This is a genomic window from Flavobacterium daemonense, assembly GCF_007341385.1.
GTDB lineage: Bacteria > Bacteroidota > Bacteroidia > Flavobacteriales > Flavobacteriaceae > Flavobacterium > Flavobacterium daemonense.
The window spans coordinates 403700-519042 of the sequence record NZ_VJYD01000002.1; the positions used below are offsets into that span (position 1 = coordinate 403700).

Annotated in this window: 84 protein-coding genes and 1 pseudogene; 47 read left to right on the forward strand and 38 right to left on the reverse strand. The window is 35.0% G+C overall.

The genetic code is table 11. The features are described 5' to 3' along the window. Positions 1-185 precede the first annotated feature (185 nt). Positions 186-1601: a hypothetical protein gene (locus FND99_RS04120; RefSeq protein ID WP_144336710.1), complete on the forward strand. Its 1416-nt coding sequence runs from the start codon at positions 186-188 to the stop codon at positions 1599-1601. A gap of 34 nt (positions 1602-1635) precedes the next feature. Here FND99_RS04120 and gltX read toward each other — a convergent pair whose 3' ends face one another. Continuing rightward, the gene (gene gltX, locus FND99_RS04125; RefSeq protein ID WP_144336711.1) at positions 1636-3141 is read right to left on the reverse strand and encodes a glutamate--tRNA ligase; all 1506 of its coding nucleotides are present in this window, start codon (positions 3139-3141) and stop codon (positions 1636-1638) included. Between the two features lie 221 nt (positions 3142-3362). Between gltX and FND99_RS04130 the strand changes: the two genes are divergently transcribed. From FND99_RS04130 to FND99_RS04160, 7 genes are all read left to right on the forward strand, one after another. Beyond that, complete coding sequence (locus FND99_RS04130) at positions 3363-6698, forward strand: coiled-coil domain-containing protein (RefSeq protein WP_246074166.1); 3336 nt, start codon at positions 3363-3365, stop codon at positions 6696-6698. Beyond that, complete coding sequence (gene ybeY, locus FND99_RS04135) at positions 6695-7114, forward strand: rRNA maturation RNase YbeY (RefSeq protein ID WP_144336713.1); 420 nt, start codon at positions 6695-6697, stop codon at positions 7112-7114. The genes FND99_RS04130 and ybeY overlap by 4 nt, the downstream gene beginning before the upstream one ends. Positions 7115-7511: 397 nt before the next feature. Then, entirely contained in the window at positions 7512-9383 is a 1872-nt protein-coding gene (mnmG, locus tag FND99_RS04140) for a tRNA uridine-5-carboxymethylaminomethyl(34) synthesis enzyme MnmG (protein ID WP_144336714.1), read from the forward strand. 313 nt (positions 9384-9696) lie between these two features. After that, positions 9697-10545 (forward strand): class I SAM-dependent methyltransferase, encoded by an 849-nt coding sequence (locus FND99_RS04145; protein ID WP_144336715.1) that lies wholly within the window; start codon positions 9697-9699, stop codon positions 10543-10545. A gap of 643 nt (positions 10546-11188) precedes the next feature. Then, positions 11189-11770 carry an OmpH family outer membrane protein gene (locus tag FND99_RS04150; protein WP_144336716.1) on the forward strand — a complete coding sequence of 194 codons (582 nt, stop codon included), beginning with the start codon at positions 11189-11191 and terminating at the stop codon, positions 11768-11770. A gap of 105 nt (positions 11771-11875) precedes the next feature. Next, positions 11876-14155, forward strand: coding sequence for a helix-turn-helix domain-containing protein (locus FND99_RS04155; RefSeq protein WP_144336717.1), 2280 nt, complete (start codon positions 11876-11878; stop codon positions 14153-14155). A gap of 189 nt (positions 14156-14344) precedes the next feature. Then, positions 14345-15106 (forward strand): hypothetical protein, encoded by a 762-nt coding sequence (locus tag FND99_RS04160; protein ID WP_144336718.1) that lies wholly within the window; start codon positions 14345-14347, stop codon positions 15104-15106. A gap of 35 nt (positions 15107-15141) precedes the next feature. Here the strand turns inward: FND99_RS04160 and FND99_RS04165 are convergent, their stop codons facing one another. Together FND99_RS04165 and FND99_RS04170 are read right to left on the reverse strand one after the other, a co-directional pair. Further along, positions 15142-15609, reverse strand: coding sequence for a hypothetical protein (locus tag FND99_RS04165; protein WP_144336719.1), 468 nt, complete (start codon positions 15607-15609; stop codon positions 15142-15144). 126 nt (positions 15610-15735) lie between these two features. Further along, complete coding sequence (locus FND99_RS04170; RefSeq protein ID WP_144336720.1) at positions 15736-16701, reverse strand: HU domain-containing protein; 966 nt, start codon at positions 16699-16701, stop codon at positions 15736-15738. A gap of 238 nt (positions 16702-16939) precedes the next feature. On the opposite strand from FND99_RS04170, the pseudogene dprA reads away from it, so the two are divergent. After that, a pseudogene (dprA, locus tag FND99_RS04175) lies at positions 16940-18040 on the forward strand (DNA-processing protein DprA). 72 nt (positions 18041-18112) lie between these two features. Next, entirely contained in the window at positions 18113-18970 is an 858-nt protein-coding gene (locus tag FND99_RS04180; RefSeq protein ID WP_144336721.1) for a hypothetical protein, read from the forward strand. A 60-nt stretch (positions 18971-19030) separates the two neighbouring features. Here the strand turns inward: FND99_RS04180 and trpS are convergent, their stop codons facing one another. Beyond that, positions 19031-20005 carry a tryptophan--tRNA ligase gene (trpS, locus tag FND99_RS04185; protein ID WP_144336722.1) on the reverse strand — a complete coding sequence of 325 codons (975 nt, stop codon included), beginning with the start codon at positions 20003-20005 and terminating at the stop codon, positions 19031-19033. A gap of 262 nt (positions 20006-20267) precedes the next feature. Here trpS and FND99_RS04190 point away from each other — a divergent pair, with 262 nt between their 5' ends. Next, a complete protein-coding gene (locus tag FND99_RS04190) occupies positions 20268-20657 on the forward strand; it encodes a GxxExxY protein (protein ID WP_144336723.1) in 390 nt (129 codons plus the stop codon). Between the two features lie 159 nt (positions 20658-20816). Further along, complete coding sequence (locus FND99_RS04195) at positions 20817-21572, forward strand: lysophospholipid acyltransferase family protein (RefSeq protein WP_144336724.1); 756 nt, start codon at positions 20817-20819, stop codon at positions 21570-21572. A 566-nt stretch (positions 21573-22138) separates the two neighbouring features. Here FND99_RS04195 and recA read toward each other — a convergent pair. The 4 genes from recA to FND99_RS04215 form a co-directional block, all read right to left on the reverse strand. Beyond that, entirely contained in the window at positions 22139-23146 is a 1008-nt protein-coding gene (recA, locus tag FND99_RS04200; protein ID WP_144336725.1) for a recombinase RecA, read from the reverse strand. A 156-nt stretch (positions 23147-23302) separates the two neighbouring features. Then, entirely contained in the window at positions 23303-23812 is a 510-nt protein-coding gene (locus tag FND99_RS04205) for an acyl-CoA thioesterase (protein ID WP_144336726.1), read from the reverse strand. A gap of 100 nt (positions 23813-23912) precedes the next feature. Continuing rightward, entirely contained in the window at positions 23913-24296 is a 384-nt protein-coding gene (locus FND99_RS04210; protein ID WP_144336727.1) for a DoxX family protein, read from the reverse strand. 7 nt (positions 24297-24303) lie between these two features. Further along, positions 24304-25452 carry a DNA polymerase III subunit gene (locus tag FND99_RS04215; protein WP_144336728.1) on the reverse strand — a complete coding sequence of 383 codons (1149 nt, stop codon included), beginning with the start codon at positions 25450-25452 and terminating at the stop codon, positions 24304-24306. 434 nt (positions 25453-25886) lie between these two features. On the opposite strand from FND99_RS04215, the gene FND99_RS04220 reads away from it, so the two are divergent. The 17 genes from FND99_RS04220 to FND99_RS04300 all read left to right on the forward strand — a co-directional run bounded on the left by FND99_RS04220 (position 25887) and on the right by FND99_RS04300 (position 64987). Continuing rightward, complete coding sequence (locus tag FND99_RS04220) at positions 25887-26339, forward strand: hypothetical protein (RefSeq protein ID WP_144336729.1); 453 nt, start codon at positions 25887-25889, stop codon at positions 26337-26339. Positions 26340-26526: 187 nt separating this feature from the next. Beyond that, positions 26527-27816: a hypothetical protein gene (locus FND99_RS04225; protein ID WP_144336730.1), complete on the forward strand. Its 1290-nt coding sequence runs from the start codon at positions 26527-26529 to the stop codon at positions 27814-27816. A 101-nt stretch (positions 27817-27917) separates the two neighbouring features. After that, positions 27918-28337 (forward strand): hypothetical protein, encoded by a 420-nt coding sequence (locus tag FND99_RS04230; RefSeq protein ID WP_144336731.1) that lies wholly within the window; start codon positions 27918-27920, stop codon positions 28335-28337. Beyond that, complete coding sequence (sprC, locus tag FND99_RS04235) at positions 28334-29779, forward strand: gliding motility protein SprC (RefSeq protein ID WP_144336732.1); 1446 nt, start codon at positions 28334-28336, stop codon at positions 29777-29779. Before FND99_RS04230 ends, sprC begins: the two co-directional genes overlap by 4 nt. Position 29780: 1 nt before the next feature. After that, on the forward strand, positions 29781-34127 hold the full coding sequence (locus FND99_RS04240; protein ID WP_144336733.1) for a PorP/SprF family type IX secretion system membrane protein: 4347 nt from the start codon (positions 29781-29783) through the stop codon (positions 34125-34127). A gap of 127 nt (positions 34128-34254) precedes the next feature. After that, positions 34255-53766, forward strand: coding sequence for a T9SS type B sorting domain-containing protein (locus FND99_RS04245; RefSeq protein ID WP_162615532.1), 19512 nt, complete (start codon positions 34255-34257; stop codon positions 53764-53766). A 43-nt stretch (positions 53767-53809) separates the two neighbouring features. After that, positions 53810-54784, forward strand: a complete 975-nt coding sequence (locus FND99_RS04250; protein WP_246074167.1) for a PorP/SprF family type IX secretion system membrane protein — start codon at positions 53810-53812, stop codon at positions 54782-54784. A gap of 153 nt (positions 54785-54937) precedes the next feature. Beyond that, positions 54938-56029, forward strand: a complete 1092-nt coding sequence (locus tag FND99_RS04255; protein WP_144336736.1) for a sensor histidine kinase — start codon at positions 54938-54940, stop codon at positions 56027-56029. Next, positions 56026-56715 carry a LytR/AlgR family response regulator transcription factor gene (locus FND99_RS04260; RefSeq protein WP_144336737.1) on the forward strand — a complete coding sequence of 230 codons (690 nt, stop codon included), beginning with the start codon at positions 56026-56028 and terminating at the stop codon, positions 56713-56715. The genes FND99_RS04255 and FND99_RS04260 overlap by 4 nt, the downstream gene beginning before the upstream one ends. 309 nt (positions 56716-57024) lie before the next feature. Then, positions 57025-57768, forward strand: a complete 744-nt coding sequence (locus FND99_RS04265; protein WP_144336738.1) for a dioxygenase family protein — start codon at positions 57025-57027, stop codon at positions 57766-57768. A gap of 18 nt (positions 57769-57786) precedes the next feature. Further along, positions 57787-58482 carry a pirin family protein gene (locus FND99_RS04270; RefSeq protein WP_144336739.1) on the forward strand — a complete coding sequence of 232 codons (696 nt, stop codon included), beginning with the start codon at positions 57787-57789 and terminating at the stop codon, positions 58480-58482. Positions 58483-58491: 9 nt separating this feature from the next. Beyond that, complete coding sequence (locus tag FND99_RS04275; RefSeq protein WP_144336740.1) at positions 58492-58992, forward strand: hypothetical protein; 501 nt, start codon at positions 58492-58494, stop codon at positions 58990-58992. A 455-nt stretch (positions 58993-59447) separates the two neighbouring features. After that, on the forward strand, positions 59448-60635 hold the full coding sequence (locus FND99_RS04280) for a phosphoglycerate kinase (protein WP_144336741.1): 1188 nt from the start codon (positions 59448-59450) through the stop codon (positions 60633-60635). Between the two features lie 110 nt (positions 60636-60745). Beyond that, the gene (locus tag FND99_RS04285) at positions 60746-62578 is read left to right on the forward strand and encodes a LysM peptidoglycan-binding domain-containing protein (protein ID WP_144336742.1); all 1833 of its coding nucleotides are present in this window, start codon (positions 60746-60748) and stop codon (positions 62576-62578) included. 45 nt (positions 62579-62623) lie between these two features. Then, positions 62624-63589: a DUF4837 family protein gene (locus tag FND99_RS04290; RefSeq protein ID WP_144336743.1), complete on the forward strand. Its 966-nt coding sequence runs from the start codon at positions 62624-62626 to the stop codon at positions 63587-63589. Between the two features lie 180 nt (positions 63590-63769). Continuing rightward, positions 63770-64417, forward strand: a complete 648-nt coding sequence (locus tag FND99_RS04295; protein ID WP_144336744.1) for a DUF1579 domain-containing protein — start codon at positions 63770-63772, stop codon at positions 64415-64417. A gap of 123 nt (positions 64418-64540) precedes the next feature. Next, positions 64541-64987: a GNAT family N-acetyltransferase gene (locus FND99_RS04300; RefSeq protein ID WP_144336745.1), complete on the forward strand. Its 447-nt coding sequence runs from the start codon at positions 64541-64543 to the stop codon at positions 64985-64987. Positions 64988-65136: 149 nt separating this feature from the next. On the opposite strand, the gene FND99_RS04305 is transcribed toward FND99_RS04300, so the two are convergent. From FND99_RS04305 to rnpA, 3 genes are all read right to left on the reverse strand, one after another. Then, on the reverse strand, positions 65137-65940 hold the full coding sequence (locus FND99_RS04305) for an OmpA family protein (protein ID WP_144336746.1): 804 nt from the start codon (positions 65938-65940) through the stop codon (positions 65137-65139). A gap of 7 nt (positions 65941-65947) precedes the next feature. Continuing rightward, the gene (locus FND99_RS04310; protein ID WP_144336747.1) at positions 65948-67585 is read right to left on the reverse strand and encodes a S41 family peptidase; all 1638 of its coding nucleotides are present in this window, start codon (positions 67583-67585) and stop codon (positions 65948-65950) included. A gap of 103 nt (positions 67586-67688) precedes the next feature. Then, positions 67689-68105, reverse strand: coding sequence for a ribonuclease P protein component (gene rnpA / locus FND99_RS04315; protein ID WP_144336748.1), 417 nt, complete (start codon positions 68103-68105; stop codon positions 67689-67691). A gap of 125 nt (positions 68106-68230) precedes the next feature. Between rnpA and FND99_RS04320 the strand changes: the two genes are divergently transcribed. The 3 genes from FND99_RS04320 (at position 68231) to FND99_RS04330 (ending at position 70857) form a co-directional block, all read left to right on the forward strand. Next, positions 68231-68971, forward strand: coding sequence for a lysophospholipid acyltransferase family protein (locus FND99_RS04320; RefSeq protein WP_144336749.1), 741 nt, complete (start codon positions 68231-68233; stop codon positions 68969-68971). A gap of 52 nt (positions 68972-69023) precedes the next feature. Beyond that, on the forward strand, positions 69024-70016 hold the full coding sequence (locus FND99_RS04325; protein WP_144336750.1) for an acyl-ACP desaturase: 993 nt from the start codon (positions 69024-69026) through the stop codon (positions 70014-70016). A 187-nt stretch (positions 70017-70203) separates the two neighbouring features. Then, positions 70204-70857 (forward strand): HD domain-containing protein, encoded by a 654-nt coding sequence (locus tag FND99_RS04330; protein WP_144336751.1) that lies wholly within the window; start codon positions 70204-70206, stop codon positions 70855-70857. Positions 70858-70979: 122 nt separating this feature from the next. Here FND99_RS04330 and FND99_RS04335 read toward each other — a convergent pair whose 3' ends face one another. The 6 genes from FND99_RS04335 to FND99_RS04360 form a co-directional block, all read right to left on the reverse strand. Next, positions 70980-71903, reverse strand: a complete 924-nt coding sequence (locus FND99_RS04335) for an alpha/beta fold hydrolase (protein ID WP_144336752.1) — start codon at positions 71901-71903, stop codon at positions 70980-70982. 359 nt (positions 71904-72262) lie between these two features. After that, positions 72263-72388, reverse strand: coding sequence for a FeoB-associated Cys-rich membrane protein (locus FND99_RS04340; RefSeq protein WP_144336753.1), 126 nt, complete (start codon positions 72386-72388; stop codon positions 72263-72265). Between the two features lie 6 nt (positions 72389-72394). Then, positions 72395-74494 carry a ferrous iron transport protein B gene (gene feoB / locus FND99_RS04345; RefSeq protein ID WP_144336754.1) on the reverse strand — a complete coding sequence of 700 codons (2100 nt, stop codon included), beginning with the start codon at positions 74492-74494 and terminating at the stop codon, positions 72395-72397. Beyond that, the gene (locus FND99_RS04350) at positions 74494-74733 is read right to left on the reverse strand and encodes a FeoA family protein (protein ID WP_133523765.1); all 240 of its coding nucleotides are present in this window, start codon (positions 74731-74733) and stop codon (positions 74494-74496) included. Before FND99_RS04350 ends, feoB begins: the two co-directional genes overlap by 1 nt. A 94-nt stretch (positions 74734-74827) precedes the next feature. After that, the gene (locus tag FND99_RS04355; RefSeq protein ID WP_144336755.1) at positions 74828-75502 is read right to left on the reverse strand and encodes an SCO family protein; all 675 of its coding nucleotides are present in this window, start codon (positions 75500-75502) and stop codon (positions 74828-74830) included. A gap of 207 nt (positions 75503-75709) precedes the next feature. Next, positions 75710-76633 carry a DMT family transporter gene (locus FND99_RS04360; RefSeq protein ID WP_144336756.1) on the reverse strand — a complete coding sequence of 308 codons (924 nt, stop codon included), beginning with the start codon at positions 76631-76633 and terminating at the stop codon, positions 75710-75712. 201 nt (positions 76634-76834) lie between these two features. Here FND99_RS04360 and FND99_RS04365 point away from each other — a divergent pair, with 201 nt between their 5' ends. Then, entirely contained in the window at positions 76835-78895 is a 2061-nt protein-coding gene (locus tag FND99_RS04365) for a M13 family metallopeptidase (RefSeq protein WP_144336757.1), read from the forward strand. A gap of 65 nt (positions 78896-78960) precedes the next feature. On the opposite strand, the gene FND99_RS04370 is transcribed toward FND99_RS04365, so the two are convergent. The 13 genes from FND99_RS04370 to hemA form a co-directional block, all read right to left on the reverse strand. Then, positions 78961-79371, reverse strand: a complete 411-nt coding sequence (locus tag FND99_RS04370; protein WP_144336758.1) for a c-type cytochrome — start codon at positions 79369-79371, stop codon at positions 78961-78963. Between the two features lie 2 nt (positions 79372-79373). Further along, a complete protein-coding gene (hemB, locus tag FND99_RS04375) occupies positions 79374-80366 on the reverse strand; it encodes a porphobilinogen synthase (protein WP_144336759.1) in 993 nt (330 codons plus the stop codon). A 183-nt stretch (positions 80367-80549) separates the two neighbouring features. After that, positions 80550-81458: a fructose bisphosphate aldolase gene (locus FND99_RS04380; protein WP_246074168.1), complete on the reverse strand. Its 909-nt coding sequence runs from the start codon at positions 81456-81458 to the stop codon at positions 80550-80552. A 64-nt stretch (positions 81459-81522) separates the two neighbouring features. After that, a complete protein-coding gene (locus FND99_RS04385; protein WP_246074169.1) occupies positions 81523-82449 on the reverse strand; it encodes a DUF4421 family protein in 927 nt (308 codons plus the stop codon). Between the two features lie 2 nt (positions 82450-82451). Continuing rightward, on the reverse strand, positions 82452-83354 hold the full coding sequence (gene hemF / locus FND99_RS04390) for an oxygen-dependent coproporphyrinogen oxidase (RefSeq protein WP_144336761.1): 903 nt from the start codon (positions 83352-83354) through the stop codon (positions 82452-82454). A 4-nt stretch (positions 83355-83358) separates the two neighbouring features. Further along, entirely contained in the window at positions 83359-83778 is a 420-nt protein-coding gene (locus FND99_RS04395; protein ID WP_144336762.1) for a hypothetical protein, read from the reverse strand. Between the two features lie 12 nt (positions 83779-83790). Then, entirely contained in the window at positions 83791-84348 is a 558-nt protein-coding gene (locus FND99_RS04400) for a GNAT family N-acetyltransferase (protein ID WP_144336763.1), read from the reverse strand. A 2-nt stretch (positions 84349-84350) separates the two neighbouring features. After that, positions 84351-84728 (reverse strand): hypothetical protein, encoded by a 378-nt coding sequence (locus tag FND99_RS04405; protein WP_144336764.1) that lies wholly within the window; start codon positions 84726-84728, stop codon positions 84351-84353. Between the two features lie 78 nt (positions 84729-84806). Next, on the reverse strand, positions 84807-85832 hold the full coding sequence (gene hemE / locus FND99_RS04410) for a uroporphyrinogen decarboxylase (RefSeq protein WP_144336765.1): 1026 nt from the start codon (positions 85830-85832) through the stop codon (positions 84807-84809). 91 nt (positions 85833-85923) lie between these two features. After that, complete coding sequence (locus FND99_RS04415; protein WP_144336766.1) at positions 85924-86589, reverse strand: uroporphyrinogen-III synthase; 666 nt, start codon at positions 86587-86589, stop codon at positions 85924-85926. Further along, positions 86589-87512, reverse strand: coding sequence for a hydroxymethylbilane synthase (gene hemC, locus FND99_RS04420; RefSeq protein WP_144336767.1), 924 nt, complete (start codon positions 87510-87512; stop codon positions 86589-86591). Before hemC ends, FND99_RS04415 begins: the two co-directional genes overlap by 1 nt. Positions 87513-87607: 95 nt before the next feature. Then, positions 87608-88012: a GxxExxY protein gene (locus FND99_RS04425; protein WP_144336768.1), complete on the reverse strand. Its 405-nt coding sequence runs from the start codon at positions 88010-88012 to the stop codon at positions 87608-87610. 140 nt (positions 88013-88152) lie between these two features. Then, positions 88153-89403 (reverse strand): glutamyl-tRNA reductase, encoded by a 1251-nt coding sequence (gene hemA, locus FND99_RS04430; protein ID WP_144336769.1) that lies wholly within the window; start codon positions 89401-89403, stop codon positions 88153-88155. A gap of 226 nt (positions 89404-89629) precedes the next feature. Between hemA and FND99_RS04435 the strand changes: the two genes are divergently transcribed. The 6 genes from FND99_RS04435 (at position 89630) to FND99_RS04460 (ending at position 95425) form a co-directional block, all read left to right on the forward strand. Further along, positions 89630-90502 (forward strand): helix-turn-helix domain-containing protein, encoded by an 873-nt coding sequence (locus FND99_RS04435; protein ID WP_144336770.1) that lies wholly within the window; start codon positions 89630-89632, stop codon positions 90500-90502. A 231-nt stretch (positions 90503-90733) separates the two neighbouring features. Next, on the forward strand, positions 90734-91753 hold the full coding sequence (gene hemH, locus FND99_RS04440) for a ferrochelatase (protein WP_144336771.1): 1020 nt from the start codon (positions 90734-90736) through the stop codon (positions 91751-91753). 85 nt (positions 91754-91838) lie between these two features. Next, on the forward strand, positions 91839-92387 hold the full coding sequence (locus FND99_RS04445) for a CopD family protein (RefSeq protein WP_144336772.1): 549 nt from the start codon (positions 91839-91841) through the stop codon (positions 92385-92387). A 260-nt stretch (positions 92388-92647) separates the two neighbouring features. Beyond that, positions 92648-94063, forward strand: a complete 1416-nt coding sequence (locus tag FND99_RS04450) for an ATP-binding protein (RefSeq protein ID WP_144336809.1) — start codon at positions 92648-92650, stop codon at positions 94061-94063. Between the two features lie 10 nt (positions 94064-94073). Then, positions 94074-94856: an enoyl-CoA hydratase/isomerase family protein gene (locus FND99_RS04455; RefSeq protein WP_144336773.1), complete on the forward strand. Its 783-nt coding sequence runs from the start codon at positions 94074-94076 to the stop codon at positions 94854-94856. Between the two features lie 170 nt (positions 94857-95026). Next, complete coding sequence (locus FND99_RS04460; protein WP_144336774.1) at positions 95027-95425, forward strand: hypothetical protein; 399 nt, start codon at positions 95027-95029, stop codon at positions 95423-95425. A gap of 149 nt (positions 95426-95574) precedes the next feature. Here the strand turns inward: FND99_RS04460 and FND99_RS04465 are convergent, their stop codons facing one another. From FND99_RS04465 to FND99_RS04475, 3 genes are all read right to left on the reverse strand, one after another. Then, complete coding sequence (locus FND99_RS04465; RefSeq protein WP_144336775.1) at positions 95575-96228, reverse strand: metal-dependent transcriptional regulator; 654 nt, start codon at positions 96226-96228, stop codon at positions 95575-95577. A gap of 89 nt (positions 96229-96317) precedes the next feature. Continuing rightward, positions 96318-98186, reverse strand: coding sequence for an Nramp family divalent metal transporter (locus FND99_RS04470; protein ID WP_144336776.1), 1869 nt, complete (start codon positions 98184-98186; stop codon positions 96318-96320). A 75-nt stretch (positions 98187-98261) separates the two neighbouring features. Then, on the reverse strand, positions 98262-98654 hold the full coding sequence (locus tag FND99_RS04475) for a Fur family transcriptional regulator (RefSeq protein ID WP_144336777.1): 393 nt from the start codon (positions 98652-98654) through the stop codon (positions 98262-98264). Between the two features lie 94 nt (positions 98655-98748). On the opposite strand from FND99_RS04475, the gene FND99_RS04480 reads away from it, so the two are divergent. From FND99_RS04480 to FND99_RS04500, 5 genes are all read left to right on the forward strand, one after another. After that, complete coding sequence (locus FND99_RS04480; RefSeq protein ID WP_144336778.1) at positions 98749-99102, forward strand: MerC domain-containing protein; 354 nt, start codon at positions 98749-98751, stop codon at positions 99100-99102. 11 nt (positions 99103-99113) lie between these two features. After that, complete coding sequence (locus FND99_RS04485; protein ID WP_144336779.1) at positions 99114-100022, forward strand: NAD(P)/FAD-dependent oxidoreductase; 909 nt, start codon at positions 99114-99116, stop codon at positions 100020-100022. Positions 100023-100287: 265 nt separating this feature from the next. Next, the gene (locus tag FND99_RS04490; protein WP_144336780.1) at positions 100288-102540 is read left to right on the forward strand and encodes a TonB-dependent receptor; all 2253 of its coding nucleotides are present in this window, start codon (positions 100288-100290) and stop codon (positions 102538-102540) included. Positions 102541-102694: 154 nt separating this feature from the next. Then, the gene (locus tag FND99_RS04495) at positions 102695-103159 is read left to right on the forward strand and encodes a thioredoxin family protein (protein WP_144336781.1); all 465 of its coding nucleotides are present in this window, start codon (positions 102695-102697) and stop codon (positions 103157-103159) included. Positions 103160-103477: 318 nt separating this feature from the next. Beyond that, a complete protein-coding gene (locus tag FND99_RS04500; protein ID WP_144336782.1) occupies positions 103478-104674 on the forward strand; it encodes a glycosyltransferase in 1197 nt (398 codons plus the stop codon). Here FND99_RS04500 and FND99_RS04505 read toward each other — a convergent pair. Next, positions 104652-105806, reverse strand: coding sequence for a glycosyltransferase (locus FND99_RS04505; RefSeq protein WP_144336783.1), 1155 nt, complete (start codon positions 105804-105806; stop codon positions 104652-104654). The two genes, FND99_RS04500 and FND99_RS04505, sit on opposite strands and share 23 nt — an antisense overlap. A 187-nt stretch (positions 105807-105993) precedes the next feature. Next, positions 105994-106815 (reverse strand): DUF6492 family protein, encoded by an 822-nt coding sequence (locus FND99_RS04510; RefSeq protein WP_144336784.1) that lies wholly within the window; start codon positions 106813-106815, stop codon positions 105994-105996. Positions 106816-106956: 141 nt separating this feature from the next. Here FND99_RS04510 and FND99_RS04515 point away from each other — a divergent pair, with 141 nt between their 5' ends. The 3 genes from FND99_RS04515 (at position 106957) to FND99_RS04525 (ending at position 109330) form a co-directional block, all read left to right on the forward strand. Then, the gene (locus FND99_RS04515; protein ID WP_144336785.1) at positions 106957-108117 is read left to right on the forward strand and encodes a lycopene cyclase family protein; all 1161 of its coding nucleotides are present in this window, start codon (positions 106957-106959) and stop codon (positions 108115-108117) included. Positions 108118-108267: 150 nt separating this feature from the next. Then, on the forward strand, positions 108268-108699 hold the full coding sequence (locus FND99_RS04520; RefSeq protein ID WP_144336786.1) for an ArsR/SmtB family transcription factor: 432 nt from the start codon (positions 108268-108270) through the stop codon (positions 108697-108699). A gap of 220 nt (positions 108700-108919) precedes the next feature. Further along, the gene (locus FND99_RS04525; protein WP_144336787.1) at positions 108920-109330 is read left to right on the forward strand and encodes a BrxA/BrxB family bacilliredoxin; all 411 of its coding nucleotides are present in this window, start codon (positions 108920-108922) and stop codon (positions 109328-109330) included. A 130-nt stretch (positions 109331-109460) separates the two neighbouring features. On the opposite strand, the gene FND99_RS04530 is transcribed toward FND99_RS04525, so the two are convergent. From FND99_RS04530 to FND99_RS04540, 3 genes are read right to left on the reverse strand one after another with little or no spacing between them, the layout of a single operon-like run. Then, positions 109461-110828, reverse strand: a complete 1368-nt coding sequence (locus tag FND99_RS04530; protein WP_144336788.1) for an efflux transporter outer membrane subunit — start codon at positions 110826-110828, stop codon at positions 109461-109463. Next, positions 110821-113985, reverse strand: coding sequence for an efflux RND transporter permease subunit (locus FND99_RS04535; protein ID WP_144336789.1), 3165 nt, complete (start codon positions 113983-113985; stop codon positions 110821-110823). Before FND99_RS04535 ends, FND99_RS04530 begins: the two co-directional genes overlap by 8 nt. Before the next feature lie 34 nt (positions 113986-114019). Next, positions 114020-115153: an efflux RND transporter periplasmic adaptor subunit gene (locus FND99_RS04540; protein ID WP_144336790.1), complete on the reverse strand. Its 1134-nt coding sequence runs from the start codon at positions 115151-115153 to the stop codon at positions 114020-114022. Positions 115154-115343 lie beyond the last annotated feature (190 nt).

Consider the following 115343-nt stretch of genomic DNA (forward strand, 5'->3'; position numbering starts at 1 on the left):
AAAGCTCCCAATTTTTGGAGCTTTTTTTTTATTTGATATTTAAAAAATAAAATATTTCTTTAGAGGATTTTTTTTGTTAATTTTTATTCTATTTTTGGTTTCAAATTAACCAAAAACAAAAACCTATGAAAAGAATACTTTTTAGTATTGCCTTATTTTCTTCTATTTATTTATCTGCGCAAACTGTGATTATTGATGAAAAGATAGAGGAAAATAATTATCCTATCAGTTTTGAATACCTGCCCAATGCCGAAAAGTTCGTTATGTATCGTGGCGAAAGGATTAAGATGACTGCATCTTATTTAGCTACTAATGCCTCAGCTTATGATTCAAATGGAAAAAAGGAGACTTTATTTGAAAATCAAGAATTGTTTAGTTGTTCTTATTCCATAACTGAAAAATCTTTTATGGCTTATGATATTGAAAAGTCAATTTGGACTCCCTATTATAAAATCTTTGCTAATAACAAAGTTGCTGAGATAAATCCAGATGACCGAAAAGAAATGAATTTTTCTTTTTTTTCAACTTATTTTGATGGTGTTTCGCATTCTAAAAATAATGGTGAATCAAATAATATAGATGGAGCGTTCAATGATTTGTATGTTTTAGGTTTTTCAAATCAAAAGAATAAAGGAAAAGTGAACTTAAAAAAAGATGATATTTTTTTAGATGTTTTAGAATTAGGGACAGGTTCTAGAAAAAGGTTTCCAGTAGAAAAGCCAGATTTGACTTTATTAGAAGGTGATTCTTTTGCTAAAACTAGCATGGATGTTACGTTTCGATGTAAACTAAATGGAAACGAAAATTTCGATTTAATTACCAAATCAGTATCTAAAGATTTTAAAACAGTTGTTGTATACAAGACAACTTATAACTTTGAGGGCAAAAAAATAAAAACGATTCCGTTTATTTTAAAACTTAGTGATAAATTCTTTGTTACATCAGACAACGATGGAGGACCTGAAGAACAGGAGCAATCGAGTGTAAATCTTGATAATTTGAGTATTAATAATTATTTAGAAGACAGAAAAACTGGAGATTTATATATATATGGTATTTTCAGTGATGAATTTCCTAATAAGATTGGTGATAGAATTCATCCAAATGGATTTTATGTTTTTAAATTTGATAAGGAAGGGAATAAAGTTTGGGAATCAATTAATAAAATTGATGGGAAAGATTTCTTTGAAAAAATTAGGTATGATGCGACGCTGAAAGTTAGTTTAGCAGAATACAATAAAAATCTCGTTTTTCAAGTTTATGTTAATTCTTTTACAGAATTTACGAACGCGGCGATTGTAGACAAATCAAATGGGTCAATATTAAAAAGTAGTTTTTTAGAATATAATAATAACACGTCTCATGAAAAGTTGCATACTTTTATTAGTTATACTTACGATTACGTTGGAGATTTAAGAAAAAAATCATTTTCTCAAAAGTCTTTTGCGGCTATAATTTTAAATGAAAATTTGTTTAAGTATTTAAAAAGTATTCCAGAAGGTGATGATAGATTGCATTTTACAACCATGTTTACCGATCAAGGAATTTGGTTAGTTGAAACTGACAATAAGAAATATTATAAAGTTCTTTTATTTAAATAATAAAAAGCTCCCAAAATTGGGAGCTTTTTTGTTTTTATAAAGTAGCGATAGCTTTCTGAATTCTAGAAATAGTTTCTTCTTTTCCGATGATTTCAACAATGTCAAATAGGTGAGGACCTTTTAGCGCTCCAACCAAACTCAAACGGAAAGGTTGCATTACTTTACCCATTCCTATTTCGTTTTTAGTCAACCAATCTTTTACAATTGCTTCAATATTAACTGAATCAAAACCATCAATATATTCAAGAGTCGAAATCAATTCTTGCATTAAAGCCGGAGTTTCTTCTTTCCAGTTTTTACTTGCTTTTTCATCATAAGATGTTGGTGCCTGGAAAAAGAAATCGGTTAAATCCCAAAAATCTGAAACGAAATTTGCTCTTTCTTTAATCAATGAAACAATACGTGTTGTCACTTCGAGCGGAGTTGAGAAGCCTTTTTCTTCTAAAATAGGAGAGAAGTCTTTCGCTAAATCGGCATCATTTTGTTTGATTAAATATTGATGATTGAACCATTTGTTTTTCTCTGGATCAAATTTTGCTCCCGCTTTATGAACTCGATTCAAGTCAAAAGCTTCTACTAATTCTTCTAAAGAAAATAATTCTTTATCTGTTCCGTCGTTCCAACCTAGCAAAGCAAGGAAGTTTACAACAGCTTCTGGAAAAAATCCTTTTTCTCTATAGCCAGATGAAACGCCTTCTTCCGTTTTCCATTCTAATGGAAACACTGGAAATCCTAATTTGTCACCATCTCTTTTAGATAATTTTCCGTTTCCAACAGGTTTCAAAATCAAAGGTAAATGTGCAAATTCCGGAGCATCCCAACCAAAAGCTCTGTATAATAAAACGTGAAGAGGCATCGACGGCAACCATTCTTCACCACGAATTACATGTGAAGTTTCCATCAAATGATCATCAACAATATTGGCTAAGTGATAGGTTGGCATTCCGTCACTTTTAAAAAGAACTTTATCATCAAGCAAGTTCGTTTCAAACTTAACATCACCACGAATGATATCTTTTAAATGCAAAGTTTCGTTAACCGGAGTTTTAAAACGAATCACATAATGTTCTCCATTTGCAATTCTTTTAGCCGTTTCTTCAGCAGAAATTACCAAAGATGTATCTAACTTTTCACGATTATGGTGATTATAAATAAATGTTTTTCCTTCTGCTTCATGTTGTTTTCTATGTGCATCAAGTGCTTCAGGAGTATCAAAAGCATAATAAGCCCAACCCGAATTGATCAATTGATCTGCATATTTTTGGTATAAATCTTTACGATCACTTTGTCTGTATGGACCAAATTTTTCATTTTTTCCAACAGTTTCTTCAGGAGAAATTCCCAACCATTCCAGTGCTTCCATAATATATTCTTCAGCACCTGGAACAAAACGTGTTTGATCTGTATCTTCGATTCTTAGATAAAAAACACCGTTATGTTTTTTTGCAAATAAATAATTAAATAGGGCAGTACGAACTCCGCCAATATGTAATGGTCCAGTCGGACTTGGTGCAAAACGCACGCGAACTTGCTTTGACATTTGTATAAATTTTGATGCAAAGATACGTTTTATGATTTTAGATTTTAGATTGTTGATTTCAGATTTTGTAATCTTAGAACCTTAGCGTCTTAGTAACTTAGAATCTTAAAAAGGTATTATTATAATTAGTACTTTTATGGGTTATAATTAAAAGAGATTTTATTTTGAGAACATCATCTGCAATATATCAGAAGTTAGAAGGATTTATAAAGAAATATTATATGAATGAATTGATAAAAGGAGCGCTTCTTTTTATTGGTTTTGGCTTGTTATATTTTTTATTTACGCTTTTCGTTGAGTATTTCCTTTGGTTGAAACCAGCTGGAAGGACACTTTTATTTTGGATATTTATTGCAGTAGAAGTTTTTCTGTTGTTTCGTTTTATATTGTTTCCAATTTTCAAGTTGTTCAAACTTCAAAAGGGAATTGACTATAATCAAGCTTCGGCAATTATTGGAAATCATTTTACAGAAGTAAGTGATAAACTGACGAACTTTTTACAGCTTTCTTCTAATGAAAATACAGCCGAAAGTTCAGAATTAATGTTGGCTTCAATTGAACAAAAAGCAAATTCATTGCAACCAATTCCGTTTGGAAATGCAATCAATTTTAAATCAAACAAAAAATATTTGCCATTAGCATTGATTCCTGTGTTGTTATTTGCAGTCTTTTTTGTTTCTGGAAATAGTAATATAATTTCGCAAAGTTTTAATAGAGTAGTGCATTTCAATTCTGCTTTTTTACCACCAGCACCTTTCAAATTTGTGGTTCTAAATGACAATCTTCAAACAGAACAAAATAAAGATTTTATTGTAAAAGTCGAAACTGAAGGAAACGTTGTTCCAGAAAATGTGATGATTCATATTGGGAGCGAAAGTTACTTTATGGAATCTTCTCAAGCTGGAAAGTTCGAATTCAAGATTGAAAAGCCAACTTCAGATATGCAGTTTTCATTCGAAGGAAATTCAGTTTCATCAAATGAATATGAATTAAAAGTTATTACAGTTCCATCGATTGCCAACTTCGAAATGGTTTTGAGTTTTCCATCTTACCTAAAAAAGAAATCAGAAACGATTCAAGGAACTGGAAATGCAATCGTACCAGAAGGAACAAATGTGACTTGGAGAATGAAAACGCAGTCAACTCAAGAGGTAGTTTGGAAAGATGAAAATTCAGTTTTGAAGTTTAATAAGGCAGAAAATGAGTTTAAACTAGCTAAAAATATTAATCAAAATACAGAATATCAAATTCTTACTTCGAATAATAAGGTTAAAAACTACGAGAAATTAGACTATCAGTTATCCGTTATTAAAGATCAGCATCCAACAATCTCAGTTTCTCCAGCTCCAGATAGTTTAAAGTTAGATAAGAATTATATTTTAGGAAGACTAGGAGATGACTATGGTCTGTCAAAATTACAAATTGTATTTTACGAACATGGGAAACCACAAACTGCGAAACGCGGAATCATTCCTGTAAAGCAAGCTGTCTTTGATCAGTTTGTTTTTAACTTTCCAAGTAATCTTCCAGTAGAGGAAGGAGTATCATATGAATACTATTTTGAGGTTTTTGATAACGATGCATTGCATGGATTCAAGAGTACAAAATCTTCTACATTTTCAGATCGAGTTGCGACAACAGATGAAATTCATGATGCCGAATTACAACAACAAAATGCCAATATTAATAGTTTATCTAAATCATTAAAGAATCAAGAAAAACAATTTTCTGATATGGATAAACTAAAAAATACAGGAAAAGAAAAAGATAATTTAGAGTTTAAAGATCAGCAAAAAGTAAATGATTTTATCAAACGTCAGAAACAAGAGGACGAAACGATGAAACAGTTTGCTGAAAAAATGAACAAGAATTTAGACAAATATAATACCGACAAGAAAGATAAAACTGCAGAAGATTTACAAAAGCGTTTGGATAATGCTGAGAAAGATTTAGAAAAGAATCAGAAATTGATGGAGGAGTTGAAGAATTTGAACGACAAATTAAACAGTGAAGAGCTGTTTGATAAGATGGATAAATTCAAACAAATCAGTAAAAACCAATCTCGTAATTTAGAACAATTAGTTGAGTTGACCAAGCGTTTTTATGTAGAAAAGAAAGCAGAACAAGTTGCTGAGAAATTAAATAAGTTGGCAGAAAAGCAAGAAGAGCTTTCTAATAAAGACAATGAAAATACAAAAGAAAAGCAAGACGATATCAATAAATCATTTGATAAAATTCAGGAAGATCTTAAAGATTTGAAGGATGAGAACAACACTTTAAAATCTCCTTTGGATATTCCGAAAGACGCCTCAAAAGAAAAAGATGTAGAGAATGATTTGAACAAAGCTTCGGAAGAATTAAGCAAAAAGAATACTTCTTCGGCTAAGCCAAAACAGAAAAGTGCTTCAAAGAAAATGAAGTCAATGGCAGAGCAAATGAGTTCAAGTATGGAAGGTGGAGAGCAAGAACAATTGGAAGAAGATGTTGCGATGCTTCGTCAGATTCTGGATAATCTTTTAGCTTTTTCATTGTCGCAAGAAGATGTGATGAAACAATTTAAATCGATGAAATTAGGTTCTTCAGCTTATACGAAGAATATAAAAATTCAGCAGAATTTAAAACAACAGTTCAAACATGTTGATGATAGTCTGTTTGCGTTGTCTCTTAGAAATCCAAAAGTTGCTGAAGATGTAACCAAAGAAATTGGAAACGTACAATATAATATGGATAAAGCAATTGAAGTTTTAACCGATGTTCAAATTCCAAAAGGAGTTTCTCATCAGCAATACGCGGTTTCATCTGCAAACAAATTAGCTGATTTTTTAAGTGACCTTTTGAATAATATGCAAATGTCAATGGCGAATCCTGGAGCAGGAAAACCAAAACAAGGAGACGGACAAGGAATGCAATTGCCAGATATTATTCAAAAACAAAAAGGGCTTGCCGATAAAATGAAGGACGGAATGAAGCAAGGTGACAAAGCCGGAACTGGTCAACAAGGAAAAACAAGTGAAGGAAAACCAAGTCAAGATGGTCAGCAAGGTAAAGACGGAAATGGAAAAGATGGCAAAGGTGGACAAGGTAAAAATGGTCAAGGAAGTAAAGACGGTGGAAAAGATAAAAATGGAAATGAAGGAGAAGATGGTGAAGGCGATGCTGAAAAGATAATGGAGATTTATAAAGAGCAGGTAAAACTTCGTGAAGCTTTGCAGAATGAATTGGCAAAAAAAGGATTAGATACACAAGGCAAATCTGTAATCGATCAAATGAAAAATTCAGAAAAGCAGATTTTAAATAAAGGTTTTAAGAATGAGAACCTACAGAGAATTTTAAATATTCAGCAAGAATTATTAAAATTAAACAATGCAGTTCAAGAACAAGGTCAAGATAACAAGCGTCAATCTGAAACAAATAAAGCTGAATTTTCTAATCGTGCAAATGCTTTACCAAGTTCATTAACTGATTATTTAAACAGCGTAGAGATTTTAAACAGACAATCACTACCTTTGCGCTCGAATTTTAATCAAAAGGTTCAAGAATATTTTAATACAAAATGATAAATTTTAATTACGAAACCGAATTTTCTCTGGACAACGAACAAGCTTATACTGATTGGTTGAGCGCAGTTATTGTTTCTGAAAAGAAGAATGAAGGAGAAATAAATTATATTTTCTGTGATGATGAATACTTACATAAAATAAATGTAGAGTATTTAAACCACGACACACTAACTGATATTATTAGTTTTGATTATACAGTTGGCAATGAATTAAACGGGGATATTTTTGTTTCTGTAGAAAGAGTAGTAGATAACGCAAAAGATTTTAATGTTTCTTTTGAAGAAGAATTGAAACGTGTACTTGCTCACGGTATATTACATTACTGTGGATATAAAGATAAAAGTGATGCGGATGCTGAAGTTATGCGTTCAAAAGAAGATGAAAAAATTGCGATGTTTCACGTGGAACAGTAGAGAGTTTGTTTCATGTTTAAATTGTTTCATGTTTCAAGTTATTGGTGTAATTGTAAATTTTTAAAAGTTGTTCCACGTGAAACGTTTGTCCGTAGGAAGTATTTTTTAAAAGTGTTTCACGTGGAACATAAAAAAAATGATTTAGACTTGATGTGTTTCACGTGGAACACGTGAAATTTATTCTGAAGTTTTTTAATGTAAAATGTTTCACGTGAAACATTGAATATTTGATTTAGAAAGAAGTTATATATGTTCCACGTGGAACTTTTCAAGTTTAGTTGTGAAACTTGAAACTTGAAACTTGAAACAAAATAAAACCGTTCCACGTGGAACAAAAGAAAAATAAAGTTAATTCTGAGAGCTGCCTTAAACGGTTTCCAGAGAATAATAAAACAAAATGTTTTTAGAAGAATACGATGTTATTGTAGTTGGTGCAGGTCATGCTGGATCTGAAGCCGCGGCAGCGGCCGCAAATTTAGGATCCAAAACTTTATTGGTTACAATGAGTTTGCAGAACATTGCCCAGATGTCTTGTAATCCTGCAATGGGAGGAATTGCAAAAGGACAAATTGTTCGTGAGATCGATGCGCTTGGTGGATACTCCGGAATTGTTTCAGACCGAACTGCGATTCAGTTCAAAATGCTGAATAAATCAAAAGGGCCAGCGATGTGGTCGCCAAGAGTTCAAAGTGACCGAATGCGTTTTGCAGAGGAATGGAGAATGATGTTGGAGGGAACTCCGAATTTAGATTTTTACCAAGAAATGGTAAAGGGTCTGATTATCGAGAATGGAAAGATAAAAGGAATTAGAACTTCGCTTGGAATTGAAATTCGATCTAAATCGGTTGTGTTGACAAACGGAACTTTTTTGAACGGACTAATTCATATTGGAGAAAAACAATTCGGTGGAGGAAGAGCAGGCGAAAGTGCTGCTACCGGAATTACCGAAGATTTAGTGAAAGCCGGATTCGAAGCTGGAAGAATGAAAACAGGAACGCCACCACGAGTTGATGGACGTTCTTTGGATTATTCGAAAATGAATGAAGAAAAAGGAGATGCAAAGCCGGATAAGTTTTCTTATTCGGATTTGACGGCTCCGTTAACGCATCAGCGTTCTTGTCACATGACATACACGTCGCTGGACGTTCATGATATTTTGAGATCTGGTTTTGATCGTTCGCCAATGTTCAACGGAAGAATAAAAAGTATAGGTCCGAGATATTGTCCGTCGATAGAAGATAAGATTAATCGTTTTGCAGATAAAGAGCGTCACCAGCTTTTTGTTGAACCAGAAGGATGGAAAACTTGCGAAGTATATGTAAACGGATTTTCAACTTCACTTCCAGAAGATATTCAATTTAAAGCTTTGCGTACAGTTGCCGGTTTTGAAAATGTAAAATTTCTTCGTCCAGGTTACGCGATCGAATATGACTATTTTCCGCCAACCCAATTGAAACATACTTTGGAAACGAAGTTGGTTGAAGGTTTATATTTTGCCGGACAGATTAATGGAACAACAGGATATGAAGAAGCAGCTTCGCAAGGTTTGATGGCCGGAATAAATGCGCATTTAAAAGTGCACGAAAAAGCGCCGTTAATTTTGAAACGTGATGAAGCATATATTGGAGTTTTGATCGACGACTTGATTACGAAAGGAACGGAAGAACCATATCGTATGTTTACATCAAGAGCAGAATATAGAACATTGTTGCGACAAGATAATGCCGATTTCAGATTGACACCAATGTCATACGAAATCGGTTTGGCTTCTGAAGCAAGAATGAGAAGAATGGAGCACAAACTAAACGAGTCTGAAAAGATGGTTTCTTTTTTTAGAGAAACTAGTGTAACGGTTGCTGAGACAAATCCAATTTTGGAAGCCAAAGAATCGGCACTAATTTCTCAAGGCGATAAAATGTTTAAAGTTTTTTCTCGCCCACAGATTGAATTGGAGGATATGTTGAAATTTGAAAAAGTGGAAGCTTATATCAAAGAAAATAATCTTGATGAAGAAATTGTTGAGCAAGCTGTAATTCAAGTAAAATATTCTGGCTATATCGAAAAGGAGAGAAATAACGCGGATAAACTAAATCGTTTAGAAGAAGTGAAAATTCCGGAGAATTTCGATTACAACAAAATCAAATCGATGTCGATTGAAGCAAAACAAAAATTGAGCAAAATTCGTCCTGTAACAATTTCTCAAGCTTCAAGAATTAGCGGAGTTTCACCAAGTGATATTTCCGTGCTTTTGATTTATATGGGAAGGTGAAAAAATTTCAAGTTTCAGGTTTCACGTTTTTGAGGAACCTGAAATTTTGTTTTTATTTGTTTTTCGTTCCACGTGAAACTTAAAACCTAAAACAAAGAAAACCTGAAACAAAAATAAATTGTTCCACGTGAAACTTTTTTTAAAGTAGTGCGTTGGATTATTTTGAAATAAAATATTCAAAATAGTAGAGATGGACAGTTGTCCATCTTTTTACAATTTGATCGAAAATAATAAAATAAATGTTCAGATGAATTTTTGTTCAATTCTGAATAAATTCAAACCCGAATTCTATTAAATAACTATTAATTAAAAAATGGACGTTTTAAACAAAAAACATTTTCTTACTGTAAAAGACCATTCTGTTTCGAAAGAAATTTTCGAATTATATCATGATGAAAATTTGGATATGCTGATAACTTCTCCGCAACCAGATTTAGAAAATTTAGGAAGATATTACGAAAGCGAAGATTATATTTCACACACAGATAATAAGCGTTCTGTTTTTGAAAAAGCATATCACTTTGTAAAAAGTATAGCTTTAAAAAATAAACTGAATTTAATTAATTCAGAACAATCTCAAAAAGGAAAAATTTTAGACATTGGTGCTGGAACTGGTGATTTTTTATTGACAGCAAAAAATGATGGCTGGAATGTAATTGGAATCGAACCAAGCGACCGTGCAAAAAATATTGCGAAACAAAAAGGAATTTCGTTTGTTGAAGAAATGAGCGAATTAGAAAATAATTCTTTTGACGTAATTACCATGTGGCACGTTTTGGAACACGTTCCAAATTTAGAACTTCAAATTCAAGAATTGAAGCGATTGCTTAAGCCAACTGGAACATTAATTGTTGCGGTTCCAAATTTCAAATCATTCGACGCAAAACATTATGGTGAATTTTGGGCAGCGTTTGATGTGCCAATTCACTTTTGGCATTTTTCAAAAAAAGCGATTCAACTTCTTTTTGAAAAAGTTGATATGAAATTAGAAAAAGTACTTCCAATGAAATTTGATTCATTTTATGTGAGCCTTCTTTCTGAAAAATACAAAACCGGAAAAATGAATTTTATAAAAGCATTTTTTATCGGATTGCGATCAAATTTAAAAGCATCATCAACAAAAGAGTATTCGTCGCACATTTATGTGCTAAAAAACAAGTAAAACGCAAAATAAGCGCGTTTCCGGCATTTTCTTGGGTAAAATAAGGGTTTGTGTTGTCTTTTTTAAGAACACACCTTAAACAAAAGCTATGGAAGTCACTTTTAATAGTGATATTTTATAGCTTTTTTTTCATCCATAAAGAAAACTAATAGCTTAAAATTGTTGTTTTTTTTCGGTTTTTAGCTGTGATTTTTCTGCTTTCGAAATTTGAATATTTGTGAAGAAAAATTTTTGCGAATTTTCATTTTTTAATCATTTTCATCTTTGGAAAAGAAAAATGGAAATTTTTAAAAAGTGAATTTTTACATCTCGATTTTGGCAGCATTTTGATCAAATTTTACAGTATTGCTGAGAAATGAGTTTTCTATGTGTATTTACGGCTAAAAAAAGAAGGAAAAGGTAAAAAGAGACTATTTCCGGCACTTTTTCTTGTAAAATGAGGGTTTGTATCATCTTTTTTAAAAAGATTTCTCCATTAAAAGATATGAGCGTCACTTTTTATAATGATATTTTATAAGATGCTTTTATTCCATAAATAAAAGTAATATCATAAAATTTTAGCATTTTTTAAACTTTATGTTGATGCTATTTATTTTTTTATATTTTTGTCTTTCATACCAATAAAAAAAATAGAAATTTAGAAATGAAAAAAGCATTAGTAATTATCGGACTTTCAATTTTGGCTGTTTCATGCAATCAGACAGCGGAAGTTAAGGAAGTAAAAACAGCTTACGTAGATACTTCAGTTTTAATGAAAGAATACACTGAAGCAAAAGACCTAGAAGCTAAATACAAAGCTCAGGCGGAGGAAAAAGGGAGACAACTACAAGCTGAAATTACTCGTTTTAAACAAGACGCTGCTAATTTTCAAAGCCAAGCGCAGGCTAATGGTCAGCAATGGGCGCAACAAAGAGGAGCTGAATTGCAAAAAAGAGAGCAACAATTGGGTTATGCTCAACAAGCTTTATCACAACAATTACAGCAAGAAAGCAGTGTAGAAATGGACTCGTTGGTAAGCGGTGTTAAAAAATTCATCAAAGATTACGGTAAAAAGAACGGTTACGCATACATTTACGGTACAGGTGATGCTGCATCAATTTTATATGCTGAAGATAAATTTGATATCACAAAAGAAATCATTAAAGAGCTGAACGACAAGTACAAAGCGACTCCAAAAACAGATGCAAAAGCTGAAGCTAAAACTGGAGAAGAAGCTAAAAAATAAAACTACCAAAACTAACTAAATTACGCGAAAAACCTAAATCAGATTCTGATTTAGGTTTTTTTCTTTTATAAAAATGCGGTAATTTTGACGTTTAATACCTGCCTAATGCAAAACGTTTCCGAAGCTGCTGCTTACACCTTACAATTCATCAATCAAACGCAAAAATCGATCTTTCTTACCGGCAAAGCCGGTACAGGAAAAACAACGCTTTTGCGCGAAATTATTGCGACAACACACAAAAATACGGTAGTTGTAGCGCCAACAGGTATTGCAGCTTTAAACGCTGGAGGTGTTACGATTCATTCCATGTTTCAGTTGCCATTTTCGGCTTTTATTCCCACTTATCAAGAGAGTTCGCAGTTTACTGAAACTGTGAAATTTGAGAATAAAGAGTCGCTTCGCCGTCATTTCAAAATGAATAATGTAAAGCGAAATGTAATTCGGAATATGGAACTTCTGATTATTGATGAAGTCAGTATGCTGCGTGCAGATCTGCTGGATGCTATCGATTTTATGATGCAGACGGTTCGAAGAAATACGGCTGCTTTTGGTGGCGTTCAAGTGCTTTTTATTGGCGATTTATTGCAGCTTCCGCCCGTAATTCGCGATGAAGAATGGCGAACTTTGCGAAATTATTACAAAGGAAAATTCTTTTTTCATTCACATGTAATTCAGAAAAATCCGCCGTTATATATTGAATTATCTAAGATTTATCGTCAAAGCGACGACGTTTTTATTTCGGTTTTGAATAATCTTCGAAACAATCAAATTACAAAAGAAGATATTCAAGTTTTAAATCAATATGTTAAGCCAGATTTTGATCTAAAGATGAATCCGGGCTATATCACGCTCACGACCCACAATGCAAAAGCAGATGCCATAAATGAACAGGCAATCAATGATTTGCCTGGAAATGAGTTTTCGTATCAGCCATTTGTTGTTCACGATTTTCCAGAAAAAATTTTTCCGGTTGAGGAAAATCTGAAGCTTAAAGTAGGCGCGCAAGTGATGTTTGTAAAGAATGATTTATCGTTTGAAAAAAGATATTTCAACGGTAAAATGGGAATTATAAAATCACTTTCTGCAGAAGAAATTTTTGTTCATTTTCCGGAAGAAAATAAAACAATCGAAGTTGAAAAATACGAGTGGAAAAACATTCGCTACAAAGTAAACGAACTCACAAAAGAGATTGAAGAAGAAGTTTTAGGTACTTTTGCACATTATCCGTTAAAACTGGCATGGGCGATTACAGTTCATAAAAGCCAGGGTTTGACTTTTGAGAAAGCTGCGCTTGATGTATCGCAAGTTTTTTTGCCCGGACAGGCGTATGTCGCACTTTCGCGTTTAACGTCCTTAAACGGGCTTATTTTGCTTTCTTCAATGCAAATGAATGGACTTTCGAACGATCAAGATGTGATGGATTATGCTTTGAATAAAGCGACAGAAGATGATCTGAAAAACTCCCTTCATTTTGAAACCAAAAATTTTATTCACAACTATTTGATTAACAGTTTTAATTGGACAGATTTAGCCCAGGAATGGCGCAATCATCGTTTTAGTTATAATGAAAATGCAACTGGATCTGAAAAATCGAAACATTCGGCTTGGGCGCACAAACGTATGGACACAATCGAAGCGCTTGTAGATCCTTCGCAGAAATTCATAAATCAGCTAAATAAAATTTTCAGCAATGAAACTGTCGATTTGATTTTTGTTAAAGAAAGAGTAGAGGCGGCTTATGATTACTTTTTTAAGCCAATGGATAAGCTGGTTACAGATCTTTTGAGTAAAATGGCTGAGATTCAAAAATTCAAAAAAGTCAAGGAATTTTACGAAGAATTGTCGTTGCTGGACGATCTGCAGACAAAAGCCGTTTTGCGTTTAATGAAAGCTAAACTTCTCATTGAAATTGTGGTTTCCCGTGAAACAATCAGCAAAGATAGTTTGACTTCGCCTGCAATTAAGAATTACAAAACCGATAAAATTTCGAAAATTAGGGAGGATTTCAAAATGAGTAATACAGACATGTTTCAGGTTGATGAGCCTGTTACACGTTATTCTTCGAAAAAAGCGGATAAATCGGCCGAAAAAATTGTAAAAAAGACAACTGTTGAAGAGACGTATGATCTCTGGGTTGAGAAAAATTCTATCGAAGATATTGCACGTATGCGTAAACTGACCGTACAAACGGTTGAAACGCATTTGATAAAACTAATTCAGGCCAAAAAGATTGATATTGTTGATATTCTTCCAGATGATAAAATTTTGGCACTCCGCAGTGCATTTGAGTTTTATCAAGAAGAATCTTTGAGTCCGCTTAAAGAAAAATACGGAGATGAATTTACTTGGGATGAACTTAAAATGTTTAAAGCCAGTATAAATTGATTTTTAGATTTTAGATTTTCTATAAAAACATTATGTAAAATAGAAAGTAATAAACAATTTTGTTTGACTTAGAATTGTTCCACGATAAACAAAATAGAGGTGGCATTAAACAAGAAAATGACTTAATTTAATTTGATTATATTTGGTTGTTTTTGTGATAGTTAGTTTTTATTAAAAAATATTTTTAAGATGAAAAGAAGCTATTTATTTTTAATCCTATCTATTTTAATCAACAATTATGCATCTGCTCAGGATTCTAATACAGAGTATCAGATTTTTGTAAAACGGTTTATTGAAAACGTAAAAGACAACAAAAAAGAAGCGTTGGCAGATCTGGTTGTTTACCCATTGAATCGCGAATATCCAATACCTGATATAATCGACAAAGCCGATTTTATAAAGCGATACGACGAAGTATTTGACGCTAATTTCAAAGATGAAATCATAAAATCTAATCCTGAAAAAAATTGGTATGATATGGGTTTGCGGGGCACAATGCTTGACAAGGGAAGCATTTGGCTAGATGTAGACGGAAGGTTGACGGCGGTGAACTATTTGTCGAAATTTGAAATTGATCTTAGAAAGAAACTGATTGCTGCGCAGAAAAATGATTTACATGAAAGTATCGCTTATTTCCAGACTCCAATATGCATTTTAGAAACTGAAAAATTTATCATCAGAATTGATGACCTCGGTAAAAATAATTACCGTTTCGTATCATGGCCCGTTGGAAAAAAGATGAGCGAAAAGCCCTATATGATTCTTTCTAGCGGAAAACTTATTGTTGAAGGTATTGGTGGAAATCATCAATATGAATTTACAAACGATAAGTATACTTATGAGTGTGCAATTATAATTGTAGGCGAAAAAAATTCGCCTCCGGCTCGATTTACTATATATCAAGGCGGAAAAAAAATACTTATTCAAGATGCCAAAATTGTTTCACGATAAACAAAAAGCCTATTCAAATCGAATAGGCTTTTTGTTTACAATGCTGAAAGCACCTTTTCAAGGTCTTTTTCTTGCGTTATTTGCGTTAATTTTAGTTTTTGAATACTTACCTCGTTTTCTTTGACTTTTAACCGCTGTTTCGCTATTTCTTCTTCTGATATGGAAGTTATCGTGATCTTATTTTCTATTTTTTGATTTTCATGCTCAAGCTTGGTGATTTTGTCTTTTGTGGAGTTTAGATTATTTTCAGACTTGCTAAGGTTTTTTCTTCGAGATTCGATTTCCTTTTTCTGCTTTTCAATTTCTTTTTGCTGTCTGTTTAAATCAGAAATTTGATCGTCAAGTTTTTTGTGATTTTCTGCTGAAATGCGCTTTGTTTCCAATACAGCTTTTTGAAATTCCACTTCTATTTGCGCTTGGGTTTTGTTAATTTGTTGTGCAATAAAGTATTGCGAATTTAAAAATACCAATGCAATTGCAACTGTTTTAAATAAATTTTTCATCGTTTTTTAAGTTTATCAAAAACTAAATTTAGATGACGAAACTTTTTAAAACCGAATCTTTAAGTTTTTAAAACAACAGAATAAGGCAAAAAAAAACCTATTCGGAAGAATAGGTTTTTTAGAAATTTATAAGTTTTCGACTAAGATCCAAGCATCTGGATTTTCACCTTTTTGTATTTCTTTTTGCGCTTTAGTAGCTTCGGCCATTGTGGCATAACTTCCGTACAAAACAGGAAATAGACCATGTTTGTTTTCGCCAAGCATACGCGCTTTATAACCATCTTTGATCAATTGATTATATGCTTTTCTTGCATTTTCTTCACTTCTAAAAGCACCAGCCATAATGTGATATGGCATTAATTTATTTTCAGGAGATTCAACTTTTGCAGAATCAACCGAAAGCGTTACCGCTGGCAAAGGATTTTGAATGAAAAAAGTCGCTTCTTGAATTTTGTTTTCTACTTTTTTCTGAACTGCGCTTTCGACAACTAATGTTTGAGTAGCAATTTGATTTTGATATAATGGGTATCCAATACTTCCTGTAATTCCAAGTCCAAGAACAAAAATCGCAGCATATTTCAAGAATGGATTTGATGAACGTGTTTCTTCCTCATCATACAGAGCGACAGTTTCTCTTGTAGAGATTTCTTCAGGTTTGCGTACAAGAACCTCTTTTTTGATGACTGGAGAAATAAATGGACTAAGCCCAAACGAAGTTGCTAAATAGTTCGTTTGATCATTTGGAGTGAAAATGATGTTTTTTTCCGAATTCAAACGAATTTCACCAATGTTTTTTAAACTTATTGTGCCATCTTCTTCAAGTGTTTTCTGCCAGCTTAAAACTTCAAAAGCAATAGCGCTTACTGCAAAACCATATGATGTTTTTTCAGCATTTGCGATATGATTAGCAAGCAAACCGTCATTGTTTTTCAAATGACTGTTGAAAGTGATCATTTTTTTTGGAGGAGAAAACGAATTGGTGTTTTCATTCACTTGCGCTGATTGAATTTCTGTTAAAAAAGCACCAAAGCCTGGAACCGTTACACACTGATAACGATACAATAACTGTCCTATGTAAGTTTCGATTTTCATAGTAACAAAGTTATGGAACGGATATAGTTATCAAAATTTTATTCACAATTTTTATTAACAATTGAGATTATTTTATAGATAATTAATTGTCAATTATTTAACTAATGCAAATTATAATTTTTAAAAACATATAAATTATAAAACCTTAAATTTATTAAGAAATTACTTTATTTTAACCATATTTGCCATTTGAAATCATTTTAATTTTTAATTCTATTTTACATAATATTTTCAAACAATGTCAGACCAAGAATTATTTTACTTGTTAGCCCTGCTCAAAGTCGATGGAGTGGGAGATATTATGGCGAAAAAATTATTGACGCACTGCGGAAATGCAGAGGCAGTTTTTAAAACAAAGTCGGCGCAAATTGCTGGTATTGATGGTGTAGGTTCTATTTTGCTTAAAAATTTAAAAGATAAATCGGTTTTTGAAAAAGCGAGTCAGGAATTAGAATTTATAAAAGCCGATAAAATAAACGTTTCTTATTTTCAAGACTCAAATTATCCCGATCGTTTAAAACATTGTATTGATTCGCCGGTTTTGCTTTTTACTTCTGGGAATATAAATTTAAAGGAGAAAAAACTCATTAGTATTGTGGGAACAAGACAAGTAACATCGTACGGAATCGATTTTTGCAAAAAATTAATTGAAGATCTTGTGCCGCTTGATCCCGTTATTGTGAGCGGATTTGCTTATGGCGTTGATATTGTGGCTTATCAAATCGCGATGGAAAACGGCTTGCAAACGATTGGAGTTTTGGCCCATGGATTGAATCAGATTTATCCAAAAACGCATAAAAAATACATGGCAAAAATGGAAGAAAACGGCGGTTTTATTACAGAGTTTTGGAGTTCTTCAAATCCAGATAAAGAGAAATTTGTACGCCGAAATCGGATCGTAGCGGGCATGACCGAGGCGACAATTGTAATCGAATCAGCAGACAAAGGTGGTTCATTAATAACCGCCAATTTAGCAAATGATTATAACCGCGAAGTTTTTGCCGTTCCCGGACGCGTGACCGACAGATATAGCCAAGGTTGCAACAATCTGATCAAAACACAAAAAGCGAATGTTTTAACGAGCGCCGCCGATTTGATTTATATTCTGAATTGAGATCTTGAAAATAAACCAAAAGCTATTCAAAGACAGTTATTTATAGAGTTGAATCCAGACGAAGAAATCATTTATAATTTCTTGCTTAAAAACGGAAAAGAGCTTTTAGATATCATTGCTTTGGAGTGTAATTTTCCAATTTTTAAAATATCTGGTGTTCTTTTAAATATGGAACTTAAAGGCTTGATTCGGCCTTTGCCAGGCAAAATTTTCGAGGCAATTTAACGCGTTTTTAACAGAAAAATTAGGATTAAATGAATTAAAGAATATATTTGTTTAACCAAAAACCTAATTTAAATGAATATAATTGAACTATTTGAAAATGCCGGAATCTACAGAGAAAACCTGAGAGATTTTAGCGCAGAAGACATCGAAAAAGCAAGAAGACAGTTTGAAATTGAACGCTCAGGAAACGCAAATATGCAGCCTGATCTTGGCGAAAATTTAATTTTAGCTATGAATAATTTCCCTGGACAGCTTTTATTTATTTCGAATAATCGAATCTTATATAACTTTTTTGCTAAGAAGAATTATTCGCGAAACAGATTTAGTTCTGATTATACAGCTTCTTCTAGCAAAGCTGATGTTCAAGCTTTTATAGATAAGTTTTTGTCTAAAGATCTGGATTTGATTTTAGACCAATATATGTCACAAAATAGATTCGATACTATTGATGATTTTCTTATGGTGAAAGAATATTTGCCTGAAAATTCACTGGAAAATTTAAGCAAAAAAGTGTCTGAAAAACTGGATTTTGCTACTGCTGTAATTAATGGAAATATGCAGATAAGTGCTATAAGCGAGACAGTTGAATTTTTAAAATACCGAAGTTTTTACATTTTAGCCTCTCATTTCAGATCTGTTGAAAAGGACGAAAAAGTAAAAGCGGTTTATAGCAAAGTTTATAATTTGCACAGTAATTCGGCGGTAAGACATGAATTGATAAATCCAATGATTTCATCCTTAGTGAATTATAATGCAGTTAATATTGACTTGAATAATTTATTCCGAAAAAATAAAGACGCTCTTGATCTTGCAACCGAAAGAGCAAACGACTCTGGAGGTTCTTCTAGTTATTCAGGATGGTCAGTATTTGTGGTTATAATCGTAGTTATCCGACTGATTTTACTCTTGGCAAGACTAGGTAGAGCATAACATATAATTCAAAATAAAAAAGCCTGAAAGATTCATTTTTTCAGGCTTTTTATTTGATTCTTATTTTTGAAATCCAAGAACATCTCGAACTTTTGCCAAAACGCCGTCGGCAGCAACAGAAGCTTTTGAAGCACCTTTTTTCAGCAAGGCATCAACTTCGTCAAGATTGTTTATGTAGTAATTGTATTTTTCTCTTTCTGTTTTGAATTTTTCGGTAATCAATTCAAACAAAGCTTGTTTAGCATGTCCATAACCATAATTTCCGCCTAGATAATTGGCTCTCATTTCGGCGATTTGAGTTTCATTTGCTAATAAAGAATAAATTGCAAAAGCGTTGCAAGTATCAGGATTTTTTGGTTCTTCAAGTGGCGTACTGTCCGTTTCGATGCTCATAACTTGTTTGCGTAAAACTTTATCATCCAAGAAAATATTGATAATATTATTGGCCGATTTACTCATTTTTCCCCCATTGGTTCCCGGAATCAACATGCTGTCTTCTTGAATTTTAGCTTCTGGAATTACAAATATTTCTCCCATTTGATGGTTAAAACGAGAAGCGACATCACGCGTGATTTCTATATGTTGCAATTGGTCTTTTCCAACAGGTACAAACTCAGCATCATACAACAAAATATCAGCAGCCATTAACATCGGATAGGTAAAAAGTCCGGCATTAACGTCGTCTAAACGATCTGATTTATCTTTAAAAGAATGTGCCAAAGTCAATCTTTGGAACGGAAAAAAACAGCTTAAATACCAAGTCAATTCTGCTGTTTGAGCCACATCAGACTGTCTGTAAAAAGTTACTTTATCAGGATTTAATCCGCAAGCAAGCCAAGCCGCAGCGGTGCTATAAGTGTTTTCTCTTAAAGTTTTGCCGTCTTTAATTTGTGTAATTGAATGTAAATCAGCAATAAACAAATAAGATTCGTTCGCCGGATTGTTTGATAATTCAATCGCCGGAATAATTGCGCCTAATAAATTTCCTAAATGTGGTGTTCCCGTACTTTGAACGCCAGTAAGTATTTTTGCCATTTTAGTTTTTCTTATTCTTGAACTGCAAAGGTCGTGATGTTTTTTTTAACCGCAAAACCTGTATAGTTTTAATGCTTTATTGTGTTTTTTAACGCAAAGTGCACAAAGGTTTTTCGCAGAGTAAAGAAGTTATATTTATTGAGGTTTGCTTTGCAATAAGTTTTCAAAGCTTCTGTTTTAAGTTAATTTTTATGCAATTTTTGGATCGCGTTGATTGTTTTAAAATATAAGAAAATATTTATAAATTTACCTTTTTTTTAATATGACAGAAAACGAAATATCAACTATTATCATTGGGTTTCCTATTGAAATTCATAAAAAACTTGGACCAGGTTTATTAGAGAATGTCTATAAAGAATGTTTGTTTTATAAAATTAAGAAGAGTGGACTTCTTGTAGAGAAAGAAAAAGCAATGCCTTTAATTTTTGAAGAAGTTCGACTTGAGTGTGGTTTTCGTATTGATTTGCTTGTAGAAAACAAATTCCTTATTGAAATTAAAAGTGTAGAATCTCTTAACCTAAATCATTTAGCGCAAACATTAACGTATTTAAAATTAGGAAACTACAAACTCGGCTTGCTTATAAATTTCAATGAAACCCTGCTGAAAAATGGAATAAGAAAAGTCATCAATAATTTAAAGATAAAGCTTTGAGAACTTACTGCAAAGCAATCTTCCCAAAGAAATATAACTTCTTTACTCTGCGAAAAACCTTTGCGTACTTTGCGTTAAAAAACATTCAGACTTTTAAAATAAAAATTTGCAATAAAAAAACGCTGTAAAAATCATTATGGTTTTATTACATTTGAAACTATGAAAGGAATAAAGATTGTTTTTTGGGTTTTATGGCGCATTTGGTTTTATGTTTTAATGGCCATTCCGATATTGATTATGTTGCCGTTTTTGCTGATTTCTATTATATCAGAGCGTGGATACCCTTATTTTTTTAAAATGGCCCGCATTTGGGCTAAATTCATCCTTTTCGGGATGGGTTTTTATTACAAAGTAAAACGCGAACAAAAACTTATCAAGCATAAAAGTTATATGATTGTCGCAAATCATACTTCGATGACAGATATCATGCTGATGCTGGCAATTATAAAAAACCCGTTTGTTTTCGTTGGAAAGAAAGAATTAGTAAAGATTCCGCTTTTTGGATTTTTCTATAAAAGAACCTGTATTTTGGTTGATCGAAATTCCTCTAAAAGTAAAAATGAAGTTTTCAAAAGAGCTCAAAACAGGCTTAATCAAGGGCTTAGTATTTGTATTTTTCCCGAAGGCGGTGTTCCAGATGACGAGAGTATTTTGCTGGATGAATTTAAAGACGGCGCTTTCCGATTAGCAATTGATCATCATATTCCGATTGTCCCAATTGTTTTTCCAGACAACAAAGATCGTTTTTCATATACTTTTTTAAGTGGAAGCCCAGGAAAAATGCGCGCAAGAATTCTCCCATTTGTAGAAACTACAGGCTTGACAAGTGATAATCGAAAAGAATTGCGTGATCAAGTACGACAATTGATTTACAATGGATTAATTGAATTCAAGGAAAAAGATTCGAAAAAATAAATTTTAAAAACAGAACCCGGCAATCCTAAGCTCAGGATGCCGGGTTTTCTTTTGAACTAAAATAACCCCTTATTTTTATTCAAAAACTTATCTGTGGATGATTTTTTCAGAAATAAATCGCAATACTTTTTTAAACTTCAATTTGGTTTTTCTTCGGTTTTTATTGTACAACACTTCTATTTTCTCTTTCATAATTAAAAACATTAAGGATTGATAATAAAGAGTTTGGTTAGAACTCAAGTTAACGTCACATTATCATAGAGAGCAAAAAATGAGAAAGGTTGCGTTAGAAATGAATTATTTTTTAAGAAAATGAATAAAAACCCGTCGGCACCAAATAAACCAACGGATTTTCATTAAAACAAATCAACCAAAAGCATTCTAAAATTTTCTAAATGGCATTTATGGCGATGCCACTTAAAATTTGGATTACTACTTAAATAGATTTGATTTTTTAAAATGGTTGCGTCAATTTTTCGATTTTTTTTGAAATAAAAAACCCAGCAGTTAATAAAACCTACTGGGTTGAAAAGAAAAAAGTCTGCAAATTGCAGACTTTTAAAGTTTTAGGCATTTGCCAATTCTTTCATATGTTCCTTGATTTTAGCTTCTAATTCATCAGCTAATTCTGGATTATCTTTGATTAAAGCTTTAACTGCATCACGTCCTTGGCCTAATTTTGTGTCACCATAGCTGAACCAAGATCCTGCTTTTTTAACGATTTCAAATTCAACAGCTAAGTCAAGAATTTCACCGGTTTTAGAAACTCCTTCTCCGTACATAATGTCGAATTCGGCAGTTTTAAATGGCGGCGCTACTTTGTTTTTAACAATTTTAACTTTAGTTCTGTTTCCAATTACGTTTTCACCGTCTTTAATTTGCGAAGAACGACGAATATCTAAACGTACAGAAGCATAGAATTTTAATGCGTTACCTCCCGTTGTAGTTTCAGGATTCCCGAACATTACACCGATTTTCTCTCTCAACTGGTTGATGAAGAAAACCGTACAGTTTGTTTTGCTGATTGTTCCAGTCAATTTTCGTAAAGCTTGAGACATCAAACGCGCGTGAAGACCCATTTTTGAATCTCCCATTTCGCCTTCGATTTCACTTTTTGGAGTCAACGCCGCAACCGAGTCAATTACCACAATATCAATTGCTCCAGAACGAATCAGGTTTTCTGCAATTTCTAAAGCTTGTTCCCCATTGTCTGGTTGAGAAATGATCAGGTTTTCGATATCTACGCCTAATTTTTCAGCATAATTTCTATCAAAAGCGTGCTCAGCATCTATAAAAGCTGCAATTCCGCCTGCTTTTTGAGCTTCTGCAATTGCATGTAAAGTTAATGTAGTTTTACCAGAAGATTCTGGTCCGTATATTTCGATAATTCTTCCTTTTGGATACCCATTAACTCCAAGAGCTAAATCAACGCCAAGAGAGCCAGAAGAAATCGTTTCTACCTCCACAATGGCTTTGTCGCCCATTTTCATTACGGTTCCTTTTCCGTAGGTTTTGTCAAGTTTATCAAGCGTCAGTTGTAACGCTTTTAATTTGGCTTCTTTGTCTGAACTCATCTTTTGTTTATGTCTAAATTGTTATTTTTTCTTTCAAAATCGAAATCAAAAGAATACTCATTTTGATTTTGATTTGGCAGACTTTGTAATTTTGTAAAAATACTTCTTTTTTTGAAGTTTCGTGGTTTCAAATTGTCACAAATTGTAACAATTTAACTATAAAAACAAAGCCTTTAATTCGGTTGCGTCAGACGGTTTCATTTTGCCCGCAAGCACTAAACTCAGCTGTTTACGACGCAAAGCGGCATCAAAACGCTGAATTTCTAGTTCTGTTTCTGGAATAATTGCTGGAACTTCGACTGGTCTTCCGGTGTCATCAACAGCAACAAAAGTGTAGATCGCTTCGTTTGCTTTTGTTCTGTTTCCAGATTCACGGTCTTCGACCCAAACGTCAATAAAAACTTCCATTGAACTTTTAAAAGATCTTGAGACTTTTGCTTCAACGGTAACAACACTTCCAAGAGAAATTGCACGGTTAAAAGCCACGTGATTTACAGAAGCAGTTACCACAATTCGGCGTGAATGTCTGCGGGCAGCGATACTTGCAGCGCGATCCATTCTGGCTAATAATTCGCCACCAAAAAGATTGTTTAAAGGATTTGTTTCGCTCGGTAAAACTAAATCTGTTAAAATAGTTACGGATTCTGAAGGGTGTTTCGGATTCATTTTTTTATTAATAAAATTTTGTTTTTGCCACAGATTCACACAGATTTTTCTAATCCTTTTAATCAATGAAATCTGTGGCTTATATTTATGTTTCGGCCGATTAATTTAGCCAGTAAACTGCCATTACTGCGGGAACAAAATAGATTACGATAGTTCTCGCACCATCATAATCTTTTGCTAGTCTTTGCCCAAAGAGCATCATCAATAAACTGATGCAAGAAAAAATTGCACCGTAAAAACCAAATTCTCGGCCACTATTCAACAACAGCTGAATGGCGCCAACTACTGATAAAATTCCAGAAATAAGTTCTAAAATTAAAAGATGCAGCAAGGCAAGCGGTACTTGATTTTTTAATGGTGTATTGGCAAAATGACCTTTAAGCCAATCTACATTATCTTTCCAATAAAATATTTTTTCGTATCCTGACTGTAAGAAGGTTAAGGCTAAAAATGCCAGAATTAAGATAGAGGCAACATTATTCATAGGAAAACTATTTTTTATGAATTAAACGTGTAAGTTTGATTGATAAATCGGTTAAAATTATTTTTGCATTTCCGTTTCTTTCAATGTGATACATCGCATCTGAAAGTTCTTTGAAAATTTCATGAATGTTGTTTCCGTTTACAAAAGGCGCAAAATTTTCGAGTTTGAATTTATCTACTTTTGGCTCAATGTAAACTAAGCTTGGCGCCTGATAATTCAGCATTAAGGCTTGACGAAACATTTCTATACAAAACTGAATAAATTTTTTCTGGCTTTCGCGACCAAGTCCGGCGATTTCTTCGCTCCAGGAAATTAGATCCTGAATTGCGGCGGCGTTACCTTTGGCTCTAAAAGCAGCACGAACCCAGTTGACAAACCATTGTTCAAAAGGATATTCAGAATCATCTTCTTTCAATAAATGCAGTGCTTTATTAAAATTTCCTTGTGCTTGATGCGCTATTTTTTTGGCCAAATTCGCGTCGATATTTTCACGTGAAACCAATGCGTCGGCAATTACTTTTTCCGGAAGTCCGTTAAAGTGAATGACCTGACAACGAGAACGAATGGTTTGAATAATATCTTCTTCATTTTCAGAAATCAGAATAAAAATAGTTTTATCTGAAGGTTCTTCCAGAAGTTTTAAAAGTTTATTTGAAGCCGCGATATTCATTTTGTCGGCCATCCAGATAATCATGATTTTGTAGCCGCCTTCGTAGGATTTCAGCGAAAGCGATTTCAAAACTTCCTGCGCATCTTCAACCCTGATTTCTCCCTGTTTGTTTTGAACGCCCAAGATTTTATACCAGTCAAATAATCCCCCATAAGGCATTTCCTGAATAAATGTTCGCCAATCCTGGATAAAGTCTAAACTTTTGGGTTTGGTTTTGACATCTTCGGTTGTAACTGTTGGGTAGATAAAATGCAGATCGGGATGTGAGATGTTTTGGAATTTCAGATTACATGAATCATTTCCGTTTTCATTTTCGTTTCCGGTATTGTTGCACAAAATGTACTGTGCATAAGCTATCGCGGTCGATAAAGTACCGCTTCCTTCTGGCCCAATAAATAATTGTGCATGCGGAATTCGTCCTGAAGATGCACTTTTTATCAAGTGACTTTTGATATAATCCTGACCTAAAATTTGAGAAAATTGCATGAGACAAAGATAGAAGAAAATGATGTAGTCAAAAACTTTAGATTAAAAGATTATGAGTTGGTTTTAAAATGCAAAAATGAGAATGTTTTTTTTGAATTTTTTTTGCTTTGTGTCAAATTTATTTTGTTAATAAATTACTTCATGCGAGTAGATATGAAGACTTTTTTGTTAATATTTTTTTGTTGAAAACGATAAACGTAACGATTTTTTGGTTATTTAAAGATAGAAATCAGTAAAAATTTATAATCATTATCCTACAGTTTTGATTTTAACAATTTTAACAAAACCCTCGTTAAAACGCAGATTTTCTCGACATACGACTGGTTTTTAAGGTTTTTTTAAGGTTTTTTTTTGAAAAAAGAATTTAATAAAGTTGCAATTTAAGTTAAATTATATATTTTTGTTTGCATCAACTACCACTAAAAATAGAATTTATGAAAGGGAAAATTATTTTATTAAGTACACTTTTTTTCTTGACGACTGCAGCTGTTTCAGCTCAGGCAAAAAATGCTCCAAGAAGTATCATTAGTACAACAGCTCTTATTAGAAAATACCATGATCAAAAAGAATTGAGCGGTATGCAAAAAGGTGAGCTTTTGGAATTATACATTGAGCGTATTAAAGTTTTAGTAAAAACTCTTCCTTACATTGCTTTGGTTACTAAACCAGGTGTTACGATGGCCGACTTAGGTATTCCAGACGATAACGAACACAAAAAAGTTTTAGATGCTCAGGCTGTTGGAACAACAACATTCCTTGACACTACTGTAGATTTTCAAAGAAAAATGATGCCATATTCTGATAAAGGAAATCTAATTGCAGCAATTTTATTTTACGAAAGCACATTGAAATCATTACACGAGTTCAACGAATTGAACGAAATGTAATAAAACAATATATTTTTAAAACCTTTTTTGATTTGTTTGCGTAGATGATTTAGATTTTCGAAAAAACATCTTAAAAGAGAAATAAAAATAACTCGTTCTCGATGTGTTCTGAATTTCAGAAAAATCGAGATGAGTTTTTTCATTTACGCATACCCAAATTTATTATTAACCCTAATACCCCCTTATCATGAAAAAAATTACTCAAATGATCTGCGTTCTTTTGACAGTTACTAGTATGAGTGCTCAGCAAGAGAAAGGAATTATGGGCTACAACAATTGGTTGAACAACTGGACCGAATTTAAGCCTAACAAAGTAGAGTATGGAGAAGCAAACCAAATTTTAGCAGGAAACATTTCTGTTAATACTAAATTGCTGAAGAGGAATGTATACGTTTTGCAAGGTAATGTTTATGTAACAAACAACGCAGTTTTAACAATTGAACCAGGAACTTTGATTATTGGTGATTTTGAAACTAAAGGTACGTTGGTAGTTACAAAAGGTGCACAACTTGTTGCTGACGGTTTAGAAACTGACCCAATTGTATTTACTTCTAACCGCAGCCAGAAAAAAGCTGGTGACTGGGGTGGAATTGTACTTCTTGGTGATGCTCCAATCAATAAATTTGGTAACGTTGGTTCTTATAACTTAGATCTTGATCCTACGCTAACTACTTATGGTGGTGACAACGCAAACGGGAATTCAGGGGTTTTAAGATTTGTTAGAATCGAATTTGCAGGAAAAAAAGTTAAAGGTGCAGATACTTTCAATGGTTTGACTATTGCTGGTGTTGGTGCTAAAACAATACTAGAAAATGTAATGGTAAGCTACTCTGGCGGTGACTCATTTGCTTTCTTTGGAGGTGATGTAAACGCTACTAAATTAGTTTCTTACAAATCAATCAACGACGATTATAAATTTACTCAAGGTGTTCAATGCCGTTTATTCAACTCATTGGCAGTTAGATCATCTTATTTATCAAGTAACAAAGACGGATCTCGTTGTATGGAGGTAAAATCATTCGAAAAGAAAAGCGAAACAGATTTTACTAAAAAACAAACTCTTGTTGTTGCAACAAATATTACAATGTTGAATGATAGTGATAACATTAAAGCTGATATTCAAGCAGGTTTAGTAAAAGAAGCAGTTTATGTTGCTGAAACAGCTTCTCTTGAAATGAAGCGTAGTGTGGTATCTGGATTCAACCCGGCCGTTTTGCTAGACAGTAAAACTGAAATCAACGAAACCAATCTTAAGAAAATCAAATTTGAAGAAATGTATTTCAACTTATGTAACGGAAACATCTTTACAGAGTACAATACAAACAATGAAGATTTAGAGAGCTGGTACGGAAACAGTGTGTTCTTTAACGTTTACTCTCAAAGTGACAACAAAGAAACTTTCATTGACATTTACAATGCTAAAAAACCAGATTTCAGATTACAATTAGGAAAAATAACAGCATCTAGCGGAAAATAGATAAGTTTAGATTTTTATTTCAGAGCGTAAATTTTATTAATAAAGTCCCCAGACACAATTTATGTCAGTCTCGTACAGGACCAAATAAAGATCAGAACATAATGGCCCCATCTATAAAAAAATATTTTATTTATATTATATTTTTGGTTTCGCCTATTGCAACAGTTAGTGTAAATGCACAAAGTAATTCAGGAAATACTACGGTTCCTGTTTCTACTGATTTCGTTGCAGCGGCGAGTGTAAACAACCAAAAAACAATTACAGCTGATACGTCAGTGATCAGCAAATTAGATAATTCTAATCAGTTAGCAGTGGAGCTGTCCATCCCCAAGGACAGCTTTGCTTCAACAACTGAGGTGAACAATCAGACTACTTCTGAATGCCAAAACTCATCAACTACAGCTTTTTATTCTGTTCTTGCAAAAGACATTATTGAGAACTATAAGTATGATTTTTCGGAAACATTCATAGATATTTTGTTTTTTGAAAATATAGACTTAGCAAGAACTAGAACTATATGATTCAGAAAACTACGCTATCTGTAATCCGTTTTATTCTTTTTTTTAGTATTTTCTTAGGTACTAAAACGATTACTCATGCCCAAACAATAGTGCCTCAACCATTAGATGGTTTGGAGAAATTATGTGCCGGTAGTGGGTTTAACGAGTTTTATGCAACCTTTGGCTATGTTAATTTTCCTGCAGGTACAACCTTTACAGCTGAACTTTTAGATGCTTCAAACAATCCAATTGCAACTACTTTTTTAGATGCAGTTGATGTTTCTGCAACACAAAAGACCGTTAAATTTGCGGTTCCTGTAAATCTTGTTGGATCAGATACGTATGGAATAAGAGTAAAAAGTTCAACGGGTGTAGTAAGTCCAAGGTTTAAAAATTCTTTAGGAGCAACATCTTTCCCAGCATATTATAAAGAGTTTGAATCCAAATTTTCTATTAATAACAAAGGAATTAATGCTGCAATTTGTTCGAGCGGATCTATCACACTTTCTGTAGATAACGATACACCAACTGTTCCGGCTTCTTCGCCTGCAAATTATCCTAATCTTAAGTACAGATGGTACAAAGACAACGCTATTATTGCAGGACAGACTACTAAAACATTGACAGTAAATGCCGTTGGTGATTATTATGTAATTATTGAGTACGGCGCATGTACCGATGTAAATATCAGTTCTAATCATGTCAATGTTGTTTCGTCAGCTTCAGGATCTGCAGCTACAATTTCATCAAGTTTAGGCAATCCATTTTGTTCAAACGGTACAGGAACTGTATTAACTGCAACAACAGGAAATAGCTATGTTTGGAAAAAAGATGGAGCAGTAATTAGTGGAGCTACAGGGCGAAATTATACTACTAATGAATCAGGAACTTACACAGTTGATATTGATTTTGGCGGATGTAAAGCAACAGGAAGCATTAATTTGAGTGCAAGTGGATTTAATGCAAGCATTGACGTAGCAGATACTGTTGAACTAAATGAAGGCGAAACAATAAATGTTAGCGTAACAACAGATGCGACAAGTCCAACTTATGAATGGTTTTTAAATGACAATCTTATCGCCGGCGCAACTTCAAATTCATACTTGGTAGCCGCAGTAGGTAATTATAAAGCTAAAATTTCACAGGCAACTGGATGTATTGCTACAAAAGAATTCGTATTTAAAATTACCGGGCCAGCCCCGCCAACAACGGTAATTCCGAATATAGTAAACTTAAGTGGCAGTTACCCATATTGGAATATTCCTGATGTATATAAAACCGCAAGCACTAAAGTGACCATCATTAGTTCAAACGGAGAAATTATGTTTAATGATGTTGGAAGTAATTATGACCCCCAAGTCAATTCGTTTATAAAAGATTTTAAAAATGTAAATCCAGTTTATTACTATGTTATTCAGGCAGATACAGGTGAGAAAAAAGGATCAATAACTGTGATAAAATAATATGAAGAAAATCCTACTATTCATAACTTTATTTTACGGTTTTTCAAATGCACTCTATTCCCAGCAAACCACTGAGAATGGAGTTGTTTCGTTTTCATTACCTATCAGAAATTCTTTAAAGTTTAATAGATATTTAATCAATCCAGCATTCAGTTTTGTACGCGAGTCAGATCCCTATGTGAGTTTTTATAACAAAAGACAATGGGTTCAGTTTGAGAACGCACCAAATACTTATTTGTTTAATTATTCAGGCCGTTTTAGAGAAAATGAAGCTTTTGCCGTAGGATTGTTTCAACAAAACTATGGTTTAATGACCACGTTTGGCGGTATATTCAATTTTGCTCATAATATCGTTTTGGATCAAGACAGCAATTTGACTTTTGGTTTAAATGCAGGAGTTTATCAAAGTGGTTTGAACAAAGGAAAAATTATATCTGATGATCCAAATATCTTAAACGGAGATTATCCTTCAAATACAATGCTTACAGTAAATCCGGGTATTAACTACGGAACTGCATTTCTTGATTTTGGCCTTTCGATCAACAATTTAATCCTTTACAATTTTGGTTCTGGAATGGTTAAAGACGATCCAGAAAGAGCGATCGAATTGCATGCCATGTACACGGGTTATATCGACAGTTACGGATTTTTTGACAGAAGTAAATTTTCTGGTATAGTAAAAACAGAAATCAAAAAAGATAAAACGGTTTTATCTGGTCTTGCCATGATTACAATTCCTAAAGGAGTTTGGGCTCAAGCAGGATATAATACTTTATATGGGATATCTGCCGGACTTGGTATGAATATTTCGCCAAGTATTGCAATCGAATATAACTACGAAAGAGGTTTTGGTGGCTTTACAAATTTGGGAGGCTCTCATGAGTTTGCAATTGCTTATAAATTCAAAAACAAAAATTACTATTACGGTGATGATGATGAAGGTTCTCTTATCGATCCTTCTAAGCCAAAACCTGTAATGGCAAAGAAAACAACAACTGCTCCAGTGACAAGAGTAGATGGAGCTGAAAAAGCAAGATTAGCTGCTGAAGCAAAAGCAACTGCTGATGCCGAAGCAAAACAAGCAAGACTTGCTGCATCTGAAAAAGTGAAGGCAGATGCCGAAGCTGCAGCGAAAGCAAAATTAGAAGCAGATAATAAAGCTAAAGCAGATGCTGAAGCATTGAAAATAAAACTTGCCGCAGATGCAAAAGCTAAAGCTGATGCCGCTGCTGCAACAAGAGCACAAACTGCAACTGCAAACAGATCGGTTGCTGCGACACAAAAAACACAAGCACAATTAGCAGCAGATAAAGCAAGAGCTGATGCTGAGGAACGCAGATTAAAATTAGCTGCTGACAATAAAGCTAAAGTTGATGCTGCCGCTGCAGCGAGAGCGCAAGCCGCTGCAAATAAACCTAGTGCAGCAGCTGCGAAAACGCCACAACAATTAGCCGCTGATAAAGCGAAGGCAGATGCCGAGGCAATGAAATTAAAACTAGCTGCTGACGCGAAAGCAAAAGCAGATGCTGAAGCAGCAAAAGCTAAAACTGATGCGGCACCTCAAAAAACGCCAGCACAATTAGCTGCTGACAAAGCAAAAGCCGATGCAGAAGCATTGAAAATTAAATTAGCGGCTGATGCAAAAGCGAAAGCGGATGCTGCAGAAGCGAAGAGAAAAGCAGATGCGAAAGCAAAAGCGGAAGCTGCCGACTTACAGTCTATTTTAGCGGCAGATGCTAAAGCAAAAGCTGATTCTGATGCATATCAAGCGAGATTAGCTGCAGAAGCAAAAGCAAAAGCGGCTTCAGAAGCTAAAACGAAAGCGGCAATCGATGCGGCAAACAAAGCGAAAGCCGCAGCAGCATTGAAAGAAAAAGCAGCAGCAGACGCAGCATTAAAAGAAAAATTAGCGGCGGATGCAAAAGCAAAAGCAGATGCAGAAGCAAGACAAGCATTAATTGCTTCTGAAGCAAAAGCAAAAGCAGATGCAGAGGCATTGAAAATAAAACAAGCTGCCGATGCGAAAGCAAAAGTAGAAGAGGAAGCAAGACAAGCAAAATTAGCTGCTGATGCAAAAGCAAAAGCAGATGCGGACGCTTTACAAGCTAAACTTGCCGCAGATGCAAAAGCGAAAGCAGACGCAGAAGCTTTACAAGCAAAATTAGCTGCTGATGCAAAAGCAAAAGCTGATGCAGAAGCATTACAAGCGAAACTTGCTGCTGACGCTAAAGCGAAAGCTGACATGGAAGCTTTACAGGCAAAATTAATTGCAGATGCCAGAGTGAAAGCAGATGCAGAAGCAACGGCAAAAGCAAAAGCGGATGCTGAGGCTAAACAATTACAGCAAGCAGAAGAAGCTCGTCAGGCTAAGTTAGCTGCTGACGCTAAAGCGAAAGCAGATGCTGAAGCTCTTAAAGCAAAACAAGAAGCTGATGCAAAAGCAAAAGCAGATGAAGAAGCTCGTCAGGCGAAATTAGCGGCAGATGCAAAAGCAAAAGCTGATGCAGAAGCTCTTAAAGTAAAACAAGCTGCTGAGGAAAAAGCAAGAGTTGAAGAGGAAGCTCGTCAAGCGAAATTAGCAGCAGACGCGAAAGCAAAAGCGGACGCTGAAGCCTTACAAGCAAAACTTGCTGCCGATGCAAAAGCTAAAGCTGATATGGAAGCTTTACAAGCGAAACTTATCGCTGATGCAAAAGTTAAAGCTGATGCGGAAGCGACTGCAAAAGCAAAAGCTGAAGCAGAGGCAAAACAATTACAGTTAGCTGAAGAAGCACGTCAAGCGAAATTAGCGGCTGATGCAAAAGCTAAAGCAGATGCAGAAGCTAAAGCAAAAGCAGATGAAGAAGCTCGTCAAGCGAAATTAGCAGCAGATGCAAAAGCAAAAGCTGATGCAGAAGCATTAAAAGCAAAACTTGCAGCTGACGCAAAAGCAAAAGCGGATGCTGAAGCTTTACAAGCAAGACAAGCAGCAGAAGCTAAAGCAAAAGCAGATGAGGAAGCTCGTCAAGTGAAATTAGCAGCAGACGCCAAAGCTAAAGCGGACGCAGAAGCATTAAAAGCTAAACTTGCAGCCGACGCAAAAGCGAAAGCGGATGCCGAAGCTTTACAAGCGAAACAAGCAGCAGATGCAAAAGCGAAAGCTGATGAAGAGGCTCGTCAAGCGAAATTAGCGGCTGATGCAAAAGCAAAGGCAGATGCAGAAGCATTAAAATTAAAACTTGCAGCTGACGCCAAAGCGAAAGCAGATGCGGAAGCATTACTTGTTAAACAAGCAGCAGATGCAAAAGCTAAGGCAGATGAAGAAGCTCGTCAAGCTAAATTAGCTGCAGATGCAAAAGCGAAAGCGGATGCAGAAGCTTTACAAGCTAAACTTGCAGCTGATGCAAAAGCAAAAGCAGATGCGGAAGCGTTATTAGCTAAACAAGCGGAAGAAGCAGAGTTGGCAAAATTAGCAGCGGCGAAAGCAGCAGAAGCTCAAAAAGATGAAACAGCAAAAGCTATTGATAATTTAACGCAGTCTCTTGAAGCTTCAAGTAAAAATCAGAGCGATTTAATGGCTCAGTTTAATGCTACTGTTGCAAACAAACAGAAAGATTTGAACGACTTGAGAGAGGAGAATGACTTAAGTGAAAAAGGAATTTACAAAGAGCCAAAACCTTTCAAAAGTGTGGCTGCAGAAAACAGTCAGTTAGAAGCTTTAAAAACAAATATTGCTGAGGCAAACAGACTTCAAAAAGATGAAATTGCCAAGCTGACGAATTTGTACAACGAAAGACTTAAAAAAGTTCCGAATAAAAATGATGCTTTAAACAAAGCTTATCTAGAAAAGATAAATCAGTTGAAGGCAGCGCAATTAAAAATGGAAACAGATAGTGCAGCATTATTAGCGAATTTAGAGCGTATTAAAGCTGAAACTGAAATTGAGAAAAAACGTCGAATCAAACGTGCGGCTTATGAAAATGATCAAGGACGATATAACCAGGATCTTGCAGCGCTGAAACGTATTAAGGAAACTACTAAAATAAGCAGTACGCCTTTAACAGCAAGTGATTTTGATTTTGGTGAAGATCAGTCAAATATGCAGATCATCAAGAATATCAAAAATTCTGAAAGTGGTTACTATATGATTGTTGCTGTTCATAGCAGTGTTGAAAAGAGAGATGAATTCCTAACTAAAGCAGTTGCTGCTGGACGTACAGATATTAATTTCTTCTACAACATAGCAACAAGTAAGTATTACATCTATTACGAGAAATTTGAAGGTTTACAAGAAGCGACTAAAGCATTAGAAGCAAAAGGAAATAAACCTTACAACGGCAAAATGGCCATCGTAAAAGTGGAGAATTAAGAGAGATCATAAAATAGAAAGGAGCCTTCTAATGAGGAGGAAGGCTCAAAATAATAAATAGAATACTAATTGCTTTATTCACTATTGCCCCTTAGTGGATAAGACGGAAGTAAACAAAAGAATGATTATGAAAAAACCTACTATTCTAAAAACGTTGATTTTTGTTTTAGCTATGTTATTCCATTTTGCGTCCTACTCGCAAAATTTGGTAGCGTACAATTCAAAGTTTAATGCAAACTTGAATGAGAATTTATTCTTAAAAACAAATAATCTGCCTGGCGATCAATTTGGTCTATCGGCGAAAGGCGATAATGGTGCTGATAAACCAGCTGCTCCTATGGTGAATCCGGCAATCAAATATGCTAAATCACCCTATTTAGGAACCGTTTCAATCTGTCCGAATGACGGTAAAGAGCTTCCGAAATTATTTCTTTGCGGAAGTAATGAAACAAGACTTATTCAAACAGGACTAGTAAATCCTCAATTAATTGTTTGGGAAAAATTTAATGTAGGAGGTTCTTGTTTAAATGTTTCTAATACAAATTGTGCCAATGAAACTGCGGCGGCTTCTTGCTGGACATCAGTGGGAACTGCGGTTGATTATTTGGCTGCTAGTGCAGGTCAGTACAGAGTTAGAATTATAGATAATGCCGGAACACCTTATACATTTTATTTTAATGTGTACCAAAACACATTAGATCCTGGTGCTATTGCAAAAAACGATATTATTAAATATGGAACTACTTGTACTATTAACGGTAAAATCACAGTTAATGGTTTTGGAAGCGGTTATGAGTATGGTATAACTCCAACTTCTGCTCCGCCATTATCTTGGCAGACTAGCAACGTTTTTGATGTTACTTCTGCAGGAAACTATAATATATTTATAAGATTGGCTGGTGTTTCTGGTTCTTGTGATTTTAAGGTTCCGAACATTGTTATTAATCAAACAACATTTGTAGTTGATAGTCAGGTTACTTCTGCAAAATGTAGTGGTGATCTTGGAAGCATTAGAGTATTTGCTAATGATGTTAACTTGCAATATGTTTATTCAATAACCGGTCCTAGTCCTAGTACTACTACCATAACTACTCCTGTTACAAAAATTCCAGAGTACACATTTACTGGATTGGCGGCGGGAAAATATACGGTTGTAACTTCTATTGACGGTACTTGTGCTGTCGACAAAAAGATAGATCTTACAATTGACGCAACTCCGGCTGTATTAAAAAACACATCAACATTAACAACAAGCTTAACTCCATGTGTGACGGGTGAAATTACAGGATCTGTTACAGGTGGAAAAGCACCATATAGATATTATGTTAATATCGACAACACAGGATTTGTGAATGTTGCGAATGTTACCAATATCATTACAGTTGCAAAAGCTGGATCTTACGTAATTCGTGTTGAAGACGGTAACGGATGTACAGCTGATAAAACTATTGATATTGGTGCCGTAGATAAACCAGTTTACAAAATTGATAAAATAGATGGTACTTGTACAGGCGCATCAGGAAAAATAACGGTAAATGTTACTGCTCCAAATGGTTTTACAGACATTCAATACAGTATTGACAATGGTTCAACTTTTAAAAACAGCAATGTTTTTCCAAATCTTGTTTCAGGTATTTACTATGTTGTGGTGCAATACCGAAAAACAGGTGTAAGTGGTGCAAGTAATGCTTATTGTGTCGATCCAGCAATCATGACGACTGTTGGTGCAGCTACTCCTTTGACAGCATCTGCTGGTATTGCAGCATTATCTGGTTGTGGTCCAGTAGGAAAGGAAGAACAAGGTTTGGCGCGTATCGTGAATCCACAAGGGGGAGTACCTCCGTACCAATATAGTTTTATGGGGTCACCTTGGAGCAGTTCTAACGAAATGTATATTTATCCAGGAGGACCTTACACTTTTAGTATAAAGGATGCTGTAGGTTGTACGTATGATATGACCGGTATTAAACTGGATGATAAACCAGCGCCTCCTACTATTAAGGTTTTGGATCCCGTATTTAATTGTGATGGCTCAGCAACGACTACCGTTCAAGTTAATGGTGGAGTTCCAGATTCGAAGTTCAGCTATAAATATTACATGGATGGATTTCTAAACAACAATACACCATCTAATGTATTTTTAAATGTTAGTGAAGGACCACATACTGTAACGGTAGAATATACTGTATTAAACGTTTCAACATATAGTAACTTGTTGATCGAAAGTTTTGGTAGTGGTGGAACAACAACTACACCTGGAATTGCGAGTACCTATTGTTTTAATGACCAAAGGGTAAACCCTCCTTATACTTGTAATGCAACAGTAAAACGTTCTATTGAAGATAACCAATACTCGGTGGCAAGTTTCTTTTGGAGAGGAGATGATTACAGTGGTAATACATACGTTGGAAATGGTGCATGGTTTCACTTTAAAGATCATACCACGAATCCAAATAATTTAAATGGAGTAGGAGATGCAAACGGAAGATTATTACATGTAAACATTGGAAAAGCAGCTGGTGATTACGGAGTTTTATACAGTATGCCAATTGTCGATGTAATTCCGAATCAACCCGTTTTGATTGATTTATATGTGGGTAATTTACTAAAAAAAGGAAAAGATGGAGCGTCTCCAGATTTGATTATTGAATTAGTGGATCCAGCGGGTAATGTCGTGGCCACAGATAAAACCGGAATAATTGCTGGAGACAAAGATGGTCCTGATAGAAACAAATGGTTGCAAAAGACATTGTCATTAAATCCTGGCAACAATACTAACTTGACGTTTAAGATTCGCTCAGGAAGTATTGAATATAATGGAAATGACTTAGTAATGGACGATATCTGGGTACGACAAATACCAAGAGCTTGTGGTACCGTACAAGATTTCAATATTAATGTTGATGGTTCAAAAGCTTTCTCTGCTGATATTACTGGAGTAAAAAATCTTCTTTGTAAAGGAGATACAAATGGCCAACTTACGATATCGGCTCAAAATTTTGATAAAACTAAAGGATTTCAATATTCAATAGATGGAGCGACCTGGAAAACTTATGTACCAGTTCCTGCATCAACTAGCGGTAGTGTTACAATTACAGGTTTAGTAGAGAAAAATTACCAAATAAGAGTACGCTACGAAAATCTAGCCTCAAGTTGTACTTTGCCTTTCTCTCAAGATATTACTGCTCCAACCGCTTTGCAAGTTTCTGCGAATGTTACGCAACTTGCTACATGTCTTTTAGGCGGAACAATTACTGCTCAGGCAACATTTGGAACTGCTCCATATGAGTACCAATTAAAAAAATCAGATGGTACACTTGTAGTTGATTATACTGTACCAACCGGAGGAGTATTTAGCAACATTGCGCCAGGGAATTATATTGTTTATGCTCGTGATAAGAATCGATGTCCAGGAAATGTTTCGGCCAATGTGACTATTCTTAATCCAGTAAAACCTACAGCAACTTTCGTAACTACTCCTACCTGCTTCAATTCTGGTACAGGACAAGATATTACAGTACAAGTTAGCGGTGGAGTAGCGCCATATACCTATAATGTGAAATTTAATTCAGGTTCAAAAAGTGCTGAGAGCGCTCCTTTTGACGGACCTAATTTTACCTATCATGCTGCACAATCTGGTTCATATACTTTTGATATTACAGATAAGAATGGTTGTACCTTAATAGCTCCAATTTCTCAAACAATAGTTGATGAATTGGTAACAAGTTCAACTGTTACCTCACCAATAGATTGTGATCCTGCACCAAACGATAGAGCTGTTATTACAGGAACAATAGGAGGTGGTACTGCACCATATACTGTAACAATTACATCTGGAGCAACTACTGGCGCATTAACACAGCCAGCTAGTAATGGAAACACTTTTACTTATTCTATTTTAACACCAGGTTATTATAAATTTCAAATCAAAGATGCTAAAGGCTGTTTAACAACAAGCGATGCAACTATTGACGCACTTACAGCGATTACTTTGGGATCTCAAAACACAGATCCAAAATGTAATGGCGATTCTACAGGAACAATATTATTGCAACCAGGCGGAGGTACAGGAGCATTTGAGTACAGTAAAGATGGAACGAACTATGTTACCAACCCACTTTTTACAGGATTTGCAGCAGGAAGCTATACTTTATATGTAAGAGACACTAATACTAAATGTGTTAAATCTATTGGAGTTACTTTAGGAAATCCAGCAGCGGTTACATCTTCAGCATCTTTCCCTGCAAATACCTCTTGTAGTTCTACTACATTAATTACGGTTACAGCAGGTGGCGGAACAGGTACGTTCCAATACAGTTTTAATGGAAGTACTACGTTTACAGGAACAAATACGTTGCCTGTAACGCTTACAACTGCTGCTCAGAACATCAAATATTCAGTGCAGGATGCTAATGGTTGTACACTTACAAAAACAATTACTGTTCCAGCATTCAATCCACCGACAGGAATTAAGTTTACAACTCCTGCAGCAATTACATGTACAAATACAACTACGAGCGTGACGGTAAGCCCGCTTGCGGGTGGAATTTCACCATTTACATATACTATTTTAGCTGGACCTGGAGCAGGAACTTCAAATTCAAATGGAATATTCTCAGGACTGGGTGCAGGAAACTATACTTTCGAGGTTAAGGATGCAAACGGCTGTGCGAAAAGTGGTTCAATTGTTATTGATCCAGCAGCTACTATCTCGGCTACCAAAGGAAGTACAGATGTACAATGTTTTGGTTCAAGCGACGGTACAGCAACATTTACAGTAAGTGGTGTAAGTTCTACAGGTAATTTTACATATACTATTACACCTGCCGTAACTACGGATACCCAGACAGGAAATGTGGTTAAAGTTACAGGATTGGCTGCAGGCAGCTATACCTTTATAGCAAAAGACAAAACGACTGGTTGTTCTACAGCTAGCGTTGTAGCTACTATAAATGCAGCTACTGCTATCAACTTTACTGTTCAGGCTACAAAGATCAGCTGTAACAATAAAATTTCTACAATCAGTTTCCCAACTTTATCAGGAGGAAAACCGGGTTATACTTATGCATACGTAACTTCAGGGCCTACGGCTCCAGCGGCGGGTCTTTATACAGGAGCAACAACTGTTGATACAGCTGTATTAGGATTAACTATTGATGTTTATGTAAAAGACAGCAATGGATGTGTTGCCCCAAAGCAAACGATTACAATAGGACAAGAAACACCTCCACAAATTAATACACCGGCAAGCCAGTGTTATACTGGAACACCAATTTCTGTTACTATTACAGGTAACGTAGTTGGTACTCCAACTTACAGTATCGATAACAATACTTATGTAACTTCACCTACATTTAGTTTAGGGGCAGGTTCATATACATTATATATTAAAGACGGTTTTGGCTGTATCGCACAAACTCCTTATGTTGTTGCGCCTCAGTTGACTCTTTCTGCAGCGCCAGTACCAGATGTTACTTGTACGCCAAATACTAAAATCAACCTTACAGCTGGTGGTGGTAAACCGGGTTATACTTATGAGGTTTCAACAACTGGTGCCACTGGTACATTCAGTTCTATCCCAAGCAACACTTACGATGCGACAGCAGCGGGTACTTATACCTTTAGAGTAACTGACTCAGCTACTCCAAAATGTTCTGCTATTTCAAATGATGTTGTAGTAACAATAAAACCTACAACATTGACTTTAAGCACTTCAAAAACTGATGTAAAATGTTTTTCTGATGCTACAGGAACGATAAATATTACACCTACATCAGGAAAGGCACCATATACTTACAGTGTTAAAAAAGTTGCAACGACAGTTTCTACGACAGCGAGCACTACGGGGCTGACCGCAGGGACTTATGACATTACTGTTACAGACAATCTAGGATGTACAGGAACGGCGTCGGTTATTATTAGTGAACCTGCACAAGTAACTTCTTCTGCAAGCTTCCCACCGAATACTGCTTGTAGTCCTACTACATTAATTACGGTTACAGCAGGTGGTGGATCAGGAAGCTTTAAATACAGTTTCAACAACAACCCGACTTATACTGGCACAAACACATTGCCTGTAACCCTTACGTCTTCTGCTCAGACGATTACTTATTCTGTTCAGGATTCTAACGGATGTACGCTTACAAAAACAATTAGTGTTCCGGCATTTAATCCTCCAACTGGAGTGAAGTTTAATACTCCTGCGGCGATAACTTGTTTGAATACGACTACACAGGTGATAGTAAGTCCGCTTGCAGGTGGAATTTCACCGTTTACTTATACTATTTTGGCGGGACCTGGCGCGGGGACTTCAAATACTAACGGTACATTCTCAGGACTAGGTGCAGGAAACTATACTTTTGAGGTTAAAGATGCAAACGGCTGTTCAAAAAGCGGTTCAATTGTTATTGATGGTGCACCTAGCATTTCAGTATCAAGCCAAAAAACGGATGTAAAATGTGTTGGATCTTCAGATGGAACAGCAACATTTACAGTAACGGGAGCAAGTTCAACAGGTAATTTTACTTATACTTTAACCCCAGCTTCAGGTACAGCGACAAAAAATAATGATGTCGTTACGGTAACAGGATTAGCGGCGGGAGTGTATAAACTTGTGGTAAAAGATATTACAACAGGATGTACTTCTAATACCGCTTCGGTTACAGTTGGTGCGGCAACTGCAATTACAATTACTGCAGCTACAGCTTCAAATGTAAATTGTAATAATTCAATTTCAAATATCGTGGTTACTGCTAATGGCGGTGTACCAAATTATAAATATGCTTATGTTCTTTCAGGAACAGGAATGCCTGCAGCAGCAGCTTTTTCATCTTCAAATACAACTATTAATACAGGAGTAGGACAAGTTAACCGTTCTTGGGATGTGTATGTAATGGATCAAAATGATTGTACAGCTGGACCATTTCCATTAACAATTATAAGAGATGCTTCACCAACTTTGAAGTCTCCAGCTCCTGCAACATTCTGTTTTAAAGCACCTTCTACCACTGCAATAGATGTAAGCACGTTCTTTAATCCAGGTACAGGAACACATACGTATACCGTAAACGGATTGACTCTTACAACTACAACTTATAATATTACGGCAAGTAATACATATACTATTGTTGCAACAGATGCTAATGGTTGTAGTGCAACTGCAACGTATGTAGTTAAGCCAGAACTGGTAATTACAGCAACAAGAGTTAAAGATTTAGACTGTATCAGCAATGCTCAAATTTCTTTTGGAGCAGTTGGTGGAACAGGTACATATACAAAATACGAAGTACAATTTAATGGTGCTGGACCATGGTCTACAGTAACATCGCCATTTAGTACTGGAAATTCTGGAGATTACCAGTTTAGAGTAACTGATAATGCTGGTTGTATTGGAGTGTCGAACGTAATAACAATTACACCAAAAACAATTCCGTCGTTCACTCATAATGAGAAAAATCCAACATGCGTTGGAGGTACAAATGGATTAATTAATATTACTAATCCAACTGGTTTACCTCCATTCACTTATTCAATCAAAAAAGGAGCTGTTGTAGTTTCAAGTACAGCGTCGGCCGCAGGTTTAAGCGCTGGAGTTTACGATATTCTTTTAACAGATGCTAAAGGATGTATAGCCACTGGTCAAATTACACTGAGTGACCCAAATCCATTAAGTGCTACTGTAACTTCAACTCCAATAGCTTGTAACACTGATAATACAACAAAAAATGCAACTATTACAGTGACTTCTCCAACAGGGGGTTCTAATACAGGATATGAATATAGTTTTAATGGTGGAGCATTCTCTTCTACTAATACTTATAGCACAAGTGTTGCAGGTTTAGTGACGGTTGTAATGAGAGACAGCAACAATTGTACACAAACGTTAACATCACAAAATTTTATTGCATTAGATCCGCCAAAAATTACAGGATTTAATGGATCATTGATTACTTGTAAACCAGGAGAAGATAAAAGTAATGTTGATGTATTAACAAGTAATGGTGTTGCGCCGTTAACATATACTATTGTTTCAGGACCAACTAGTAATACTACGGGTGCTGCTGACGGAAAATTCACTGGATTAGCAGATGGTGTTTACGTATTTAAAGTAACTGACTTTAATGGTTGTTCAGCTATTTTATCTTATACTGTTAAACCACTTGTAAATATTACAGCTTCTTTATTATCTCAAACAAATGTAGCTTGTAATTCTGGGAACACAGGTTCTGCGGCAGTTACTGTTTCTGCATATGCAGGAACTTATACAGCGACATTAACAGCTGGATCAGGAACTGTTGCAAAATCAGGAAGCACAGTTGACATTACTGGATTAGTTCAGGGAGCTTATACATTAAGAGTTAAAGATGATCTTACAGATTGTTTCAAAGATGTAAGTTTTACAATTACTGAACCAGCAGCTGTAACTTTAACGCTTGCTTCAAATAAAAATGCTAATTGTGGTCAGCCAAACTCAAAAGTTACTGTAACTGGTGGTGGTGGAAAAGCGCCTTATAGCTACGTTTTTAGAAGTACTACAGGAAACCCTGCATCGACGGATTATGTTTTAAATGCAAATAGCGCTGATTTAGATCCAACGATTACTACATGGTATGCGTGGGTAAAAGATGCTAATGGTTGTGAAAAATCGTTGCCAATTACGATTGCTAAAGATCCTGATGCAGTGATAAATCTTCCTGCACAGCAATGTTTTACTTCACCATTTACGATAACACTATCAGGATCTGGAAAAGGAACATTAAAGTACACTGTTAATGGTTCTACATTGCCTGGAAATACATATACAGTTATAGCTCCTGGAACATATAAAGTAGGAGTTATCGATGCTAATGGTTGTCCTGATGTTAAGGATTATGTTGTTGATAAACAAATTTTTGCAACAGCAACTTCAAATAAAGACATCACTTGTTCTGCACCTGCTGCAGCTTCAATCACAGTGGATATTACTAACGGAACAGCACCTTTTAGCTATCAAATTTATAATGGAGCAGTAGCAGTGGGAGCTCCGGTGACAGGTATTGCTACACCTAGTTTCACGGAAACATTTACTGTACAAGGAAATTATAGTTTTGAAGTTACAGACAGCAAAGGTTGTCCTGTAAGAACAAATACAATAGCTGTTACACCAACAGGTACTGTTGCTGCCAATCCAGTTGTAACAGATACAAATTGTAATGGAAGCAGTGATGGTTCGGTTACATTTAATGGTTCAGGAGGTAAAGCGCCTTATAAATATAGCTTAAATGGAAGTCCATTAGATTTTGGAAATACATTTGGAGGATTAGCAGCTGGTACATATAATTATATTGTTGAAGACGCGAGAGGATGTAGAGACGCTTTAACTGTTACAATTGGTGAGCCTCTAGCTATAACGGCGGTAATTAAAACTAATGATATAAAATGTAATAGCAATAAGCCGGGAAGTATAGAAGTAAGTTCTTTAACAAATGGTGTAGGACCTTTTATTTACACTTTATATGATAAGGCGCATTCACCAATTCACACAAGTTCATCGACATTTTCAAGAACTTATACGTTTCCAAATAATCTGACATTCGGGATTTACTATGTATCAGTTGTTGATACAAATGGCTGTGAATATTTAAGCGATAAACAAACTATTTACACAGTTCCATATCTTCAATTTTTACCTGTAGATATTAGTGGTACTTGTACTGCTGGAGCTACAGTTAATCTGAAGTTGGATCCTACCTTTCCAAGTGCGCCAGATTATAAATATTCAATAGTAGGAGATCCAACTTCAGTTTCTGCTCCTACTACAAACGATTTTTATAAATTTGACAATTTAAACTTCGGTCAAACTTATTTTTTCCAGGTTGAAGATAATAATGGATGTGTATCTGTTATTGAGGTGAAAATACCGAAATTATCATTAATAGAATTTGACAATGTTATAACAAACAATGTTTCTTGTAATACTTCACCAGCTACTCCAAATGGCGCCATAAGCTTTAAGGTATCTGGATATGATCCTTCTGTAACAAAAATACGTTTTGAGGTAGTAGATCAACTATCAAATGTATCAGTTGCACCACCTTTAGACGTTGCTTTGCCTGCCCCAATGCAGGGTAGTTTTACTAATTTGCCAGCAGGTTTATATACTTTAGTGGCGAAGGAAATTGATGGTACAGAATGTTCGAATTCTATGGAATTTGAAATTACACAACCATTACAATCGGTAACACCAAGTATTGTTAGTCAGGTAAATGATAATTGTAACAAATTTGCTCAAGTTTTCCTAAAAACTGTTGGAGGTACCGGTCCTTACGAATATACTTTCGTGGCCGATGGAGCGATTGAACCAACAAGCGGTTACCTTCCTAACAATCCAGTACTTATTGATTATGAGACTGGAACAGATTGGGATATTTGGGTAAAAGATAAAAATGGCTGTACTGCCAAAGTTGATGTTACAATTGGAAAAGATTTGCCTCCGAGTGCAATTGCCGGTCCTGCAGTTCCATGTTTTACAGGAGCTTCATTTACAGTAGATTTAAGCAAATACTTTACTTCAACTGTTGGTACGCCAGTTTATACACTAGACGGAGTAGATTTAGCTGATGAATTCGCTACTATTACAGCGGCTAAAACATATACAATTGGTATAAGAGATGGAAATGCATGTACAGCAACAGCTCCATATATTGTTAGAGATATATTAACACTTGGTGTAATTGCCAAAAAAGAACTTGACTGTAATTCACCTGCACCAAATGCATCTGTAACAGTTAAAGCTGAAGGCGGAATTAACACAAGTTATACGTATACAATTATTGCAGGAACCACTCCAAATACAACTGGTGCAACAACTGGTATTTTTACAGATTTAGATGCTGGAAATTACACTTTCCAAGTAAATGATGGATCTTGTACGGCAACAGTTGATGTTAAAATTGATGCATTGATCCCAATTACTCCTGTTAGTAGTGTTGGAACACCTTTATGTGTTGGCGATGCTGCCAATGTTACGATAACAGCAACTGGAGGAACTGGTATTTATACCTATGGAAAAGGAGCTGTTCCAGCATTAGCGACGCAAACAAATAATGTTTTCACACAAACAGCTGCTGAAGGTTTAGTTAAATATTATGTTAAGGACAGCAAAGGCTGTTACGTATCTATAGATGTTACTGTAGTTGATCCTACACCTGTAGTCATTACTAAAATTGATGCCACTCAGATGCTTTGTGGCGGAGGAAATAATCCTACTGATGCTACAATCACCGTTACAGCTAATGGTGGTGCAGGAAACTATGAATATAGTTTTGACAACGGAGGACATTTCTCTGGTAACAATGTACTTACAACAACAAATGCGAAAACATACCAAATAATTGTTAAAGACGGTAATGGTTGTTTGTCTGCTATGCAAACGCAAATCATTGATGCATTAGATCCACCAGTAATTTCTGGATTTACGCCTACTCAAATGACTTGTCCTTCATTAGTTAGTGATGTAAAAATAAATTACACACATGGAGTAGGTACGGTATCATTTAAAATGATATCTGGGCCAACAAGCAGTACGAGTGGAGATGTTTCTGGTATTTATACGGGATTAACTGCCGGTGATTATGTATTTAGAGTTACAGATAGTAATTTATGTACAGATGAAAAATCATTTACTGTTCCTAGTTTACCAGCATTACAAGTATTGGAAAAAGTAGTTGCAAATGTGAGCTGTAATGGCGGTGCAACTGGTAGCGCTACATTTACAGCAAGTGATTTTACTGCTTCTGGAGCATTTACTTATTCAGTTACAACAAGTCCAGCTGCTTTAACATATTCTGACACAAAAGCTGGGGATGTTGTTACTTTAACTAATCTAAAGAAAGGTACATATACTGTAACATTTAAAGACAATACAACTCAATGTGAGATTACCAAATCAGTATCAATTACAGAGCCTGCATTACTATCATTAACTGCAGTAGCTAGTAATGTAAATTGTAACGACCCTGTTTCTACACTTACAATGTCGCCTGTAGGTGGAACATTGAATTATACGTATTCTATAGTTGAAAATGGAAAACCAGCAGGTACATATTCAAATGTAACTACTATTGATACATCAACTTTAACAAATGGTGTGGCAGCTGGATTAGGAATGACATGGTTGGTTGATGTGTACATTAACGACGGTAATGGTTGTCCTGCTGTGACTACTGTTACGATTACTAAAGATGATACGCCAACAGTTTCAACACCTGCATTGGCTAATAATCAATGTACAGCTAATGGAAATTATACATTTACTGCGACGGGAACTGGTGTTCAACCATTAAGTTTCAGTATCAATGGAACAGATTATTTTACAAGTTCAGGATTGACTTATACATTCACGGTACCAGCTCCAACAACAGCGTCGGATGCTTATACAGTGTACGTAAAAGATAAAAACGGCTGTATTGCCACAAGTACAACTCAAACAACAGTATTTACACCTTTAACGCTAAGTGTTGTTCAAGATAAAGAGATCACTTGCGTGGCTTTACCTATAACGGCAGCTCAATTTACTTTAACAGCAAGTGGAGGTAAACCGGGTTATACTTTTGAAGTAAATGTTAACAATACTGGATTCACAACAATATCAACTTTACCATATACAACAAGTGTTGTGGGATCTTACGTTTTCCGTGTTACGGATAGTAATTCTTGTCCTGTGACAAGTGAGGTAATTGATGTAAAAGCGCCTGTTAATCCAACTTTCACAACATCTAAATTAGATGTTAAATGTAGTGGAGATTTCACAGGAACTATTACAGTTGTACCAGCAAATGGTGTTGGACCATACACATTTGCTTTAAGCGGAGCAGGAGCAAATAATAGTGGAGATACTTCTGGAAATTATACTGGATTACCAGCGGGTTCATACACAGTGGTGGTTACAGATGCATACGGTTGTATTTCAGCAGCGGTTCCTGCAATTGTTATTACTGAACCAGTTGCATTAAAATCATCGGCGGCACTTTCAGTTAATACTACTTGTAATCCAACTACGATTGTTACAGTGACAGGTACAGATGGTACACCTGGTACGTCAGGTTATACATATAGTTTTGATAATGGAGTAACTTATGATACTAGTAATACATTGTCGGTTGATAATAATGGAAGTATTCAAACGATTTGGTATTCTGTAAAAGATGCTAATGGATGTAAAACGCCACCAAAATCAATTGATGTTAATCCATTGAATAAACCAACAGATTTAGACTTTACAGCAACAGCAATTACTTGTAAACCAGGTGAGGATGTGAGCACAGTTTCTGTAAAAGCAACTAATGGAGTTGGAGCATTGATTTTCAAAGTTATTTCAACAAATACAGCAACACCGGTTGCGAATTTAGGGCCAATCAATACAGCTGATTCTTCAGTTGCGGCGAGCTTCCCAGGATTGCTTCCAGGAGATTATACTTTCGAGGTAAAAGACAACAACGGATGTACTTATCAAGAATTTGTAAATATTCCGAATGTTGTAAATATTGACATTCATGGTGAGCTGGTAAGCGATATTTCATGTAACCCAGCTAATGGTATAACAGACAACGGAGTTGCAAAATTCACTGTTTCAGCTTTCAGTGCAACAGGAAATTACTCAGTTAATGTTTCACCATCAGTAGCTCCTGCTAATATCAGTCAGACAGGTGACGTAATCACGTTGTCTAACCTTCCAGCAGGAACGTATACGGTTACAGTTGTAGATGCAACAACAGGATGTACGAAAGACGATAGTGTAACGTTCACTACTCCAGCAGCTATTACATTCAATACAGCAGCTACTAAGGTTTTCTGTTCAAGAGATGAGTCAGAGATCACAGTAAGCGGTGAAGCTGGAGGTACAGGAACATATACGTATGCAGTTATAAAATCTGGAACAGGAACTCCTGCGGCAGGTTCTTATGTAGATAATGCAATACTTAAAGTTGACACTAACCTAACAGACTTATCGTGGGATGTTTATGTAAAAGATTCAAAAGGATGTATTGCGTCTAAAACGGTGTTAGTAACTTATAATGCTGCACCTTCTATAACACCAGCAGCACCTCAGTGTTACACAGGTTCTAAACTTACAGTTGATTTGAGCACATTGACATCAACTTATAATGGAACAAAAACATATACATTAAACGGTTCGGTATTGACTTCTGCAACAGCTGAATTCACTGCACCTGGTACTTATACATTAGGTGTTACAGATGACAACGGTTGTGAGGCTACAATTCCGTATAAAATTGAAGAGCAGTTATTAGCTCAAGCACTTGTTTCAAAAGATCTTTATTGTGCACCTTCAGCTGCTGTAAACGCTACGATTGATGTAACGATTACAAATGGAATTGCACCATTTACTTATGAAATGTATTTAGGAGCAACTTTGGTTGCAGGTCCAAAAACATCTGCTACACGTACCTTTACAGAGTCTGTGGCTAGTGCAGGAGACTATACTTTTGTAATTAAAGACAGCAATGCCGCAACTTGTACAGTTACAACGGAAAAAGTTACAGTTAATACACCGCTTCCGGCTGTTATTACTGCAACTCCAGTAGTGTCTCCAATTTTGTGCGCTGGAGGAACAGCTTCTATGCAGATCAATATTGACGGAACTACAGGTCTTCCACCTTATACTTATACAGTAACAAGAACATTGCCAAGTCCTTTGCTTCCAGTGGCTCAGCCTTCAAATAATGTGTTTACAGGATTAAAAGCTGGAACATACGACGTGACAGTTACTGATGCAAAAGGATGTATTTCTGTAGTAACAACAGTGGTTATCGGAGAGCCGGTTCAATTGACTGCTTCAGCAGATCCTCTTCCAAGAAACACTACATGTAGCACAACAACAGTAATTACTGTAGTAGGACATGATGGTACTCCTACCGGAATTGGAACAGGTTATTACTATAATTTCAATAACGAAGGTTATTCAGATTCTAATACGTATACTGTTGGTGACAATGGATCAGTTCAAACTATCAGTTATACAGTAAAAGATGCAAATGGATGTGAAACTGCGCCTCAAAACGTAACAGTTAACCCATTGAACAAGCCATCAGACTTAAACTTCACGCCAACAGCTATTACTTGTAAACCAGGTGAGAATGTTAGTACGGTTTCTGTAAAAGCGACTAATGGAGTTGGAGCATTGGAATTCAGTATTATTTCAACAAATACTGCAACACCGGTTGCGAATTTTGGACCTATCACTACAGCTGATTCTTCAGTTGCGGCGAGCTTCCCAGGATTGCTTCCAGGAGATTACACTTTCTTAGTAAAAGACTACAATGGATGTACTTATCAAGAATTTGTAAATATTCCGGATGTTGTAAATATTGCCGTAACTGGTGAATTTACAGGAGTTGCATGTAAAAATGATGCTAATGGTACTGTAACATTTAAAGTTTCAGGTTTCCAAACAGGATTTACTCATACAATTTCAGGGGTTTCTGGAGTTGGAACAGTTACTCAAGTTGGAACAGATACTTTTGAGTTGAAAAACTTAATTGCTGGTACTTATAAAATTGATGTAAAAGATGCTACAACAGACTGTGTGGCTAGTTTATCGATTGTGGTTCCAGAACCTGTTGCATTAGGAGTTAGTTATGCGACTAACAAACATGCAAATTGTAATGCTGGTGCAGAAATAAAAGCAACTGCTTTTGATGGTTCTCCAGGATATATGTATGCATTTGTTAAAGCAGGTGATCCAAAAGTTTATGATGTGGTAGATACTGCAGTCTTAGACAAAGCATTTACATGGGTACTTTGGGCAAAAGATTCGCATGGTTGTGAAACTTCTACTCCAATAACAATTATTACAGATCCAATGCCGGTTATTGCTAGCGTAGTAGCTGATCAATGTCCAAGCGCAGCAAATACTTATAATATTACAGTTACAGCTTCTGGATTTACAACAGATTTACAGTATAGTTTAGATGGAAATACTTGGCAGTTAAACAATAATGTATTTACAGTTAAAACAACTGGTGATTATACTGTTTATGTTAAAGATGCTAATCAATGTAAAGTAACTAGTACTGTGAAGATCTTAGAGCCATTGCAAATGTCATTTGATCTTACTACAACTCCAACTTGTTTAACTGCAAATGGTGTTGTAACATTAACTGCTACTGGTGGAACAGGTAATTACCAATACAGTATTGACGGAACAACTTATGTTACAGGAGCTACGGCAAATGTATTTAGCAACTTAGCTCCTGGTAGCTATACATTCTATGTTCAAGACGGAAATTGTACTAAAGCTCTTCCAGTTGTTATTGATGCGCCAAATCAAGTTATTGATTTTACTTTAACTGCTAGTAAAGTACTTTGTTTTGGAGATAGTAATGGTACGATTACTGTAAACATGGCCGCTACAACAACTAGTGTGAACAATAATCCAGTTTATACATATTCAATTAATCCTTCTCCTGTCGGAATGGTTTTAGTTGGTAATGTATTCAAGAACCTTCCTACTGGAAGCTATACAGTTACTGTAACTTCTGGAAAAGGATGTCCAGTTAGTCAGACTATTAGTGTTGACACACCACAAGCAATTGTAGTGCCAACCCCAACTGTAGCTCCTTACGGTTGTGCAACTGGTAATAAAACAGATTATGCACAGGTTTCTGTAGCAATGCCTACAGGAGGTACAGGAGTATATAGTTATGAATTCTTCAGAGATGGAGTTTCTGTTCAAAGCGGATTAGATTCAGTTTATACAGAAAGTGACTTCTTAGGTGGAAAATATACAGTGAATGTATCAGACGAAAACGGATGTATGACTACATCTCTTGAAGCTACAGTTTTACCATACACTCGTATGTACAAGATCGATGTAGCAGTTACTCCAATTACTTGTGCTACTAATGAGGATATTGCAGTTACAGTTCAAGATGAAAATGGTGTTGCATTTACAATTCCATTAGAATATACACTTACAGGTGTTAACGGAACGGTATATAATCAAACGAACGCAAATGGTATCTTCAAGAATTTACCAATTGGATTCTATTCAATCACTGTAAAAAACCCTGCTACAGGATGTATAATTCAGTTAGATCACTTTGTTAATGATCCAAATACATTTACTTTGAATGCAGATAATGTTTCAAATGTTAAATGTTATGGTGCAGCTGATGGAAGTGTTGATTTAGTATTGGTAGATAATTTGCCGGTTCCAACAAATGACGCAGGTGTATATACATACGTAATAACAGATGCATTAGGAAACGTAGTTACTAACGGTACAAGCGATGCTTCAGGTAAAGCAACAATCAACGGATTAATTGCTGGTAACTATAAAGCGGTTGCAACATTGCCGAACCCAACATTCTGTCAAGTTGAAACAAACTTTACAATTCAGCAATCATTATCAGTATTGAAAATATCTGAAATTCATGATTTGATTTCTTGCAATCCTGGTAATGACGGAAGAATTATAATCTCAGGTGAAGGAGGATGGGCTGGTGCTTACAAATACGAATTAGTAGGAGTTAGCGCAGGATTTACAGATCAATTCGAGTTTGATAATTTAACAGCAGGAACTTACACATTAAACGTACAAGATGTTGGAGGATGTGTTGCTACAACAACGGTAACATTAAACAACCCAACACCAATAACTGCTACAGTAACAGCTACAGCAAATTCTATAGTATGTCATGGTGAGAATACAGGTGTAATCACAGTATCAACTCCAGTTGGTGGTCAAGGAAGTAATTATGCATATATTTTAAATATGTTATCAACTACTCCTGTTATTTCAACAACGCCGCAAGATTCTCCTGTATTTACAGGATTAGCAGCAGGAAGATATTCTGTTACTATTGTTGACGGATTAAATTGTTCAGGAACAACTGCTGAAGTAGTTATTGATGAGCCATCAGAAGTTATCCCAACGTTAGAATTAGCTACTGGTATAACTTGTAAAACTGATGCAACATTAAAATTAACTGCAGTTGGAGGAACAGGACCTTATGAATACAGTGCTGATAAGAACTTTACAACAGTTTTAGGTACTTTACCAGCAACATTTAGTGTAGGTATTGGAAATCACCAATATTTTGTGAGAGATTCAAAAGGTTGTGTGAGCACGATTTCTAACAATGTTACAATTGATGCATTAACACCATTAGATCTAAAATTAGATTTAAGTAACGCATTAGTTTATTGTAAAGGAAGCTCAACAGCAGCAATTGATGCAGAAGCGGTTGGAGGTTTATCAAACTATGTTTATTCATTATTTGATGGAAATGGAGTTTTGATACGTCCAGGTCAACCAACAGGTTACTTCGATTTACTTCCTCAAGGAGTTTACGTAGTACGTGTTGATAGTGGAGATTGCCAGTTTAATTCTAAAGCAATTACTATTAATGAGCCGAACGCGCCATTGTCTGTTATCCCAACAGTAACTGACGCTACTTGTTTTGCTGCAAATGATGGTAAAATATCAATCGCTGCAAGTGGAGGAACTGGAGTAATCAAATATGCGATTTCTCCGAACTTAGGAATGTTTGATGACAAATCTGTATTTGATCATTTAAGTGCTGGAAAATATCAAGTGTTAATTCAAGATGAAAACTCTTGTTTCCAACTTTTAGATTTAGAAGTTAAAGAACCTACTGTTTTGATAGCTAAAGTTGTAGGACCAATTATTGAAGAAGTTTGTGCAGGAGATAATGACGGATCATTTACAGTTGATATCACTGGTGGTACACCGCCTTACACAATTAGTTTAGATAACGAAAACGGAACGTATGCTCCGGTTGTTGGTACACAACATACTTTCAGTAATTTGAAAGGTGGTACACACAATGTATTTGTTAAAGATGCAAATTGTATCACTTTGCTGGAAGTAGATATGGCTAAGCCGGTTACTTTAAACCCAACAATTGATATCTCATACGAGTGTGTAAATAACGCACAAGCTAATAGAGTTACAGTTACGGTTGATCCTAGCAATACTAATTTGGCAGATATTGATTATCAACTTGATGGTTCAGGTACTTATTACACAAGCAACATCTTTACAAATCTTGCTCCTGGTAAACACTTTATCAATGCAAGACATACAAACGGATGTGTGGTTCCAACACCAAGTTTTGATATCAAAGCGATGCAGCCATTAGCTCTTGCTTTATCTGCTGGAAAACCTGAAATGAACGTAATTTCAGTTACAGGTTCAGGTGGAGCGCCAGCTTATGAGTATAGTTTCAACGGAGAACCGTTTACATCTTCTAACACATACAAAATCTACAAATCTGGTGATTACGTAGTAGTAGTAAGAGATCAAAACGGCTGTACGGCGACTATTACAGTGCCAGCGATTTATGTTGATGTTTGCTTAGACAATTACTTTACGCCTAACGGAGATGGTGTTTATGATACTTGGGGACCTGGTTGTACAAATATTTACAACAACCTTGAATTCTCAATCTTCGACAGATACGGTCGTGTAATTGCTAAATATCACTATGGTCAAAAATGGGACGGAAGATACAATGGAGAAGAATTGCCTTCTGGTGATTACTGGTATGTTCTTAAACTAAATGACGAGAAAGATGCAAGAGAGTTTGTTGGACATTTCACTTTATACAGATAACAAAATTATAGCCCCAATGATGTTATCTAAAAAAATTATTACAATGAAAAAGTTTATTTTATCCCTAGTGCTCATGGCTGTAACAACAAGTTACAGCCAAGAGTTAAACCTACCAGTGTTTACCCAGTATTTAGCTGATAACCCTTTTGTGCTTTCACCTGCTTACGCCGGTATTGGAGATAACCTTCGTATTAGAGCGAATGGTTTAACACAGTGGGTGGGAATTAAAGATGCGCCTGAAAATCAATCTTTATATGCCGATTTTAGAGTTTTGGATCGTTCCGGAGTTGGAATCTCGTTATATAATGATAGAAACGGTTATACAAGACAAACGGGAGCTAAAGTTTCGTTTGCGCACCACTTGATTTTAGATTATTATTCTAAACAATATTTGTCTTTTGGTCTTTCGTATAACTTCAACAGTTTCAGAATTGATATTGATGAGTTCAACAACACAATTGAACATCCAATTCTTGATCCTTCTGTAACAGACAATCGTTATACAGCAAATAACAACTTTGATATTAGTGCTTTATATCGTAATAAAAACTTCTATTTGAGTTTCAATGCCAACAACGTTTTAAAGAAAAATGTAGATAAATATCGTGGAGTAGAGCCAAACTTGCTTTCTAACTATCAGGTTTACACAGGATATGTTTTTACCGATGCAGAAAATAGACGTGTGGAATACGAACCATCGGTTTACTTTCAGTATTTTGCCAGTGATAAGCGTTCAACAACCGACTTTAACTTCAAATACAGACATTACAATCGTTACGAAGATTATTACTGGATTGGAGTTTCATATCGTTTCTTGAATGACCAGTTCCCAAAACCTTTATCGGTTGGACCAATGGCTGGTTTCATGAAATCACGCTTTTACTTTGGATATTCTTACCAAGTTATGTTCAACGATTTAGGAAATTACAACACAGGAACTCACGTAGTAACTATAGGTTTTGATTTCTTGCAGGCCATCAGTAACTGTCCTTGTACGCAGAGTCCGGTTCACGATTAAAAACAAAACCATTTCAAGGCAAATAAGCCAATATTATAAAGCGAGTCGCAACATTATGTGTTTTTACCGCAATAATTTGAAATAAACTGGCAATAACATTAAATTTGAATAGTATCAGTTTGCATCGTCAAAATGATAAATCAAATTTGATTTATGAAAGCAAAATTTTCACTTTATGCGAAACATATAGTTCTGTGCCTCGCTTTTCTTTTTTTGCCGTATGCCTTCACATCGACAAATACGATTTTTTCTTTGCCGCATTTGGCCACAAATCCGCATGATCGTATTTACTTTTTTATCTATTTTACACTTCTTTGTTTTTTCTACTTCAACTATTATTATTTAATTCCGAAGTTTTATTTCTCCGAAAAGAAGTTTTTATACTATTCGATCATAGTTATTTTTCTTTTGTTTTTTCTTTGGATATCAACGACTTTAGATCATCCTGCACGAAATTTTTTAGATTTTAGAAATCCGCCCGAGCATTTTGAACACAATCCCGGATTATTTCCTAAAGATTTTCCGCCACCTCCTTCATTGGTTAAAGAACAACCTTTTGATTTCGTCGGTGGTCCGCCAACACAATACGGGCATACCGCTTTGGTTTATTTAATAGGTGTTATTTCTAGTTTGCTTTTTGCCATTACAGGTAGATTGCAACTTGTTGAAAAAGAGAAAGTAAAATCGGAATTAGCTTTTTTGAAAGCACAAATAAATCCGCATTTCTTGTTCAATACTTTAAACAGCATTTATGCATTGGCGCTTAAAAAAGATGATAAAACCCCAGATGCCGTTGTCCAGCTTTCGGAATTGATGCGCTACATTATGACCAATTCAAATGATGAAGTAATTGAATTGTCCAAAGAAATAAACTACATCAATAATTTTATTTCACTCCAAAAAACGCGTTTAGGCGATACCGTAAATGTCGATTATAAAGTCTCAGGGAAAACTTTTGGAAAACAGATTACACCTCTAATTTTAATATCTTTTATCGAAAATGCTTTTAAATATGGTGTAAATCCAGATCAAACTTCTGAAATTTGTATTACTATTGATGTTAATGAAGAAGATCTGAAGTTATTCGTGTCTAATAAAAAGACATTTTCAGTTCAGTCAGAATCTGGAATCGGACTTCAAAATACAATTGAAAGATTAAAATTGGTTTACCCAAATAAACATCAGCTTAAAATTGAAGATACTTTGAAAGAATATGTAGTAAACCTTTCTATAAAATTAGGATGATCAAAGCAATTGCATTAGATGACGAGCCATTGGCATTAGAAATTCTTCAGAGTTTATGTGATTCAATTGATTACATAGAATTGGAGAAAGTCTTTACGAAATCTGATGAAGCGTTTAAATATCTAAAAAAGTATCCGGTCGATTTATTGTTTTTGGATATCAATATGCCATCGATTTCTGGTTTGGATTTTTATAAAAAACTGCCACATAAAACTATGGTCATTTTCACCACAGCGTATTCTGAATTTGCCGTCGAAGGTTTTACTTTAAGTGCTACAGATTATCTTTTAAAACCCATTTCGCTTTCCCGATTTCAGCAAGCAGCTGAAAAAGCTTTTTCGCAATGGAAACTGCAAAATCAAAATATCGAACAGCACTATCTTTTTATTCGTGCCGATTATAGTTTGATCAAAATCCTATTTTCAGATATTTTATATATCGAAGGTTTAGACGATTATTTGAAGATTCACATTCAGAATCAAAAAACGGTCGTCGCAAGAATGACCTTAAAAGCAATTCTTCAAAAGTTGCCGGAAAGCGAGTTTGTCCGTGTGCATCGCTCTTTTATTGTTCCGATTGCTAAAATTGAAAAAATCAGAAATAAAATAATAACGATCGATAAAGCCGAAATCCCAATTAGCGCCAGTTACGAAGAAGCTTTTTTTGCGCTTCTAAATCAAAAATAAAAACACCAATTGGAGACTAATTGAACTTTGGTGTAATTTTTTCAACACATAGAAACATAGTTGTGCTTTGTGATTAAAGGCGTTTCACTTGTTTTAATACACATAGCACTATGTGTTAAAATGTATTTTGTAATTTCAGACAACAGATTGTTTCCGACTTATTTTTACTACAAAAAACATTTTTTCTCTAGTTTACCGCATAAATTTTAGGGTTTACCTCAAACATTTTCCAACGCTTTAATTTCGAATAATTTTACTCGAAAATAACTGTTAATCATTCCATTGGTCTAACATTTAAATCAAAAAGCAATGAAAAGAAAAGAGTTTTTAAGAGGTTTGGGTTTAATGGGGATTTCGTCTTTGGCAATTCCAATTATCAACTCATGCAGTAAAGATGATGTTTCTGACATAGCATCAGATTCAAGTTCTTCTTCTGGTTCAGGATCGTCTTCGGGCGATTGCTCCGTATCTCCGTCAGAAACTGCCGGACCTTTCCCAACAATTACGCCTTCATCTTTAGTAAAATCAAACATTGTAATGGATAGAACCGGCGTTGGTTTTACCATTAAAATCACGATTAAAAATACCAAGGCAAGTTGTGCAGCTCTAAAAGGCGCCATAGTTGATATTTGGTATTGCGACAAAGACGGTTATTATTCGGAATACGGCGGAACTTCAATGCAGTCTGTAAATTATACTTCGGTTCATTTTTTAAGAGGAAGACAAACAACAGACGACAACGGATTAGTGACTTTTACTTCTATTTTCCCAAGTTGGTACTCGGGCAGAGCGACGCATATTCATGTGCATGTTTACAACGCAAGCGGAACTTCTTTATTAGTAACTCAAATTGCTTTTCCCGAAGGTGCAAACAGTGCGGTTGCGCTAGTAAATGCTTCAACGGCTAACGGATATACAAAAGGTTTAAACGGTTATACGTATAATGCATCCGATAATGTTTTTTCAGATTCAGTTGCAAATGAAATGTCAACCGTGACAGGAAGTGTGGCTGATGGTTTTGTTTTAACTCATACAGTTAATGTGGCAAGCTAGATTTAAAAATAGGTAATAATGATAGTTCAAATTCCAGCTCAAATATATAAGTCAGATGCAAGAGGCATGTTTAATTCTGCAAAGCACAACCGTTTTGCGACTTTTAATTTTGAGGATTACCAAGATATATCCAGAAAAGGCTTTGGATCCCTGAAAATTTTAAACGAGGTAATACTTGCTCCACAACAACGTATAACCCGATTAATAAGTTCAAATTCAAACGTGATCATTTTGCCTTTGTTTGGCGGTATTGAGTACAAGGATAATTTTGGTAATGCGGAGTTTTTGCGCGTTGATCAAATTCGGGTAATTGCGGCAGATGATGATTTGGAAATTGAAATATTTAACCCATATGATGGCGAAAACGTAAGTTATCTGGAAATCGATTTTGAAATGGGTCCACAGTATTTCAAAAATTACTTTCAGCAGTATAAGTTTGAAATTGCCAAACACAATAAGCTGAATGCTTTATTTGAGATTGAAAAGGGACTTGGTTTCATCGGAATTTATGATGGAAGAAAAGAAGGTTTTTATACTTTGAAAAATGCAGATAATGGCGTTTTTACATTTGTCATCAATGGCGTTTTTGAAATTGAAAACCGACTTTTGGAAGCCAAAGATGGTTTAGGAATAAAAAAAATTTCAACCATCGAATGGGAAGCTTTGTCTGAAAACGCCATTTTGTTGGTAATTGAAGTGCCGTTGAAGTTTTAAAATTTAGGAATGGAAATCAGAAAAATAAAATTGGCATACCGAATTGTAATCGACAGTTCTTCGACTTTTTTGTGGGACAAATATGTTTTTGAAGATACTTTCAAAGAATATCAAATGCAGAGCCAGCAATTTAATTCGGAAACAAATCCAAAAAACACCTTTCGCGAATTATTGGCCGAAAATGAAAAAGCAGAAAAATTGCATTTTCTCACCGGAATCGCGGCGAGCGGCTACGTCGATCAATTAAAAGGAAATTTTCATCGCGTGACAGATGTTCTCGGAAACAACTATTTTCCATTTATCAATTATCAGTTGGATATTATCAATACGGATATTACGGATTTATCAAAACATAAAATCGGAATCACCTTTTATTCGCCTTTGCTAACATATTTTGGAATTGTGGAAGGAAATTATCTGGTTTCAAAAAATACGGAAGAAACTAATGAATTTGAAACCATCATGTTTCCTGTTCAAAAGAATTTGTCAATCTGTTTTCTCCAAAAATAAATAGTAAGCATATCACTGAGTGTAATTATTTTAACACATAGAAACATAGATTTTTTAAACTTTTTAAAGGCGCTTCACTTGCATTAAAAAACATAGGCTATGTGTTAGAAACTAGTTTCTTTTTGTATTCTTTTTTGTACACATTCAAAATCTATGTTTCTATGTGTTGAATTTTTTTCAAATTAATGCCACAATACAATTAAGTAAAAAACAGAAATTTTTTGTTTCATTTTTTGCCTTTTCTGCTAGTCTCTAAGCAGGAATGGCTTTTTTTTGATTAAAGTTGATGGGAATTTGCATTTAAAATTGTGTTTAATATTTAATAAACCAATTTATTTGTGAAATTATAACGTTTTCGTTCTTTTAATTATCGATTTTTTAGTTTATCCGAATTTATTAGTACTGCAAAAGTTCTATATTTGTTGTTCTTTCAAAAAAATTAAAAAACTAGTCAAATGAAAACTTTAAACGATTTCGATTTTAAAAATAAAAAAGCAATTATTCGTGTTGATTTTAATGTCCCTTTAGATGAAAATTTCAATGTAACTGATGCAACACGTATTGAAGCTGCGAAACCTACAATTGATGCTATTTTAGCGCAAGGAGGAAGTGTAATCTTAATGTCGCATTTAGGGCGTCCAAAAGGTGCTGAAGAAAAATATTCATTAAAACATATCTTGAAAACGGCTTCTGAAATTTTAGGAGTTCAAGTTCAGTTTGCTTCAGACTGCGTTGGCGAGCCAGCTCAAACTGCTGCTAAAAACCTAAAACCAGGGGAAGTTCTTTTATTAGAAAATTTACGTTTCCATGCTGAAGAAGAAGCTGGAGATGTTGCTTTTGCAAAAGAATTGGCTTCACTTGGAGATATTTATGTAAACGATGCTTTTGGAACTGCTCACAGAGCGCACGCTTCGACTACAATTATTGCTCAGTTTTTTCCAACTGAAAAATGTTTCGGAACATTATTAGCAAAAGAAATCGAGAGTTTGAATAAAGTTTTGAAAAACAGTGAAAAACCGGTAACTGCGGTTCTTGGAGGTTCTAAAGTTTCTTCAAAAATCACGGTTATCGAAAATATTTTGGATAAAGTGGACCACATGATCATTGGCGGTGGTATGACTTTTACTTTCATCAAAGCACAAGGCGGAAAAATTGGTGAGTCAATCTGCGAAGATGATAAACAAGAATTGGCGCTTGAAATTTTAAGATTAGCTAAAGAAAAAGGTGTCCAAGTTCACATTCCAGTTGATGTAGTTGCTGCTGACGATTTCTCAAATACTGCAAATACACAAGTTGTTGATGTAACAGCAATTCCTGACGGATGGCAAGGTCTTGACGCTGGTCCAAAATCTTTGGAGAACTTCAAAAAAGTGATTTTAGAGTCTAAAACTATTTTATGGAATGGTCCATTAGGAGTTTTTGAAATGGAAACTTTCTCAAAAGGAACAATTGCTTTAGGTGATTATATCGCTGAAGCAACTAAAAATGGTGCTTTTTCATTAGTAGGTGGAGGAGATTCTGTTGCTGCTGTGAAACAATTTGGTCTTGAAGATAAAATGAGCTACGTTTCAACAGGTGGTGGAGCTATGCTAGAGATGCTTGAGGGCAAAGTTTTACCTGGAATTGCAGCAATTTTAGACTAAAATATCACAATTAACATTTTTTTGCGTATTTTTAAACACTAAACTTTTTAGTTTTGCAAAAATAAGCATCTTATAATTGTTTGATTTATAAGATTTTAAAAAAATGTTATATGATTGTACGGAAAATATCTATAATAGTAGGAGCTCTATGTTCAATGTCGATGTTTGCACAGCAATCTGCATCATCAGAAACTGAAATAAAGCCGGAAGTAAAATTATCGTATCTAGACTCGGTTAAAAGCACTTTCAAAAAAAATGAGATGGCTGCAAAAGCAGACAGTCTTTGGATGAAAGAATTAACAAGTCTTGATATTTACGATGATTTATCGAAAGATATTCAAACTATTAATTCAGATGTTACGGTCGATGAAGAATTGCCAACAGAATTGTTGAAACAGCGATTACAGGCAATGAACGAAAAATCGCCTTTTCATATCGAGTACAATCAAGGTTTAGAAAACATAATAAAGTCATTTCTTAAGAATCGCAAAAAGTCATTTTCTCGATTAATGGCTTTATCAGAATACTACTTCCCAATTTTTGAAGAGTCTTTTGCAAAAAACAATATTCCTTTAGAAATAAAATATTTAGCCGTTGTAGAATCTGCTTTAAATCCTAAAGCAGTTTCTAAAATGGGCGCTACAGGACTTTGGCAGTTCATGTACGGAACAGGAAAACAATATGCGCTGAAAATCGATTCATATGTTGATGAGCGTAGTGATCCTATGAAAGCTACTGCGGCCGCAAGTGATTACTTTACTAAAATGTTTGAAGTTTTTGGTGATTGGGAACTGGTTTTGGCTTCTTATAATTCAGGACCTGGAAATGTTACCAAAGCAATTCGTCGTTCTGAAGGGAAAACAAATTACTGGGATATTCGTAGTAATCTTCCGAAAGAAACCCAAGGTTATGTACCGGCCTTTTACGCAACAATGTATCTTTTTGAATATCATAAAGAACACGGAATCAACCCAGAAAGAGCTGTTGTAAAGAACTTCGAAACGGATACAATAAATATTAAAAAAGAAATGACTTTCAAACAAATCGCCGATTTGCTTGATATGCCTCAATCTCAAATTCAGCTTTTAAATCCTTCTTATAAATTAAATGTAGTGCCTTATTATCAAGGTGAACAGCATTTTTTACGTCTTCCGAAGGATAAAATCGCCACTTTCGTTTCAAACGAAAAACAAATTTATGCTTATGTAGATTACCAATCTGCAAATCGTGCACTTCCAGTAAAACTTGCTCTTAAGGTAGCGCCAAAAGCGAAACCTCATCAAGAAAAAATTATTGACACAGATATGCAGCTTTATAAGGTGCAGAAAGGTGATAACTTAGGTGCTATTGCCGAAAAATATAATGTCGATATCGCCGAGTTAAAGAAGTGGAATAACTTAAAATCAAACTCTGTTGCATTAGGAAGAACATTGAAAATCAAGTCGGATGTTGATCCTGCGAAGATTTCAAAAGATGCAAAATCAAGTCTTGCAGTTGAGAAAAAATCGGAAGAGGCAATTGCTTCTGCTGAGGATAAAGATAAAAATGCTGCAGAGCCTCAAGAATATGTTGTAGCTGCAGGAGATAATTTAGGTAGCATTGCTAAAAAATTCGGTACGACTATTGCGGAGTTAAAAGAACTTAATGGTCTTACTTCAAACAATATTGGTTTAGGAAAAACATTAGTGATTTCTAAAGAAGTACCTGTAATTGAAGAAACTGCAAATGTAAATACAGCGTTAGCAGCAAATGCGTCTGTAGATTCATTTAAGAAAAGTGCGGTATCTAAAAAAATCAGCGAAGATTATTACGTTAAAAAAGGAGATTCTCTTTACAGCATTTCAAAAAAATATCCTGGAGTTACAATTTCAGATATTAAAAAATGGAATGGCATTAAAGATGGAGATATAAAACCCGGAATGAAACTTAAAATAAACGGATAATAAAAAAATCATCTAAATTTGGGTTTTATTTCATAAATTAAAAAAATGAATAAAACCCATTTTTTATTTCTAATACTGCCGTTTTTACTGGTTTCGTGTTTAAAAACCGATAAACAGTCTCAACCTGTATCTGGTAAAACCAATACCATTTCGGTCATTATCGATGATCAGTTGTGGTACGGCGAAGTTGGCGATACGATCAGAAATAAATTTGCATCGCCTGTTTTGGGCCTTACTCAAGAAGAACCTCTTTTTACAATAAATCAATATCCAGCGCGATTGCTTGAAGGTTTTGTAACCGACAGCCGAAGCATTATCGTGGTCAAAAAAGCGGCATTGGATAAGTTTGAAATTATTCGCAGCAAAAAACTTCCTCACAACACTTTTCGCATTTATGGAAAATCGGTAGATGATATTATCTGCAGCATTGAACTCAATGCGCCGCAAATGATTAAAATAATTCACGATGCTGAGATAGAGAAAATTCAGCAGGACAACAGCAAATCAATACTCAATCAGGCGATTATCAAAAATAAATTTCATGTTGCATTAGAAATCCCAGTTGGTTATGAATACATGCTGCATAAAAAGAATTTTATTTGGCTTAAAAGAAATATCATAAGCGGCAATACGAGTTTGCTCATTTATGAGATTCCGATAACATCTTTTAAGAAATCAAATGTTGTAGCAGATATAATCAAAATGCGGGATTCTGTTGGAGGCTACATCAAAGGGAGAGAACCAAACACCCGAATGATTACTGGCGAAGCTTACGCGCCATATTTTACCAATATACTTCTAGACGGTAAAAAAGCGTATGAAACCAAAGGAAGCTGGGAAATGAGAAATGATTTCATGGCAGGACCTTTTATCAATTATGCAATTCTTGACGAAACTCATAATCGAATTTTGGTTATTGAAGGCTTTTGTTATTCACCATCTAATCAAGAACGTGATTTGATGATGGAATTAGAAGCGATTATTAAAACTGTCAAAATTGATAAAAAGTAAGTGTTTCTTATTTTTTAACCGCAAGGTTCGCAAAATTTTATAAAAGCACGATAAATTAAAAACATTATTGACCCTTGCGTAATTCTTTGCGGCCCTTGCGGTTAAATCTGAAACCTAAATCCTGAAACTTCAAAACATTTTTCTTAAATTTGTTTGTAACAAACGTAAAAACAAATACTTATGAAAAATGTAACCGGAATATTAGTAGTATTGATTTTGAGTTTTATTTCTTGTAAAAAAGAAGTGAAAACAGAAACTGAAGCCGCAAAAAATTTAGATAGTATTAAAACGGAAGAGCCAGTTGCTGAAGCTGAAACACCTGTAGATTCTGCAACTGAAGTAAAAGCTTGGCAAGATTATGCGACTCCTAGCGAAACTCACAAAATAATGGCTGAAGAAGCTGGAACATGGAATTGTGAAATGACTTTTTGGTATGAGCCAAACGGAAAGCCTGAAAAAGCAACTTCGACTGCAAATGTGAAAATGGTTCTTGGAGGACGTTATCAAGAATCAGATTATAAAGGAACTATTATGGGAGCTCCGTTTGAAGGAAAAGGAACTTTGGCTTATAACAACGTTACTAAAGAATATACGAATACTTTTATCGACAATATGGGAACCGGAATGATGGTGGCAATGGGCAAATATGACGAAGGTTCAAAAACGATCGAATTGAAAGGAGAAGTTGTAAATCCAGTGACGGGCAAAAAAGCGCCATATCGTGAACTTTATCACATTGTTGACGCGACAACTCGAAAAATGGAAATGTTTGACACTAAAAACGGCGCTGAATATAAAAGCATGGAAATCGTGATGAAGAAAAAATAAGTATTTAGTTTCGATTAAATAATAGAAATCCCGATTGCAATTTGTGATCGGGATTTCTATTTGATGTAATTTTGCGAAAATTAATAGTAAACAATAAACCCAAAACACGAAACGACATAAAGAATGGAGTTAAAATGGAAAATAAAGCCGTTTGAGGCACTAACGGTTCACGAGCTATATGATTTGCTTAAACTACGAAGCGAGATCTTTGTAGTGGAACAAAACTGTGTTTATTTAGATCTTGACGGAAAGGACAAGAAAGGATTGCATTTGATTGGTGAATATGACGGCAAAATTGTTGCTTACACGCGTTTGTTTGATGCTGGAATAAGTTTTGATAACGCATCGATAGGAAGAGTGGTTGTTGATGCCAATTATCGCGACAGAAAATGGGGTCATGATTTAATGCGTGAATCAATTGCAGCTATTAAAGAAAATTTCGGGAAAGATCAAATTACGATTGGTGCGCAATTGTATTTAAAGAAATTCTACGAAAGTCATGGGTTTGTACAATCAAGCGAAATGTATCTTGAAGATGATATTGAACATATCGAGATGATCCGAGGATAAAAAAACATTAATGCAAAAATGTTGCGTTATTGTTTTTGGTGTTTAAATTCTTTTAATAATTATCTATAAAACAATTTAATAGCGGTTTTTTTTGAAGTATTACTTTAGGATAAATTGAAGTTGTTTTTTCCTTCGGGGAATTAAAAACTTTAAATTTTCGTAATCAAAAATTCAACTCTGCGGTCGTATTTGTCTCCTTTTCCTAATGGGAATTTATTACCGCAGCCTTGATACGTCATGCGGTTTTTGGATACTTTTTTTGAACTTAAATAATTAAAAACCGTTTTGGCGCGGTTCCAGGAAAGCCGTCTTTCTTTGGTTGCATTGTCGATTCCATCGTCATACATATCTGGAGTACAGCAAACGTGGCCTCGTATTTCAAATTGAAGACTTTTTTGCCGGAGCAGTATTTCGGCAATTTTGTCTAGTTCTTTTTTAGAAGATGAGGTAAGAACAGAACTTCCCATATCAAACAGAATGCTTTCTAAATATATTTTGTCGCCAACTTTTAAATTGTCTTTAAAAGAAGTATAAATTCCTTTTCCAAAGCTATTCCGTTTTACTACTATCAAATCGACCCGCCGATTCCGAGAACGGGTCTCGTGAAGGTTCTCAATCGTGTCAGGCCGGACCACAATACGGCCTTTTCCTTCTAAAATCACGATTTTGCTTTGATGAAATCCAGCATCTACCAATAAGTTCTGAATCGTATTGGCACGATTGTTTGATAATCTAAAATTATATTCGTCCGTACCGCGATCATCGCAGTAGCCGTAGATTTGAATTGATTCAACTTTTGTTGTATCAATGCTTTTAATGAAATTAATTACAACTTCGGTTTGTTTGGGAGTCAGATCATATTTGTCAAACTCAAAATAAATGGTTTCAATAGGTTTTTGCTGTGCCGATAAATTGTAAATAATAAACAGAAATAGGGCTAAACAAAGTTTCATTTCATTTTTACATTTTTAAAATCGTTTTGTACTCAGTTTGGTTATTTAAAACGCTGACCGCTTTTTTAATCTCTGAATTGTTTTTTAAATAAAATTGATATAAACCTTCTTGGTATTGGTATCTCTTAATGAGTTCTTCCTGAATTAAGCTTCTGATTTCCTTTTGATTTTTATCCAGCAATGTAGTTTCGCTTTTTTCTAAAGCAGCCAATAACTGCTGATATTCTGGTGCAATTGTTTCGTCTATTTTTTCGGTTTTGGCTGCAGTCAAAGTATTTTTCAAAGCAATTTCCGTTTCAGTATCAAAACTGATTTTGTTTGTTTTTAGATATTGTTTGAAAGCGGTATAATCTGCATCTGTTAGCACCGGAATTTTGTCTCCTAAGTTTGGATTTTTGTAGTAATACGTTGTTGCGTAATCAAAAATACCGTCGTTTTTTAATAAAGCGCTCGTAATCGGACTCATTTTTGTTTCATCCAATTCAATATCTGGCAAAACACCTCCGCCATCATAAACCGTTCTCCCTTTTCGGGTTTTAAATGCATTAAAGTTTTTGGCATCGGTTTTTTGTGCCACACCGTTTTTGTCTTTGTGCGCATAATCAAGCGCTTGAATACAACGGCCAGATGGTGTGTAGTAACGAGAAATGGTAACTTTAAGTTGTGTTCCGTAAGTCAAATCGACAGAACGCTGTACCAAACCTTTTCCAAAACTTCTGCTTCCAAGAATTACTGCACGGTCTAAATCCTGCAAAGCTCCGGAAACAATTTCAGAGGCTGAGGCACTTCTTCCGTTTACTAAAATCGCAAGCGGAATTTCAGTGTCAACTGGATCTTTGGTTGTTTTATATGTGTTGTTGTGTTTTTCGATTCTTGATTTCGTTGTAACAATAACTTCGTTTTTCGGAACAAATAAATTACAAATATCAATTGCTTCGTTCAATAAACCTCCCGGATTTCCTCTTAAATCTAGAACAATTTGAGTGGCTCCATCGGCTTTTAATTTTTCCAAAGCGTCTTTTACTTCAGCTGCAGCTTTTCTGCTAAAGTGTGATAAAACGATATAACCGGTTTTCTCATCAATTTTTCCATAAAAAGGAACCGATTTAATATCAACTTCGTCCAAAACCAATTCGGTTGTGTTTGTTTTCCCTTGACGAAGGTATTTAATTTGGATTTTGGTGTTTTTTGTGCCTTTTAGCAATTGCGATGCATCGTCCTTGAAATCAGCGATCATAACATCGCCAATCTGAATAATTTCATCGCCAGCTTTTAGTCCAGCTTTGTCTGCAGGATAATTTTTATAGGGCTCGCGAACGATCAAGCGATCTTTTTTTCTAGAAATCAAAGCGCCAATTCCAGTATATTCTCCAGTATTGTTGATTTTGAAATTCACAACATCCTGCTCATTAAAATAAACCGTGTACGGATCTAAACTTGCCAGCATGCTTTTAATGGCTTTGTCCATCAAATCACCAGGATTGGTTTCGTCTACATAATTTGTATTAACGGCTTTGAATAAAGTAGTGAAGATTTCTATTTGTTTGGCAATTTCAAAAAAATCTTCTTTGAAACTTGCTCCAACAAATAAAAGGCCCGACGCAACAGCCGGTATAATGAATTTCTTTTTGAAATATGGATACATAATTGCGAGATATCTTAAATTATAAAGTACTAAAATAAGAATAAATCATCAATTACGATTATTCGGACAGACGAATCTCAAGAGGCTGTCTCAAATGGATTGATTATAAGGGATTCTGAGATTCTGGTTTGTTTTCAGAATCTGTAGTTTTGTTTATTTGCTGAATGAATTTCTCAAACAATTGAATCGTTTTGGTATTGATTTCTTCATACGATAATTTGTCTTTTGTCTGATAAAAAAGCATGAAAGCATAAGGCTGATTCAGATTATCCAAAAGCAGATGTTTGTTTAATCGATAGGTTTCTCTTAGAACTCTTTTGAAGTAATTTCGGTCAGCGGCTTTCTTGAAATATTTCTTAGAAACGGATACGCCGACTTTTGTATTGCCCTGATATTCTTGATCCGCTTGACGGTAAACCAAACGAAGCGGATATTTTGAAACCGATTTCCCTTCAGAAAACAGTAATCCGATTGTTGTTTTGCTTTTTAAGCGTTCGTTTTTAGGGTAATTGAAGTTCATTTAGTTCAGAAAAAATTTGCAAATTTTAGGGCAAAGGTACAATTAAACAAGAAAAACGGTTATTGTTTTTAATTTTTATACCGCTAAAAATTTATTTACTACTTTTGGCAATTAATTTTTCAAGCATGCAAAAGATAATTTCGTACCCAATATCCGTTATTTACTATTTATGTTTTGGATTGTGTTTGGTTGTTTTTCATCCAATACAATGGATCTGCCTGAATGCTTTTGGTTATCAGGCACACAAGAAAAGTGTTGATTATCTGAATTTTTTCCTTTTAAGATGTACAAATCTTGTTGGAACAACATATAAAATTGAAGGTGTAGATACGATTCCTACTGGCGTGCCGATCATTTTTGTGTCGAATCACCAAAGTATGTACGATATAATTGCAATGATTTGGTATTTTAGACGATTTCATTGTAAATTTGTAAGTAAGAAAGAGTTAGGAAGCGGCATTCCAAGTGTTTCTTTTAATTTGAGACATGGCGGATCTGTGCTTATTGACCGTAAAGACCCTAAACAAGCGATTCCTGTAATCAAAGGCTTGTCTGAATATATCGAAAAAAACACCAGATCTGCAGTTATTTTTCCGGAAGGAACCCGCAGCAAGACTGGAAAACCTAAAGAATTTGCTCAAAGCGGTTTAAAAATTTTATGTAAATACGCACCGTCAGCTTACGTAGTGCCGGTGAGTATCAATAATTCATGGAAAATGGTTCGCTATGGCATGTTTCCTGTTGGTTTAGGAAACAAATTGACTTTTACCGCACATAAAGCAATGGCAGTAAAAGATTATGATTTTGCCGAGTTGATGGCTTTGACCGAAAAGGCCGTTGTTGAAGGAGTAAACGAGTATAAATAGATTTTTGTTTTTAGTCCGAGCTGAAACAAAAATCCCAAATCAAAAATAAGTAATGTCTATAAAAAACATTAGATTAGAAGTAATGCAGTTTTTGGAAAAAAACGTGGATAGCTTCGTTGAACAGTATTTAATTCCAGTGGAAAAAATTTGGCAGCCGTCAGACTTTTTGCCTGATTCTCAAGGAGAAAATTTCTTTGAAGAGGTAAAAGAGTTGCGTGAAATTGCTAAAGAACTTCCATATGATTTCTGGGTTACGCTTGTTGGTGATACTATCACTGAAGAAGCTTTGCCTACATATGAATCTTGGTTAATGGATGTAGAAGGTGTCGATCAAGTTGAGAACGGCGGAAATGGCTGGTCAAAATGGATCAGGCAATGGACCGGAGAAGAAAACCGCCACGGAGATCTTTTAAATAAATACTTGTATTTGTCTGGCCGTGTGAATATGCGTGAAATCGAAATGACGACGCAGCATTTAATCAACGACGGTTTTGATATTGGAACTGGAACTGACCCATACAAAAACTTTGTATACACTAGTTTCCAGGAATTAGCAACTTATGTTTCGCACAACAGAGTAGCGCAAATGGCTAAAAAGTTTGGCGACAACAAATTGTCTAAAATGTGTAAAATGATTGCGGGCGACGAAATGCGTCACCATCATGCATATAGCGAATTTGTAACTAGAATTTTCCAAGTTGATCCTAGCGAAATGATGTTGGCTTTTCAATACATGATGAAGCAGAAAATCGTTATGCCAGCACACTTTTTAAGAGAATCTGGGCAAAAAATCAGTTCTGCGTTTGAACAGTTTTCGGATTCAGCACAACGTATTGGCGTTTATACTGCAAATGATTATGTTGATATTATGCAAAAATTAATCAACAAATGGGAAATTGATAAAATTACGAATCTTACTGACGAAGCTGAAAAAGCACGTGATTATTTAATGAAATTGCCAGCCCGTATGGCTAGAATTTCTGAAAGATTAGTAATCCCTGCAGAATCTCACATTTTTAAATGGGTTGAACCTGCTAGACTTTAAATTTTAGATTGTAGATTTCTGATTTTAGATTTTTACAATTGATATTAATATTGAAAATATTGTTGATTGTTGAGGTTTTGAAACTTTGACAATCAACATTTTTATTTTAAGAAAACAATTAAAAATAATCTGCGTTAACCAGTTAAAATCCGCGCCATCTGCGTGCCATCCTCAACACAAAAAAACTATGAATACTTCGCAACTTATTAATAAAACAATCGCTTTTGTAAAAGAAAAATTAAATGATGCCGAAGGTGGACACGATTGGTTTCACATCGAACGCGTTTATAAAAATGCGCTCTTAATTGCGAAAGATACTAATTGCGATTTAGAAGTTGTACAGCTTGGCGCTTTGTTACATGATATTGCAGACAGCAAATTTCATAACGGCGACGAAACTATCGGCCCGAAAACAGCTCGATTATTTTTAGAATCAGAAAATGTTTCGGAAGATATTATTCAGCATGTTGTAAATATAATCGAAAATATCTCATACAAAGGGGGCAATTTTGAAAAGAAGTTTTCTTCTGTTGAATTAGATGTTGTTCAGGATGCAGATCGTTTAGATGCAATTGGCGCGATTGGAGTAGCACGAGCGTTCAATTACGGCGGATTCAAAAACAGGGCTTTATTCGACCCAGAAATTGCGCCGCTGACCAATATGACAAAAGAGGAATACAAAAAAAATAATGCACCAACAATAAATCATTTTTACGAAAAACTATTGCTTTTAAAAGATAAAATGAATACCCAAAAAGGCAAAGAAATCGCAACTGAAAGACACCGCTTTATGGTAAACTTCCTAGCGCAATTTTATGCCGAATGGGAAGGAGTGAAGTAAGTGTTCAGTATTCAGTTTTTATTATTCAGTTGTAGTTTTTAGTCTTGTTTCTTAGTTTCGGTTTTCAGTCTTGTTTCTTTCATCTTACTTCTTTCATCTTTCACACGACATCAAACATCTTCTCATCTAACTCTTTGAACAAAACCCTGCACAGCATTTTTAAATTCTTGGTTCTTTTCATAATACAAGATGTGACCGCCGTTGATGATTTTAACTTCCTGATTCGGAAATTTGAATGAACGATAATGATCGGGACCGATGTTGTTGTCTTTAGTGCCAGAAATGATAAGCGTTGGAACTTTAATCAAAGCAGTTTCTTTAGTAAAATCTCCAAAATAAATAGGATCGGCTAACGCGTGTTGTGCGAACGAAGAATTTCTTTTTTGACTGTTGTCAATGCTGTCTAATTTTTCCACATTTGCTTTATTGTCAGACAGTATTTTATAATTCAAGTCGGTTTTACCAAGAAGTTTTTTGGCTTCAAAAAAGGCGTTTAATACAGAATCGTTATTTTCTAGCGTTACATTTTCACCAAGAAGGTTGTTTATAAATGAAATTTGATTCCGAAGCGAATAATTTATATCGAGAGTAGAATTTAGGAGAATTAAGCCTTTTACATGTTCTGGATATTTTTTGGCATATTCGGTGGCAAGAATTCCTCCAAAGGAATGTCCCATTATAAATACTTTAGAAACATTGAGATAACGGCGAATATCTTCAATATCGTCAATCATTCGATCCAGACTGTAATTGTTGTCTACCGCTGATTCAGATCTTCCGCATCCTCTTTGGTCGTAGTAACACATGGTTAATTTATCTTCAAGGATATTGCCGTCAAGTTCCTCAAATGATTTGCTCCAAGCGCCTGGACCGCCATGTACAAAGATGCAAACGTCGCCTTTTCCTGAAATTTTTGAGAATAAAGAAACGCCATCTGATGTTTTGATGGTCGTATTGTTTATTGGTTTTATTGTGGTGTTTTTTTGGGAAAACCCATTATAAACAAAACACAATAATAAAATAAGAATATTGCTTTTTCGTGTCATTTTATAATCGTTTTGATAATTTAGCTGAGGTAGTTTCGCTATGCTAAATATATAAAAACTGCAAACACAAAAAACAAAAAACAACAAACAACAAACAAGTTGCTTGCGTACCAGAACTAGCTTTTGTTTAAAAAATAACTAATTAGTAATGCAATAATAAAACCTAATGTAAACCACAATAATCGAGCAACTCTGTTGTCTCTGATTATTTCTATTTTATCATCTTCTGACATCTTTGATAAATTTAAGTTGCTCAAAAATAGCAGATACATAATTTGACAATGATCGATTTAGGTTTTTAAAATGTAAAAAAAAGACATTTTATAGAGACGAAAATGTCTTTTTTTGAATTTAAAAGATTAACTGCATCCGCAATCAGTTCCGTTGCCGCAGTCTTTTTTCTTTTTAGATTTCCAAAAGAATTTTTTGATCAAGAAAGCGACGGCAAATCCTAATATGGCAAAAGCTATAATTTCTTGAATCATAATGTTTTATTTTAATAATTGATAAGCCAATAAGGCGGTTAAATAAGCAAGACTGCTCATAAAAACCAACTGCATTGCAGGCCATTTCCATGAATTCGTTTCTTTTTTAGTGATGGCAAGCGTACTTGCGCACTGCATGGCAAAAGCATAAAAAAGCAATAAAGAAATTCCGGTCGCAAAATTGAATACCTTTTGTCCAGTATCCGGACGTATTTCTTCTTGCATTTTGCTTTTTATCGTGGCTTCGTTATCGCTGTCGCCAACGCTATAAATAGTCGCAAGCGTTCCAACGAAAACTTCACGCGCCGCAAATGAGCTGATTAAGGCAATTCCGATTTTCCAATCGTAGCCCAAAGGAGCGATTGCTGGCTCGATTGCTCTTCCCATCAATCCGATGTATGAATTTTCAAGTTTTTGCGAAGCGACTTCGTTTTCAAACTGAATTTGAGTCAGGTTCTCTGTTGCGAATTTTTCTTTCACGATAGATTCTGCTTCGTTAAAATCTTTTCCAGGTCCGTATGAGGCCAAAAACCATAAAATAACAGATATTGCCAAGATGATTTTACCCGCTCCAACAATAAAAGCTTTTGTTTTCTCGACAACATTAATTCCGACGTTTTTAAAAAGCGGCATTTTGTAGTTCGGCATTTCGACAACAAAATAAGTTTTGGACTGCAGTTTTAAAACTTTATTCAAAATATAAGACGATAAAATTGCTGTTGCAAATCCCAATACATATAGACACATCAATGTCAATCCCTGAAGATTTAAAATTCCAAAAACACGAGTACTCGGAATTACCAATGAAATAATAATGGCATAAACAGGTAATCTTGCAGAACAAGTAGTGAATGGCGTTACTAATATCGTAATAAGGCGTTCTTTCCAGTTTTCAATATTTCGAGTGGCCATAATTGCCGGAATGGCGCAGGCCGTTCCTGAAATTAAAGGCACAACACTTTTTCCCGAAAGTCCGAATTTGCGCATTATTTTATCCATTAAAAATACAACGCGGCTCATATAACCGCTTTCTTCTAAAATGGAAATAAACAAGAACAAAAACGCAATTTGCGGAATAAATATGATAACTCCGCCAATTCCCGGAATGATTCCCTGTGAAAGTAAATCGGTTAAAATCCCACTTGGCAATTTTTCGGCCGCCAAGGCGCTTAATGAGGCAAAAGTGCTGTCAATGAAATCCATAGGAATAGTTGACCAGCTAAAAATGGATTGGAATATTAAAAACAAAATCGCAAAGAAAATTACATAGCCCCAAACTTTATGCGTTAAAACACGGTCAATTTTTGCGCGGACATCTTTTGCGATTGAGGCATCAACTTTTAAACCTTCTTTTAAAACATCATTTATAAATTGATAACGTTTAATAGTTTCTTTTTGCTGTAAACGTTTTAATTCAGAATGCGATTTAGTAAATGTGGTTCTGATTTCATTTCGATCCAAATTTGAAAAATTAACGTCCTGAGTAATTACAAGCCATAATTTGTACAACAATTGGTTTGGAAAAGCGTGTTGCAGTTTTTTGAAATATTCTTCGTCAATTACTGAAGCATTTAAACAAGGTTGATGCGGAATGGTTTTATATGAAACAATTAGCTCTTTTAATTGATCGATTCCTAAACCTTTTCTTGAACTGACTAAGGCGATTTTGGTTTTTAGTTTTTCTTCTAAAAACGGAATATCAAGTGAAATTCCTTTACGTTCCATACGATCAGACATGTTGATGACTAAAATCGTCGGAATCTCAAGGTCTTTTATTTGTGTGTAAATCAGTAAATTTCTTTTTAGATTTTCTACATCGGTAACTACAACAGCAACGTCAGGGTAAAGTTTGTCGTTTTTGTTGAGCAAAAGTTCAATAACAACGCTTTCGTCCATTGAACTTGCATTCAAACTGTATGTTCCCGGTAAATCAAGAATGTTGGCTTTTATATTATGCGGAAGCTTGCAGAATCCCATTTTTTTCTCAACCGTAATTCCAGGATAATTTCCAACTTGCTGATTTAAACCTGTTAATTGATTGAAAACAGAAGTTTTTCCGGTATTTGGGTTTCCAATAAGGGCAACATTGATATTTTGAACACTCATTACAAATTGGTTTTGATAAGTTCAACTTCAATTTCGCGAGCGGTTTCAATACGAATCGCGACATGCGAGCCGTTAATGTCAAGATATAAAGGATCTCCAAAAGGAGCAATTTGTAGCAATTCGACTTCACTGCCCGGCAAACAACCCATTTCTAATAATTTTAGAGGAATAAGATCGATGTCGAAATCTTTGATTATGGCTTTTTCGCCTTTTTTCAGAGTGTGAATTGTATTTTGCAAGCTTATTTAGATTGAATTTAGATTGCAAAAGTAGGCAATAATTCTTTATTTCAAGGCATTTAACACATTGGATTATGCTAAATCTTTCTAAAAATTAGGGATTTTTTTCGTTCGACAAGAAATCAATGTCTTCTAACAGACGTTTGATTTCCTCTTTGTTTGTTCCATCATAAAATCCGCGTACGCGTCTTTTTTGATCAACCAAAACAAAATTTTCGGTATGAACCATATCATAAAGCTGATCTGGTCGTCCTAGTTTTACAGCCAAATACGATTTTCTGGCCATTTTGTAAATTTCTTTTTTATCGCCGGTAACCAAATTCCATTTGCCGTCAACAACGCCATATTTTATCGCGTACGCTTTTAAAACCGGAATACTGTCAACCTCAGGAAAAACGGTGTGCGAAAGCAACATTACTTTTGGATTGTTCAAAACTGCTTTTTGTACCTCAACAAGATTTGTTGACATTTTTGGACAAATTGAACCACAAGTAGTAAAGAAAAAATCGGCTACGTATATTTTTCCTTCGTAATTTTTTTGCGTGATCGTGTCGCCGTTTTGGTTTACAAACGAAAAATCGGCAATGGTGTGGTACTTGGTTTTATATTGAATGGTACTATCGACCAATTCTGGATTTACATCGGATGGATTGTAAATTGGAAGCGTTTTTTGTGGCTTTAAAGCCGAATAAAATAAAGATATCGTGACAACCGAAAATACAATTAGAACAATAAAGAATTTGCGGTATTTATATAAAAGCGATTTCATAAAAATAATTTGGCGCAAAAATACAAAAAGAGCATTTTAAAAGTCGCAGTTATAACACTTTTTAACAAGATGCTGAAGTTTGGTTTGCCACGAATTTCACGAATTTCCACTAATTTTTTGTTTCTATTAAAATCTTTGGCAATTTTAAAAAGAATTGATTTGAATATTAATTCGTGAAAATTCGTGAAATTCGTGGCAAAACATTCTTTAAACTTTCGGCTTTCGTATCGATTTATTTACCAAATAAATTCCAATCAACGTAACGATGCCGCCAACAATTATAGCTTGCGTAAGCATTTCCCCAAAAATAAAAAACCCTAAAACCATAGCAACAATCGGATTTATATAAACATAAATACTGCTGATTTCTGTTGGAAGGTGTTGCAACGTATAAATAAAGGCGATGAAAGTCAAAACGGAACCAATAATCACAAGATAACCAATTGCCCACCAAGAAGCGATAGGAATTTCGGTTAATGAAATATTCATACCCAAAGGTTCTGTAATTCCATAAAGTATAAAACTGGAAATCAGCATTTGCAGGCCTAAACTAAAATACGGATTGAAACTGGCCGCTTTTTTCTTGATGAATAATATTCCGAAAGCCCATGTAATTGTTGAAATAATCGTCAAAATTATTCCGAATTGAAAATCAGGCTTGAAAAACTCTGTCAAATGATCCATGAAAATAATACAGATTCCACAGAAACTGATTAAAATTCCGGTTATTGCCAGTTTTGCAACTCGTTCGCCATTGAAAAAGTTGATGATAATAATCCAAATCGGAAAAATGGCGCTTATAATGGCTCCTAATCCGCTGCTGATATATTTTACTCCCCAAGTGCTCAAACCATTGCTGCAGACAAAATTCAAAAAAGCCAGAATCAGAATGGTGATCCATTGTTTTCCTTTTGGCCAAGGTTCTTTTTTTAGAAGGAAATAACCAACGTAAATCAGTCCACCTAAAAATTGACGAATCATGGCTAATTGAAGTGCCGGCATATGTTTTACGCCTTCTTTTGATGCAAGCCATGTTGTTCCCCAAGCAAAACTTACCCAACACAGCGCCAGAATTGGCAGTCCAATTATTTCAATTTTTCCTGATAAAGCGGTCTGAATTTTCTCTTTCATTTTGCTGTTTTTCTTTGAACAAATATTCCAAAAACAATTTCGAATATTGGGTATAAATCGCACAAATTATTGATGAAAGTTTTAAATATTATCCATTCGAATATTGAATATCAGGCTGAGGTTTGAATTATTGGTAAATTTTAACATAATATTCAAAATAATAACAATATGTTTGTGTATATACTAAAACAATAAATTATAATGATTAAAAAGCTTACTAAACCTATGTTTTGTGTAGTTTCTGCAATGTTCACATTAACTGCAGTTCAAGCTCAAGATGCAAAACCAAAAGAACCAGGTATCAATATTGCAAATATGGATACAAAAGTGAGTCCGGGTCAGGACTTTTTTCGTTATGTAAACGGAGCTTGGCTTGACAAGACTGAAATTCCTAGTGACAGAAATTCATGGGGAAGTTTTAATGAATTGCGTCAAAAAACAGACGAGAATTCTCTTGCTATTTTGAAAGAAGCTTCGAAAAATCCGAAGTATAAATCAAATACTGATCAAGGTAAAGCAATCGCTTTGTTCAACACGATCATGGATACGGTTGGAAGAAACAAAAGAGGTGTTACACAGCTTCAGCCTTATTTGAAGAAAATCGACGCTATTAAAAATGTGGCTGATCTTCAAAATTATATTACTGAAATGCAGCTTTCTGGCGGATCAGGTTTCTTTGGAGTTTATGTTGGTGCTGATGCTAAAAACAGTAATAAAAATACAGTAAGCTTAAGCCCAGGAACTTTAGGATTGTCTGATAAAGATTACTACAATTCAGATGATAAAGATTCTAAAGAAAAACGTGAGAAATATGAAGTTCACGTTGCTCGTATGATGCAGTTTATTGGAGAATCTCCTGCTAAAGCAAAAGAAAGCGCAAAACAAATTTTGGCTTTAGAAGTTGAAATGTCTGCACCAAGATTGGACCGTGTTGAAAGAAGAGACAGAAGAAAACAATACAACCCAACTGCTGTTGCTGATTTGAAAAAGAATACGCCATCTATTCAGTGGGAAAAATACTTCGCAGGAATTGGAATGGCAAAAGTAGATACTGTAAATGTGGCACAGCCTCGTTACATGATCGCTTTGGAAAAAACTTTTACTGAAAAGAAAGTAGAAGCTTGGAAAGAGTACTTGAAATGGTCTTTATTAAACAGAGCTGCTTCAACTTTGACTACAGAAATTGAAAACGCAAACTTTGATTTTTACGGAAAAACATTAACTGGAGCTTTAAAACAGCGTCCACGTGAGGAAGTTGCTTTGCAAGTAATCAACGGAGCGACTGGTGAAGCTTTAGGAAAACTTTACGTAGAAAAATTATTCCCAGCTGAAGCAAAAGAAAAAGCAAAAGACATGATCGCTAATGTTATGCTTGCTTACGAAAACAGAATCAACGCTTTGCCTTGGATGTCTAAAGAAACTAAAGTTAAAGCAATTGAAAAATTGAAAAAATTAACGATCAAAATTGGATATCCTGACAAATGGAAGGATTATTCAAAATTAGAGATTAAAGACGTTAAAGAAGGGGGTACTTATTTTGATAATATGAAAAATATTTCAAAATGGGCTTACGCAGATAATTTAGATAAACTAGGAAAACCTGTTGATAAGACAGAGTGGGGAATGTCTCCACAAACGGTTAATGCTTATTTCAACCCATCTTACAATGAGATTGTTTTCCCAGCTGCAATTTTACAGCCGCCATTCTACAATTACCAAGCTGATGCTGCTGTAAACTACGGTGGAATTGGAGCTGTAATTGGTCACGAAATCTCTCATGGATTTGATGATTCTGGTGCTCGTTACAATGCAGACGGAAATCTTGTTGACTGGTGGACAGCTGACGACTTAAAACAATTTACTGCTCTTGGCGGTGAATTAGCTGCTCAATACAGTGCTTTAGAGCCGTTGCCAGGAATTCACGTTGATGGTAAATTTACTTTGGGTGAAAACATTGGTGACTTAGGTGGAACAAATGCTGCATACGACGGATTACAGTTGTATTTAAAAGCACACGGAAATCCTGGATTAATTGACGGTTTCACACCAGAACAGCGTTTCTTTATTTCTTGGGCTACAGTTTGGAGAACAAAATCTAGAGATGAAGCAATCAAAAGCCAGGTTAAAACTGATCCGCATTCACCAGGAATGTACAGAGCAGTTGTGCCAATCCAAAACTTAGATTCATTCTATCAAGCATTCGGAATCAAACCGGGAGATAAAATGTATGTTGAACCAGACAAAAGAGTTAAAATCTGGTAATCTATATATTTGATAAAAAGTAAAACGGCGCTTATTAAGCGCCGTTTTTTTTATGTTGTTCTTTCTCATTTTGAAAAGCTATAAATGTAAGTTTCAATAGCTTTTAACTCCTCGTCAGACATTTCTTTTGTTATTGCAAAATTGGTCTGCATTACCGCAAATTGACTAGGATCAACAATTGGATCTGCATTTCCTTTTAAGAAAGTTGGAATATCGCCTTTTTTGTCTTTATACATTTTTGCTATTTCTTGAATACTTGGACCAATTACTTTTTGATCAGGCTGATGACAAGACGTACAATTTCCTCTTCCTTCAAAAATTTCTTTTCCTAAAGCTTCAGGAGTTGTCGCTTTCGCAGATTCTCCTTCAGCAGAAGTTTCAGTCGTTCCTTCAGATGATTTTCCAAAAGGTTCCTGACTTTCTTTTTTACAGGAAGCAAATGCTAAAACAGCGGCTAAAAATATTGCTTTTTTCATAACTATCTGTTTAAAATTACGGCTGCTTCTTTTGCAAAATAAGTTGAGATAATACTAGCTCCCGCACGCTTAATGCAATAAAGTTGCTCTATCATAATTTTGTCGTGGTCAAGCCATCCTTTTTCTGCTGCGGCCTTTACCATTGCGTACTCACCAGATACTTGATAAACGGCAACCGGTACATGAACGGCATTTTTTACCTCACGAACAATGTCCAAATAAGCCATTCCTGGTTTTACCATTACGATGTCTGCACCTTCTTCAACATCTAATAACGCTTCACGAATTCCTTCAATTCGGTTAGCATAATCCATTTGATAAGTCTTTTTATCTTTTGGAATATTTTGAGAATCTACCGGAGCAGAATCTAATGCATCACGGAATGGTCCGTAAAACGCGGAAGCATATTTTGCACTGTAACTCATAATCCCCACGTTATGGTGGCCATTTTCTTCTAATGCTTTTCTAATCGCCAAAACTCGTCCGTCCATCATGTCGCTTGGTGCTACAAAGTCGGCTCCCGCTTCAGCGTGGCTTAAACTCATTCGGGTTAAAGCATCAACCGTTGCATCGTTGATCAATTGACCGTTTTCGATAATTCCGTCGTGACCGTAAATAGAATATGGATCTAAAGCTACATCAGGCATTACGATCATTTCCGGAACTGCGTCTTTAATCGCTCGTATGGTTTGTTGCATCAAACCGTCTTTGTTCCAAGCCTCGGTTCCTTTATTATCTTTTAAATTATCGCTTACTTTTACGTAGATATTTACCGCTTTGATTCCTAAATCCCAAGCTTCTTTTACTTCTTTGATGGTGTTGTCCAACGAGTGACGATAAATTCCTGGCATAGATGGAATGGCAGATTTTATGTCTTTTCCTTCGGCAACAAACATTGGAAGCATAAAATCCTGTGGACTTAAACTGGTTTCACGAACTAACGAACGAATAGATTCATTGGTTCTTAAACGACGATTTCTTTGTAATGGAAACATTCTTTTTTTGTTTAAAGTTTCAGGTTTCAGGTTTTTATTCTGAAACTGAATATTGTTATTGTATTTGAATTTTAGATTTTAGTCCCGAAGCTTCGGGACAGATTTTAGATTTTTCTGCAAGCTTAATTTTTTATTTTATTGATTTATATTCTTTTGACTTTATGACATTAAACTTTCGACTTATTATTTAATAGAAGCGTTGTAAATATCTTTAATTGTGCTGCTTAACTCATTATTAAATGCTTCGTCAGATTGGTTGACGGAAAGTCCTTCTGACAGAGCTCTTGAGAAACTGGCAATCAAACCATGATTTTGAGCTAATTTTTCATTGGCTTCTTCTCTTGAATATCCGCCTGATAATGCTACAACGCGAACGACATGCGGATCAGTCATTAAATCGCTGTAAAAATTATTTACAGCTGGAATAGAAAGTTTCAGCATCACTTTGACATTATCGCTTAAAGAGCTTAACTGTTTTTTGATTTCTTCCTTCAAAATTTCTTCTGATTTTGCTTTATCTGCACTATAAATATCAACTTCAGGTTCAATAATCGGAATTAATCCTTTTTCAAAAATTTGCAATCCGACTTTAAACTGCTGTTCTACAACATCGCGAATTCCAGTTGGATTGGCTTCTTTGATAACAGAACGCATTTTAGTTCCAAAGATATTTCGTTCCACAGCACGGTCAAGCAATTCGTCTAAATTCGGAATTGGTTTCATGATTTGAACACCATTTGAAAGATCAGCAAGACCTTTATCGACTTTTAAAAACGGAACGATATTTTTTTTCTCCCATAAATAATCGGCCGTCCATTGTCCGTCGATTTTACGATCCATCGTATTTTCAAAAAGAATTGCTCCAAGAATATACTGACTGTCAAATGATGGACTTTTAATAATTCGCGTTCGCATCTCATGAACTAGCGTGTACATTTCTTCTTCATTTGAGAAGCTGCTTTCCAGAACTCCGTATTGTGCTAATGCTTTTGGAGTGCTTCCGCCGCTTTGATCAAGTGCCGCTATAAATCCTTTTGCAGATTGCATCCGACTTAATTGCGCTGTCTTCAATTCTAAATCTCTCTTTTCCATAATGATGATTTTTAATTATTAGAAATTGCTGCTCATGTATGTTTTTATGCGTTTTTTAATGTTTTTAAAAGCCTATTTTCTCATTTGCCTTGTCGTATACTTCTTTTACCTTTTTTGGAGTATCAAAGCGATAACCTGCAGAAAGTTTCAAAGTGACAATATTATCATTCAATCTGGGATCTACTTTCTCATCTTGAGAAAAACTTACAGCATTAAGAGTTCCAAAAGCAAAGAAACGATCATTATTATACGCCAATTTTAAATTGAAATCGGCTTGATATAAAGCTGAGGTATCTCCGTCAGTATTGTTTATTCCTGCACCTACGCCGAGTCCTGCACCAATTAAAATACGGTCACTTATTACAAAATTATAAAAATAAGATGGAGCAAGAGTAAATACATACATATCACCAGGTGATGAATCGGGTGAATTTAAGTCTATATTAGTGTAATAAAACGAAAAAGTTGGAATGAAACTGCCGGAACTCTTCGTTTGCCATTCATTTTGGCTTACCAGTGTTTTAAAAGAAAATTTATCATTAAAAATATACGATGTTGATCCTCCAATTTTTGTGGTTCGCATATCGGGCAATTGTGCTGTTATATTGTCTTCACTAATATAAAATCCTTTTTGGTTTATGAAAGTGAAAGACTGCATCCATTTTTTGTAATAAAAGCGTGTATTGAAATTAAAGTTTTTTGAATGCGAATCTCCGGTGTTTCCGCCTAGAAATTTGGGTGCAAAACCAATTGTAACGTCAATAATTTTATAATTTAAGTTGAAACCAATCTGTTCTCTTCTATTCGGAATAAGATCGAGAAAGATTTTAGGTTCTTCTTTATCTGAAGCAATTTGAAAACTATTTGAAGTATCTAAATAATAAATGCTCCCAGTAATTTTATCATTGTATGATTTAAAATACGGATTTTGTAGCGTATCATTTTGGGCAAAACACCCAAAAACGCTGACAAAAAACGCTATGTAAATCATTTTTAAATCCATTCGCGCGGGTTTTCCAAAACATTCACTAATTTCTCTTCGTCGCTTCCTGCTTCTGCATGATGATCATAAACCCATTGCACATGCGGAGGCAAACTCATTAAAATACTTTCAATTCTTCCGTTCGTTTTTAAACCGAATAAAGTTCCTTTGTCATGAACTAGATTAAACTCCACATAACGGCCGCGACGGATTTCCTGCCAGTTTCTGTTTTCCGGAGTATATGCTAAATTTTTTCTTCTTTCCACAATCGGAACATAAGCTTCCAGGAAACTATTCCCAACTTCGGTTACAAAATCATACCAGTTTTCCATTGACATTTGCTCATTTGCTTTGCAATAATCAAAGAATAAACCGCCAATTCCGCGGGCTTCGTTTCTATGGGCATTCCAGAAATACGAATCGCATTGTTTTTTATATTTCGGATAAAATTCTGGATTGTGTTTGTCACAAGCAGTTTTACAAGTTTGATGAAAGTGTTTTGCGTCTTCTTCAAACAAATAATAGGGCGTTAAATCTTGTCCGCCACCAAACCATTGTTCGATTACTTTTCCAGACTCGTCATACATTTCAAAATAACGCCAGTTTGCGTGAACTGTTGGCGTCATTGGATTCTTTGGGTGTAAAACCAAACTCAATCCACAGGCAAAAAAATCGGCTTCACCAACACCAAACATTTTTTGCATCGTTTCAGGAAGTTTTCCATGAACAGCTGAAATGTTTACACCGCCTTTTTCGAAAACATTTCCATTTTCAATAACGCGTGTTCTTCCACCTCCGCCTTCAGGACGTTTCCAAAGATCTTCACGGAATTTTGTTGTTCCGTCAACGGCTTCTAATCCAGCGCAGATTTGGTCTTGTAAGTTTTGTATGTATGCGTAAAATTTATCTTTCATGTTTTTATTTTTCTGGAAAAGTATCATGATATTTGAATGCTACATTCATATCAATTACTAGTGTTGTATCTTTTTTAAAAATCGTTACAAATCTTGAATTTGCTTTTTTTAATAATGAATCTCCTATTTCAGCTTTTTCCCAAAGAATAGAATAAGCATATATATGACTTGAATCCTTTAGGGTAAATTTGGGCGACATATGGTTATCTTTATCTAAATATCTTTTTACAATTAATCCAGAAAAATTTGCATCAAACATATATTTATACGCGTCTCTACTAATTTTGGCTTCGTTTGAAAAATACGAGCATGTACTAACAACTATTGCAAAAAAGCACATTGCTAAAAATCCTTGATATATCGGATTTAATTTTTTTAAATCAAAATCTAAGATCGCGGTTAAAATTTTTTCAAAAGAACTCATTTTTAACTTTGTCTAACTTTGTCTTTCTTGTTTAATATATTCTGATTTAAGCAATCCGAAGTAGAGGGTGTTTTGTAATGTGCCATCACCGTTTCTAAATTCGTCTCTTAAAATTCCTTCTTTTTTAAAATTGTGTTTTAATGCAATTCGTTGGCTTGCTAAGTTTACCTCTGAAGTACAGATAAAAACTTTATTAAGCTTCAATTCATTGAAACAGAAATCGAGCGCATTAGAAACCATTTTGGATGTAATGCCTTTTCCTTGAAAATCTTCGTCAATAAAATAACCTAATTCACATTTTGAAATGCGGTAATCGATGGTTTTTACGCATAAATACCCAATTAGATCATTTGTTTTTATTTCTCGGGCGAAGAAATAATATCCTTCACTATTTCTTTCTTTGTCTTTATTGACTGAGATAAAATTTTCTGCTTTTTCTGGTGAGTCAGAATTAGCTAGTGTTACAGGGAAAGTTTTTCCAATGTGATTTTTATTCTTATCAATCAGTTTATAAAACTCTTTAGGAAGAATATTTTCAATTCGGTCTGTTTTCCAATCTGTAAAAATCATTTTTATTTGTTTTTTAGAGAAGCAATTTTAGCATTAATTCCGAAAGAAAAAACTTTGCTTTCTTGTTGGATATATTGATAAATGGCTAAGGCTTTGTCTTGAAAATCATAACTCTCATTTTTGGAGAATTCGATTAAAATATCTCCAAATTGCTCTAAATGTTCCCAATCAAAATGAAGCTGTATTAATAATGTTATTAAATCTTCATTTGTTTGACTGGTCAAAGTTTCGAAGTTCAGCTCAATTTCTTTTAGCTTATTTTCGACTTCTGTTTTTTGTAAATCATTTAAAGGATAAGGAACATAAATAAGAGTTCGTAACGTCTTGAGGACGTTATCAATTCTAATTTTTTCTTCGTCTCTTAAACCTTTATTGAGCATTTTTTAAGTTGTTGGTTGTCGGTTTATGGTTGATAGTATTTTTATCCAACAACTATCAACCATAAACAATCAACTATATTATTGTCCGTATTCTTTAACTGCGTCAATAAACGCTTTTGCGTGATCTACAGGGATATTTGGTAAAATTCCGTGACCTAAATTTACAATATATTTATCTTTTCCGAACTCGTCGATCATTTCATGAACCATTTTCTTGATAGTCGGAATTGGAGAAAGCAATCTTGACGGATCAAAGTTTCCTTGCAAAGTAATATTTCCACCAGACAAATAACGGGCATTTCTTGCCGAGCAAGTCCAGTCAACTCCTAATGCAGAAGCTTTGCTTTTACCCATATCGCCAAGCGCAAACCAACAACCTTTTCCGAAAACAATAACTGGAGTAATTTCAGCTAAAGCGTCAACAATCTGGTTGATGTATTTCCATGAAAATTCCTGATAATCAACTGGAGAAAGCATTCCTCCCCAAGAATCAAAAATCTGAACGGCATTTACTCCTGATTTTACTTTTTCTTTTAAGTATAAAATTGTTGTATCTGTGATTTTTTGCAATAAAGTATGCGCTGCAACCGGATTTGAAAAGCAGAAACCTTTTGCAGTATCAAAACTTTTAGAGCCTTTTCCTTCAACTGCATAACAGAAAATTGTCCATGGTGAACCAGCGAAACCAATTAATGGCACTTCGTCGTTCAACATTTCTTTAGTCAATTTTACAGCATCAAAAACGTAGCCTAAAGTTTCATTTACATCTGGAACAAAAACCTGATTTACTTGCTCCATTGTACGAATTGGATTTGGAATGATTGGTCCCAAATTATCTTTCAATTCTACGTGAATTCCCATTGCGCGAGGCACTACCAAAATATCCGAAAATAAAATCGCAGCATCTGGAGCAATTCTACGGATTGGCTGAACCGTAATTTCAGCAGCTAATTCTGGAGTTTCGCAACGCGTAAAAAAATCATATTTATCACGAAGTTCTCTAAATTCTGGTAAATATCTTCCTGCTTGGCGCATCATCCATACTGGTGGACGCTGCACTGTTTCTCCTTTTAATGCTTTTAAAAATAGGTCGTTTTTTAACATTTTTTTCTTTGCTTTAGGCTTTAAGCTTTAGGCTTTAAGCTTGTTTAACTATGATTTTTTTGCTTATGGCTTACTGCCTAAGGCTTATTGCTTACTTATATTCGTGAATTACATCTTCGATAACATCTTCAATTGTAGGCTGATCTGCGATGATGATATTCTTTGTTATTTTTGATAAAGCTTCTGCAGTGGTTTCACCGATACAAAAGCAGATTTGTTTATTTATGGTATTGTCTTTCAGATAACTTTTAACTCCAGACGGACTAAAAAACAAAATCGCTTCTGGATTTGCTTTTATTTTTTGAGGTTGCAGCGTAGTTTCGTAAACCTGAATTTCATTGAATTTAATTCCGTTTTCTTTTAAAGCTTCTGGCAAAGTATCTCTTCTTAGGTTTCCACTGAAAAAAGTATAGCTTTCATTTCCATAAATTAAAGTGATAATTTCTGCCAAATCAGATGCGTAACCTGTGTAAGCCACAACATTAAATCCGTTTTCAGATAAAAGAAACTTTGTCTTTAAGCCAACGCAATACACGTTTTTGCTTTTCAATTCTTCTGATTTTGGATTGGATAAAACGCTGTGAACGGCGTTCTGGCTCGTAAAAATTAAACTTTCGTTGAGGTTTTTAAGTTCGAAAGCTTTGTTTTCAGTTTTGATAAAATCGGCTTCGATTACTTCTAAACCCGCTTTTGTCAACTCTTGCTTTTGAAGGGGAGATAATATTTTAGTGGATAATATTTGAATTGATTTCGCCATTATTTTTTCAAGGATTCTTTGATTTTCTGCATTAATTCTGTTCCGCCATTATTCAGAATCTCCTGAGCCGAATGAAAACCTAATTTTTTCCATTCCGAAATATCAACCGTTTTATTGATTTCTAGTTTTTGTTTTCCGTCGATAGAAAGTAAAACTCCTTGAAAATGTAAAGTGTCCTCGTCTTCGTTATACGTTACCAAAGCTCCAATTGGTGCGGTACATCCGCCTTCAAGGGTTCTTAAAAACTGACGTTCGATATACGTGCAGATTTCCGTTTCAATATCATTCAACTGCGAAAGCGCATCTAGCGTATAATTGTCATTTTCCATTGCTACAACCAACATTGCTCCTTGTGCCGGCGCCGGGATCATCCAATCTAGATTGATGAAATTTTCAGGTTTTAAGTTGATTCGCTCTAAACCTGCAGCTGCAAAAACAGCTCCGTCCCAGTTGTTATCTTGTAACTTTTGCATACGAGTATTTACGTTTCCACGTAAATCAACCACCGTATGGTTAGGATATTTGTTGAACCATTGTGCCTGACGTCTAAGACTTCCGGTCGCAATAGTACTTGGATTTGTAAAATCTGGATTTCCTTTATGAACCAAAATATCCAAAACATTCGCTCTTGGTAAAACAGCACCTTGAACGATACCTTTTGGTAAAGCAGTTGGAACATCTTTCATGGAATGTACCGCAATATCAATATCGCCGTTAATCATTGCAATGTCAAGCGTTTTGGTAAAAATTCCTGTGATACCTAACTCATAAAGAGGTTTGTCCAGAATAATATCGCCTTGAGATTTTACGGCAACAATCGAGGTTTTATAACCTAAATCGTTCAGTTTTTTCTCGACAGTATGTGCTTGCCAAAGTGCTAATTCGCTATCGCGCGTTCCAATTCTGATTGTTTTTTCAGCCATGTTTTTTTATTTTACCATTAAGGGCATTAAGAGAATTAAGTCAATCTTTGTCAAGAAAATTAAGCTTAACTTTTTTAATATTTTAATGGTTAAATTTAATCTATTAATCTTGCGAAATGATCATTCACAAGAGGTTTCATTGATTTTGTAATGTTTGTTGTGTTGAAATTTATCAATAGTCCTTGAGGTCTTTGCAATAATTTCATATAAGTTAATAATTGAGCTTCGTGAATAGGCAAAATATTTTCAATTGCTTTTAATTCAACAACGACGCAATCATTAACCAATAGATCTATTCTTAAATCAGATTCAAATTCAAGATCGTAATAATCAATTTTAACAGATAATTGTTGTTTTACATCATATCCGTTTTGTTCTAATTCGTATTTGAGGCACTTCTCATATATACTTTCTAAAAGTCCAGGTCCTAAAGCTTTGTGCACTTTTATCGCAAAACCTGTAATTTCATAAGCCAATTGTGTTACCTCTTTTTTTGTCATAGAACTTATTGTTTACCATTTTTCTTTTTTTACCATTAAGAGATTAAGTTAATTAAGCTTTATGTTCAAAAACTACTTGGCTTAATTTTCTTCGACAAAGCTTGGACTTAATTTTCTTAATGTCTTAATGGTAAAAACAACTAAGATGCTTTTATTTTGAAGACTTTCTCGATCCATTCGATGCTTTCATCGACCATGGTGTCGTCGTCTTTTAAATGATTGGCAAAATGAGTAGTGATTTTCTGGATGATTCTGTTGCTGATGATTTCTGCTTGTTCTTCGTTAAAATCAGCAATTTTTTTGCTTTGAAAATCTAATTCCGAGTTTTTGATCGCGTTTAGTTTTTCTTTTAAGGCGTTAATTGTTGGGGCAAATTTTCTGCCTTTCATCCAGATTACAAATTCTTCTTTGATTTCTTCAATAATAGCTTCGGCTGCTGGAATGTGTAATTTTCTGTTTTCCAATGTTTCATCCGTCAATTGTGACAAATAATCCATGTGAATCAACGTTACGCCTTCTAATTCCTCCACGTTTTCATGAACGTTTTTCGGAATAGACAAATCCAGAATTAACAAAGGTTTTTTAAGATTTAAAATTGCTTTGTCAACCGTTGGGTTTTGCGCGCCAGTTGCTACAACAACAACATCGGCTTTTTGAAGTTCTAAATGAAGTTCCGAATAATCTTTAACAATCAGATTCAGTTTTCCGGCTAATTTCTCCGCCTTGTCTTTCGTTCTGTTGATTAAAGTAATGTGTTCATTTTTAGTGTGTTTTACTAAATTCTCGCAAGTATTTCTTCCGATTTTTCCAGTTCCGAAAAGTAAGATGTTTTTATTGCCGATATCTTCAACATTCTTCAAAATGTATTGTACCGAAGCAAAAGAAACAGAAGTAGCGCCAGAACTGATTTCAGTTTCATTTTTAATTCTTTTGCTTGCCTGAATCACAGCATTCACCAATCTTTCCATAAAAGCATTGGCCAATCCCATTGATTTTGAATGTGTAAAAGAAGTTTTGATTTGCGAAATAATTTCAAAATCACCAAGAATCTGACTATCTAAACCAGTTCCTACGCGGAAGATATGATTAATCGCTTCCTGATTTTTATAAACGAAACCAACTTTTTGAAAAGCGTCAACAGAACCGTTGCTGTTGTCGCAGATAAGTTTTATTAATTGAAATGGATGTTCAGCAAAACCGTAAATCTCAGTTCTGTTGCAAGTTGAAGTAACTATTAAACTTTCTATTCCATCGTTTTTAGCTTGTTCAAGCAAACGCGTTTTAGCAATTGCGTCCAAACTAAATTGACCTCTCACCTCAGCATCAGCTTTTTTATAACTCAATCCAACTGAGTAAAAATAAAGGTGTTTCGGTACATTATTGTTTTCCATAAATTCATCTACATAGAGTGCAACAAAATTATTACTATACCGCTGATAAAAATAACGCTAAAAGTACTTTTTATATCGCTGTATGTTTTTTTGGACCTAAATAGGTGTTTTTGAGTAAAAAGGACTATTTTTGTAGCAAAATCAACTCATTTGAAGCAATTAGTTTAGAGTGATTCTAAATAACATTTTGACTTCGTTTTGATTTTCGTTTCAAAAAAATATCGCTATGAGTTCTCAAGAAGTTATAAAAATTGAAGACGACTTTACGCTGATCCGTTTTCAAAATGATAGTTTGGAGCCATTTTATGCGCAGCATGAAATTGGTACTGGCTTGATACAGTTTCACTTCGGAATAAAAGGCAATGCTAAATTTTTGTTCAATCAAGGCAATTATGCTTTAGAATTGAAAGAAGAAAAATCGCTGCTTTTGTACAATCCGCAGAAAGAATTACCGCTTAATTTAGAATTGGCACCAAATTCTTGGGTGATTTCGGTAATTGTTTCTATTAAAAAATTTCATGCACTATTTTCTGCAGAAGCCGATTATATTACTTTTTTAAGCCCTGATAATAAGGACAAAAAGTATTATAACGAAGGAAATATCAGTCCGTCAATGGCAATTGTTTTGAGTCAGTTGTTCCATTATAATCTTCATCCGTCTATAAAAAACCTTTATTATAAAGGAAAAGGATACGAATTGTTGAGCCTGTATTTCAACAGAACAGAAGATCCAAATGCTGAACAATGTCCGTTTTTGATTGATGAAGATAACGTTCTAAAAATTCGGAGAGCCAAAGAAATTATCATCGCCAATATGGCTGAACCGCCAGGATTACAAGAACTAGCAGATGAAATTGGCTTGAATTTGAAGAAACTTAAAATGGGTTTCAAACAAATTTATGGCGATACAGTTTACGGTTTCCTATTCGATTACAAAATGGATTTCGCTCGAAAACTTTTGGACAGCGGTTCTTATAATGTAAATGAAGTTGGACTTAAAATTGGGTACAGCACGGGAAGTCATTTCATTGCGGCGTTTAAGAAAAAGTTTGCCACAACTCCAAAGAAATATTTGATGTCGATAAATGCGAATGTATAGGTTTTCCGCCACTCCGATAGCTATCAAGATCACAAATTAGCACAAATTAAAATCTGCTAAATCAGTATAATCTGTGGGCCATTACACGAACAAATCAATTTTCGATATTCAACAATAATCAAAAAGTAATAATTATCATATTTCGCAAAAGAAGCAAGTTCTACTTTTGCCGAAATTTTTAAAACATATAAAAAGCTTAAAGCCTAGTGCTTAAAGCCTAAAGCAAAAAACATGAAAGGCGTATTATTAATAAACTTAGGATCTCCAGATAGTCCAACACCAAAAGATGTAAAACCTTATTTAGACGAATTTTTAATGGATAAATACGTGATCGACGTTCCGTATTTATTGAGAGCATTTTTGGTTCGCGGTATTATTTTAAGAAAAAGACCAGAAGAATCGGCACATGCGTATTCGAAAATTTGGTGGGAAGAAGGTTCGCCTTTAATCGTCCTTTCTGAAAGAATGCACAAAAAAGTACAGCCTTTAGCCAATGTTCCAGTTGAATTGGCAATGCGTTACGGATCAATGACAATCGAAAAAGGTTTACAGAAGTTACACGATCAAGGCGTGACAGAAGTTTTGCTTTTCCCGCTTTATCCGCAATATGCGATGGCTTCGACTTTGACTATTTTAGTTTTGGCAGAAGAAATTCGCAAAGCGAAATTCCCTCACATGAAATTCTCAGATGTTCCAGCGTTTTTCAACAAACCGGATTACATCAAAAACGTAGCGGACTCAATCAAAAATCATTTGCGTGATTTCGATTATGATCAATTGGTGTTTTCTTACCACGGAATCCCTGAACGCCACGTGCGCAAAACTGACAAAACAAAATCACATAAAAAATTCGTAACCAACGAAATGTGCTGTGAAGTGGGAACTCCAGAAGCGGAATTCTGCTACAGAACACATTGTTACGAAACAACTCGCTTGGTTGTTGAACAATTGGGAATTCCAAAAGACAAATATTGCGTGACTTTCCAGTCAAGATTGGCGGGCGATAAATGGCTTGAACCATATACCGATGTCGAAATTGACAATATGCCAGCAAGAGGAATCAAGAAAATCGCGGTTGTAACCCCAGCTTTCGTTACCGATTGTTTAGAAACTTTAGAGGAAATCGCGATGCGCGCCAAAGAAGATTTTGAAGCAAATGGAGGCGAAGAATTCTTGGCAATTCCGTGTTTGAATGACGATGACGAATGGTGCGAGACAGTTTCTAATTGGATTAATGATTGGGCTAAATAATATTTGTTTCAGGTTTGAAGTTTCAAGTTTTTCTCAAAGTTGATTAACTTGAAACCTGAAACCTGAAACCTGAAACAAAATAATAATGGAATATTACAATTATCTAAAATCACTGCATCTTATATTTGTGATTACTTGGTTTGCGGGTTTGTTTTATATTGTGCGTTTGTTTGTGTATCAAATCGAGGCAAATGAAAAACCTTCGCCAGAAAAAGAAATTCTACAGGCGCAATATAAAATAATGGCCTATCGTTTGTGGTACATTATTACATGGCCGTCGGCGGTGTTGGCGAGTATTTTTGCTTTTTGGATGTTGCTCTTTACAGATGCTGGGCATATTTGGCTTACACAATCATGGATGCATGTGAAATTATGTTTCGTTTTCCTTTTATATTTATATCACGGAAAATGTCATCAGATTTTTAAACAACTGCAAAGAGGTGAGGTAAAATATTCCAATAATTTTATGCGTTTGTGGAACGAAGGCGCAACGATTATTTTGTTTGCCGTTGTCTTTTTAGTAGTTTTAAAAAGTGCCATCAATTGGATTTTCGGCGTAATCGGAATTATATTGTTTTCGGTTTTAATTATGCTGGGTTTCCGTTTTTATAAGCGTATTCGTGAGAAGAAATAAAAAAGTTGCCACGAATTTCACCAATTAGCACGAATTAGGTTTGATGCTTTTTGCGACAGATTAAATAGATTTTAATGATTTTTTAGCGAGGAGTATAATCCTATTAATCATTTTAATCTGTGGCAGAAAAAAATAATTAGCGTAAATTCGTGTAATTGCTTTGCCTGTTCGCTATCGCTCGGGTCGTGGCAAAAAAGAAAATTATGTTTAACAACTTCAAAATGTCAATGCTTTCACTTCGTACCAGGATTTTCCTGTCGATGATTGTATTGATTGTTGTGGCATCTTTTTTATTGGCTTCGATTTCGATTATTCAGTTTAAGACTGAGGCTAAAGAATATCATCAAGAACGTTTAGAACGAAAAGAAAATGCAGTTAAAGAGCATATCAATTATGTGCTTTCGACTACTACTTATCCGCTGAAAACTCAGAATCTGGATTTGATTTTTAAAGATAAAATCCATGAACTAGCGCAGATTCACAAAATTGAAATCAATATTTACAGTCTTGACGGAAAACTTCTAAAATCGTCAAAAGAGTCTTTTGCAGTTGATAAAGCGCCTCCGCCAATTCCTGAATATATTTTGAAATTAGTCCGTTCCTCGATTGAAAAGCGTTTTGTAGACATTAAAACGATCGACGGCGTTAAAAACCGATCTTCGTACAGTTTGATCAAAGATGAAAAATTCAAACCACTAGGAATCCTGAATCTTCCCTATTTAGAAGACGACGGCTATTATGACAATGAGCTGAATACCTTTTTAATTCGCTTAAGTCAAGTCTATTCTTTCATGCTGATTGTGGCTTTTGGATTAGCTTATTTCCTTTCAACTTATATCACAAAGTCGCTTAAAACAATTTCAGACCGTTTAGAAGAAACCAATTTGGATCAGAAAAATGAGAAAATTGTATTAGAAGCGAATAGTAAAGAAGTCAACTTTCTGATTAAAGCCTATAACGGAATGGTGGACAAACTCGAAACCAGCGCCATAAAATTAGCGCAAAGCGAGCGTGAAGAAGCGTGGCGTGAAATGGCAAAACAGGTAGCGCATGAAATTAAAAATCCGCTTACGCCGATGCGTTTGACGGTTCAAAGTTTCCAGAGAAAGTTTGATCCTTCAGCTCCTGATGTCAAACAGAAAATGAATGATTACTCAGAAACTTTAATTCAGCAAATTGATACGATGACGGCGGTAGCTTCGGCGTTTTCGAACTTTGCTTCGATGCCGGCGCAGCAAAACGAAACCTTGAATGTTGTTGAGGTTGTCGAATTGGCTTTGGATATTTTCAACGAAGATTATATTGTCTTTGAAAAAGAAGAAGAAGAAATTATTTCTAAAATGGATCGTACGCAATTGATTCGTGTGATTACCAATTTGGTTAAAAATGCAACACAAGCCATTCCGGAAAGCCAGTTTCAAAAATCAATAGTTGTTTCGGTTAAACGAATAAATAACAATGTTGAAATTGACGTAAAAGACAACGGAATTGGAATCCAGAAACAAGATATCGGCCGAATTTTCGAACCAAAATTCACCACTAAAACCAGCGGTATGGGACTTGGACTCGGAATTATAAAAAACATTATAGAAAATTACAAAGGAACAATTACCTTTGAGTCAACTTACGGAAAAGGCACCACTTTTAGGGTTTCTTTGCCTATTACAAACTCATAAAATCAGCGTCATGAATTACGAAAATATTTTAATTGCTATTGAAGAAAAAATTGCAACAATTACAATCAACAGACCGGCTAAATTGAATGCTTTAAACAAAGAAACCATCAGTGACCTGAGTAAAGCAATCAAATTATTGAGCAAAAATGATGATGTTCGCGCGATAATTTTAACTGGAAGCGGTGAAAAAGCTTTTGTAGCCGGAGCCGATATTTCGGAATTTGCAAATTATACAATTGTTGAAGGCGCACAATTAGCGGCGGAAGGTCAGGAATTGTTATTTGATTTTATCCAAAATCTTAAAAAACCGGTAATTGCAGCAGTAAATGGTTTTGCACTTGGAGGCGGATTAGAATTAGCAATGGCTTGTCATTTTAGAGTAGCTTCAGACAATGCAAAAATGGGATTGCCAGAAGTGACTTTAGGTTTGATTCCGGGTTACGGTGGAACACAACGTTTGCCGCAATTAGTTGGAAAAGGACGTGCAATGGAAATGATTATGACTGCAGCGATGATTTCTGCTGAAGAAGCAAAACAATACGGTTTGGTAAATCATGTTGTACCTCAAACAGAACTTCTATCGTTTACAACTACTATTGCCCAAAAAATCATTAAAAATGCTCCGTTTGCAATCGCAAAAGCAATTAAAGCAATCAACGCTAATTTTGAAGATGGCAAAAACGGATTTGATACCGAAATTAAATCATTCGGAAAATGTTTCGGAACACAGGATTTTAAAGAAGGAACCACGGCATTTTTAGAAAAACGTAAAGCTGAATTTACAGGAAAATAATTTTTTTTCTAACCGCAAAGGTCGCAAGGGATTACACAAAGCACGCAAGAAAATTTAAAAACTTAGCGAACATTGCGTAAATCTTTGCGACCTTTGCGGTTAAAATAATAGACAAAGATTGTAAAATCTTAGTCCCTCAGCATCTCAGAACCTTAGCACCTTTAAAAAAAATGTACGAACCAATATTTGCCCTTTTTTGTGAACGAGTTAAAGAAAGCATCCAAAACGGAACTTTCGCAAAATTGACTTTGGCAAAAACTATGGGCGACACCGAAATAAAAAACATCTATTTCAGACTTGTTCTGAATGAAGACAATACATTCTCTATTTCATTGACTTCCCGTTATAAAACAGAAGAAATCGAAAGCATTCATACTTTAGATGAAGCTTTGATGATTTTAGGAACTTACATCAAAAAGCCTTTCTTAACAGCACTTTTATTTACAACAGACAACGACGTTACGTTCAAAGTAAATAAAAAGAACGCCGGAAGTATTATCGAACAACCTCCGACATTTAAAAATGCTTCGCCAGTAATGCTGGAAATGATTGAGAAGGGGATTGTGTAAATAATTTAAGTTACTTTTTTGTCAGGCTGAGCGAAGTCGAAGCCCCGCAAAGTGATTCAGCAAACGGGCTTCGACTTCGCTCAGCCTGACAAAAGCATAAGTCTTTGTGTTTTTCTGCGAAACTTTTGGTGAATCTTTGCGAAATAACCTTAAACCAGCTTCACAAACAAATTTGAAGCGATTTTATTAGAAATCGACAATTCCTTGCCGTCAACATTAATTCGGACAGATAAATCGAAGGATTCTTTAGAGAGAAATTCGATCTTAGACCCCAAAGCAATTCCTTGTTTGTCCAGATATTTCAGGAATTCAGAAGAAGTGTCTTTTACGCCTACACAAACTCCCGTTTGACTTTCTTCTAATTCAGACAAAAGCTGTTTTTCGATTTTAATTATTCGTCCATTTGCGTCTGGAATCGGGTCGCCGTGTGGATCTTCTGTCGGATTTCCTAGAAAATCATCCAAACGGTTAATCAATTGTTCCGATTTGATGTGTTCCAATTGTTCGGCAATTTCATGAACCTCATCCCAGCTGAAATTTAGTTTTTCAACTAAAAAAACTTCCCATAAACGATGTTTTCTAACAATCATTTTAGCAGCAAGTTTTCCGTTTTCGGTCAACGAAACCCCTTGGTATTTTTTATAATTCACTAAATCCTTTTCTGCCAGCTTTTTAAGCATATCAGTAACCGATGATGCTTTCGTTTCCATCATTTCAGCAATAGCATTTGTGCTCACTTCGGTTTCTAAAGCTGCCGTGAGGTGGTATATTGATTTTAAGTAGTTTTCTTCTGAAAAAGTCATTTTTTTTAAAGATTCTAAGGTTCTAAGATACTGAGGTTCTAAGTTTAAAGATTCCAAAATAAAATCTCAGCATCTTAGAACCTTAGCAACTATTTTACTATCAACAAAGGTATCGAAATTTTATGTCGCAGTTTATCTACGGTTGTACCAAAAAGAATATCTTTTAATCCAGTATGGCCGTGGGTTCCCATGACGAGAATGTCAAAATTGCCTTCGTTTATGATTTTCGGAATTACATTGTTGGGTTTTCCAAATCCAAGCTCGGTTTTGATTTTGAATCCTTTTTTCGAAAGCATATCTTGATATTCTAATAATAATTTTTCATCTATTGTGGTTTCATGATCATGAACGTTTACGCCGTACATTAATGCACCGACGGTTTCTACAATGTGGATTAGCGTGTATTGTGTTTCGTTTCCGCCCAATTCAAAAGCTTTGTTTAAAGCAGCTTCATCAGCTTTTGAAAAATCGACAGAAATCGCAATGTTTTGAATGCTGTGGCTTTCTTTTGGTGTAAATTGAAGTTTCAGATTATGAGGCGAATGATTGACGGTTTTCAATTTTGCTTTTGCAATAAAAGGTTTGAAAACGATGTATAAAAGTAAAGCCAAGAACCCAAAAGCTAGCGGAACAACGGTAAACCAAAGAACCACTGGATGATTTGAATTTTCAAGCCATGACGTAATTTCGTCGTAAACTAATTTTGCATTCAGCGAAACAATGATTGAAGCGATAATCCAGGAAAGAATTTGTGTGGTTCTTGAAATATGGAATCCATTCATTTTTGATTTGTCGCTTACGAAATGAATTAGCGGAATAATAGCAAATCCTAATTGAAGACTCAAAACGACTTGGCTCAAAATCAATAATTTTCCTGTAACGCTTTCGCCATAGATATAAATCACGACTAAGGCCGGCACGATGGCGATTAAGCGCGTTATAATGCGTCGTACCCAAGGTTGAATACGCAAATGCAAATAACCTTCCATAACGATTTGTCCAGCTAGCGTTCCCGTTACGGTTGAACTTTGTCCTGCGGCGATTAAGGCAATTGCAAATAATCTCGGAGCCCATTTGTTTCCTAATAAAGGTTCTAGAAATTTGTGAGCATCTTGAATTTCACCGACTTCAAACATTCCGTTTTTATGGAAGGTAGCTGCCGCCAAAATTAAAATTGCGGCGTTTACGAAAAAGGCTAAATTTAATGCAATTGTAGAGTCGATTAAGTTGTATTTCAACGCTTGCTTGATTCCGGCTGGCGTTCGATCAAATTTTCTGGTTTGCACCAAAGACGAGTGCAGATAAAGATTGTGAGGCATTACAGTGGCTCCAATAATTCCGATTGCGATGTACAAGGCAGCCGAATTTGGAATAGAAGGAACAAGTCCGCTGATGATTTTATGAATTTCTGGTTCGGCAAAAATCATTTCGAAAATGAATGAAAACCCAATAATCGCAACTAAAGCGATTATGAATGCTTCCATTTTACGAATTCCTTTATTGATTAAGAACAATAGGAGGAAAGTGTCCAGAACGGTAATTAAAACACCTTCAAGCAATGGAATTCCAAATAAAAGATTAATTCCGATCGCCATTCCGAGTACTTCGGCTAGATCACAGGCGGCAATGGCTATTTCTGCCAGAAAATATAAAATGTAATTGATGTATTTTGAATAGGTTTCTCGTGAAGCTTGTGCGAGATCGCGTTGTGTCACGATTCCCAGACGCGCGCTTAAACTCTGCAGAAGCAACGCCATTAAGTTACTCATCAATAAAACCCAGACAAGCGTATAACCAAATTGGCTTCCGCCGGCAATATCTGTCGCCCAGTTTCCGGGATCCATATATCCCACGCTGACTAAGTAGGCGGGACCCAAAAAGGCTAAAATTTTCCTGAATCCGGTTTTTTTATGTTCTGTAGCAACCGATTGGTTTACTTCTTCTAAAGATTTGGTCATTTTAAAAAATGTTGTTTTAACAAATATATAGAAAAATCATATTCGTATAACAATATTTTTAGGCGAGTCTAAAACTTAGATGTTAGAATTCAAACAATTCGGGCACAATCCAGACAAAGTAAAATTGATCTCTTTCACTTTGTAATTATGAGGCATAATATAACTCGGTTTTACATTTTCGAGGCAAGTAATTTCGTGGCAGTTTTCACAGCTAAAATGAGCATGGTTGTGTATGTGAACACGCTGATTAGAATGGTTACATTTTGCGTATTTTACCGTTCCGTCGAGGTTGGAAATTTTGTGCACAATATCATCATTAACTAGACGGTCAAGAATTCTATAAATGGTGACGCGATCGCAAACATCGTTCAATTGTTTTTGAATTTCTGAATGTGATAATGCGGTCTTTGATTTCTCAAAAATCTCTAAAACGGCTGTCTTTGCTGTGGTGTTGCGTGTAGCTTTCATTTTTTTAAATTAAAAATTTTATCGCAACAATGTTGCAATTGATAAAATTGTGATATATTTGCAACTAAATTGCATTAAGCAAATATAGAAAAATATGAAGAAAATAACGGCATCTTTTTATGATATTTTAGGGATCTCAAGCGCGACATTTTGCCTTGTCCATTGTTTGCTTTTTCCTATTTTGACCATCCTTCCTTTAGGACTAATTCACAATCCAATAATCGATTTGATTTTTGCTTCTTTCGGTTTATTTGCAGTAATCAAAATTATAAAAAAATCATCGCTTTTGGTGTCGTCAATTTTGGTTGTTTCGATGAGTCTAATTTGGATCAGTATTTTGAGTGAAATAGTTTTTGAGATGCATCTTGATCTAATTTACTTAGGAGGAATCGGAATGATCATTGGACATTTGTTGAATTACAAGTTACACAAAAAAGAAAATCATTAAAAAATAAGATTATGAAACAGAAAGATTTTGAAGTGATTATCATTGGCGGAAGTTATAGTGGGCTTTCTGCAGCAATGAGTTTGGGACGTTCCCTTCGTCAAGTTTTGGTGATCGACAGCGGTTTGCCTTGCAACAGACAAACACCTCATTCTCATAATTTCATTACGCAAGATGGTGAAAAGCCGGCGGTTATTTCGGCGAAAGCCAAATTACAAGTTGATTTTTACAAAACCGTTCATTTTTATAACGGATTTGCTGTAAAAGCAATCAAAAAAGACAAAGGATTTGAAGTTGTAACTGAATCTGGTGAAACTTTCAATTCACGCAAAATCTTGTTCGCAAGCGGAGTCAAAGATTTGTTTCCGGAGATAAAAGGTTTTGCAGATTGTTGGGGGATTTCGGTTTTGCATTGTCCGTATTGTCATGGTTATGAAGTGAAAAACGAAAAAACAGCGATTATTGCAAATGGCGAAATGGCTTTTGAATACGCTAAATTAATCTCAAACTGGACGAAAGATTTGAGATTGTGCACAAATGGAAAATCAGATTTGACTTTGGAACAAACTCAAATTCTGAAGAAAAAAGGTATTTCAATTTTTGAAGAAGAAATAGATTCGTTTGAACATAATGAAGGATATGTTTCGAATATCGTTTTCAAAAATCAGGAAAAAGTTGAAGTAAAAGCCATTTATGCTAGACCGCCATTCGAACAACATTGTTCATTACCAGCAAATTTAGGGTGCGATATAAATGAACAAGGTTTATTAAAAGTCGATGCCATGCAAAAAACAAATATTCAGGGAATTTATGCGAGTGGAGATTGCACCACTCAAATGCGATCTGTGGCGATTGCAATTTCTACTGGTTCTTTCGCCGGAGCGGTTATAAATAAAGATCTTGTTGATGAAGATTTTGCTTGATGAAATTTTAAACACATAGAAACATAGTCTATCACACTGTTGAAAGGCGTTTCACTTGCATTAACACATCCCAATGCTTCGGGACTATGTATGAAAGCTAGCTTTTTCAATAATCTTTATTTCAGATTTTAAAAAAAAATCTATGTTTCTATGTGTTTAAATAAAAATCTAACACATTGAATTCAATCCGTTTAAAATTATTTCACCTAAAGATAATGTTTGTCAAATTTAATTTTTAGTTTTGTCTAAAATTAATTTTAATACAATGAAATATTTATTTTTGACAATATTAATAATTTCTGCTACACGCCTTTACTCACAAAATATATCAGGAAAAATTGACGGACTAATTCCTGTTGGACAGGAAATTAATATAAGTTTGTTAAATACAAACTTTAAAACACAAGCTGATTCTTTGGGTTTTTATAAATTAGAAAATGTTCCGAACGGAAGTTATAAAATACATGTAACCTCGACAGGATTCAAAACAATAACCCAAAAAATTTCGGTTTTGGAAAATCAAAATTTAAGTCTTGATTTTGAATTGACTGAAGACCAAAACGAACTTAATGAAGTTGTAGTTTCAGGAACTTTAAAACCTGTAAAAAGATTAGAAAGCGCGGTTCCGGTTGAGGTTTATTCTCCGGTTTTCTTCAAAAAAAATCCGACGCCAAGTATTTATGATGCGCTTCAAAATATAAATGGCGTTCGGCCACAGTTGAATTGCGGTGTCTGCAACACGGGCGATATTCACATCAACGGATTGGAAGGCCCTTATACTTTGGTTTTGATTGACGGAATGCCAATTGTGAGCAGTCTTTCGACGGTTTACGGTTTATCCGGAATTCCGAATTCTTTGGTCGAACGAATAGAAATCGTAAAAGGTCCGGCGTCGTCACTTTACGGCAGTGAAGCGGTTGGCGGTTTGATCAACATTATTACCAAAAGTCCAATAAACGCTCCAATGTTTTCTGCCGATTATTTTACGACAACTTATTTCGAAAACAATCTTGATCTCGGAATGAAATTCAATGTGGGAAAAAAAGCGAAAGCGCTTTTAGGCATCAATTATTTCAATTACAATCAGGTTATTGATAAAGACAAAGACAATTTTACGGATGTGACGCTTTCTGACCGAATTTCGGTTTTTAATAAATGGAGTTTTCTACGAAATAATAATCGTCTTTTTACGATTGCAGCGCGCGGAATGTATGAAGATCGCTGGGGCGGAGATGTACGTTGGGAAAAGAAATTCCGTGGAGGCGACGAAATTTATGGCGAAAGTATTTATACCAAAAGAGCCGAATTGATTGGAAGTTATCAATTGCCATTTGAAGAAAAACTGATGCTTTCGTTTTCTGGAAATGTGCATTATCAAGACAGCCGTTACGGAACAACTTCGTATATCGCGAATCAGAAAATTGGTTTTCTGCAACTGACTTGGGATAAAAAAATCGGCAGAAATGATTTATTGGCCGGAATTGCTAGTCGATATTCTTATTATGACGATAATACGACGGCGACAAAAGAAGCTGAAAATACTTGGCTTCCGGGAATTTTTGTTCAGGACGAAATTACATTTTCTCCAAAAAGCCAAGTTTTGCTGGGAATGCGATATGATTACAATTCGATTCACGGTTCGATTTTTACTCCGAGATTTGCTTATCGATTCAAAGCCAATGAAAACACGATTTTTAGATTAAATGCCGGAACCGGATTTCGGGTGGTGAACTTATTTACCGAAGATCATGCCGCGTTGACGGGTTCGAGAGATGTTGTAATTGCAAATGATTTGAAACCCGAACAATCAATAAATGTGAATTTGAATTATATTCAGAAAATAAACTTTGGCAACGGAACTTTTATGGGCATCGAAACAACGGCTTTTTATACGCGTTTTAGCAATAAAATCATTTCTGACTATGAAAGTGACCCAAATAAGATAATTTACGATAATATCGACGGATATGCATTAAGCCAAGGAATAAGCACAAATGTTGATCTTAATTTTCCGTCTGGGTTAAAGTTTATTGTGGGCGCAACGTTTTTGGATAATAAAAATGTGCAGAACGGAATTTCTGAACGACCTTTTCTAACAGAGAATTTCACGGCAACTTGGAGTATTTCATACAAAATACAACCTTGGAATTTACTACTTGATTATACCGGGAATGTTTACAGTCCGATGAAATTGCCACTGTTGAGCGAAACCGATCCGAGAAGTCCAAATTCACCTTGGTACAGCATTCAGAATATTCAGTTTACATTTACGGGTTTGAGGAATTTTGAACTTTATGGCGGAATCAAAAACTTGCTAAATTTTACGCCTATGCAAAATAATCCGTTTTTGATTTCGAGAACCAACGATCCTTTTGATAAAAATGTGCAATATGATTCAAATGGGAAAGTTTTGGTAACGCCTGATAATCCGTATGGTTTGACTTTTGACACGACTTATGTTTATGGACAAAATCAGACGATTCGTGGGTTTTTAGGATTTCGATATACTTTACGCTGATTTTTTTTCGCCACGAATTTCACGAATTAACACAAATTTTTAGCGAATGGATATTATTGAATTTGTGCTAATTCGTGAAATTCGTGGCGGAAAATTTTGCACGAAACCAAATAATCCTCTTAATCTGTGCAATCAGTGGCAAAACAAAAAACAAATGAAAAAGCTATATCTATTAATATTCTTCTTGGGAATTTCAGCGACAGTTTTTTGTCAGCTGAAAAGCAATTCTTTTGAAGAAATTGAAAAGCTGCAGCAAATTCAAAAACGAAAAATAATTGTTTTCATTCATACTGATTGGTGCCAGTTTTGCCAAAGAATGAAAGCGACAACATTTAAAAATCAGGAAATTATCGAAAAACTAAACTCCGATTTCTATTTCGTTGATTTTAATGCTGAAGAAAAAAGAGAGATTACTTTTAATAATCACGTTTTTAAATTTCAGCCCTCGGGAAATAATGTTGGAGTTCATGAACTGGCGCTACAACTCGGAACAATTAATAATCAGATTACCTATCCGGTTTTGTGCGTTTTGAATGAGAAAAACGAAATTATGCTACAATACAACAACTATTTGAGTATTAAGGATTTTAAAATTCTTTTGGAAAAACTTCTTCTGTAAAAAACGTCTTGATCGCCAAAGCTGTTCGTTAATAAAGTTTTAAAGATAATCTGTTGAGGTACAATTATTTTTGAAATTTATTTGTAAATTAGTTGAAAGCTGAGTGAAATTAAATACTGTTGATAATCAGCTAAGTAAGTTCTGTAAGTTATTGATTTTACAATTTTTCATGTTTTTCGGATAATAAAAAAAATAAAAAGTGAGTTTTTATTTATAATAGATTCTGAATTTTTTACAATTGACATTGAGATAATAGCCAAATTAAGCTTTAGCAGTTGTTAATTTTTGACAGCTTTTAGCATATTCAACGAGGAAAATATGGGGATACTTAAAAATATTAAGCGCTTCTGTAAAAGAAAAGAAGTTATTAAGAGCCAGGACGATCAATCTATACCAAATTACGATACTTATAATCCATCAAATAAAACTATTGTTTTTTTCAGCATTTATATGCTCACGCCTGAACATGATTCGGGTTCAAACAGACTTAAAGAAATCATTTTGTTTTTTAAGGCTAAAGGCTACAACTGCATCATTTGTTCAAAAAATACCTTTAGGATGAACTACTATGTCAACTATTTCAGTGATTTGGGTGTTATTGTGTATGTCGAAAATAATGAATTCAATACATATTTTGATTTTATAAAAACGGTTCCGAAAGTCGATTTAGTCTGGTTTTTCGGCGCAAGAAGCTTGAATTATAATTTGAGCAAAGTGCTTCAGATTCTTCCCGATTCGAAAACAATTTTTGATATGATCGACATTCACTTTTTGCGCTATAAAAGAGGAATTAACATCGATCCAAAACGAATTTCCCTCCGAAAAAACTACATGAAATTTTTATATATTGAGACAAAACTGTCTCGAAATGTAGATTTTATCGCAACTATTTCGGATATCGAAAAGGAGATTATGTCAAAATATGTAGAACCAGAAAAATTGATTACCATTTCAAATATTCATTATAAAAAAATCAATAAAGAGGAAGCGCTTCCTTTTGAAAAGCGCAAAGACATTCTTTTTATTGGCTCGCAGCACGAACCAAATATTGACGCTGTTTATTATTTGTACCATGAAATAATGCCAATTGTTTGGAAATACGACAATTCCATAAAAGTCAATATTATTGGGAATGTCAATGAAAAAATTAAAAAAATTGATGATTCAAGATTTGTTTTTCATGGCTATATTTCAGATATAAAGCCACTTTTTACCAAAAACAAAATGATGATCGCGCCTTTGCGTTACGGAGCTGGCGTAAAAGGGAAAGTAGGACAAGCTTTTGAATATTTTCTGCCCGTAATTACATCGTCTATTGGTGCAGAGGGAATGAATCTCGTTCATGAAAAAAACGCTTTAATTTATGACAATGAAAAAGATTTTGCATCTGCAATAGTCGATTTGTACAATGATAAAGCGCTCTGGCTCGAATTACAGCAAAATTCAGAGAAAAGTCTTGAGCCATTTTCAATTCAAGCTTTAGAGTCCGTATTTAATTCGCTTGATTGCTTGTAATTCCGAATGCTTCATCTAGTGCTTTATAGTTTGCTTCAATACTGTGGTGTTTGTCAAAAAACGAAGTTGCTTCTGAACTAATTGTATTGTAAAAGTTTTCATCGTTTAATAATTGATGAATGTAGCCCGCAAATTCATTTGGATTATTTGAAACCAAACATCCATTATTGGTTTTGTTGAGCAAACCATCTAAACCTCTTTCGTTGCAAACCACCGGAATGCCAAAAGACAAAGCTTCGATCACTTTAATCTTGATTCCTGTACCGCTCAACATTGGGCATATAGCAATTTTGCTCTGACGATAAACGTCATTCAGATCTTCAATAAAACTGATTTTTTCAACATTAGCGAATTCGCCAATATGTTTGTTGATTTTTCCAATCACGGCAATTTTTATAGATTTTGACAGCAAAGGATAAACATTGCTAAAAAACCAGTTGGCACCATTGATATTGTGGTCATTGTCGCTGGCAACATAAACCAAGTCATATTTTGGAGCCGTTTTAGAATTTTTATTTGATGGCAGCGCATGAGTTGCGAGTGCTATTTCTTTATCAATAAATTGAGAAAAAAGATATTTTTCTTCTGGAGAAATTACCAAAATTTTATCGAAACGGCTTAAGATTTCTATTTCTTTTTGAAAGAATCTACCCAATTTAAATCTTTTTTGTTTTTGAAATTGAGAGGTTAAAAAGTCATGCGTATCAATCATTAATTTGGTATTTTTAATGTTTGGGCTGTTCTTGACTAATTTTGACCAATAGATATACGAAATCAAAATAATATCATATTCATTTGCTTTTAAAATAGCATTAAAAGCTTTGACATGATTTAATCGGGTTCTGTCATATAATCCAATTTTTAGCTTAAGGCTGCTAGGAAGTGAATAAAAGAATAAGTAACGTATTTGATTTTTCTTCCTAATAAACATTGGCAGTAAAAAACCTTTTGAAATCAGATTTTGTTCTTTAAGTTTATTGATTTCATCTTCATTATATGTTGGTGTTGGTATGCTGACAAAATCAACTGTTACATTTCTGTCTCTAAAATATTCTAATAATTTTAAGGCTCTTGCATTATTTCCTTGTGTTTTGTTTAACGGATTTTCGGGATAGAAATATAAAACTTTCATAGGTAAAATGACTTTTTGTGAAATTAATGTAATAACAATCAGACTGTTTTGAGAAAATGTTCGTCCATTTGCTCAAAATGCGATTCATTGCTGAATTTTTTCATTACAGCTCGTTGAATTTCTTGGGTTTTAAATCTTTTGGAATCATTTTAAGGTTTTCTGTAGAATTGGGTTTGCTTTTACTTCTTTAAAAAAATTGGTACCACTTTTTTTTCTTTTGCATCCAATTGCTTTGATAAATAACACCAAGATAAATTTTGCTAAGTTGTTTGATGCTTAAAAGATCCATTTCAATTTCATATTGCTCTTTGTAATGGTAAACTTTAAAAAGGCTTCCAATTGGAAGTATGTCGATCAATCTTGTTTTCAGCAAATATTCGCCATAAATTACACAATCAGATGGAGAATAACTTTTCTTGTCAATTTCGGTAAAAAATTCATCAAAATTTTGATTTCTTTCTTTTAGAAAAACATCATTAAAATGTTCCCAAACTTTGCAATTCCAGATGTAGGGATTTGGGCCATAATCCCATTCTTTGCCTTTGTTGCCAAAAAACGAACGCGTATCTCGCAGCGCTCTTTTGAAAAACAGATTTTCAGAATCCATTTTGACTCTTTCTGTCATCTCAAGCAAATCTTTTGATTCCTGCATCACCGTATAAGGTGTATTTTCATCATACATAAAATCGGAAAAATAAAAATCCCTGATAAACTCCGAATCAGAATCGATGGCAAGGTAATTTTCGCAGATATTTAATTTGTGAACATTGCATTTTATGATTTGCTGATAACGCCAGCCATTAGTAATTGTAGTTTTGATAATTTCAGAATCGCGATATACTCTATACTTTTCAAAACAGTCTTTTCTTAATAGATCAAAATGATCATCATTTACCGAAATCACAACCGGAATATTGTCTTTGTTAAACTTATCAATCGAATCCAGGAGTTTGTAAGCTGTTTTAAAATCAGGCTCATACGTCTTGACGAAAAGAATTAGTTTATGCATGGCAGAGAAGTTACGTTTTTAAAATATTAAAGATAGAATTAAATGCTATTTTAAACAAACGGCAATATGAAATAACAATTGTTTTGCGGTTTTAAGTTTTTTTTGGAAAAACAGAACAAATAAAATTTCTTATTTTTGAGAATGAATTCTTCTCAAATCAAACATTTCGACTACATTTTTACAGGAACTGGTCTGGCGGCTTTAATGACGATTTACAAAATGGTTTTATCGGGGGAATTCTCAAATAAATCGATTTTATTGTTGGATAAAGACATAAAGAAAACCAACGACAGAACTTGGTGTTTTTGGGAAAAAGAAGACTCAGTCTGGAATTCGGTTATTTCTAAAAAATGGGATTTGGCTTTATTTGCCAATGAAAATTTTAATCGTGATTTAACGATCAAGCCTTATTCATATTGCAAAATCAAAGGTTTGGATTTTTATGATTTTGTTTTTGAAACGATTTCAAAAGAAACCAATATTACTTTTTTAAACGAAAAAGTAACCGATATCAACGAACTCGAAACGCATGTTTTTGTCGGAACAGAAGAAAACCGATATACCTGCAATTATTTATTCAACAGCATTTATGCAAAGGCTTTCGCCGAAAGTCAAAATAAATATCCGGTTTTGCAGCAGCATTTTATTGGCTGGTTTGTAAAAACAGAAGCTGCCGTTTTTGATTCTGAAAAAGTAACTTTTATGGATTTTTCGGTAGTACAAAAAGAAAATACACGATTTATGTACGTCTTGCCAACTTCTGAAACCGAAGCTTTGGTTGAATATACTTTGTTCTCAGGCAATCTCCTTCCGAAAGAAGAATACGAAAATGAAATCCAAATTTACTTGGAAAAACTCGGTGTAAATCAATTTGAAATTCTTGAAAATGAGCAGGGAAGTATCCCAATGACATGCTATCCTTTTTGGAAGAAAAACACAAAAAGAGTTTTAAATATTGGCACCGCTGGCGGATGGACAAAAGCAAGTACGGGTTATACTTTTAAAAATTCGGATAAAAAATCGTCGGAATTGGTTTCTTTTCTTCAAAATGAAAATTTAAAAATGAAAGCGTTTCATAAAAAAAGCCGGTTTTGGTTTTATGATTTATTGCTTTTGGACATTCTGTATCGCCACAATGAATTAGGAAGTTCGATTTTTTCTTCTTTATTCAAAAAAGGAAATCCTAATTTGATTCTGAAGTTTTTAGATGAGGAAACAAACTTATTTGAAGATTTTCAAGTGATTATGAAATGTCCGAAGGTTCCGTTTATAAAAGCTTTATTTCGAGTTATTTTCAAGTAGAAGTGGTTCTGGTTTGGCTTTCAACTTTAAGTGTCTTATCTGCTTATTTTAATGGCTTTTTTGAGAATTAAAACAATGCGCGGATATCTAGATTTGTTGATTCTAAAATAATATCGATTTTTTACGATAAAAGAAAGAATTAATAGATTTATGGGAACATCTAAGCGTTTAAAATTTGATCTAGAAACAGATGCGATAGGGAAAATCTGCAAAGCACTTGGGCATCCTGTCAGAATCCAGATAATGACAATATTATGGAAAAGGGATTGTAGAACTTGCGGCGAAATTGTCGAATTGATTCCGCTCGCGCAATCAACAATATCAAAACATTTACTCGAATTAAAAAAGGCAAATCTTCTAAAGGTAAAACATCAGGGAAAGAAAATAATTTACTCGATCGAGGCTGATAAAATTCAAACACTTAAAACGTACTTATCGAGTTATCTTTCAACGATTGAAATATCAGAGGAAAAAAAGACTACTATTTTGGCCACCACACGTAAATCGAAAGGCGCAAATAGCCATTTGAAAAAGTATAATTATCAGTTTCCGGATAAAAAAGGAAATCAAATCGCGGTTTAAAAACCTAGAACTTGCTACAGCACATTTGTTTTTGATGATCTCATTGCGAAAGTTTATAAAAGATCTGCGTTTATCTGCTTAAATCTGTCAAATCTCCGCGCAATTTGCCAATGTATAAAATATCAATCGAACTATAACAAAACTTTATACTTCAAATTAAGTAGTTGCGGGTAAACTTTGTAACTTTGCAGTTCAAAAGTAAAATTTAAAAATAAACAATATGTATCCACAAGAAATGGTAAAACCTATGGAAGCTGAATTAACTTCTGCTGGTTTTCAAGATTTACATAGTGCTGAAGCTGTTGAAAATGCTATCAAAGCTGAAGGTACCACTTTAGTTGTTGTAAACTCTGTTTGCGGTTGTGCTGCTAGAAATGCACGTCCGGGAGCAAAAATGAGTTTAGAAGGCGCTAAAAAACCAGATCATCTTATTACAGTTTTTGCTGGTGTTGACAAAGAAGCTGTTGACGCTGCAAGACAACATATGTTTCCTTTTCCTCCATCATCGCCATCTATGGCTTTGTTCAAAAACGGAGAATTGGTTCACATGTTAGAGCGTCACCACATTGAAGGACGCCCAGCTGAAATGATCGCTGAGAATTTGCAAGATGCGTTTAACGAATTCTGTTAATTCCTTAGGTTCAAAGAAGCAAAGGTACAGAGGTACAAAGATTAAAAAAGCACTATTTTTATAGTGCTTTTTTGTTTTTTATAATATACTGAGAAACCTTTGAACCTTTGCCTCTATGAACCTTTGAGCCTCATAAGCTCCATCCCCCGCCAAGTGCTTTATACAATTCAACCATTGAGCTCAATTGTCTTTCAGATAATTGTGCTAGACTCAATTGTGCATTGAATAAGTTGGTTTCTACATCTAAAACCTCTAGGTAAGAAACGTAGCCACTGTCATATCTTTCGCGGGAAAGGTTAAAGTTTATCAAAGCTGCCTGAACTTGTCTGTTGCGGGCTTGCCATTCTTCTTTGTAAGTTTTGACATTTTGTATCGATTGTTCTACTTCTGAAACGGCGCCAATATAGGTTTTTTGATAAATAAATTTGAATTGCTCTGCTTGTTGTCTGTTGATTTCGACTCTTCTTTTGTTTTTTCCAAAAGCAAATATCGGACCTGCGATTCCTGCCGATGCATTTTGTAGATAAGAACTTCCTAAAAATAAATTACTTAAGTCGGCACTTGCAAATCCTGCTATTGCAGCTAAATTCAGAGACGGAAAACGCATTGCTTGAGCTACGCCAATTCTTTCATTAGCAGCTCTGTATCGTAATTCGGCAGCTTTAACATCAGGTCTGTTTTCTAATAACGCAGACGGAAGTGAAAGTGGAATTTCGCTGACAATACGCAATTCAGTATTGCTTTTTCCTCGCGGAATTTCAGTAGGAAGTTGACCAGTAAGCAATGCAATTGCATTTTCTTGGTACGTTATCTGTCTTTGAATATTCGGAATCGCGGCTTCAGCAATTGCAACTTGTTGTTCAATCTGTACTTTATCAACTTCAGAAATATAACCGCTTTGAAACCTTTGGTTTATAATGTTATAGTATTTCTCCCTTGTTGCAAGTGTTGACTTTGTAATTTCCAGTTGTTCATCAAGGTTTCGCATTTGAAAATAAGCATAAGCTATATTGCTTACGATATCTGAAAGCACAACTTTACGGGCTTCTTCAGTAGCTAAGAGTTCGGCCTGTACAGCATTGTTTTCATGACGGTATTTCCCCCAAAAATCCAGCTCCCAAGACATGCTTGCTCCGGCATTTGAAGGCGTTAAGTTTTTCTTGTTGCTGTTTATCGTTGCTCCATATTGAAATGTCGGAAACAAATCGGCTTTAGCATAGCCTAATTCGGCGCGAAGCTGATCAATTCTGGAAACAGCGATTTTTAAGTCGTAATTGTTTTCCAATCCTTTTTTAATCAGATCTTTCAAAACATCATCATTAAACAGATCAAACCATTTTAGATTGGTGACATTTGCCAGACTGTCTAGGTTTCTTTCGTTTTTATAAGAATCTGATTTTTGCTGTTCAGGTTTGCTATATTTTGGTCCAACCATACAACCCACAGGGAAAAGTAGGAGAATAAATATAACGACGATTATTTTATGTCTCTTAATCATGGTCTGTAGTATTTGGTTCCACATTATCGATTGTATCATCCTCTTTCTTTTTTCCGATGTTTTCAATCATTACAAATAGACCAGGTACAATTAATACACCCAGAACGGTGGCAATTAACATTCCGCTGAATACCGCCATTCCCATTACAATACGGGCTTGTGAACCGGCTCCTGTGGCAGTTAATAAAGGAACTACTCCAAGTATAAATGCAAATGCAGTCATTAGAATTGGTCGGAAACGAAGTTTGGCCGCAACCATTGCCGATTCGTAAAGCGGTTTTCCTTTTTCGTATTCTTCTTTGGCAAACTCCACAATCAGAATGGCATTTTTGGCAACTAATCCAATTAACAATACGAGGCCAATTTGGGCAAATACATTGTTGACATATGCATCACTTCCAAACCTTGCTAAAAACAGTCCTAAAAAGGCACCAAAAACAGCGAAAGGTGCTCCAAGCAATACACTGAACGGTAATTTCCAGCTTTCGTATTGTGCGGCAAGAATTAGAAACACAAAGACTAATGCCATGGCAAATACCATTCCTCCACCTGGAGAATGTTTTTCTTGATAAGACAAGTTGATGTAATCGTAACTCATATCAGATGGTAGGGTTGCTTTTGCGACTTCTTCTAAAGCGTCTAGAGCTTGCGCACTACTGTAGCCGTCGTTTGGCGCGCCTCCAATTTCTGCCGACCTAAATAAATTAAGACGATTCGTAAAATCAGGGCCCGAGACTTTTGTTGTTGTTACTAAAGTTGATATTGGCAACATATCGCCTTTATCATTTTTGACATAAATGAGATTTAGATTTTCTGGCTTAACACGGTCAACGGCTTCTCCCTGTAAATATACTTTGTACTGACGGCCAAAACGGTTGAAGTCGTTTACATAAGTTCCTCCTAAAAATGTTCCCAACACCTCGGTAACTTTTGAAACAGGTACGCCCAATTTCATGGCTTTGTCATTATCAATTTCTAATTTAATTTGAGGAGTTCCTGCATTATAAGTGGTGTAAATTCTTTTAATTTCAGGACGTTTTTGCGCTTCGGCAATGAAGGCTTGAGTTTGTTGCGCTAGATATTGAGGTGTATTTCCACCTCTATCCTGAAGCATCATACTAAAACCTGCTGAAGCTCCTAATCCTTGGATCGCCGGTGGTCCAAAAGCCATAACCGTAGCACTCGTAATTTGAGTTGCAAATTGAGCATTCAGTTTATCAGCTATTTGTTTGGCTGTAAGCGTTCTTTCTTCCCAAGGTTTTAATCCAACAAAGATGAATGCATTTGCAGGCAAATAAGAACTCGTTAATAAACTGTATCCGTTAATGGTTGTATAACAATCTAATGTTTCTTCTTTTGCTAAAATAGATTCTATCTTTCTGGTAACTTCATCTGTTCGCTGCAATGAAGAAGCTGGCGGACTTGCTACGTTAACCAAAACATACCCTTGATCTTCTTCGGGAATAAATCCTGCTGGTACTTTTTTGCCTAAAAAAACAACAGCGACCAAAATAACGGCTAACAAAACAACTATTCGTATTGCTTTTTTTGCAAAAAATGTAGCGCCAGTGATATATTTTCCTGTTACTTTTTCGAAGATTCTGTTAAAGCCGGCAAAAAATTTAGCTAGCCAACCGGTTTGTTCTTCTACAGGTTTTGTGGGTTTTAAAAGCATTGCACAGAGCGCTGGACTGAGTGACAAGGCACTAAATGCCGAGAATGCAACCGAAACGGCAATGGTTATGGCAAATTGCTGATAAAAACGACCAGTAATTCCGGGCGTCATCGCTACGGGAACAAACACGGCAATCAAAATTAAGGCAATCGCAATTACAGGACCAGAAACTTCTCTCATGGCTTGAATCGTTGCTTCCCGCGGTGTTTTGCCATGTTCGATATGATGCACAACCGCTTCTACAACCACAATGGCGTCGTCGACAACAATACCAATTGCGAGTACAAGTCCTAGTAGTGAGAGTGTATTTATTGAAAATCCTAACATTGGGAAAACCGCAATGGTTCCAATCAATGACACCGGAACGGTAATCAGCGGAATCAAAGTGGCGCGCCAGTTTTGAAGAAAGATAAATACAACAAGGATTACTAATATAATAGCTTCAACAAGTGTATGAAGGATATCTTCAACCCCAGCGGTAATTGCCGTTGTAGTGTCCAGCGAAACTTGATATTCAACCTTATCTGGAAATCTTTTGGAAATTTCTTCCATTGCAGCTTTCGCTTTTGCGGCAACGTCAAGTGCGTTACTTCCTGGCATTTGGAATATTCCTATCGCTGCTGTTGGCTTGCCATTTCTGCGAGAAGTCGAACTGTAGTTTTCAGTTCCAAGTTCAATTCGGGCAATATCGCGAAGCAGTACTTTTGATCCATCTTCTTTACTTTTTACAATAATTTCAGAGAATTGTTTTTGAGTTACAAGACGATCCTGAAGTGTTACGCTATAAGTGAAATCTGTTCCAACGGGAGCTGGTTCAGCACCAAATTTTCCTCCCGGCGTGATCATGTTCTGATCGTTTAATGCTTTTTTGATTTCATCGACTGTAACTCCAAGACTGCTCATTTTGCCCGGCTGAAGCCAAATCCTCATCGAATATTCACTTCCGGCAAAAAGGTAACAGTCACCCACACCTTTTATTCTGGCAAGAGCGTCGATTACATTGATAAACGCGTAGTTGTTCAGGAAAACACCATCATATTTTGGATCTGATGAAGTTATGGTAAAAATCATCATCGGAAACGATAGTGATTTTTTAATAGAAACACCTTGTTGTTTAACACTTTGTGGTAAAAACGGTTCGGCTTGCTTTTCTTTATTCTGCGTAAGCATGTTGGCGTTATCCAAATCTGTACCTACATCAAAAGTTACTTCGACAGTAAGCGCTCCGTCAGAAGTGTTGATAGATTTCATGTACAGCATATTTTCTACACCATTTACTTTCTGTTCAATTGGTGTAGCAACAGCTTGTTCTACGTTTATGGCATTTGCTCCTGTAAAAGATGTAGTAATTTTTACTAACGGAGGAACAATGTCTGGATATTGCGCTACTGGTGTTTTCTGTAAAGCCAGTAATCCGAGTATAATAATAATGATACTGATTACCATGGCCACAATTGGTCGTCTAACAAAAAATTCTCCCATAATGATGTTTCTAAATTATTTAGTTAGTACAGAATTAGTTAATTGCTTCTCCCGGAGCCCATTTTTTAATTTGCGGCGTTACAACATTACCGCTTTTTAATTGAGAGGTGCCTCCAAGTGCAATTTTGTCATTGGCAGTTAAACCATCAGTAATGATGTAGGAGTCTTTGAATGCTGGACCAAGTTTTACCTCTTTCATTTCTACTTTATTGTTTGCGCCTACTACATAAACCTGAGTAATTCCTTGCATTTCAATAACAGAACGTTGCGGTATTATGATTGCATTTTTATGAATATCGGTTACAACATGAATTTTTACGTATTGACCCGGACGAATCAATTGTTGCGGATTTGCAAATGCTGCTTCAAAAGTTACAGCTCCAGTAGCAGGATCAATTTGTCTGTCGGCAAAACTTATTTTTCCTGTTTCAGAATATGGTGTTCCATCTGACAATAAAATAGATATTGATTTTGCTTCGTTTTTTAAGCCGGAATCTTTTTTTGACATTTCTCTGAAAATTCGAAGAAATTCCTGTTCACTCATTGTGAATCGAACTCTGACATCGCCTAAATCAGAAACAGTATTTAAAACAGAAGCTGGACCTGGGCGAACATAATCGCCCACTCTCACTTTTGATATCCCGATTAATCCTGAAATTGGAGCCGTGATGCTGCAATAGCTGAGTTCTATTTTTGCATTTTTTACACTCGCAGTCGCCGCGTCGATTGATGCTTTTGAAGCACTATAAGCAGCTTTCGCGCCGATATATTCCCTCTGGCTGATGGCATTCATTTTTGCCAATGGTTCCATCATTTCATAATCGGATTTTGTTTTGGCTAATCGGGCTTGCATTTCAGCTAATCTTCCTTGTGCCTCGGTAACTTTGTTTTGAAACGGCAATGGATCAATGGTGTATAGCAATTGTCCTTTGGTTACTAAACCGCCTTCTTTGAAATTCAGACTTTGAATAACGCCATCTACTCGAGGATTGATCTGGATGTCTGATTGTCCATAAGTTTGTCCTGTAAATTCAGATTCTAATTTTACATCTTGTTGTAAAACTTGAACTATTGGAATTTCAAGTGGCTTGGGTTGAGGTGGGGCTTCTTTTTTGCAGGCTAACAATAAAAAAAGTAAGAAGATTGCAGGAGTGTAAACTTTGTTCATTTTTAATTTTTTATTAAATTCTATTAAAACTCAATTAACTAAAAACCAAATAATTCCTTAGCTAAGTTAATATTTTTTTTGCTTAGATTCTGAAATATTATTTTCATTTTGATTTTTTCTTAAATTTATATGTAATTGATCCTCAAGTGTTAAAAAATCGTTTAAATGACACAAAACATCGTCAAAATGC

What these genes read in the sequence shown, in the direction of transcription:
- FND99_RS04365 (WP_144336757.1), top strand. Translation starts at nt 76,835, where the DNA reads ATGATTAAAAAGCTTACTAAACCTATGTTTTGTGTAGTTTCTGCAATG.
- gltX (WP_144336711.1), bottom strand. Translation starts at nt 3,141, where the DNA reads ATGTCAAAGCAAGTTCGCGTGCGTTTTGCACCAAGTCCGACTGGACCA.
- FND99_RS04425 (WP_144336768.1), bottom strand. Translation starts at nt 88,012, where the DNA reads ATGACAAAAAAAGAGGTAACACAATTGGCTTATGAAATTACAGGTTTT.
- FND99_RS04360 (WP_144336756.1), bottom strand. Translation starts at nt 76,633, where the DNA reads ATGAAAGAGAAAATTCAGACCGCTTTATCAGGAAAAATTGAAATAATT.
- FND99_RS04305 (WP_144336746.1), bottom strand. Translation starts at nt 65,940, where the DNA reads ATGAAACTTTGTTTAGCCCTATTTCTGTTTATTATTTACAATTTATCG.
- FND99_RS04180 (WP_144336721.1), top strand. Translation starts at nt 18,113, where the DNA reads ATGAATATAATTGAACTATTTGAAAATGCCGGAATCTACAGAGAAAAC.
- hemE (WP_144336765.1), bottom strand. Translation starts at nt 85,832, where the DNA reads ATGTTAAAAAACGACCTATTTTTAAAAGCATTAAAAGGAGAAACAGTG.
- FND99_RS04330 (WP_144336751.1), top strand. Translation starts at nt 70,204, where the DNA reads ATGAATACTTCGCAACTTATTAATAAAACAATCGCTTTTGTAAAAGAA.
- FND99_RS04400 (WP_144336763.1), bottom strand. Translation starts at nt 84,348, where the DNA reads ATGATTTTTACAGATTGGAAAACAGACCGAATTGAAAATATTCTTCCT.
- FND99_RS04340 (WP_144336753.1), bottom strand. Translation starts at nt 72,388, where the DNA reads ATGATTCAAGAAATTATAGCTTTTGCCATATTAGGATTTGCCGTCGCT.
- FND99_RS04160 (WP_144336718.1), top strand. Translation starts at nt 14,345, where the DNA reads ATGAAAAGAAGCTATTTATTTTTAATCCTATCTATTTTAATCAACAAT.
- FND99_RS04255 (WP_144336736.1), top strand. Translation starts at nt 54,938, where the DNA reads ATGAAAGCAAAATTTTCACTTTATGCGAAACATATAGTTCTGTGCCTC.
- FND99_RS04150 (WP_144336716.1), top strand. Translation starts at nt 11,189, where the DNA reads ATGAAAAAAGCATTAGTAATTATCGGACTTTCAATTTTGGCTGTTTCA.
- FND99_RS04220 (WP_144336729.1), top strand. Translation starts at nt 25,887, where the DNA reads ATGAAAGGGAAAATTATTTTATTAAGTACACTTTTTTTCTTGACGACT.
- FND99_RS04300 (WP_144336745.1), top strand. Translation starts at nt 64,541, where the DNA reads ATGGAGTTAAAATGGAAAATAAAGCCGTTTGAGGCACTAACGGTTCAC.
- FND99_RS04170 (WP_144336720.1), bottom strand. Translation starts at nt 16,701, where the DNA reads ATGAAAATCGAAACTTACATAGGACAGTTATTGTATCGTTATCAGTGT.
- FND99_RS04245 (WP_162615532.1), top strand. Translation starts at nt 34,255, where the DNA reads ATGAAAAAACCTACTATTCTAAAAACGTTGATTTTTGTTTTAGCTATG.
- FND99_RS04290 (WP_144336743.1), top strand. Translation starts at nt 62,624, where the DNA reads ATGAATAAAACCCATTTTTTATTTCTAATACTGCCGTTTTTACTGGTT.
- FND99_RS04525 (WP_144336787.1), top strand. Translation starts at nt 108,920, where the DNA reads ATGTATCCACAAGAAATGGTAAAACCTATGGAAGCTGAATTAACTTCT.
- FND99_RS04395 (WP_144336762.1), bottom strand. Translation starts at nt 83,778, where the DNA reads ATGAGTTCTTTTGAAAAAATTTTAACCGCGATCTTAGATTTTGATTTA.
- FND99_RS04475 (WP_144336777.1), bottom strand. Translation starts at nt 98,654, where the DNA reads ATGAAAGCTACACGCAACACCACAGCAAAGACAGCCGTTTTAGAGATT.
- FND99_RS04435 (WP_144336770.1), top strand. Translation starts at nt 89,630, where the DNA reads ATGAGTTCTCAAGAAGTTATAAAAATTGAAGACGACTTTACGCTGATC.
- FND99_RS04445 (WP_144336772.1), top strand. Translation starts at nt 91,839, where the DNA reads ATGGAATATTACAATTATCTAAAATCACTGCATCTTATATTTGTGATT.
- FND99_RS04380 (WP_246074168.1), bottom strand. Translation starts at nt 81,458, where the DNA reads ATGGAAAAGAGAGATTTAGAATTGAAGACAGCGCAATTAAGTCGGATG.
- FND99_RS04280 (WP_144336741.1), top strand. Translation starts at nt 59,448, where the DNA reads ATGAAAACTTTAAACGATTTCGATTTTAAAAATAAAAAAGCAATTATT.
- recA (WP_144336725.1), bottom strand. Translation starts at nt 23,146, where the DNA reads ATGAGTTCAGACAAAGAAGCCAAATTAAAAGCGTTACAACTGACGCTT.
- FND99_RS04465 (WP_144336775.1), bottom strand. Translation starts at nt 96,228, where the DNA reads ATGACTTTTTCAGAAGAAAACTACTTAAAATCAATATACCACCTCACG.
- FND99_RS04520 (WP_144336786.1), top strand. Translation starts at nt 108,268, where the DNA reads ATGGGAACATCTAAGCGTTTAAAATTTGATCTAGAAACAGATGCGATA.
- FND99_RS04405 (WP_144336764.1), bottom strand. Translation starts at nt 84,728, where the DNA reads ATGCTCAATAAAGGTTTAAGAGACGAAGAAAAAATTAGAATTGATAAC.
- feoB (WP_144336754.1), bottom strand. Translation starts at nt 74,494, where the DNA reads ATGAGTGTTCAAAATATCAATGTTGCCCTTATTGGAAACCCAAATACC.
- hemF (WP_144336761.1), bottom strand. Translation starts at nt 83,354, where the DNA reads ATGAAAGATAAATTTTACGCATACATACAAAACTTACAAGACCAAATC.
- FND99_RS04510 (WP_144336784.1), bottom strand. Translation starts at nt 106,815, where the DNA reads ATGCATAAACTAATTCTTTTCGTCAAGACGTATGAGCCTGATTTTAAA.
- hemC (WP_144336767.1), bottom strand. Translation starts at nt 87,512, where the DNA reads ATGGCTGAAAAAACAATCAGAATTGGAACGCGCGATAGCGAATTAGCA.
- FND99_RS04205 (WP_144336726.1), bottom strand. Translation starts at nt 23,812, where the DNA reads ATGAATCCGAAACACCCTTCAGAATCCGTAACTATTTTAACAGATTTA.
- sprC (WP_144336732.1), top strand. Translation starts at nt 28,334, where the DNA reads ATGATTCAGAAAACTACGCTATCTGTAATCCGTTTTATTCTTTTTTTT.
- FND99_RS04240 (WP_144336733.1), top strand. Translation starts at nt 29,781, where the DNA reads ATGAAGAAAATCCTACTATTCATAACTTTATTTTACGGTTTTTCAAAT.
- FND99_RS04450 (WP_144336809.1), top strand. Translation starts at nt 92,648, where the DNA reads ATGATTGTATTGATTGTTGTGGCATCTTTTTTATTGGCTTCGATTTCG.
- FND99_RS04145 (WP_144336715.1), top strand. Translation starts at nt 9,697, where the DNA reads ATGGACGTTTTAAACAAAAAACATTTTCTTACTGTAAAAGACCATTCT.
- FND99_RS04455 (WP_144336773.1), top strand. Translation starts at nt 94,074, where the DNA reads ATGAATTACGAAAATATTTTAATTGCTATTGAAGAAAAAATTGCAACA.
- FND99_RS04295 (WP_144336744.1), top strand. Translation starts at nt 63,770, where the DNA reads ATGAAAAATGTAACCGGAATATTAGTAGTATTGATTTTGAGTTTTATT.
- FND99_RS04460 (WP_144336774.1), top strand. Translation starts at nt 95,027, where the DNA reads ATGTACGAACCAATATTTGCCCTTTTTTGTGAACGAGTTAAAGAAAGC.
- FND99_RS04530 (WP_144336788.1), bottom strand. Translation starts at nt 110,828, where the DNA reads ATGATTAAGAGACATAAAATAATCGTCGTTATATTTATTCTCCTACTT.
- FND99_RS04505 (WP_144336783.1), bottom strand. Translation starts at nt 105,806, where the DNA reads ATGAAAGTTTTATATTTCTATCCCGAAAATCCGTTAAACAAAACACAA.
- mnmG (WP_144336714.1), top strand. Translation starts at nt 7,512, where the DNA reads ATGTTTTTAGAAGAATACGATGTTATTGTAGTTGGTGCAGGTCATGCT.
- FND99_RS04325 (WP_144336750.1), top strand. Translation starts at nt 69,024, where the DNA reads ATGTCTATAAAAAACATTAGATTAGAAGTAATGCAGTTTTTGGAAAAA.
- FND99_RS04370 (WP_144336758.1), bottom strand. Translation starts at nt 79,371, where the DNA reads ATGAAAAAAGCAATATTTTTAGCCGCTGTTTTAGCATTTGCTTCCTGT.
- FND99_RS04540 (WP_144336790.1), bottom strand. Translation starts at nt 115,153, where the DNA reads ATGAACAAAGTTTACACTCCTGCAATCTTCTTACTTTTTTTATTGTTA.
- FND99_RS04495 (WP_144336781.1), top strand. Translation starts at nt 102,695, where the DNA reads ATGAAAAAGCTATATCTATTAATATTCTTCTTGGGAATTTCAGCGACA.
- trpS (WP_144336722.1), bottom strand. Translation starts at nt 20,005, where the DNA reads ATGGCAAAAATACTTACTGGCGTTCAAAGTACGGGAACACCACATTTA.
- FND99_RS04260 (WP_144336737.1), top strand. Translation starts at nt 56,026, where the DNA reads ATGATCAAAGCAATTGCATTAGATGACGAGCCATTGGCATTAGAAATT.
- FND99_RS04285 (WP_144336742.1), top strand. Translation starts at nt 60,746, where the DNA reads ATGATTGTACGGAAAATATCTATAATAGTAGGAGCTCTATGTTCAATG.
- FND99_RS04195 (WP_144336724.1), top strand. Translation starts at nt 20,817, where the DNA reads ATGAAAGGAATAAAGATTGTTTTTTGGGTTTTATGGCGCATTTGGTTT.
- FND99_RS04210 (WP_144336727.1), bottom strand. Translation starts at nt 24,296, where the DNA reads ATGAATAATGTTGCCTCTATCTTAATTCTGGCATTTTTAGCCTTAACC.
- FND99_RS04490 (WP_144336780.1), top strand. Translation starts at nt 100,288, where the DNA reads ATGAAATATTTATTTTTGACAATATTAATAATTTCTGCTACACGCCTT.
- FND99_RS04480 (WP_144336778.1), top strand. Translation starts at nt 98,749, where the DNA reads ATGAAGAAAATAACGGCATCTTTTTATGATATTTTAGGGATCTCAAGC.
- FND99_RS04515 (WP_144336785.1), top strand. Translation starts at nt 106,957, where the DNA reads ATGAATTCTTCTCAAATCAAACATTTCGACTACATTTTTACAGGAACT.
- FND99_RS04155 (WP_144336717.1), top strand. Translation starts at nt 11,876, where the DNA reads ATGCAAAACGTTTCCGAAGCTGCTGCTTACACCTTACAATTCATCAAT.
- FND99_RS04270 (WP_144336739.1), top strand. Translation starts at nt 57,787, where the DNA reads ATGATAGTTCAAATTCCAGCTCAAATATATAAGTCAGATGCAAGAGGC.
- FND99_RS04470 (WP_144336776.1), bottom strand. Translation starts at nt 98,186, where the DNA reads ATGACCAAATCTTTAGAAGAAGTAAACCAATCGGTTGCTACAGAACAT.
- FND99_RS04310 (WP_144336747.1), bottom strand. Translation starts at nt 67,585, where the DNA reads ATGTATCCATATTTCAAAAAGAAATTCATTATACCGGCTGTTGCGTCG.
- FND99_RS04190 (WP_144336723.1), top strand. Translation starts at nt 20,268, where the DNA reads ATGACAGAAAACGAAATATCAACTATTATCATTGGGTTTCCTATTGAA.
- FND99_RS04500 (WP_144336782.1), top strand. Translation starts at nt 103,478, where the DNA reads ATGGGGATACTTAAAAATATTAAGCGCTTCTGTAAAAGAAAAGAAGTT.
- FND99_RS04225 (WP_144336730.1), top strand. Translation starts at nt 26,527, where the DNA reads ATGAAAAAAATTACTCAAATGATCTGCGTTCTTTTGACAGTTACTAGT.
- FND99_RS04230 (WP_144336731.1), top strand. Translation starts at nt 27,918, where the DNA reads ATGGCCCCATCTATAAAAAAATATTTTATTTATATTATATTTTTGGTT.
- hemA (WP_144336769.1), bottom strand. Translation starts at nt 89,403, where the DNA reads ATGGAAAACAATAATGTACCGAAACACCTTTATTTTTACTCAGTTGGA.
- FND99_RS04385 (WP_246074169.1), bottom strand. Translation starts at nt 82,449, where the DNA reads ATGATTTACATAGCGTTTTTTGTCAGCGTTTTTGGGTGTTTTGCCCAA.
- FND99_RS04335 (WP_144336752.1), bottom strand. Translation starts at nt 71,903, where the DNA reads ATGACACGAAAAAGCAATATTCTTATTTTATTATTGTGTTTTGTTTAT.
- FND99_RS04320 (WP_144336749.1), top strand. Translation starts at nt 68,231, where the DNA reads ATGCAAAAGATAATTTCGTACCCAATATCCGTTATTTACTATTTATGT.
- FND99_RS04250 (WP_246074167.1), top strand. Translation starts at nt 53,810, where the DNA reads ATGAAAAAGTTTATTTTATCCCTAGTGCTCATGGCTGTAACAACAAGT.
- FND99_RS04215 (WP_144336728.1), bottom strand. Translation starts at nt 25,452, where the DNA reads ATGCAATTTTCTCAAATTTTAGGTCAGGATTATATCAAAAGTCACTTG.
- FND99_RS04355 (WP_144336755.1), bottom strand. Translation starts at nt 75,502, where the DNA reads ATGAAATCGCTTTTATATAAATACCGCAAATTCTTTATTGTTCTAATT.
- FND99_RS04275 (WP_144336740.1), top strand. Translation starts at nt 58,492, where the DNA reads ATGGAAATCAGAAAAATAAAATTGGCATACCGAATTGTAATCGACAGT.
- FND99_RS04535 (WP_144336789.1), bottom strand. Translation starts at nt 113,985, where the DNA reads ATGGGAGAATTTTTTGTTAGACGACCAATTGTGGCCATGGTAATCAGT.
- FND99_RS04415 (WP_144336766.1), bottom strand. Translation starts at nt 86,589, where the DNA reads ATGGCGAAATCAATTCAAATATTATCCACTAAAATATTATCTCCCCTT.
- FND99_RS04130 (WP_246074166.1), top strand. Translation starts at nt 3,363, where the DNA reads ATGAATGAATTGATAAAAGGAGCGCTTCTTTTTATTGGTTTTGGCTTG.
- ybeY (WP_144336713.1), top strand. Translation starts at nt 6,695, where the DNA reads ATGATAAATTTTAATTACGAAACCGAATTTTCTCTGGACAACGAACAA.
- FND99_RS04265 (WP_144336738.1), top strand. Translation starts at nt 57,025, where the DNA reads ATGAAAAGAAAAGAGTTTTTAAGAGGTTTGGGTTTAATGGGGATTTCG.
- FND99_RS04165 (WP_144336719.1), bottom strand. Translation starts at nt 15,609, where the DNA reads ATGAAAAATTTATTTAAAACAGTTGCAATTGCATTGGTATTTTTAAAT.
- hemB (WP_144336759.1), bottom strand. Translation starts at nt 80,366, where the DNA reads ATGTTTCCATTACAAAGAAATCGTCGTTTAAGAACCAATGAATCTATT.
- hemH (WP_144336771.1), top strand. Translation starts at nt 90,734, where the DNA reads ATGAAAGGCGTATTATTAATAAACTTAGGATCTCCAGATAGTCCAACA.
- rnpA (WP_144336748.1), bottom strand. Translation starts at nt 68,105, where the DNA reads ATGAACTTCAATTACCCTAAAAACGAACGCTTAAAAAGCAAAACAACA.
- FND99_RS04485 (WP_144336779.1), top strand. Translation starts at nt 99,114, where the DNA reads ATGAAACAGAAAGATTTTGAAGTGATTATCATTGGCGGAAGTTATAGT.